The sequence below is a fragment of the Halococcus hamelinensis 100A6 genome, from assembly GCF_000336675.1.
Classification (GTDB): domain Archaea; phylum Halobacteriota; class Halobacteria; order Halobacteriales; family Halococcaceae; genus Halococcus; species Halococcus hamelinensis.
The window spans coordinates 1-109539 of sequence record NZ_AOMB01000023.1 but is presented as its reverse complement, the minus strand read 5'-3'; the positions used below and the strand labels follow the sequence as shown (position 1 = coordinate 109539).

The window sequence follows — 109539 nt, the reverse complement described above, 5'->3', positions numbered from 1 at the left end:
GAGATGTGTATAAGAGACAGGCCTCGTCTGTTCGACCCTCGGCTTCGCGGCCTGCTGTGCGTGGCTCTGGCTCACTGTTGGCGTCGGCGCGGTACTGGTCACGCTCCCGACGTGGCTGGTCGCCTACCTCCACGCGCCACAGCTCGACATGCATCCGGTGAGCGCCACGATGGGCTACCCGCTCGGCATCACGCTCGCCATCCTCGGTGGGTACTACGTCCAGGCTACCGGTTTTTCGGCCGCAGTTCTCGGTTTCGCCGCGGTGTTCCTCGTCCTCCTCTCGGGGATCAAGGTCATCGACGACGCGAAGGATTACGACTACGACCGCTCGATCGACAAACGAACCGTCGCGGTCGTCCTCGGACGGGCCCGCGCCCGTTGGAGCGCCTACCTCCTGATGGGGCTCGCACTCCTCGGGACCCTCGTCGGGGCGTTCCTCGGGGTCTTCCCGCCGAGCACCGGGCTCGCCGTCGTGGCCTTCGCCGGCGTGGCGCTCGCCACGAGACGGCTCGACTCCCGGCGCGCGACGGAGGTCCTGATGCGGGGGTCGTATTTGTTCCTCGGACTGCTCTTCCTCGCGGTCCTGATTCGGCCGTTCTCGTGGGTCTGACTGGAACAGTTCGGTCGGCGCGCGGGAGCGCGTCGAAGACGCGCGACTCGTGCGAGGGATGAGCGGAGTGAGTGAAACGAACGGAGCGAATCGGCTGGGGAGGGTGTGGCCTGCGGTCCTCATTTGCGTCGGGCGAGTGATCGAAACCACGACGAAGGACCAAAAATCACGAAACGCGTGGTCGGTAAGTGAGTTTTACAACGGCGAACTGTTACTGGGAAACCCGAAACAACTCCCTCAGGTCGCCGTGCTCACGATCTTCACCACGTCGCCCTCCGAGAGCTCGTGGTCCTCGCCCACACGCCGGTTCGAGCGCGCGTCCACGGCGTGGAGGTACCCCTCACCGATGTCCGAGTGGACCGCGTAGGCGAGGTCGCGCGGCGTCGAGCCCTGCGGGACGAGAAACGCGTCGGGCAGGACGTTGTCCTGGCCGTCGGTCCACTTCGTCTCGTTCTGGACGGGGTACACCGTGATGTACTCCAGCAGGTCGTAGACGGCGGTGTCGAGCGCGCGCTGGACGCCGGTGCCACCGTTTTCGGCCATGAGGTCGCGAACCTGGTCTAACCCCGCGCGCTGACCGTCGGTGAGGTCGCCAGTGACCGAGAAGTCGGCGTCCCCCGGATCGTACTCGATCGCGCCTGCCTCCGCGCCGCGGCGGAGTGCGAGTTCACCCTCCGCAGTCGTCGGGATGGCCTCGCCCGCGGCGTCTCGAAGCGCGTCGAGCGCTCCCTCGGGGGCGACGTCGGCCTTGTTCGCCACCACGACGAGGGGCTTGGTTCGCTCGCGGATCTCGCGGGCGAGCGCGAAGCGGTGGTCGTCGGTCCACTCGCGCGGGTCCGTGGGATAGTCGAGGACGCGGAGGGTTGCGGTGATGGCCGCCTCGCCGACGCCGATCCCCGAGAGCATCTCCCGGAGCGCCTCGTCGATCGAGAAGTTCGGCGCGCGCGACCCGCGGGCGATGGTCTCCCAGTTCCGCTCGACGATCCCTGCGAGCCACTGCTCGATCTCCTCGGTGATGAAGTCGACGTCCTCGACGGGGTCGTGTTCGCCCACCTCGACGGGTTCGCCCTCGGCGTTGGTCCCGCCGGAGGAATCCACGACGTTGAGGATGACGTCGGCGTTCGTGAGTTCGTCGAGGAACTGATTACCGAGGCCGCGGCCTTCGTGTGCGCCCGGCACGAGGCCCGCGACGTCGAGGAGTTCGACGGGCACGTAGCGCGTACCGTCGTGGCAGTGTTCGTCGCCGCAGCGCTCCTCGCGAGCGAGACAGGGGCAGTCGGTCCGGACGTGGGAGACCCCGCGGTTCGGGTCGATGGTCGTGAAGGGATAGTTGGCGACGTCGACGTCGGCCATCGTCGCCGCCGCGAAGAACGTAGATTTGCCGGCGTTCGGCTTGCCGGCGAGCGCGAGCGAGAGCATGGCCCGACTACTCCGGCGGCGTGAAACTGCCTTTCGATCCGTCGGGTTCGGTTCGCTCGTCGTCCGACTCGACCGTTCCGTCGACGTCGTCGGCGCTCGTCACGGCTTCGGTCTCGGTATCCGACTTCGAGGTACCGACACCGCGCTGGGCCCGGACGACCGTCATCTCGCCGCGGGCGCGCATCTGCCCCTCGACCACTGCACCTTCGTGGAGGCGGAGCCGTTCGCACGCGATGTCGCCGCGGATGTGGGCCTCCGCCGCGACCTCGACCGCGCCGTCGCTGGTGGTGACGTCGCCGTGGACGACGGTCCCGCGGTCGAGGGTGATCGACTCGCGCGCCCGGAGACTCCCGAAGATCTCGTCGTTCGCGCCGACGGTGATCGACTCCGCCCGGAGATTGCCGTGGAGCCGACAGTCGTCGCCGACCCGGGCGGGCGTCGAGACCCGCCAGGCGTCGTCGCCGAGCGTCGCGTTCTTGGGGACGACGAGCGGCTGGTCGTCGTGCCCCTCGAACACCTCCGAGAGCACGTCGTCGGCGAGTTCCTCCTCGCCGCGCCGGAGGAGGTGGGTGAGGTAGGTGAAGAGGAAGACCAGCGTCGGCACCGGGTTGCGGATGACGATCCAGCCGTTGGCGTCGAACCCCTCCTCGATCGTGACGTCGTCGCCGATGTCGAGGTCGCCCGCGACGACGAGCTGGCCGCCGATCTCGACGCGCTCGCCGATGTAGGCGTCCGCGCCGACGAGCACGTTGCCGTCCACCGCACACCACATGTCGAGCCGGCAGTCGGCGCTGGCCTCGATGTCACCGTCGAAGGTGACGCGCTCGCCCGCGACGACGTTCCGAGCGCGGACGCCGAGCGATATCGTGCTCTGTGTCCCGACGATCACGTCGGCATCGGTCACGATATCGTGTTCCTCGACCGTTGTCCCGTCGGGGACGACGAGTTCGGAGAGGGGGTCCGAGCGGAACGACACACCGACGAGTCGGGGGCCATCCCTAATAAAACCAGTCTCCGGCGCAAACGCGAGTCGTTTTTATTCGTCAACCGCGCTACGGTAGGTATGACCCTCCTCTCGTTCGACGAACAGGGCGTAGACGTGGTCTACGAAGGTACCGAGTTCCGACTCGAACGCGCGCTGATCGAGGAGGCCGTCGGCAAGACCTACCCCGACGTCACCGACCACGAGGTGCTCAAGATCGTCGAACCCGACCCCACCCTCTCGGGCGAACCCCGCCGCATCGCCGAGATAACCGCCTGAGACCGCCCCGAACGGGGAGAATACCCGAATCCCTCCCTCAGCGTTCGGTCGCGGAGTCGACGTCGAACCGAACGACCTCGGGTTCGTCCGCGAGGAGGTCGCCGATGGACTCCTCGAAGGTCTCGAAGTGGTCGGATCGGCCGTGGGCGGCGAACGCGTCTTCGTCCTCGTAGCGCTCGAAGAAGCGGATGACGTTGGGGTCGGTGACGTCCGTCGTCGCCCGATACTCGATCACGCCGTTCTCGGCCCGCGACCCCGCCACGAGGTCGGGGATGAGTTCGAGCGCGTCGTCTCGGTGGTCCGGGTCGACCGGAAAGCTCGCGTGAACGACTAACATCGGGTTTCCTTCGGCCGGCCGCGGGAAAGTCGTGGCGTTTCGGGGGAGCGGGTCGGAGTCGGGCGGCGTCGCCGAGCGGTTCCGAGCACGAGCGTTTAAGCCCCGACGGATACTGTCTCAGTCATGAGCGCGAGCCTCCCCGGCCGATTCGACCATCCGTCGTGGCTCACGGCGGTGGGAACGCTGGTCGCCTACGGCATCATCCTGCTCCTGCTGACGGTCGTCCTGTTCGTCGTTCCCTACCTGGTCTTCCTCGTGCTCTGAGTCGGTCCCACGAGCCGACCACAGCCTCAGAGGTGCTCTACTGCCCGTCGAGACGACGGCGCATGAAGACGAGGTCGTCGAGGAGCGGGTCGGGAACGTCGGTGACCGACTCCCCGCCCTCGTAGGTATCGAATCCGAGGTCTCGATAGAGCTGCTGGGCGCGCTCCATGTACGGCGCGGTGTCGAGACGGAGCGAGTCGTAGCCGTCGCGTTCGGCGGCCTCGACCAGCCGTTCGAGGAGCCGGCGGCCGAGTCCGCGGCCCCGGTACGCCTCGCGCACGTAGAGCCGTTTGACTTCGGCTTCGTTCTCAGGGAGGTCGTACAGATAGACACAGCCGACGACCTCCTCGCCGTCCACGGCGACCACCAGCGGCCGGCGGCCGTCGTTCTCACGGAGGTACGAGCGGTCCTTCTCCAGTTCGTGCTGGACGTATTCGGCCGGGGAGAAGTCGTACCCCGTCGCGTGCCGAGCCAGGAAGTCACGATGGTCCGCCGCGACCGACCGATGGTACTCCCGCAGAAGCGTCTCGATACCGGTCTCGTCGGTATCGAACCGGCTCCGCTCGACCGAAACCCCGCCTTCGTTCCCCGTCACCGCCATCGTTCCGTAACCGGATTCGAACGCGACGTTCGGGCGTCTTCGTCCATCCGGTTACATCCCCATGTCGGCGGCGGCCTCGGGCACCGGCAGGTCGTGTGGCGAGACCCCCAACAACTCGGCGGCGTGGTCGAGCGCCATGTCGAAACCGTAGTAGCGTTCGAGTTCGTCGCCGTCGGCGGTCGGGCGCACCTTGAGCATGGCGTAGCCGTCGACGTTCTGGGCGACCGCCGCGGTCGCGCCGTCACGGGAGAATTCGAGCACGCGCTCGCCGTCGGTCTCGGTGTAGTGCGCGGTGATGCCGCCGGCGCTGGCTTCGGCCTCGGGGGTCATACCGGCGGTTCGCCCAGCGGCCAGTCGAAGCTATCGGTTCTCAATCGAGCAGGTTGCCCGCGATGGTGTTCCGGAGGACCTCCGAAGTTCCCTCGTAGATCTCGTTGAGTTTGGCGTCGCGGTAGAACCGTTCGGCGGGGAAGTCCTTGGTGTAGCCGTAGCCCCCGTGGATCTGGACGCCTTCGTTCGCGACCTCGCGGCTCACCTCGCTGGCGTAGAGCTTCGCCTGGGCGGCCTCCTTCCGGAAGTCCTCGCCGCGCATCTTCAGGTCCGCCGCCTGGTGCATCAGGAGCCGTGCGGCCGAGACCTTGGTGTCCATGTCGGCGAGTTTGTGCTGGATGGTCTGAAACTCGCTGATCGACTGGCCGAACTGCTCGCGGTCCTGAGCGTAGTCGAGTGCCGCGTCGAGGGCGGCCTGGGCGATCCCGACTCCACGGGCGGCGATGGTGATCCGCCCTCCGTTGAGGGTCTTGAGCGCGTGGACGAACCCCCGACCCTCCTCGCCGAGCCGTCGGTCCTCCGGGATCCGCATGTCCGAAAAGCGCAACTCCGCGGTCGGACAGCCCTTGTCGCCGAGTTTGTCCTCGGTGCCCTCGACGTGGAACCCCTCGTCCTCCTCCGGTCGCACGACGAACGAGGAGATACCCTTGTTCCCGGCGTCGGGGTCGGTCTTGGCGAACAGGGTGACGGTATCGGCCACCGAACCGTTCGAGATCCAGAGCTTGCCGCCGTCGACCACGTACTCGTCACCTTCCTTTCGAGCCGTGGTCGTCATCGCCGGCACGTCGCTGCCCGCGCCGGCCTCCGAGAGCGCGAACGCACCGACGTCGCGGCCTTCGGCTAACGGTGTCAGATACTCCTCTTTTTGATCCTCCGTTCCGAACTCGTAGAGCATGTTGCCCGCGAGGCTGATGTGGGCGGCGACCACGGTCCCCAACCCGCCCGAGCCGCGTGCGATCTCGGCGAGGCCGAGCGCGTAGGAGTGGTAATCGAGGCCCGCGCCGCCGTACTCCTCGGGGAACGGCATCCCCATCAGTCCCAGCTCGCCCATCTCGCGAACGAGGTCGGCGGGGAACTCGTCGTCGTGGTCGATCTCGGTGGCGCGAGGCACGACCTCCTCGTCGACGAACTCCGTAACCATCCCCCGGATCTGTTGCTGTTCGGCCGAGAGGCTGAAGTCCATAACCGTTCCTCACGTCGCGTCCGCTTTACTGTTGTGACCCACGGAGCCGACGAGGCTTCGAGGCGCTCGGGGCAGCGGGTTTCGGTGGACGCATGGTTTATGCTCACTCGTCACGGACGATCCCCATGACCGGTCTGGGAACACGGATCCGGGAGGACGTCCGTACCGCGCTGGCGAAGGACCCGGCGGCGAAGTCGGCCCTCGAGGTCGTGCTCGCGTATCCAGGGCTCCACGCGCTCTGGGCCTACCGCCTCGGCCACGCCGCGTGGGAGCGCGACCTCCAACTCACCGCACGGCTGATATCGCACCTCGCGCGACTCCTCACCGGGGTCGAGATCCATCCCGGGGCCGACATCGGCCGGCGATGTTTCATCGACCACGGCGCGGGCGTGGTGGTCGGCGAGACCACGGATATCGGCGACGACGTGATGCTCTATCAGGGCGTCACGCTCGGCGGCGACTCGCTGGCGGACGAAAAGCGCCATCCGACGCTCGAAGACGGCGCGACGATCGGGGCGAACGCCACCCTGCTGGGGCCGATCGTCATCGGCGAGAACGCGAGCGTCGGTGCGGGGTCCGTCGTCCTAGAATCCGTGCCGCCGAACTGCACCGCGGTCGGCAACCCCGCGAAACTCGTCGGTCGCTGTGCGGAGGACGAGTCGATCGAACTCGGGACCGGGTTCCCGGAGTAAGTTACTCTTCGAGCGCGTCGGCGATGCGTTCGAGCGTGCGTCGGATGTCGTGAACCTCGTCGCGGAGCTGTCGGACCTCGCGAACCATCTCCTCGTTGCCCGCGTCGCTCTCGCCGCCCGGACCGCCGGGACCGGCACCGGGCGGGCCGCCGCCCATGCCGCCGGGGCCGCCCATGCCGCCACCGGGGCCGCCGCCCATCATCCCGCCCATCATCTGCGCGAACGGGTTACCGCCGCCGCCCATGCCGCCACCGGGACCGCCGCCACCCATCAGCTCCTCCATGCGTTCCTCGCGGCTCTCGCCCTCGCCCTCCCCTTCGGCCTCGCGCTCCTCGCGGATCTCCTCGACGCGCTCGCGGAAGGACTTCTCCTCGCCCTCGCTCTCGCCAGTGTCGGGTTCGGCGCTCGACTCGTCGGTTGGTTCGGGTTCGTCGTCTGCCATGCGCCCGGGTTGGCTGGCCCGCCGGAAAAGCGTTCGGTACTCCCCGTCCTCAGCCGAACCCGCCGAGGCTCGCCTGGAGGTCGCGGTCGGGCGCGCCCGATTCGAGGTCGTAGCCCACGAGGTCACGACAGTCGACGGCGTAGGTGGTGCCCCGATAGGAGAGCAGGAGGATTCGGCCCTTGAGACCGACGACGGCACCGCACAGGAGGGTTTCGGCCACCGGTCGGTCCTCGACGTTCAGCCCGTACTCGAACGCGAACGTCTCGCGGACCTCGAACGGGTCGAGCAGCACGTCCCACGCCGCCTCGTCGAACGGCTCGGCGAGTCCTCGAATCTTGGTCGCCACACGAACCCGTTCGGTGATGTCGTATTCGGTCGATATCGCCGTCTCGCGTTCGCGTGCCGCTCGTCCGTCTGCCGTAGTGAGGACGTGTGCGGCCCGGTCGGCCCCCTGTTCGCGCAGGCGGGTGTCGAGCCGCCACGAGCGCGTGACGCCCACCTTGAACGTCCGCGGGGCGAAACCCGCGAGGTAGACCGCGTGCTCCTCCTCGGAGTCGGCGTTGTTCGCTACCGACCACGGCGTGGTGTGGGTCTCGCAGTAGGGGGCACGCGAGCGCTCGCAGAGGTGGTGGGTCCCGTCGTCGGTCGTCGTCCCCGCACAGTGGCGCTCGCCGAGGGTGTAGGCGAGTTCCGTGCCGGGGGCGAGGTCCATCCGCTCTATCGACCCCGCCTCGGCGACGAACAGCGCGGGGTCGAGCGACGCGTAGCCGACGATCTGCACACACGCCATCGACGGCGACGGCTCAAAGCACCACCGTTCCGGACCGCGGAATAGGGTTTCGCGGTCGTCCGGCGGGGAACATACCCCTCGGACCGTTGAGGGGAGTTTATCAGTGTCGAGTCGAAACCCCGGGTATGAGCAACGCACAGGTCGTCAGGGGCGAGATACCCGCCGAGGAGTTCGCGCTCTACGAGGCGCTGCGGTCGCTGCCGGACGTCGAGTTCGAGATCGAGCGGGTGGTCCAGAGCGGCGACGACGCGGTCATGCCGCTGGTGTGGGTTCGTGGGGTGGAAGCCGACGCGATCAGCGAAGCGCTGGAGGCCGACCCGAGCACTCGGAACATCTCCCTGCTCTCGACGTTCGAGAACGAACAGCTCTACCGGATGCAGTGGGTCTCGGAGGTCGAGGTCGTCCTCCAGATGATCACCAACTCCGCCGCGACGGTGATGGACGCGTTCGGTCGGGACGGCCGGTGGTACCTCCGCGTGCTCTATCCCGACCAGGAATCGCTCACGAAGACCAACGACTTCGTCGAGGAGAACGGACTCACCTTCGACGTCACCGCCATCCGGCAGATGGAGGGCAAACCGGTGGGTCGCTACGGGCTCACCGAGGCGCAGTTCGAGGCGCTCGACGCCGCCCTCGATGCTGGCTACTTCGCGATCCCGCGCGAGACTAGCCTGAGCGAACTCGCCGACCAGCTCGAGATCTCCCATCAGGCGCTCTCCGAACGGCTTCGCCGCGCGACCGCGGCCCTCGTCGAGGACGCCCTGATCCCCGGCGCGGCCGGCGTGCTCGACGAACGGGAGTGAGGCAGGTCAGAACGTCGCTATCTCGCCGTCGATCACCCGTTCGGTCAGCCCGGTGACGTCGGCGAGTTCGCGGTCGACGATCCGGTCGATCTCGTTCTCGACGTCGCCGAGCGCGACGCCCTCGTCGGTGGCGACCCGGACGTCGGCGACGTGGGGCTGGTCGATCGGCCGGCCGATCTGCGAGAGGAGTTTGATCCGGAGTTCCGCGATGCCGTCGACCTCCGCGACGACGTTCTCGGCGATCTCGGTCGAGAGGAGGTTGTAGATCTTCCCGATGTGGTTGACGGGGTTCTTCCCGGAAGTGGCCTCCATCGACATCGAGCGGTTGGGTGTGATCAGCCCGTTCGCGCGGTTGCCCCGACCGACGGAGCCGTCGTCGCCCTGCTCGGCGCTCGTGCCCGTGGTCGTGAGGTAGATCGAGTCCGTCTCGTAGTCGTCGGCGGTGTTGACGTGGACGGTGACCTCGCGGTCGGTGTGTTCCTCGGCGATCCCGGTGACGTACTCCCGGACGTCGGTCACCGCGCTCGCGTAGGCGTCGACGTCGGTGAGGTAGGTGTCGATCATCGCCGCCGCCACCGTCACGTCGATCGTCTCCCCCTCGCGCTTGCCCATCACCTTGATGTCGGGGCCGAGGTAGGGATGGTCGACGGCGTACTCGCCGTTGAGCCTGTTCTCGACGGTGTGGACGATCGTCTCGGTCTCCGAGAGCGGTGCGTGGCCCACCCCGTAGCTGGTGTCGTTCGCCATCGGGACCCCGGATTCGTCGAACACGCCGCGGAGGTCGCCACTGCCCTCGCCGAGCTTGGCGTCCACGACGACGTCGGTGCCGACCTCGAGTTCGGGGACGTGGGTTTCGAGGTACTCGCGGGCGGCTTCGAGCGCGATGGGTTCGGTGGGGATCGTGGTCCCCTCGAACTCGCTGGTCGCCCGGCCGACGACGAGGATGTAGATGGGTTCGACCACCTCGCCGCCGCCGAAGGCGGGCGCGGCGCTGCCGGCGACGAGCTGGGTCTCGTCGGTGTTGTAGTGGAGCACCCGCCCGACGCGTTCGAGGTAGGCCGCCGCGAGCGCGCGCGAGACGCTCTCGGCGATCCCGTCACAGAGCGAGTCGGGGTGGCCGAGCCCCTTCCGTTCGACTATCTCGACGGCGGTCTCCTCCGCCGCCGGCCGGTCGAGCCCCTCGATACTGACGTTTCGCTGGGTCATGGCCACCCTTCGATAGCCGCCCGCCTATAACTTGCGGAAACCTTCGAGCGTCGATAAATTACGCTCAGTTATCTTCCGCGGGCGGCGAATCGGCGTCGGCGTCGAGGAGGAGTCCGAGGTAGGAGGTCCGGATCTGGGTGTCGGGGTCGCAATCGAGGTCGGTGAGGAGGTCGCGCGCGCCGTCACGGGCGTCCGCGACGGCCGATTCGTCCGCGACCTCGCGTTCGACCTCCACGAACTCCCCGAGCCCGCGGATGGTATCGAGCGCGACGGTGTACTCCCCACACGAGAACCGGTCGCGGTCCTTCTCGACCGTGGCCGCGGGCGAGAAGCCGAGCCCGTCGAACACGCCCGCCATCGCCTCGCGGTCTCCGACCCCCGTCTCGTGCTCGATGCGGGTCTTCGAGGCCTCCTCGACCAGCGGCCCCTTGTAGGTCACTCGGGTGTGCTCGCCGTCGTCGCTCGACTCGGTTCTGACCCGGAGGGCCTCGTCGGTCTCGGCGAACGAACGGTCCGGGGCGTCGTAGTAGGTGTCGACCTGGCGGACCGTGCCGAGCGGGTCGGCATCGAGCGACGTGAGCCGTTCGCGAACCGGGTCGTGGGCGGTGCGGACCTTGAGTTCGACTTCGTACATTCGGGGATGGGTGTGGTGAGGGGGCTTACTCGTCGGTCTTCCACTCGAGGTCGATGGTGATCGACTCGTGTTTGCTGCCGAGCATCGGCTCGCGCTCGGCGACCTCGATGTCGTAGTCGATGCTGCCCGAGGGGGCGAGCGAGACGGACTTGTTGCCGACCTCGACGTCGATCCCGCCGTCCTCGTGACGGAGTTCGCTCGCGAGGGCTTCGAGCCGCTCGGCGACCGCCTCGTTCGAGAGGGACTCGCTCGCGGTGGTGGTGTCGGCCATGAACGTTCGAGGTCGGGGCGCTACAAAAACCAACCGTCCGATGGGCTCGATCGCGTGGCGTCGTCCGTCGAGACCGGTCCGAGCGCAACGCCGAGCACAAGGTATAAGCCGACGACTAACCACGTAGTCAGTGATCGGAATGGGGGACACAACCGACGAGACGGGATCGGCCGACAACGGAGGGGACGGAACGGACATCGAACACGAGGCGATCATGCGGGCGACCTATCGTGCGCTGTGTCGTCACGGCGCGGTGAACCTCACCGTCCAGTCGATCGCCGACGAGTTCGAGAAGAGCAAGTCGTTGATCTTCTATCACTACGACTCGAAGGAGGACCTGCTGTCGTCGTTTCTGGGCTACCTCATCGCGCGGTTCGAGACGCAGGTGGCCGCGACCGAGAACGACGACCCCGCCGAACGACTGCTGGAGACGATCGACGCGCTGGTCTACGGTCCGGACGACCACGAGGCGTTCCAGACCGCGATGCTCGAACTCCGGTCCCAGGCCGCCCACAACGAGGTCTACCGCCAACAGTTCCGGACGAACGACGTCTACGTCCGCGACCTGTTCGAGGCGATAATCGAGGACGGCATCGAGCGGGGCGTCTTCGCGCCCGTCGACCCCGAGCGCACCGCGACGATGTTGCTCACCATCATCGACGGCGCACGGACCCGCTGGGTGGTGCTCGGCGACGAGACGGTGCTCGAAACCGCCCACGGACTGCTCGAAGAGTACCTCGAAACCACGCTCTACGCCGACGCGGACGGGTAATCGGGGACGGTTCGTGGGAGCGGGAGCGAAGCGTTGTTCTTAAACGTCGAACGGGACTTGATGGGGGTATGACCGACGACGAGACCGAGACGGACGCCGATGCCACCGAGACCGAGGAATCGGCGGCCGCCGACGAGACCGAGGCCACGGGGATCCAGGAGGGCGATTTCGTCCGGCTCTCCTACACCGCACGCACGGTAGAGAACGACCAGCTGGTCGATACCACCGACGAGGAGGTCGCCGAGGAGGAGGGCGTCGCCGACCAGCAGGAGACCTTCGAGCCCCGCGTCATCGCGGTCGGGGCGGGCCACCTCTTCGACGCGGTCGAGGAGGACTTCATCGGCGGCGAACCCGGTGACTCGGGGACGGTCACGGTGCCGGCGGGCGAAGCCTTCGGCGAGTACGACGAGGGCGAGGTTCGGACCGTCAGCGCCGACCGGATCCCCGAGGACGACCGGTACCCCGGCGGTCACGTCGACATCGACGGCCAGCACGGCCACGTCGAGACCATCATCGGTGGGCGCGCGCGAGTCGACTTCAACCACCCGCTCGCGGGCTCGGACGTCGAGTACGACTACGAGGTGCTCGACGTCGTCGAGGACCGCGTCGAGCAGGCCAAAGGTATGCTCTCGATGTACTTCGACGCCGACCTCGACATGCGGATCGAGACGGACGAGGTCGAGGAGGAGCAGATGGTCGAGTCCGAGGACGACGAAGACGAGGAGAGCGAACCCGAGTTCGAGACGGTGACGACCGAGAAGGAGACCCTCTACATCGAGCAGTCGCCCCAGCTCCAGTTCGACCAGCAGTGGATGATGGGCAAACAGCAGATCCTGGGCGACCTCATCGACCGGCTCGACCTCGACCGCGTGGTCGTCGAGGAGGTCATCGACGGCACCGGCGGGATGATGGGCGGCATGGGTGGCATGATGGGCGGTATGGGCGGCGGCGGTGGCGAGGCCGACATGGAAGCCATCGAGGAGGAGCTCGCGGACGCGGACGTCGACCTCGACGACGTCACCGAGGAGCTCGACGAGGCCGACGCGAGCGAGTAACGCCCGACGACCTTTTCACGAACTCGTCGCTTCGTACCAGCGATAGCCCCGCTCGCCGGTGTAGGCGAACCCACCGAGAACGAGTCCGACGAGCGCGATCTAGACGCCGAGCCGACGAAGCCCGAACGCCTCCGTCGCGGTAGCCATCGAATCCGGTGGCGGACGGCCCGGACATCAACGCACCGCCGGCTGCTACGGGGCTACTCCCGACGTTCCGGCGTCTACGCGATGTCGCGGCTCGTGTCCACCGCGACCCGGTCGGTGAGCTGGAGCTTGAGGGTCTCGGTGAGCGCGCGACCGCCGCGGACCTTCGGCACCGCGAGCCGGGTGTCGACCGTCGCCCCCACGACGTCGACGGTGAGCCGGACGACCACGTCGGCGCTGTGGAGGGTGGTCGCCCGGCGCTCCGGGACCGGGTCGCCGTCGAGGCAGTAGAGCACCACGACGCCCCCGGTGTCCGCGAGGTGGCGGCGGAGCCGGGTCACGAACTCGGGAACGCGGTCGCGCTCCTCGGTCTCGATCACGGTGTGGTGGTCGACGATGACCGTCGACTCCCGGGGACGGCCCCCGAGGCGTTCGAGCACGTGGTCGACCCGGTTCTCGTCGGGGATGGCCCGAATATCCGGGTCGCCCGTGTCGATCGTGGTGCGACGAAGGCCCTCCGTGACCCCGCGCTCCGTCCGGTCGAGCGTGAGGTACAGCGTCTCGCGCGGGCCCATGAGCTCGTAGAGGAGGAGTTCGGCTTGACTCGCCGGCGGTGCACACAGCGCGACGATGCTGCCCGGCGGGACGCCGCCCCCGAGCCGTTGGTCGAGCACGTCGATGCCGATCGGTAGCGGGGTCGCCATGGGACCGTTCGTCGCCGGATCGCGGATAAACCCTCGTCAGAAACGGGTGTTCGGTCGCTCGAACCCGCGCGCGAACGCCGCCTCGTCGATCCGGAGCACGGTCGGCCGGCCGTGGGGACACGCGAAGGCCTGCTCGCACGCCCCGAGCCGCCGTACGAGCCTGGTCGCCGCCTCGGTCGTCAGCGCGTCGCCGGCCTTGAGCGAGGGGTGACACGCGAACTCCTTCAGCAGCTCGTCGCGCGGGTCCGTCGGCTCCTCGCCCGCGGCGAGCGTGTCGAGCGCGTCGCGGAGCGCCTCGGGGCTCGCGACCCGGCCGAGGGGCGCGGGCACGCCCGTGACCCGCAGCGACGCCCTATCGGTCTCGAACCGGAAGCCGATCGCGGCGAGGTCGCCCCTGTGCGTCTCGGCGAGCGCCGCCTCGCTCGCCGTGAGCGGGAGCCGACGCGGTTCGATATCGGCGGACTCGACGCCCCCCTGGCCCGTCCCGTCGTTCGAACCGCCATCGCCGACCGCCGCCCGGAGGCGTTCGTAGTTGATCCGCTCGTGGGCGGCGTGCTGGTCGACCACGAGGAGGTCGTCGTCGGCCTCACAGAGCAAGTAGAGTTCGCGGAACTGGCCGATCACCGCGATCGACTCGAACGCCGACCCCTCCACGTCGTCCACCGCGGCATCGAGGTCGAGGGCGAGGTCGGCGGTCCGCGAGAGGTCCTCGGTCGAGAGCGCCCCCGAGACCGCCCGCTCGACGGCGTTCGCGACCGCGTCCGAGTCGTGGAACGCGACCGCCTCCTTCGCGGGATGGACGTTGGCGTTGACGTCCTCCGGGGGAAGCGAGACGTCGACGACGGCGACCGGATATCGGCCGTCGGGGAGCAGGCTGCCGTAGCCCTCCCGAACCGCCCCTCTGATCGTGCTGTCCCGGAGCGTGCGGCCGTTGACCGCGGTGGTCACGTGGGTGGGGCCCGCCCGGGTTATCGACGGATAGACGAGGAGCCCACGCACCTCGATCCCGTCCGCGCGGTGGTCGACGGTCGTGCTCTCGCCCGCGGTCTCGCGACCGTAGACGCCGAGGACGGCGTCGGTGTAGCTCCCCGACCCGGGCGTCGAGACCACGTTCCGGCCGTCGTGGGTCAGCGAGAACCGAACCTCGGGGTGGGTCAGCGCGTAGCCCGTGACCGCCTCGCTGACCCGCGCGAACTCCCGTTTGGGCTGGGCCAGCGACTTCCGTCGGGCAGGGATCCGCTCGAACAGGTCCCGCACGGAGACCGTCGTCCCCACCGCCCGCCCCGCCGCAGTCACGCGTTTTTCGTCGCCGTCGACCACCACCCGCGTGCCGGCGACGCCGCTCTCTTCGTGCTTGGTCGTGAGTTCGAGTCGTGCGGCGTGGGCGATGCTCGGGAGCGCCTCGCCCCGAAAGCCGAGGGTCGAGATCCGTTCGACGTCCGCCACGTCCCGGATCTTGCTCGTGGTGTGGCGTTCGACCGAGAGCGCCGCGTCCTCGCGGGCCATGCCGTGTCCGTCGTCGGCGACGCGGATCAGGTCGAGCCCCGCGTTCTCGACGGTTATCTCGACCGACTCGGTCCCCGCATCGAGTGCGTTCTCGACGAGTTCGACCACGACGCTCGCGGGCCGCGTGACGACCTCGCCGGCCGCGATGCGTTCGACCGTCTCGGTGTCGAGTTCAGTTATCCTGGTCATCGAATCGTCGTTTGAGCGTGTCGAGCCGGACGAGCGCCTCCACCGGCGTCAGCTCGGCCACCCGAAGCTCGCGTAGCTCGGCTACGGCCTCCGGCGGTATAGCGGCTTCGTCGCCCGCTTCGGACTCGTCTCCGGCGGAGCGCTGCTCCTCACCCGGCTCGTCCGTTTCGTCGGTCGCCGGTTCGGAACTCCCGGTCTCGCGGGCGACGAGGTCGCGCGAACGCTCGACGACCGACTCGGGGACGCCCGCCAGCCGCGCGACCTCGATACCGTAGGACGCCGACGCGCTGCCCTCGGCCACCGTGTGGAGGAAGGTCACGCCGTCCGACCCCGTGCCATCGCCCGCGTCGGGGTCGCCCTCGACGGCGAAGTGGAGGGTTCGCACGCCGTCGAGTTCATCGCCGAGGCGCGCGAGGTCGTGGTAGTGGGTCGCGAACAGCGTGGTCGCGCCGACCTCGTCGTGGATGAACTCCGTGACCGCGCGGGCGATGGCCTCGCCGTCGGTGGTCGAGGTGCCCCGCCCAACCTCGTCGAGGAGGACGAGCGAATCACGCGTCGCGTCGTGGAGCACCGCGGTGAGTTCGGTCATCTCGCGCATGAAGGTGGACTCCCCGCCCGCGATGTCGTCCGAGGCCCCGATCCGGGTGAAGATCCTGTCGACGACGGGGAGCTTCGCTTCGCTCGCCGGCACGAAACTCCCGACCTGGGCGAGCAGTTGGATCAGCGCGACCTGACGCATGTAGGTCGACTTCCCGGACATGTTCGGGCCGGTGATGACGGCGAATCGCTCCTCGCGGAGGTCGACGTCGTTCGGGACGAACTCGGTTCCGCGTTCGACCACCGGGTGGCGGCCGTCGCGGATCGCGACCCCGTCGTGGTCGAGTTCGGGTCTGGTGTATCGGTTCTCGACCGCGACGTGGGCCAGCGTCGCGAGGGTGTCGAGCGCGGCGAGGGTGTCGGCGAGCGCCTGGAGGCGTTCGGTCTCACCTGCTACCTCCTCGCGAACCTCGCGGAAGAGGCGGTGTTCGCGGGCGTCGGCGCGCTCGGAGGCCCCGAGGATCTCGTCCTCGCGGCGCTTGAGCTCGGGGGTGTAGAACCGCTCGGAGTTCTTCAACGTCTGTCGGCGGGTGTACTCCTCGGGCACCGCGTCGAGGTTCGGGTTCGTGACCTCGATGTAGAAGCCGTGAACCTCGTTGTGGCCCACCGAGAGCGAGTCGATCCCGGTGCGCTCGCGCTCGCGTTCCTCCAGGCCCTCGACCCACTCGCGGCCCTCGCGCGCGTTCGTCCGGAGCTCGTCGAGGTCGTCGTCGAAACCACGGGCGATGACGCCGCCCTCGGTGATCTCGGTCGGCGGTTCCTCGCGGATCGCGCGCCCGATCAGCCCTCGGACGTCGTCGAGGCCGTCGAGGTCGGCCCGCGAGTCGGCGAGCAGAGCCGAATCGGTCTCGGAGAGGGTCTCACGAATTTTTGGAACGACGTCGAGGGTGGCCTTCAGTGCACGGAGGTCGCGGGCGTTCGCCCGTCGGCGCGAGACCGTCCCGACGAGGCGTTCGATGTCGTAGACGTCCCGGAGCAGGTCGCGGAGCTCCTCGCGAACCAGCGACGCGTGCGTCAGCTCCGCGACGGCGTCGAGGCGCGCCTCGATCCTCTCCCGATCCCGGAGCGGTCGTCGGAGCCACCGGACGAGCGTTCGGCGGCCGAGCGCACACGAGGTCTCGTCGAGCACGTCGAGGAGGGTGTGGTCGTCGCTCCCGGACGGGTTCTCGAAGACCCCGAGGCTCCGGAGCGCGGTGGCGTCGAGTTCGAGGCGGTCCCGCGGGTCGTCCCGGGTGAGTCGGGTGACGTGGTCGAGCGCGCCGTCGGCCGTCTGGGTGTGGGCGGCGTAGGCGAGCAGCGCGCCAGCGGCACGGAGCTCGGCATCGTTCTCGACGACGGCTTCGGGACGTGAGGCCACGCTTTCGAGCCGCTCGCGGGCAGCCTCGACCTCGAACGCGTCCGGGTCGTGGGGCGTCACCATGCAATCGAGGTCGAAATCACCGTCGAACTCGGGCGCGAGTACGGCCTCCTTGGGAGCGAACCGGTCGAGTTCGTCGCGAATCCCCTCGCGCGAGTCGGCGCTCGTGACCCGGAACTCGCCCGTGGAGACGTCGACGACCGCGACGGCGTACGTGCCCTCACCCTCGCCGGTCGCGCTCGCGAGGCACGCCACGTAGTTCGCGGAGCCGGGCGCGAGCAGTTCGTCCTCGACGACCGTGCCGGGGGTCACGACCCGTGTGACCGCGCGGTCGACCACTCCCGTAGCCTCCTCGGCGTCCTCGACCTGCTCGGCGACCGCGACACGGTAGCCCGCATCGAGCAGGGTCTCGACCGACGAGGCGGCGCTTCTGATCGGGACCCCGGCCATCGGGTAGGTGCCGGTGCTGTCCTCGCGCTGGGTCAGCGCGACTTCGAGTTCGCGCGAAACCACTTCCGCCGCCTCGCAGAAGGCCTCGTAGAAGTCCCCCATCTGAAAGAGCACCAGCGCGTCGTCGTAGCGCTCGCACAGCTCGACGTACTGGGTCATCATCGGCGTGAGGTCGTCGCCGTGGTCGGCCATCGCGGCCGGCGGCCCGAGCGCGGCGTCCATGCCCCTCCGTGGTCGTGAGCGCTCCAAAGGCTTGCGGACCCGTCGCCGCGGGGTGATTTCCGTCGCGCGTCGGCGAACGCTTTTGTGAGCCCGCCCGGAGGGTCGGGTATGTTCCCCGACCGCATCGAGACCGAGCGGCTGGTGCTCGAACGGCTGTGTCACGAGAACCTCGATCTCTTCGAGTTTTACGCGATCTGTTCGGACGCCGACGGCCCGGAGGCGATGGACGAGGTCACCCGCTACATGCCCTGGGAACCCCACGAGACGCTCCTCGAATCGAAGGAGTACATCGACGGTGTGGAGGAGCGCTGGGAGGAGGGCGAGGCGGCGGGCTACGTCATCCGACCGCGGGACGACGAGAGCGACGAGGTGCCAAGCGCCTCGGAATCGGCGAGCGGGGAGTACGGCGACCCGCGAGACGGTGCCGGCGAGTACGCCGGCAACGCCGCGCTCCACATCGACTGGGACCGCCGAACCGGCAGGTTGGGTACGTGGCTCCGCAAGCGATTCTGGGGTCGTGGCTACTCGGGCGAGCGCGCCGGCGCGCTGATGAAGCTCGCCTTCGAACGGCTGGACCTCGAAGTCGTCTCGGTGAGTCACCACGCCGACAACGACCGGTCGCGCCGCGCCATCGAGAAGTACGTCGAGGCCTACGGTGGACGGCGCGAGGGACTCCTCCGGAACTGGCTGCCCCACGGCGACGAGGTCAGCGACGAGTACCGATACACCATCTCGCAGGCGGAGTACCGCGACGCGACGGAGTGAGAGCGCGTTTGGTCGTGGACCGGTGATGGGCGCGGCGGTCACGGTGGCGCGCGGGAGCGCGTCGAAGACGCGCGACTCGCGCGAGGGATGAGTGAGCGACCGACGGGAGCGAGCGAATCGGTTGGGGAGGACGTGGCCTGCGGTTCTCAGTTGTGTCGGGACTCGTCGTCGACGAATCGGCAGTCGAATCCAAAACGAGCGAAAAGCGTCGAACCGACCCACGAAACCGTCCTCCCCGGATTTCCCCGTTTCACGGCTATCAAAAGCGCTATACTCGGACTCCCGAAACCTCGCCCATGCCCCTCGCCGACGACGACCGCCGCCGGATAACCGAGCGGCTCGGTCGCGAGCCGACCCCTACTGAAAGCGTGCTGTTCGAGAACCTCTGGAGCGAGCACTGCGCCTACCGCTCCTCGCGCCCGCTCCTCACGGAATTCGAGAGCGAGGGCGAGCAGGTCGTGGTCGGGCCGGGTGACGACGCCGCCGTGGTCGGGCTCCCGACGGGTGACGAGACGACCGACCTCGCGATCACCCTCGGCATCGAGAGCCACAATCACCCCTCGTTCGTCGACCCCTACGACGGCGCAGCGACGGGCGTCGGCGGCATCGTCCGGGACACCCTCTCGATGGGGGCCTACCCCATCGCGCTCACGGACTCGCTCTACTTCGGCGACTTCGACCGTGAGCACACCCGCTACCTTCTCGACGGCGTCGTCGAGGGGATCGCCGACTACGGCAACGCCATCGGCGTGCCGACGGTGGGCGGTAGCCTCGCGTTCCACCCGGGCTACGAAGGCAACCCGCTGGTCAACGTGGCCTGTGTGGGGCTGCTCGATACCGAGCGGCTCGTCACCGCCGAGGCCCAGCGACCGGGCAACCAACTCGTGCTGGTGGGGAACGCGACCGGCCGCGACGGGCTCGGCGGGGCGAGCTTCGCGAGCGAGGACCTCGCCGAGGACGCCGAAACCGAGGACCGGCCGGCGGTACAGGTCGGCGACCCCTACACCGAGAAGCTCCTGATCGAGTCGAACGAGCAGCTCATCGACGAGGAGCTGATCGAATCCGCCCGCGACCTCGGTGCGGCGGGCTTGGGTGGGGCCTCGGCCGAACTGGTCGCGAAGGGCGGGCTCGGAGCCGACATCGACCTCGGGGCCGTCCACCAGCGCGAACCCGGGATGAACCCGATAGAGATCCTGCTCGCCGAGTCCCAGGAACGAATGTGCTACGAGGTCGCACCGGAGAACGTCGAGCGAGTCCGAGCGATCGCCGATCGGTTCGACCTCGGCTGTTCGGTCATCGGGGAGGTCGTCGAGGGGAACTACACCTGTTCGTTCGACGGCGACGCCGTGGTCGACGCACCCGCCGAGTTCCTCGCCGACGGCGCGCCGGCCTACGACCTGCCGGCCGAATCGCCCGTCGAACCCGACCGCGACCTGCCGAGCCCCGACCTCGAAACCGCGTTCGGGGAGCTGGTGGGGAGCCCGAACACCGCGAGCCGGGAGTGGGTCTACCGCCAGTACGACCACGAAGTGGGCCTCCGGACGGCGCGCGGGCCGGGCGACGACAGCGCGGTTCTCGCGATCCACGACGCCAGCGGAGATGGGGCGGGGATCGGCCTCGCGCTCTCGGCGGGGGCGGAGCCGAACTGGACCGCCGCGAACCCGGCGGCGGGCGCACGTGCGGTCGCGCTCGAAAACGCCACCAACCTCGCCGCGAAAGGCGCGACGCCGCTCGCTGCGGTCGACTGCCTCAACGGCGGCAACCCCGAGAACCCCGGGACCTACGGCGGGTTCTCGGCCATCGTCGACGGCCTCGCGGGGATGTGTGCCGACCTCGACGTCCCCGTCGTCGGCGGGAACGTCTCGCTCTACAACGACTCCGCTGCGGGTCCGATCCCGCCGACGCCGACGCTCGCGATGGTCGGCGTTCGCGAGGGGTACGAAGCCCCGCCGACCGCCCTCCGCGGGGTCGGTGATCTCCTACTGGTCGGTGGGCTCGACGGCGACGACCCGGCTCTCGGCGGGTCCGAATACCTCGCGCGGTTCGGCGGTGCCGACCGCTTCCCGAACCTCCCCGACGATCCTCAAGAATTCGTCGCGGCGCTCGCGCGGGTGGCGAACGAGGAGGCGACGGCCGCGGTTCACGACGTGAGCCACGGCGGCCTCGCGGTGACGCTCGCGGAGATGGTCACGCCCGAAGCGGGCGCACGGATCGAGATCGACGACTATGAGAACCCCGCCGCCGCGCTGTTCGGCGAACGGCCGGGTCGTGCCGTCGTCGAAACCGACGACCCCGAGGGAGTCGAGGAAGCGTTCGACGGCGTCGCGCCCGTCGACGTGATCGGACGGAGCACCGACAGTGGACGGCTCGACGTTCGGATGGACGACGAACGTCTCTCGATGACGGCGACGACGATCGCGGAACGCCGGTCGGTACTCGACGCCGCGATGGAGTGATCACTCGGCGAGCGCCCGGCGGATCGCCACGGTCACCGGGGTCCGATCGACCGGAACCAGGTCGCGAGGACACTCGTTCCGAACCACGACGGTGTTGTCGAGCCCCTCGATCAGCGAGGCGATCATGACCGTCGGAATCCCCGTCATCCGGTCGAGGCAGTAGGTCGCGGTCGACCGCGGGAGCCACGGAACGGGCATCGTCATCAGCGTTCGACCGGCCGCGCGGGCGACGCGTCGGAGGAGTTGCTCGTAGGTCAACACCTCCGGCCCCCCGATGTCGTAGGTCTCCCCGCGGGTCTCCGAGGCGTCGAGCACGCCCACGAGCGACGCCACGGCGTCGTCGAGCGCGATCGGCTGGCAGTTCGTCCTCACCGCCGCCGGGAGCGGCAGGGCGGCGAACTGCGGGAGGCGCTCGACGAACTGGCGGAGGAGTTCGAAGCTCGCGCCGCCAGCGCCGAGGACGACCGCCGCCCGGAGTACCGTGAGGTCGTAGTCGCCGTCCCGCAGCACGCCTTCGAGCGCGCGCCGCGACTGGAGGTGTGGCGAGAGTCCCTCGCTCTCCTCGCCGAGACCGCCGAGATAGACCACGCGCGAGAGCGCCGCCGCGCTCGCCGCCCGCGCGAAGTTCCGGGCCGCGCGCCGGTCGCGCGCCTCGAAGTCCGGCGACTCCATCGAGTGGACGAGGTAGTAGGCCGCCGTACAGTCCTCGACGGCACTGTCGAAGCTCCCGGGTTCGAGGAGGTCGCCCTCGACGACGTCCACCCCATCGGGTCCGTCGTAGCGCGCTGCGTCCCGAGTGAGCACGACGCAGTCGTGGCCGGCGGCGCGGAGGGCCGGAAGCAGCCGGCCGCCGATGAACCCCGTCGCGCCGGTCACCAGGACTCGCATACTCATCCGTCCGGGGGCGGGCGCATAATTCCTCGCCCCCAGGCAGACCGCGAGCGACGTGGCTCGTAGCACGACGGTCGCAAAAGCGGGGAGGGGGACGGACTGGGATGGGTGATGCCAGGGAACGGGGTCGTCCCCGCCGGTCCGGAGCCGGTCAGGCTCCATCGTATCCGTTTTCGAGGTCCCGTAATAAACTTTCTGCACCGCTTCGGAGCCTTGTTCGTTCGGCGATTCGTGCGGATCAAACACCACGGCAGCCGTGTCGGTCGGGTACACCGACGACGGGCTACGCGTCGAGTTCGGTTCGGAGGCACGCCGCGGCCGCCTCGGTCCCGTCGTACGCGTGGTCGACGATATCCATGTCGAGAAATCCGTGGACCATCGACTCGAAGTTGGCGTGCTCGACATCGACCCCGGCCTCGCGGAGGCGGTCGACGTAGGCGAACCCCTCGTCGCGGAGCGGGTCGAACCCGCAGGTCAGCACGAACGCCGGTGAAAGGCCGGAGAGGTCGCGCGCCTGGAGCGGGAACGCGAGCGGGGTGTGGGCGTCGGGTTCGTCGTCGATGGAGTGGTCGAGGAACTGGAGGAGGTCCTCGGCGGTGAGAAAGGAGCCGGCGGCGTTCTCGGCCCGCGAGCCCATCGGTTCCAGATACGCGAGCCGACGGCGCATGGCCGGTAGACGTTATCTCACGGCAAAACGGTCGTGTCACCTATAGCCGGATCGTTCATCCGGTCGGTGGAACGTCGATGGGACGGTCAGTCGTCGGCGGTCGCCGAGGCACCGACCTCGACGTCACCCGAATCGAGTTCGCGTTCGACCTCGCGAGCGGCCGCCACCATGTTCGCGGTCTTGCCGTAGGCTACCTCGCGCGGCAGGAGCTTCAGCCCGCAGTCGGGGCTGACGGTGAGCCGTTCGGGTGGGACGACCTCCAGGCCCTTCTTGATGTTCTCCTTGATCTCGGGGACGGATTCGACCGCCGCGACGTGGGCGTCGGTCACGCCGAGCGCGAGGTCGACCGTGAACTCGGGGTCCGTGAAGACGTCGAGCTGTTCGTAGTCGCCGTTGGCGAGCTCGACGTCGAACTCGTCGATCGGGAAGTCGAGGATCTCGGGGTAGATCCGGGAGTAATCCCCGTAGCAGACGTGGAGACCGATCCGGACGTCCTCGGGGAGGTCGGCGACGATCCGATCGAGCGCCTCGCCGACGATGGCGTGGTCGTCGGGCGTGGTGGCGAGCGCGGGCTCGTCGATCTGGATGTAGCGTGCGCCGTGCTCGACCAGTTTCTGGATCTCCTCGTTCACGAGGTCCGCGAGCGCGAGCGCGAGGTCGCGGTCGTCGTCGTAGGCCTCGTTGAAGCTCCAGCTCGCGAGGGTGTAAGGTCCCGTTATCGGGACCTTGACGGGACGTTCGGCCGCCTCGTTCGTGAACTCGAACTCCGAGACCAGCCACGGCTCGTCGTAGGCGACCGCGTCCGTCACCGAGGGTTTGTCGAAGTAGTTGTGGCCCCAGACCTTCACGGGGCCGTTGAACTCGTAGCCCTCGATCCGCTCGGCGAAGAACTCCACCATCTCGTTTCTTCGCATCTCGCCGTCGACCACCACGTCGAGGCCCGCGCGCTCGTGCTCGTCGGTGATGATCCGGGCGGCGTCGTCGGCGGCCTCGGCCCAGTTGTCGTCGTCGAACCCACCTTCCGGGGTCTCGTGCTGTTCGCGCACCCGGTCGAGCCACTTGGGTTTGGGGTAGCTCCCCACCACGGTGGTGAGGATGAAGTGCTCGTTCGGGTGGCCGTCGGGTCGGAACTGCTCGCGGTTCTCGCTCATGCGTCGGCCTCCGCGAGCGCCGCCCCTTCGGCAAGCGCCTCGAACTTCGCCGTGGTCCGGTTGACGGGGAGATAGAACAGCTCGGTGTTGGTGGTGAGGTAGGTCGTCTCGAACTCCGAGGCAGGGATCTGCGAGTCGACCCACGCGACCCGTTCGGCCACCTTCTCGGGGTCCTCGACCAGCGTGTTCTGGCCGTCGACGAGACCGAGCGAGATATCGTCCTTCGTGCCGTACTCGTTGATGTTGTAGAGGTTGTCCTCGTGGTTCGTCACGAAGTCGTAGCCGACCGCGTCGACGTCGGCATCGAGGACGTGGGCGTGGACCTTCTCGGTCAGCGCCCCCCAGTAGGTCTGGACCACCACGTCGGCGCTGGTCGCGTCGGCCACCGAATCGAGCGCTTCGCTCGCGCGCTCGGCGAGGTCGTCGTCCGGTGGGGCGGTCACCAGCGAGGGTTCGAGCACGAACACCGTCTCGACGTCGGGGAACGCCCGGACCTCGCCCGCGAGGAAGTTCGCGATGGCGTCGAGGAAGGCCGCCTCGTCCCCGTAAAACTCGTCGGTCGCGAGGTCGGCGAGGGAGTACGGACCGGGGACCACCGCCTGAACGCTCTCCGGAGCGTTCTCCATTGCAACGAACGCGTCGAGGTCGTCGGCGAGGTCGCCGTCGAAGGTGAGTTCGCCCGAGACCACCGGCTCCCTGTAGAAGTTGTTGTTGTCGTAGTAGCGCACGATGCCGCGCGTCTCGACCGCGTCGTGGACACAGAGCGGGTGGGCGAGCATGTCGTCCCACCGGAGCTGACCCTCCCCTATCCTGTGGAGCCCGGCGGTGGTCTGCCAGTCGGCGACCGCCGCGCGCGCCTCGGCGTAGACGTCGGTTATCTCCGCGCCCTCGTCGCCGTCGACGAGGTCCTCCTTCTGGTGGCCCTTCAGGCTCCCCAGTCGGTCCTTCGCCCAGTCCGGCAGCGGGAGGACGCCCGGTGTCGTCGCAACGAGTTCCGTCATTGCCGACCCGACGTGATGCGGGTCTTTAATATTTTCTACTCCGAGTTATGCCCAGAGGTTATCACACGGGATCGAGTCGGAGTATCAGGAGCTTCTCGAAGGGGAAGGAGTCCTCGGCGACGGCGCTCGCCTCGAACCCCGCGGCCGCCGCGCGCTCGCGAACCACGTCGATGTCGGAGAGGCTGCTCACGAGGAGGAGGACGTGGCCGGACGGTGCGAGCACCCGCCCGACGTCGGCGAGGAACGGTTCGATCACGGCCCGACCCGTCTCGCCGCCCGAAAGGGCGACCCCCATCCAGTCGTCGGCCTCGTCGTCGGGGTCGGTCGGGAGGTACGGCGGGTTGAACGTCACGAGGTCGAACGAGTCGGGGGCGAACGGCGCGGTGAGGTCGCCACGGACGGTCTCGATGCCGTGGTCGCGGGCCTCCCGACAGGCGTGGGGGTTCGGGTCCACACCGATGGCCCGGGCTCCGGTCTCGGCCACCTCGTGGGCGACGTAGCCCGATCCGGTGCCGACATCGAGTACTCGATCGGTCGAGGACGCCGCCTCGCGCGCGGCGGTCGCGAGGAGATCCGAATCCTCGGCCGGCTGGTAGACCCGGTCGCGGTCGCGGCGGGCGTCGAGCCCCATCACTCGCCCCCGTCGGTGGCCGCATCCGACCTCGGAACCCCCTCCGAGGCCATCTCGTCGACCTCGAAGGTGGCCTCCTCGCGCGCGCTGAGGGTGCGCTGCGGGTAGGGGATCGAGATCCCCTCCCGGTCGAAGGCGGTCTTCACCCCGGTGATGACGGCGGTCTTGGCCTTCCACTCCCGTTGGGCGCTCGGGTTGCCGATCCACCACCGGAGTTCGAGGACGATCCCCGACTCCGCGAACCGTTTCGAGATGACGCGCGGGGCGGGCATCTCCCGAACCGCCTCGACGTCCGTCATCGCCTCCTGGGCGACCTCCATCGCGCGGTCGAGGTCGGTCTCGTAGTCGACGCCGACTTCGAGGTCGAGTCGGAGGCGGTCGTTCTCCGAGCGATTCACCAGCGGGTTCGAGGTGATCTCGTCGTTCGGGATCAGGACGTGCTCGTCGTCGAACGTCCGGAGTTTGGTGTTGACGATCGTGACGTCACGAACCACACCTTCGTGGTCTGCGGTTTGGATCCAGTCGCCGACGTGGAACGGCCGCGAGAACAGCAGGACGAACCCCGCGGTGATCGCGCCGATCGTCTCACGGCCCGCAAGCCCCACGATCGCTCCGAGGACGCCCGCGCTGAGGAAGAGGTTCCCGAGGCTGATGCCCCAGATCGCGAGCGAGACGAACCCAACGACCACGAACACCCCGACGTCGGCGACGTGGTAGGCCATCTCGCTTTGATGGTCGGTGATCGCGCCGTGTTCCTCCGAAAGGCGATCGATCGAGCGATTCAGCAGTCGAACGAAGAGATAGGCGACGATGATCGCCGTGACGGTGAACAGGGCCCGGACCGCTGTCAGTCGGTTTATCGACAACGTGTTGATGACGATGTCGAGCGCCCACGTGATGTTCCAGACCACCGTGACCCAGACGACGGTGAGTATCAGCCAGACCGCGACGATGCCCGCCTGGAACGCCTCGGTGAGCCGGGAGCTATAGCGGTTCTTGAACGGTCGCCCAGCGCGGTCGACGAGGTAGACCACGACCCCGAGCAGTAGCAACGCCCCGAAAGTTCCGAGCACGCGCGACCCCGTCGACGAGAGATACGTCGTCTGGAGCCATCGCACGAATCCGGTCGCGAGGATCACCCGCGACCACCGCCGGACCCCACAGTCGATGGCGTCACCGTCGAAGGCGATCGGCGGACAGGGGGTGAATCCGCTCGTCCCGACCCGTCAGAGACGGTCGAACTCGGCACCGCCACACTTCGGACAGATCCGTTTTTGCTCGTCGAACTCCGTGAGACAGTCGACACACCGGTACCGCATCGTCCCATCGTCGGTGGACGTCGGGGAGAGGCTCTCCCGGATGTCCTTGATGATCGCCATGTAGGTCGGTACGTCCTCGGGGTCTTTCGGGCCGTTGCTTGTAACTGCCAGGTTCGCGCGTTTGAGACGGTCTTCACACCTGAGTCGGACGATAGCGTTCGGGTGGGGTGGCCGGAACGCGGACGGCGCGGGCGGCGCGGACCGCGGGCCGTCACACCGCGAGCCCTCCGTCCTCGATCGCGAGGGTCGTGAGCGCGGCGAACTCCTGGGGCCGGAGTTCGCCCGCGCGGCTCGCGAGCAGGTCCTCGTCCGCGGCCGCGACGACGGCCGCCGCATCGGCGATGCCGGTGATGTGGGTCGTGTTGCGGATCGCGTTGCGCATCGTCTTCCGGCGCTGGGTGAACACGCCGCGGACGAACGCGAAGAAGGCGTCCTCGGGGACGTCGTAGTCGGGGTCGCGCGGCGTGGTCCGTACCACCGCGCTCTCGACGGCGGGCGGTGGCGAGAACGCCTCCCGTGGGACCCGCTCGACGATCTCGGCGTCGGCGTAGTGGCCCGCCGTCACCGACAGCCGGCCGTACTCCGAACTCCCGGGATCGGCGACCATCCGCTCGGCGAACTCCGCTTGCACCATCACCACGAGCGGGCGCTCTCGCGGCAGGAGTCGGAACAACAGCTCGCTCGAACTCCCGTAGGGGAGGTTCGAGACCGAGGCGGAGAACTCGGGGAGGTCGACGTCGAGCGCGTCGCCGGCGACCACGTCGAGCCGTCCGGCATCGACCGCCCCCGCGAACTCCTCGCGGAGGAACTCCACGAGGCGGACGTCCCGCTCGACCGCCGTCACGCGCTCGGCGTCAGCGAGCAGTCGGTCGGTCAGCCCGCCGGTGCCCGCCCCGACCTCGAGGACGTGGCTCGTGTCGAACGCCGTCGCGTACTCGGGGAGCCGGTCGAGCACCCGGTCGTCGACGAGGAAGTGCTGGTCCTGGTTTCGGTCGCCACGAACACCCGCCCGCGCCAGCAACGCGTCGGGATCGCGCCGGGCTCGCGAACCCTCGGGTTCGGTCATTGATGTGGCTAGTCACCCATTGGGTGTAAAACCTCCCGCTCTCGGCGTCACTCCTCGGTCGGCTCGCGCCCCACGAAGATCCGGTACTTCAGGTCCTCGTCCCGGAGCTCTTCGAGGATCCGCTCGACGAGGATCTCCTTCGGGCGGTGGAGGCCCGCGACGCGCTCTTCGAGGTCCGCGAAGCTCTCGAACGGCGTCCGCTTTCGCTCGTCGAGGATCGAGTTTCGAAGCTTCTTGCCGATCCCCGGGAGGAGATTGAGCTGGTGGAGCCGGAGGCTGATCGGCTGGGCGTCGTTGTAGAAGTCGACGAACCGCCTCTCATCGCGGTCGATGAGGTCCTCGACGGCGTACTCGAGCTCCGAGCGCGCGGCGCTCGATACGTCCTCGAAGGTGACCGACCGGAACCGCTCGACGCCCTCGTCGTCGGGGCGAACCCGGTCGCTGAAACCGATATCCGTCTCGTCGGCGAGCGTGAGTTCGACGAGCGAGAAGTCGGCCTCCCCGAGACAGTAGGCGAGCGGGGATTTCCGATTGGGCGGTCGGTCGTCGTCGGCGCGGCCATTCGGCAGGAGGTCGAGCACGACGACACGGCGGTCGTCCGTATCGCTGCTCTGCTCGGCGTCGCTCATAGCGGTCCCGTACGCCGAGGACGCACTTAAATTCGCGCCGGCTCAGGCGTACCGAGCGACGACGTCGAGCACCTCGTCGAGCTCGTCGCCCGAGAGGGAGTAGCGCTCCTGGGCGAACACCGCCCGGAGCTCGTCGCGGTTGGCGGGTTTGAGGTTCGCGATCTTGTACGCTGTGGGCTCGTCGATCTTCTCGAACCCGTCGAGTTCGTCGACGAACTCCTGGGACTCCTCGACCGTGAGCTCCGAGAACCGGTTGACGTGCTCGATCGCTCGGTGGAGCTCGTAGCGCAGCTCCCGGTCGGGGTCGGCGGCGCGTTCGGCCTCGATGTCGGCGAGGAGCTCCTTGGTCTCGGCGAGCGTGAGGTACTCCTCGTCGAGTTTCCGCTTGAAGATCGTCATTCCTGTCGGCGGAGGTGGGCGGGGATCGCGATCAGGGTCTTGTCCTTGCCGCCGTCGTTGATCCGGACCCGGTAGGCCCGGCCCTGCCGACCGAGCACCTCGCCGGTGTGGCCGTTGAATCGGGGGTGGAATCGGCCGTCGGGGACGCTGGGGTCGAGGCGAAGGTGGACGTGTTCGCCCTCGTCGAAGTCCTCGATGGCGCGCTGGGGCGGCGAGGTGCCGCGCTCGCGCGGGTCGTTCGAGAGTTTATTCCGGGTCTTCTTGAGGGGTCCCTTGGAGTTGGGCATGGTAGAACCGGGTTATGCGTCGGCGGCCATAAAACGTGCGTTCTCCCGTCGCTCAGATCCGGCCGACGTTCTCGACCGCGACGCTCTCGACGCGGTCGAGGGCGGCGAAGGCCTCCTCGACGGACTCCGTCCCGCCCGCGTCGTCGGGGACGATGACGGTGGGGAGCAGCGCGACCAGCCCGAAGGCGACGTCGTCGCGCTCGAACCCGTTGATCTTCGCGCCCTCCGGCAGGCTCTCTTCGAGCTCGCCCTGGAGTTCGTCGAGGTCGACGTCGGGGCTCTCGGGCATCACTTTGAGCTTCGCGGCGACTTTCCCCATTTTACGGCCCCGTGAAGCCACACCGCGGGCATTCGTAGAGGGTGCTCTGCTTGCGGCAGTTTGCGTCGCGGTAGATCTGGTGGCCACAGTCGGGACACGGGAACTTCGCGGCGTTGGTCCCGGAGATGTTGATCCCACACGAGACACAGGTCCGCGCGGGCGTACCGTCGGCATCGCTCTGACTCATACCGGGACGTGTGTACCCGCGGGTTAAATCCTGTCGAAACCGCGCGGACCGATTCGGCGACGGCGGCAGCGCTGCTCGCCGGAGTGACGACCAAAAAATCGGTGGGTGAGCAGTTCTACGAGTCGATGAGCGGCGTGACGATGCCGAGCACCTGGTCCTTGTTTCGGGCCGGGTTGAACGCGTTCGGCGCGGCACGCTGGAGGTTGAGGACGTTGAAGAACGTCGAGTGGTTGGCCTCCACGCTGTGGATCGAGAGCGCGGCCGCGAGCACGTCTTGGTTCTCGATGTACGGTGCGGCACCCGCGTAGGCCGAGACACCGACCGCTTCGATGCGGTCCGAGAGGGCGACGAACTCCTCCATCGAGTCGTAGGGGAAGGTGTACTCCGCGGCCTCGACGGGCGTGCCGCCGAGGTCGGAGATGGTCTGGCTCAGCGCGTCGACGTGCTGGGCCTCGTGGTCCGCGACGTCCTCGATCTGCTGATAGAGCGAGTAGCGGAGGGTGGGTCGAGCGAAGTACTGAGCCACCGCCGAGCCCTCGACGTCGCTCTCGGAGTGTTCGTCGAGGAACTCCGCGTAGTAGGTCGCTTCGAGGTGTTCGAGCGTCAGCGCGTAGTTCAGGATGTCGACGTCGCTGGATTCGTGGAAGGCGCTCGCGGTCCCGGCCCCCACGGCCGAGAGCGCGACGGCACCGGCACCGACCTTCGCGGCGTCGCCCATGAACTTCCGGCGCGAACCCAGCTTCTCGGTCATCGTCTCGAAGAAATCGAGCGGTCCGTCGGACTCCTCGCGTACGGTGTTTTCGTCTGTCATTTGGGTCACGTGCGTCGCCGCACGGATTATGATCCGGCAGATCAGTACATGTAAGTATGCCACAAACACACCCAAATTCGCCCTGATTTGGCGCGGTCGAAGCCCCGTCGCGGGAACCGGACGGCTTTTGCGCGCGAGTTCGAAAGGCCACCCCATGACAGAGGGATGGTTCGCGGGGCTCGCGTCCGACGACCCGGCGGCCCGCGACCGCATCCGGGAGGGGAGCGCGGACGCCCCGGCCGACTGGCCCGCGCTGGCGGTCGAGGCCGGCTTCGCCGCCGACGCGGACGAGTACTACGCGGCGCTCCACGACGCGGCGACCGAGGCGGCCCGGACGGCTGCGACCGAACGCGAGCGCGCCGACGACCGCCAGGTTATCCACGCCGTCCGTGCGATGGACGACACCGAACGGACGGCGAACGAACTCGCGGAACGCGTCGCCGAGTGGGCGGGAAGCCGCTCGAACGACGCGGGAACCGGTATCGAGTTCTGTCGCGAACTGGCTCGGGAACCAGCCGACGACCCCGCGGACGAGCGGGTTCGCTCGCTCGCGGGTCGCGCGGTCGCGCTCGACGACGAACGCGCCGCGCTCGAAACGTTCCTCGAACGGGTCCTCCCGACGGTCGCCCCGAACCTCGCGGCGCTCGCCGGGCCGACGCTCGCGGCCCGCCTCCTCTCGCTCGCCGGCGGGCTGAAATCGCTGGCGAGGACGTCGAGCAGCACCGTCCAGCTCCTCGGCGCGGAGGAGGCGCTGTTCGCCCACCTTCGCGGAACCGCTCCCTCCCCGAAACACGGCGTGATCTACGTCCACGAGGCCGTCCGCGGCACGCGCCCCGAGAAACGAGGGTCGGCGGCGCGCGCCCTCGCCGGGAAGCTCACGATCGCCGCCCGGATCGACCACTACGCCGGCGACCGCCGGCCCGAACTCGACGACGACCTGGCCGACCGGATCGCCCAGATCCGCAGCGGCACGGAGCGCGAGCGATGACCCTGCCATCGGGGGTCGCCTACCGCGAGTTCGACGGCGAGGAGCGCCTCGCGACCCGTGGCGAACCGGTCTACGGCGAACCGACCGCCGAGGGCTGGCGCGCGTGGGACGCCCGGCGCTCGAAGCTCGGCGCGATGTACGAACGCGGGATGGATCCCGGACTCCAGGACGGCGACCGGGTGCTCTACCTCGGCGCGGCGAACGGCACCACCGCGAGCCACGTCGCCGACGTCGCGCGGGTGGTCTACGCGGTCGAGTTCGCCGCCCGCCCGATGCGCGACCTCGTCGACGTGGCCGCGACGCGCGACTCCCTGGTCCCGTTCCTGAAGGACGCGCGAAAGCCCGCGAGCTACGGTCACGTCGTCGAGGCCGACCTCGACGTGGTAGTTCAGGACGTGGCGACCCGGGGACAGGCACGCGTCGCGTGTGCGAACCGGCGGTTCCTCGCCGACGATGGTCGGCTGGCCGCGGTGATCAAGGCCCGAAGCGAGGACACCGTCCGCGACCCCGAGGCCGTCTTCGAGGACGCGCTCGACGACCTCCGGACGGAGTATCGGGTCCTCGAAACGAAACGGCTCGACCCGTTCCACGCCGACCACCTCGCCGTGGTCGCCGAGCCGCGCTGACCCCGCCGACGTCCCGTTGTTTTCGGTGGGCGGGGGGAGCCACCACAAAGCACTTATCAAATGGGTAGTTCCTTCGAGGCAGACGTCGACGAATGATGCCACGACTGCCCCCCGATCGCCAGTCCACGGACCAGCAGCCGCTGCAGCCGGGAACGACGCGTCGCGGAACCGCCGACGGTCACCGTGCGGACCGACCGTGACCAGCCCACGACGCCGCCGCCGAGCCGGCGTGGCGCTCGTCGCGCTCGTCGTTCTCGCGACGGTCGCCGGCGTGATGGCCCTCCCGGCGACCGCACAGGACGCCGGCGACGCGAACGGAACCGCGAGCTTCAACCGCTCGACCGTCACCGAGCACCGCGGCGACATCGCCGCGATCCCGGTGACCCTCTCGGGGACGACGAGCGCGACCGTCACGGTCGGGAGCGGGGCGGTCAACTACGCGACCAACGTCACGGTCAACGACACCGACGCCGACGGGCAGGTCACGCTGCGCATGAACACCTACCTCGCGGGAGCCGGCGAGAACGAGAGTGAGGTCTACCGCGCCGGCAACGACACCGTCACCGAGACGAACCGCACGACGGAGCCGCTCGACACACCGCTCGAAGCCAGCACGTACAACCTCTCGGTCGCGGTCGACGGTCGCGAGACCGACACCGCCTCGCTCGAACTCATGGGTCGGACGGACGGCGACCTCGTGACGTGGACCGCGCCGGCGGCGAGCTTCGACAACATCACCACCGCCCGCGACGTGGCCACCGCGGTCAACGCCGGGCGGATCACGACGACCGACTCGGTCGCGAACGGCGACGTCGCGGTGAACCAGTTCCGCGTCTCCGGGGTCTACGGTGCGCTCGCGGCCTCGAACTTCTCGACGCTCGTCGAGACCGGCACGCTGGACCTCTCGATGGTGCAGACCAACCCCGAGACCAACCGACCGCCAAAACGCCTCGACTTGGAACGGAGCCTCGAAAACGACTCGATACGGGTGATCCCCGACGGCGGGAACGACGTGCTCTACGTCAACGTCAACACCACCACGGCGGTCTTCGAGAACGGGAGTCTCGCCGCCGGCGACGAGTTCGAAACCGCGCTCACGCTCAACGGCAGCGAGGGCTTCGCGGGCGACGACCGAACGGTCTCGGCGAACGTCACCATGGTCGGGGCCGAGCTCGGGCTGGGGGCGCTCTCGCTCTCGGCCGACACCAATCAGACGGTCCGGGGAACGACGAGCGTCGCCCCCGGCAGCGAGGTGACGGTCCGCCTCCAGCGCAACGCCTCCGACTCGTTCGTCAAGACCAACACCACGCGGGTGAGGCCCAACGGGAGCTTCGCCGCGACGTTCAACCTCTCGCAGGTCGCGGCCGGAACGCCGGTGATGGTCGAGGCCACCGGGCCGCTCAACACCAGCGACAGCACGAGCGCGGTCGTCCGGGCGAGCCAGTCGACCGACACCGCCGGCGGAACCGCCTCGGTGTCGCTCGCCGACCAGACCACCGGCGGCGAGACGATCCGCCTCGACAGCGTGACGCTGCCCGCCGGCGGGTTCGTCGTCGTCAACGCCTCGAACGGCTCCGCCGAACGGGCCGTCGGGGTGTCGAGCTACCTCGAAAACGGCACCAGCCGGAACGTGACCGTCCAGCTCGACCAGCCGCTCGACGACGATGCCCGGGTGCGCGCGGTGGTCCACGCCGACTCGAACGAGAACCAGGTCTACGACTTCGCGAGCGCGAACGGGACCCAGGACCGGCCGTACACCGTCGACGGAACCCCGGTAGCGGCGAGCGCGCGGGCGACCGTCGTGGAGACGACCCAGCGCACGAGCACGGGTGCGAACGCCTCGACCGCCCCGAACGCGACGGGAACGCTCGTGACCACGGCGGCCGGGGCTGACACGCAGGGGACGACGATGGGAGCCGAGACGACTGACGAGACTGGACCCGGTCTCGGCCCCGTGGTCGCCGTTCTCGCGGTGCTGGTCGCGGGCCTGGCCGCGTGGCGCGTGCGCTGAGACGGGTCGGAGCCGGGAGCCGTCACGGCCGTCGCGTGGCGGCGAAAACGACAACACCTATTGCCCGCATCGACCTACCGCCGGTGAATGATCGACGCGGTGCTCTCGGCGCTCGCGTGGGTGGGTCGGTTCTCCGACGCGCTCGCGTGGCTGTCGGTTCTGACCTTCGTCGCCGGCGCGCTCCTCGCGTGGCGCGACAGCCGGTTCGCGCGGCCCGTCACGGTCGCGGGGTGGGTGGTCTTCGCCGCGTTCTGGTTCTCGGTGTTCCATCACTTCGCGTTCGTCCAGAAGAGCATCATCGAGGGCGTCGGAACGCTGGTCGCGGTGCCCGCGAGCCTCTACGCCGGGCTGTTGCTCGCCCGCGGCCGTGACTCGCTGTTCGTGCTCTCGCGGGCGGTCGCCGCGATGGGGGTCGTCTTCTTCCCGTTCGAGTCGATCCCGGTCCTGACGGAGTTCCTGATCGAGACCGTCACCGCCCAGACCGCCTTCCTGATGGGGCTCCTCGGAGCCGACCCCACGGTGGTTCCGGGCACGATGGTCCCGAGCGGCGGCCACCCCGACTACCACAGCACCTTCTGGTTCGTCACCGACGGCCACACCATCACCTACACCATCCTGATCGCGTGCACTGGAATCGGGAGCATGGCGATCTTCGCGGGGTTGATCGCGGCGGCCGACGCCCCGCTCTCGCGCAAGCTCCGCGCGCTCGCGGTCTCGATACCCGTGATCTACGGTCTGAACCTCGTCCGGAACGTCTTCATCGGGCTGGGGTTCGGCCTCCAGAAGTTCGACGTCTTCCCGAACCTCGTGATGACGGTCTTCGGCACCGACGACCCCTACAAGGTCTCGTACTTCGTCGCGGACCGCGTGCTCGCCCAGAGCCTCTCGGTACTCGCGCTGGTCGCCATCACCTGGATCGTGGTCCGGGAACTCCCCGAGGTGATGGTGGTGATAGAGGACGTGCTCTTCATGGCTACCGGCACCGAGTACGACCTCCGCGGGCAGTTCGGCTGACCCGCGGTAGTCGCGATCGACCGGCAGCGGGCGGAGCGCCGGGTGTCACACGTCCCTCACCGACCCTCCCGATACCGCAGGATTGCCGTGACCGTGCGCACGGTCGCGTAGGGCAGCACGACCGGCAGGGTCAGCAGGCACGCGAACGCGGCGAGCAGCACGGCCACGTCGGGAGCGGTGAGCGCGAGCGCCACCACCCAGATTAGGCCGGTCGTGACGACCACAACCGCCAGCGTCCTCGTGGGAAGCTCGGCTGCCGTGGCTCGCCGGGCAGCGCCCGTGCGCCGGTCGGTCGTCGCGTTCGATTCGAGCGTCGAGTCGTCGGTTCGTTGCATGGATTCTCCGTCGGTTGCGTCGCTCGTGCAACCCCGCTCGACCCGCACGCGCCCCTCGGACGGCACAGCGACGCCTCTTACCGGGCCGCTGTGCCGTCGAAATCGGCGACGAGTCGCCGTCGGCTCGTGGTCGCGTGCTGGCTGGGGACCGAGCCCCTCCCCGACATCGAGGCAGGGACCGATCCGTAGGATCTAGCGGGGCGGTGCGTTCGTCCCGCCGTCGGGGAATCGTCTCCGTCGAGGGCGGGACCGATCCGTCATCGGACAGTCGGCCCGAACGGCCGCTCGGCTCCGGCTCGGGACCCGATCACGACAGGAAACAGGCGAGAACGCCACAGTCCTCCCCGAACCCGTTCGAGGCTTCGCTCGCCGGTGGGTGGCGAGAGAAACCGGATGCGTGGGTCCGAAACCGGGTGGCCTACGCGGTCCGGGTGGGGACGAACTGCGCGAGGTGGACCGCGACCGAGTCAGCCCGCATTCCACCGCGTCCCGTCACCGAGGAGCCGTGATTATGGCCGCCCTGGTGGGTATCCGAGGGCGTGCCGGACGTGAGCATGCCATCGCTGACATACCGTTCGTGTGGAATGCGGGTCATCGTCGGTCGGTGTCACCTCGTGCCCGGCGCAGCGCCGGGCGGATGACGTAATCACACGAATTCGGGTGTCAGTAATAAAACTACTGTGAGGCTCGCTACCGCGGTGCGTGTTCGTCGGGGTGGCCGACTCGCTACCCGAGCACCGTGAGGAAGACGAACAGCGACCCCATCGAGACCAGCGTGGTGAGGAAGACGTTGAGCGAGGCGAACGCCTCGTCGCCGCCGAGCTCGTTTGCGAAGACGAACGTCGAGACCGCCGTGGGGGTCGCGAACATCACGACGCCCGCGGTGAACGTCGCGGTGTCGGCGTGGAGGGTCGAGAAGACCGCCCACGCGAGCGTCGGCATCACGAGGATCTTGAGGCCGACGACCCCGGCGACCGCGCCGTAGTCCACCGCCGGGAGGTCGATCTCGAGCGACGAGCCGACACACAGCAGCGCCAGCGGGAGCGCGAACTGGCCGACGAGGTCGAGTCCGCCGGCGACCGCTCCGGGGACCGGGATCCCAAGCGAGCCCACGCCGAGCCCCGCGACCAGCGCGATCAGTACTGGGGTGGTGAGGATCCGACGGAGTTCGTTTCGAAGGGTGGTGTCGGCCCCGTTGATCGTCGAGAGCACGAACACCGTGAGCGGGATCTGCACCAGCGAGACCATCCCGAGGATCGCGCTCGCGATGGCGGTGACGTGGTCGTCGAACGTCGCGGCGACCAGCGGCACGCCGAGATAGCCCAGGTTCGAGTGATAGGACTGCACCGTCGCGACGCTCCGCCTGGCGCTCGCGTCGTGGCGACGGTGGACGACGAACGCGACCACCGCGGTCCCGAAGAAGACGACGAACACCCCGACCACCAGCACGGGCGAGAGGATCTCGCTCACCGACCGGGAGTACGTCGAGACGAAGATCAGCGCCGGGAGCGCGACGTAGTAGGCGGCGTCGTTGAGCCAGTCGGCGCGCCGGTCGTCGAGCACGCCGCCCGTCCGGAGGCCCGCTCCCACCACCAACAGCGCGAGCAGCGACGCCAACCGGAGGAGGACGCTCATACTACCACCGGGACCGCTCGGCAAATTTGAAGGTTCGGGTTCGCCTCACGGTCTGTACCGGTCGATACTGGACTATCCTTCCGTTCGGACCGACCGCTACGAGCCGTCGGCGAAGAGCCGGTCGGGCGCGTTCGCGAGCGCCGACAGCGCCTCACGTTCGAGGTCGTGGAGGGCCCCCGGAACCACGAGGAGGTGAAGCGGGTCGCCGAACTCGCGCTCGGCGAGTTGGTCGAGCGTGTCGGCGGCGACGCACGGCTCCGGACTCCCGGCCCGCGCGACGACCACTCCGATGGCATCGTCGAGGGCGGGCGCGAGGCGGTCGGCGGCGGCGTTCGCGGTCAGGTAGCGGTCCTCCGCGGCCTTGATGTCGAGATAACAGAGGGTGTGGAGCCCACGGTCGCGGTTTTCCTCGATCGTGTCGACGACGCTGCCGGGGACCGGGCGGTCGCCGTAGGCGAACGGGACGGTGGTGGCTTTGCCGAAGCGGTAGTTCTGGAGGCCCGTGAGCGAGCTCGCGGCGGTCTGAGCGGTGGTGCCGTGGACGATCCGGGTATCGATACCGCGGTCGTGAGCCCGGAGCCGGAGGTCGACGTGCGTGGTCGAGACCATGGGATCGCCGACGACGAGGAAGGCGACGTCCTCGGTTTCGGCCGCGTCGAGGACCGCCGCCGGGTCACGCTCGACGCCGGCACGGTCCCGGGCTTCGATCTCGACGTCGTGGTAGGCTTCGAGGTCGGCGACGCTGGCCCCGCCGAGGGTCGAGGTGTAGCGCTCGACGAACGCCCGGTCCGCACCGCGAACGGCGTCGCGGCCCTCGATGGTTATCGAGCGCTCGTCGTAGAGCCCGAGGCCGACGAAGGTGAGCATGCGCCGACTCGGGAGGCGGCCGGATTAAGGGACCCGGTTACGCGAACGTCCACCGGGTTTGCTCCATGCGGCCCACATCCGAACTTCGCCGTCTCTATCGACCGTTGCCAGCAACCGCCTGTGTTGGAGGCAGAATCGTCATTGTGCAAAGGCCGAACCACGGGAAATTAGTGTATCGGAAGGAGAGACCGAAGTACGAAGGTGCGACGATTTGTCCGATTCAACCACTACTGACCTCTCGAATCTCGCTTCGAGTGCGAGTTTGATGCTTGTCGGAGGGATGCTGGGGTCCTCCTCGAAGCTCGTCGAACGGTTCGTCATCACGCGGGTTCTCGAACCGGGAGCCTACGGGGAGGTCGTACTCGGCCTTTCAGTTCTAGCTCTGAGCACGACACTGACTGCGCTGGGGCTGAATCAGGGCATCGCCCGATACATGTCTCGATTCGACGAGGAGAGGGACGTCCGCGGGCTGTGGCTCACCGGATTGGTTCTCGGGGTATCGGCTTCGCTGCTACTCACCGCGTTTCTTCTGACCAACGGCCGGACGGTCGTGGCTCTCGTCTTCGATTCACCGGACTCACGGTCACTGCTCAACCTGTTCGTGCTGGCTATCCCGTTCAATGTAGCCTTCTACATGGCGATCGGTGGGATCAGGGGCTTCGAGAACACCATCTACCGGACCTACAGCCAGGACCTCTTCTACAATGGTTTCAGGTTCGTCCTCCTCGTCGGATTGCTGCTCGCTGGCTTCGGGGTGATGGCTGTCGGCTACGCCTATCTGGCTGCTGCGGCCGCAACAGTCGTCGTCGCCCACCTCTTTCTGAATCGGCTTATTTCGCTTCGGGGAGCGATCACGGTACGTCCGCGCCAGCTTCTCACGTTCTCCCTGCCGTTGGTTCTCGCCGCGATGGTATCGAGGGTCCTCGGTGAGGTCGACACGCTGATGCTGGGATTCTTTACGAATTCCGCTGTCGTCGGGCTCTACGACCCGGCCTATCAGTTGGCCTCCGGCCTGCCCGTCATCCTCAGCTCGTTTGGATTCCTCTACTTCCCGCTCACCTCCCGGCTGGACTCAGAGGAAAGCCACGACGAGATAAACTCGATATACAAGGTCACGACGAAATGGCTCTTCATCGCCGGCTTCCCGCTCTATTTGCTGTTCGTTGCGTTTCCCCACGACCTCATGTTCGTGTTGTTCAGTAGCGATTTCGTCGGTGGCAGCGATGCCCTCTGGTTGGTAGCAACGGGCTTCTTCATCAGTGCCGCAGTCGGCCGGGCCCAAGACACGCTCGCCGCGCTCGGCTATACGAGGATCATCCTCGGAATAAACACGGCCGCTGTAGCAGTCGATATCGTTCTGAACGCTCTCTTGATCCCCCGGTTCGGCCTGATGGGCGCTGCAACGGCGACGGCCGTTTCGTTCGTGACACTCAATGTTTCCGCATTCGGGTTCCTCTGGTATACGTACGGGATCACGCCGTTTTCGCGCTGGTCGGTGAGAACCTACGTCCTGCTACCCGGAGTCCTCATTCCCGTGATGATATATATCTCACAACGAGTCACGCTTACAGCCGCCTCGCTTCCGATATTCGTCGTCGTGTCCATCGTTTCGACGATAGCAGTCGCGGCGCTTTCCGGTTGCCTCCAGACCGAGGACGAGATCCCGCTCGAGATCATCGAGGACAAACTTCCGATACACATACCGCTTGTTCGACGATTTATACCGTCGTGAATTCCCGGCGAGACTCGCTTCTTATAGCGTGCGCGATGAGCGAGATACCCTCCGCTTATCCGATCATCCTGTCGATACCATCATGGTCAGTACTGTGAAGAGTCCCGGTACGTGCTGAAGCAAGTCCATCGTGGTCGCTAACGCTTCCGAGATCCTCGAAAGCTGCTTCGAGAAGCAACTCGATCACTCAGCGACAGCTGTACGGTTGGTGAGCGAATCGGAGTCATTTAGCGGGTGCCAGCGGAGTAGCAGTATGGTCACGAAACACGACATCCGAAACGGGATCCGTGGGGGCGTCGGGCGATTCAAACGCGAGGTGACAGCATCGTTCACGAAAGAGGAACTCGGAGCGCTGTGTGCGGCACTGGAGATCACGGGGACTACTGACCCGGTCGCATCGACGGCGACGATGCGTCAGCAGATCCGCGTTACCGTTGGGCTTGCCGATAGCCAGGAGGACGCGTCCGACGACGTATTTTCGAAGCGTGAACTGGAATCGATTGCTGCGGCAATTGGGGTTGAGCCCGTCAGTGGTGACGAACCGGACCCACTGTTTTGACCTCAGTGGGGATGGGCAGTCGGTCGAGGTGCGTGTCATGGCGACGTGACTTTCGCGTGTCTTCGAGAGCAGATGGAGAACGGGATGGGTGGTCGGCCTCCGTTCCTCCGAATTCGCAGGTGCCACTAAGTAGTCTGAGCTATTACTAAACTACCATCAGCCATGGCCAATATCAACATCGACCTCGATACCGACCAGTTCGAGGATTTGAGGGCGACGAAGCGGCGCTACGGCCTCACCTGGAAGGGGATGCTCATTCAGGCACAGCGCTCGCTCGAAACGGAGGAGTCCACCGCATGACCTGCTACACCGGGAGGCCATGATGTCGAGTGATACCGACTCCGAAGCGGGATCGGAATCACAGGACGGAGCAGCGAGCGACCGGATGACGTGGGTCGACGCGATGGAGGAGGTGTTCGGGTCGGCCGTCGACCGCCAAGCCGAGATCGAGATGGAGCTCGACGACATGGACGTGAAGGTCCCGGTTCAGTTGGGCGAGGATCCCAGCTACGCCGACTGGAAGTTGAACGGGACGGTGAAATTCCGCTTCGATGGGGTCAGCGGCCCGCTGGCCGAGTGGCTTCGATACTACGCGCGGGGGGAAGTACCCCTAATTCCTGGACAACAAGATGAAGGGGGCGAAGACACCGATAGCTCAGAATGACTACGTTCGAGTACCAGCGAGGGACTGTCGCGATCGACAGCCAAGAAGTGAAAATCGAAGGTAGTGCTTTGGACGCGCTGAAGATCTGGTTCCGAGACCGGAAATTCACGGCACTGTTTTTGACACTCGCCATGATTTTCGTCGTCGTTATGGGAATCCTTGATGTTGAGCCGTCCAGGTTGCTCCTTGTTGCATTTGCAGCCGGGGTCAGCGTTCAGATAGGCGAATTTGTATTGAAATATGTGGGGGTGATAAGGCACGAGTCGGTGATACCGAGGGAGTCGATCGAAGAAGTGTCGTACACCCGGATGGGACGACTCAGACCGTCGAAACTGGCGATCCACTACAGCGGTGACGGCAACGAAACGCACACCCGTAAATTGCAACTGGCAAATCCCCTCATGAGCCCGGATGACCGGGTTGAACACGCAGTCGAAGCCTGCCGAGAGCATGATATGAGTATTGCCGAGCGATCGGGCTGATACTCAGCATCGACCGCAGGACGGATCTTTCTACCGCTTGACCCCGTTCGATTTGTTCCAAATATTTCACTCTGAAATATTCGAAGCGCCACGCTTAGGCCCGCCCGCGGTCGAGTTTCGCCGTATGGAGGTACCGTGTGTCCGGGTCGCGCGCGAGGCGGGCGAGGAGACCCGCGAACGCCTCGACGACCGCGGACTCCTCGACCACGACCACGAGATCACCGTCGCCGACGACCGGATCTACCTCCCGGTGACGGACCCGAGCGCGGTCGCGGACGAGTACGCGGTCGTCACCCACGACGTGCCCACCCGCGAGACACAGGTCACGCCCGCCGACCTGCTTGGCTTCGAACCGAGCTATGAACGCCTCGGCGAGATCGTCCTACTCCACGAGGACGACGGCGATCGGGCGGCGCGGGTCGCGACCGCGGTGATGGACTCCTCCCTCCCGGTCGCGACGGTCGCGAACCGCGGCTCGAAGGTCACCGGCGAGTTCCGGACCCGCGACTGGGAGGTGCTCGCCGGCGACGGAACGACGACCGTCCACCGCGAGTACGGCTGTTCGTTCGCGCTCGACATCGCCGAGGTCTACTTCTCGCCGCGCCTCGCCACCGAGCGCCACCGCGTGACCCAGCAGGTCGCCGCCGACGAGCGGGTCGTCGACATGTTCGCCGGCGTGGGCCCGTTCGCGATCCCCGCCGCGAAACGCGGCGCGGACGTCGTCGGGGTCGACCTGAACCCCGTCGCGATCGAGTATCTCCGGGAGAACGCCCGGCGAAACGACGTCGCAGAGCGCGTGACGGCCATCGAGGGGGACGTACGCGAGGTCACCAGTGACTACACGGATCGTGCCGACCGGATCGTGATGAACCTCCCTCACTCCGCCGACGCGTTCCTCGACACCGCCGTTTCGCTCGCGAGCGACGATTGCGTTGTCCACTACTACGACATCCAGCACGAGGACGACCCGTTCGGGCCGGGCGAGCGCGCCATCCGCGAGGCCGCCGAGGGCTACGAGGTCGCCGTCGAAACCCGACGGACGGTCCGGTCGTACGCCCCCCACGAACAGAACGTCTGTCTCGATGTCCGACTTCGGGCGTGAGTCGGGGGAGGGATCGTCGGTCGGATTCGCAACGATTATAGCCGTGGTGAGTCCAGTTGGAAACGCGCCGGTGTAGCTCAGACTGGCTAGAGCGAATCCTTCGTAAGGATTAGGCCGAGGGTTCAAATCCCCCCACCGGCTTCCTCCTTAGATTCAGAGCCCTCGGGCTCTTCATCCGTGATATGGCGAAAACTCCCGGGGAGCGGATCGACGTTCTCCGCGACCGGATTCATACCTCCGAGGAGATCACCGACGAGGACGCCGAAGCGCTCATCGCACCGTCATGGTGCCGGAGGAACCGTGGGATATAGTTATCATCGAGTATCACTGGATTACGAATCAGATCGCTAGCATCGAACAGCGGGGTAGTATATCTACCGGGATACCAGAAAGAAACTGAACGATCCTCCAATCGTTCGATAGCGCCGGTTCCAGCGAAAGCGGTTCCAAGAAGTGAGGGGCCATTCCCAATGGATTGGTGACACTTTTCGGGCCTGGGTCTTCTTTGTGCTCAGAACGAGCAGTAATCGCTAAGCAGTTCAAAATTTTCCATCGATGATTTTTTGAGTTCTAGAATATTATCTGGGTATTCGAATTCGGCCGGGATGTGTTTGTGTGGCAGATACGATGAAACATCAACCCGCTCTGCAAGCTCGGAGACCTTTGGTTCGTATGCGATCGGCAACAGAGGTTTGTTGCATATTATCGCGAAAACGAGGGAGTGATATCGCATGCAAATCATCTTTTCAACGGCGCTAACGCGCCTCAAGGTCTTCTTGTCTGAAAATTCATATGGGAGTATATCAATATCTAAGTTCTTACGAGCAAAGTTTTCGTCCCGCTTATGAAACGGTATGTAGATGGGATTTTTTACCTGATTGCAGAGCCTCTCGATGTTCTCGAGGTACTGCTCGCGTGCTTCTACCAAGTCAAGACTCGACTCGTAACCAAAATATTCAGTCATAATATTCTCATCTAGGTAATACCAATTTCTGAAATTGACGCCAGTCCTCTCTGTCGTCAATTCACCCGGATCTTCACGGATTAGGGTTGGGCAGGCAGTCACCTGAATTGGGCCTTCGTAATAGGGCTCTAGACGCCGTCGTGACCAGTCGTCACGTACAGTAATCAATCCAACATCAGAAAGACCGTCTCGAACTAATTCACGACCCCTACTCGTTTGGAAACCCGGCACACCAACACCGATGGCTGCGCCTCCTTCTGAGATGAAGTTGAGGCGCTTCGACAGGTGATTCGTCCCGTTCCAATCTTGCAAAACCCCACCACCACCGAGTATGTGATTTGGTGCATTACTTCCTTCAATATCCATACCGAAAGTTCGTGTACGCTGCCCCATTGCAGAGAGTTGTTTAGAAATTGTTCGCCCAATTGCTTGGTCTCCGATATTACCTGTCTGATAGCTCCCCTGTACTCCTATATCGTGCGGAAGATGTGATCGAAACTGATGATAGCGCTTCGTCATCTCGCTTTTGGCAACTGAAGGTTGCTGCAACCCAGTTACAAGTTGGCGAAGGGAGTACATCAACTATACTCGGATAGAATTCAGGAGGTATAAAAGAAGGGTTTGGTTGAGGCTGGCTATGGTAACTCAAGAGAGATTTCTGAGGAGCAATCAACTCGCTTTAGCGAGATCGGCTTGGCTTCAAGAGATGCGTCGCATCTGTTTTGTGAGCTGCTGTTTTCCTAACCGTCAATCACGTTGAGATAGTAATCTGCATTGCTGATTTTACTGGCTGCGAGCCTTGTGACGGAATCAGGGGCTCTTAGAATGGTTCCTCTGGTTTCGCCACCGTAGTACTCACCTTCGGTTTAGCCGTCTATCGTTTCCATGAAACCATTGGGATTGTGCATGACTGATTTATATATAGACGGTAGATTCTTACCGAATAAAAAGGCGGTAACGAGAAGACAAGGGCAGTCTGTTAGAGCCTGCTATCTGACTGGCTATATGTCCACCACCAAAGACAGGAGTCTCGGATGCCAACTAGAGGATCCGAAAAGACGATCAGCACCACCATTCCCTCGTACAATCGGCTAGAGAGGCTCAAGCGTGTGGGGGGAGCAGACTTATTCTGACGTTGAGGTTATCGTAGTAGAGAACCGCTCTGACAGACCAGTATCGAGGATGCTTGAAGAGGATCAGATCCCAGATAGGGTGAGATATATTCGTCACGACAAAAACAAGGGTGGGTGTGCAACTCGAAACACAGGGATGGAGCTAGTCGGAAGAGCTAGTTGCTTCTCTCGATGACAACGGATGGCTTCCAGAGAAAAATTGGCAAGACAGATTCCAGCGGTCCAAAGTACTCTAAGAGATATAGGAGTCATCTATACAGAAGTTCGGAATATCGGCGTAATCGGACAGATGAATGAGTGGAAAGACCAACTATTAGTGGTGAAGCGACCAATAACATTCTCTCCACAATCTCGTTAGAACATGTTCTTCAGTGATGGTATGACATGGGATCACGGGCAGAGTCGGTCAGCTCAATGAAGTATTTTCTAGTTGTAAGACTGGGATTACTATCTTCGGTTATCTTTGGAATCCTCGTTCGGATCTATACCAGAATTGTTAGTCACACGCCACAGTAATAAGGGAGAACAGATTTCAGACAATTTCGAACTGAAGTGCGATCTGATTGCACCATTATTCCACGAGAATACTTCTCCTGGGTCCACGAGGAGAGGGCGGTTGTTCAAACAAAAGATGTGAGCGGCCGTTTACTGTCAGATGGGGCGAGACGCACCTGGAAATTACCGCTGCAGCGATGGACATCAACGGTTGCTTCGTTCACTCATGTTGTGCCCAGTCTCCTAGAAAGCATATCCTTAATTTGGTGTGGCTCACTCAATAAAGAAGGCTATGAATCGCTCCAAAAAGCAAGACGTCCTATAGAACGCATTTTAGATATTAGATTATAGAAAGCTACATATATCCGAGATTCTGTAACTGTTCAATTGTTTCTGCATCCTGCTCCATTCGCTCTTGCGTTCCGACAACAAGATTGTTGCTAGAGAGAATTACTTCTAGTTCTGACTGCAGCGCATCTTTTCTTTTATCGTGTTCTTCGATGATATTCGTCTCTTCGTCGGGCAGTTTGAAGAGGTCCTCCCCTTCAGAACTTCGCTGGTATTTCCAACCCCGTGACCGAATCATCGAGAGTTGGTTCCAATGAAACGAATCTGAATCAAATTCTGGATTCCGTTCGGCAAGGGTGTCAGCTCTGGAGGGCCGAGGACCACGCTCCGCAACAACGTAATCTCGGTTTTCATGAGTGAAATTATATGCCTGCTTGAACTGTTCATTCTGAATACCACAAGCGTCTAGTATTGCCTTACTCACATCTGCGTGCTGGATAAGATCATCCGACTGGGCAGATCCAGTATCTAAACCGTATGTGATCAGAGGAACATTGAGTATCCCATCATGAAGAACAAGGTTATGACCTAGCATACCATTTTCGCCAAACATTTCACCGTGGTCTCCAGTAATAATTACAACTGTGTCTTCATCTCTACTTACAGCATATTTGAATACCTGCTTAGCAATGTAGTCTGCATACGTCAACTCTGCCTCATAGGTAGCCTCCAAAGCTCGCTGCTCTTTCGGTGAAAACTCACAACCATCGGCGACCGCTTGCCACAGGTCGTTCGTTATACCGTTCGAGATCCTAATGGCCTCGGTGGGTGAGAGATCCTCTCCAGTAAGCCGCTCTTTCAGTATATTGAGTGGAGGCCGATAGGGGTGATGGGGGTTGTTTATATGCAGATATGCGAAGTAGGGTTGATCGTCATCCTTGGTATCGAACCAGTGTCGAAAGGACTCGTACTGGATACGCTCACGGAGACAATCTTTGTGGCGGGATGGGTTCAAACTAAGCCCTGCCCCAGTAGTCCGAGTATCGCGGAGATGTCTGAGGCCAGCCAATGCGCCACTTTTCGAGAGGAAATCGTCTTTTTCAGGTCGTTCATGAACAACATCAAATCCCCGATCGAGCCCGGTGTTATTCCCGACATACGGGTTTCCACTGAAAAGTGCCGTTGTATAGCCTTTCTTTTTCAGAAGTTCTGGGATAGTTGAAAGTTCTGTGGGCAATTTTGTCACACTACCATCGCTTTCGCCGAATCCAACTTTATGCGTTGAGAGACGTGTTCCTGTGAGGATCGAGGTAGTGGCAGCCGGCGTCCACCGTGCATGGGAAAAACAATTGCTAAACCACTGGCCATCCGAATTCATCGAAAGCTTATCGAAAAATGGGGTTGTATTTCGACCAGAACCCATCGATGTATAGTCTGCACGCGCGCTCTCAATTGAAAGCCAAAGTACGTTTGGTTTAGCCATAACACCCATATCGAGGGGTTGTAAATAAGCCTACTTCTTGACTAGTTTCGATCAGCGGGTACTGCTTAGATGGAATCCTCCCTATAGTTTGATCACTAAACCACATCTCCACCAATCGCTTTTGGCTGTGTATTCCAGACTAGAACAAGCGTATGGACCGCCCCAAAACAGCTCCCCTATTGTTGCGCAAAAGTGCAACGGCAGCGCCCGCCACCGCATCGGTACTCCCCCGTTCGTCGCCATCGCGATACTTTTCAGCACCTCAAGCATCATTTGATAAAGATTCCCTGCAGAGTAGTGTGGACGCGTGAGATTTCCTTTCTAACGGCTCCGAGGATCAAATCTACTTCACCAACGCTTTCTTACAGGGGTTAGAACCGGAAGATGTGTTTCCCACCGATAATCCGCAGGCACGGTGGCGATCGCACCTCTCGTGGGTGATCAGGCGATTTTCGTCTGGCCCGGACGCCGTCGTCGGAGTTGCACTTTTGCTCCGGTTGTTCGCGATCCCGCTCTCACTGCTTCAAATCAATCCCTATTCGACCGCCGACGTTATCGGATTCACCCGACGGGCAGCTCGAATAGGTACAGGGTTCCAGAACGGCGAGATACTTATTGGAGCGCTTTACCGCGGCGGGGAGACCACGCTTATCTCATTCTTCCTCGGCGGTGGCGGGGCAACCTTCAGTGTCTCGGAGTATTGGGCACTCTGGATTTCACCGTTCTGGCTGCTGCCAGGTCCGAGTATTATCTATGCACATATTGGGGTTGCGCTGCTTGGTGCGCTCGCAGTCTACAATATCTATGCGATCGGCCGCTACTATCACTCCTCGGCAGCAGGGGTACTTGCCGCACTCCCAGTTGCGGTATACCCAAGTTATATACTCATCCAGTCGACCTTACTTCGTGAGGTAGCGATGATCGCCGGTATCACGACCGCTGCCCATCTCCTGATTTGTCCACCGCGCCAGCTGTCGCGACCCGTGTCCACCGTCGGTGCAATTCTCGTTCTTATGGTTATCGCCCCGCTCCGGCCGGAGAATGTCCCCCTGTACCTCCTCACGCTTGCCATCAGTGCGGTCACTATGACTCTCCAACACCTTGACGCCGACTGGCGGACCAGCGGCGCTATCGCCGTCGGCGCGGTCGCCGTAATCGGTATCGTGGGGGCTGACCTGCTCCAGAGCGCTATCGACCGACTTGGGCGGATCCACGAGCTGCGTGCGACTGGTCGGACGGCATATCTCACTGGCGTCGAGTTTAACACCATCGCAGAGGCCATCCAGTTCGGCCCAGTCGGGGTAGTTTACTTTCTGTACTCGCCGATGCCGTGGATGATAGGAACAGGTCCAGATGTCGTTATCGCGCTCCAAGCGATCGGGAACATCGCATTCACGATCGCGGTGCTGTGGGGGATTCGATACGCGTTCCGGCGTGCGCCGGCGACCACGATTACGCTGTCCGTCGGGTTTCTCGCAGCAGTGGGGCTGTACGGGGTCGTCAGTGCAAACGTCGGCACGTCGGTCCGCCACCGTCAGATGTTCCTTTGGATCGTGTATCTATTTGGCGCGATTGGAGTCGTACAGCAATTCCGCTCCTGATCCATCATCAGCCACCTGCCGCTCGCCCTTTCTCTATTCTTGCAAACACAGGAATACAGTCGCTCGTTGGACATTGGGTTAGGGTACTTACCGCGGCTGTGTACTACAGTGGGCTACCATAGAATCTCTTTGATCCACTCAGATTTTTACTTCCAGCTGCCGGCAAATTTTCTTCGAGATCTCGCTATATTTCCGAGTGATGTTAATTCGGTTTGATGGCTGCTGGCCGTAGCCAATGACCAATGCACTGAACAGCGACACGAAACTCAGCCCAAATATCGTGGAGCCATTGAACATGTGTATGATGAGAACCACCACTAGGAGAGCAAGGGGTAACCCCGCGCTCCCCTGAGAGTTCTCTTCTACTCTGAGGGAACGGTATAGGGTGTAACCAATAGCACCGAGGTAGAGCACCCCTCCGCTAATCCCTGATATCAGAAACATCCGAAGGTAGCTGTTATGTGTTCCGAAAACGTGTCCTGCTGGTGTCGGAGCACCGTGGTCCGCAAGGATTTGAGGAGTGTCGATTAATCCCCAGCCAAGAAATGGGCGTTCGCTAATTGCAGCAATCGCTGCACTCCACAGGCCTTGCCGATTGTTGAGCACTGATTCGGGAACCCTAAGTCCTCCAATGCTCACAACAGCAAATACGAAAAACAGGGCCGCGCACAAAATACCGAGCACAACTACAGGTGTCGCAAAACGAGCCCCTCCAATACGGTATACGATATAGACAATTCCTCCCCCTACCAGCGCTAAGAACCCGGCTCGACCCTGCGAAAGAACGAGTGAAAGTAGACAGACTCCTCCAAACAAAATAGCGATCTCGCGTCTTCGTGAACCATCTGCGAGACCAAATGACGCAACAAGCCCCAATGCAGAGAGTGTAGCGAGATAGTTTGGATTCTCGAATATAGACATTAAAACAGGCAGCTCGATTCCGGTTCCCAGTAATGTGCCTGAGGTAGCATAGACACCGAAGCCACTACCAGTGGACAGTAATGTCGAAGCACCTATTGGGATGGCTACTAGCCCTACCGCAACTGCGACAATCGAAAGTGCATCTATAAATTCTTCGCGTGAAAACGTGCCAGGAACAACAAAGAGTGTGAGCGCAGAAAATACGATGAATGAAATACCTCGGAGTAAGGATCTTGGGGTAGGATTCAACGCAACATTCAGTACGAATATTGCCCACAGGACGCCGATAAGGTACAAGAATGTCCTGCTGTACGCAATTCCGAGACGACCCCGAACAAAACAAATTATGAGGACTATGCCATAAACCGCTGCGACAGCAACATAGGCGATTCCCTCTGGAATCTCTATTCCAACAAGAAGACTCGCTAACAAAAGTACTAGTAATAGCAATAAGTTTTCCTTGGAGGTGGTCACAGTATCGAGGAAATCACGAGCGTACAAAGAACGTACGATTTCATAGAGGTGTAGACTGCATCTCTTTCAAGTTGCAACCGATACAAACGGCCGAATGCAGCGGGCCACAGTGACTATTGGGTATGCGTGGAACGTCAGTCCGCGTAGCCAAGTGCTGCAAGCCGCTCGGAGAGATCATCGTCCGAATGGCCTACTGCTTCGGTTGCATCCCCTTTTGTGATGTCGGGCCGAGTACCGGTTTCGTGGACGAGCCAAGGGACATGTACGAGTTCGTCGACGTACGTTTCACGTGGGTGCCCCCACTCTCGTATCGGAATTGGAAACGAACGTTGGCCAAGCATCTGACCGTGGTCGGCCGTTACGACCGTCTTTCCATCCCGTTCGTCAAGGAGACGCTCCAACGCAGGGAGCATGAGCTTGAAGTTCTCGTCGTGAGCCTGAGAGAGGACATGGTCGGGAGCGTTCACACTACCGTCCATCACACGGGACCAAAATGAGAGTGAATCACCGTCGAAGTAGCGCTGTCCCGTAGGCCCGATAAATGGATAGTGTGGCTGGATATAATGAACGAGTAGTCGTTTATTGGGGTAACGGTCCGCGGCGTCGAGCACCGCGTCAGTGACGGTCTCAGGACGTACAGTTCTATATTCCGCATCCCAGCCCTCGGAATCCCAGACGTTCTCAACTTCGCAGAGTCGGATGTCGAGGTCGTCGCGGTTGCGTTCGTATTGAGGGTTCGCCGTTATGTACACCGTATCGCGCTGGTCACCAGTAAAATTAGCTTCGAGCCATTCAGGCGTACTCGAACCACGCGATACCCGCGTTTCGAGCTGACCTGGAAGAGTATGATGAGTAGCAAACGTACTCAATGGACAGGCATCGGCAATAGCAAGCGTATCCCAGTCTTCGGCGAAGACGTCGATGCCGGCTGTGTTGTGAGGGCGTGTTTCGAAGCGTGTATGATAAAAGCGGTTGAGTTCACGGCCAATCAGGGCTGGCGTCTCGATGCCACGTCGGAGACGTTCGGGAGTGATCCGGCTGTATACATCCATATTCTACGCTGTAGAGGGAGAACCAAATCGATTTGGATACAAAACATACGCTCTTATTGAACGAGAATCCCATCAGACTGTCGCGAGCTCGCGAAACACGCCAGGCCTCGCACTCGGATGCGTCGGAATCGACGCCGAGCATTTCGTTGAGCACCGTTCCGAAGTTGTCACGATCGGGATCGAGATAGTGGGTGCCATTGATCTGTCTAGCGTTCACTGTATCTGCGGTAACGCTCCCGAAGCCCACCTGCGCAGAGAGCGTCGGACTCCGCCTCCCCGCCGACGAACGACTCGCTCTGGACAGTGCCGGCGTCGACGGTGGTACGTCTATGGTCACAGCGTCGACGAACTCGGCGAGCACACAAGGCATGTGCTGGCTATCGCCGATCGACTGCGGCTTGAGGTCTTCGCCTTCGAGCGTGGCGGTCGTCTTGCAGTTCAAGGGGTCGACTGCATCGGGATCCTGCGGCACTTTGTTCGTGGACGTCGCGATCGCCACATCCCCAGCGATCGGCGATGCCGACGTGGAACGCGACGTAGAACATCGCCGAACGCTGGCCGACCGCCATCTACGCGACACGCCCTCTATGAGCAAAATCGCGTCCGGCTTTACAGGCGACCCCGACGGTCCCCCACCGACTTCCTCCCGTTTCTCGTCGGAAAACCCGACACTGGTCTGTTTGCACAAGCCGGTAGAAGGGCTATGTGACCACGACACGAAACCGCCGGACATGGCAACCGTGACCTGCAGCGAATGTGGTAACGAAAGCGAATACGACGACTCCGACGCCACGGACCGGGTCCCCTGTACGCACTGCGAGAACATGATACAGGTCTGAATCGGGTTCGGAACCGTCCGGTTCTCCCGTCGGTATTGTACAGTCCTAATCGGCAGAGGAGCCCGAGCGACGGCGAACCCGGGCCGAGATGCGACGTTCGGCGAAACCGTATAGCGTTCTGCCATGACACGAAGGTGTTTATACCAGGGTGCTGAACAACGGGATGGAGGGTTCGAAGGACTCTCCGAGATGCCACGCAGCGGGCCACGTCCCTTGGTCCCCCTTTTCTGAGAACCGGTCAGAACCCTCGCCTTCGGACCGGGGAGGACTCAGTTGTGGTCGAGCGGTCGGTACCGACGGTCGACGATCGCCACGTCGCACTCGATGTCGTGGAGCCGTTCGAACGTCGCCGGCGCGAGCAACCGCGAGACGGCACTCCGGTCGGTGCTGGCCCCGAGCACCACGAGGTCGGTGTGGGACGACGCGGCCGCGAGGAAGTCCTCGGCGGGGCCGTGTGCCACCCGCGTCTCGATGCGGGTCGAGAAGGTCTCGACGAGGTCGGCGAGCATGCTCTCGGCGTCGCGGCGCTCGGCGGCCGTCGAGATACAGTGACAGACGCCGATCCGTCCCGAGGAACCCGCGAGCCGGCACGCGAAATCGAGCATGCTCCGGGCGACGTCGCTGGCCTGCCGGACCGACACCAGCACCCGCCCCCACTCGGTCCGTCCGTCGATCGACCGGTGTACCACCACGTCCATGTCGGTCCGAAACAGCGAGGTCACGAACGACGACAGCCCGCCTTCGCCCTCCTCGTAGGGTGTGACCACCAGATCGCAGTTGGACTCGCGCGCGGTCCTGAGCGTGGTCTTGGCGGGTGGTTCGGAGCCGCGCCGGGCGACGACGACCTCACACGGAACCCCGACGGTGGCCTCGACGGCGTCCGCACACCGTTCGAGCCGGCCGGCGTGGGGTTTCGTCGACCCCGGCTCCGGCGCGTCGGCGTCCACCCCACCGTCGGTGGCGACGGTCTGTCCGTCCGAGTCCGGTTCCGTGGCACTCGCCCCGGCCTCGTCGGGGTCGACGAGGTCGAACAGCACCACCTTGCCGGCGTCGTGGGCGGCGGCGAGGCGACCGCCGAACATCGCGGTGGCGTCGGCGTGGTCGCCGCGCATCGGCACGAGGACGTGGTCGTCGCCCTTCGTCGACTGGTAGAGGTAGCGGGCCCGATGGGAGTAGACCTGGCGGTGCCAGACGAGGAACACGCCCGCGACGATCATGCTCGACACCGCGATGGAGACGACGTAGGCGAACCCCGAGGCCCGCTCGACGACGGCGAGGAGCGCGGTCGAGAACGCCGCCGGCTCCTCGATGTCGAACGCCCACGTCGCCGCCCCGGTCAGGAACATCGCGAGCGCCGCGCCGCCGGCGTGGATCTCCTGGGCCGCCGAGGGGGCGTAGTAGAACTGTGAGAGGGTCGCGACCGCGATCCAGCCACACGCCGCACCGGCGGTCAGCCCCGAGACGAACCGCCAAGGGGCGGCGTAGCGCTCCTCGGGGTGGGCGAACAGGAGATACGCGCCGGCGGCCAGCGGCGGAAAGAGGAGGAAGGAGAGGTCGGCGACGTTCGAGATCAGCGTCACGAGGCCGACTAGGAGCGGCACGAACAGCAGGACGGAGAGGTGGATCAGGTTCCTGGAACTCTCGATCCACCGGCGGAAGTCGTGGACCTCCCGGCGTTCGAACCGCCGGGACCGCGAGAGCGCGGCGCGGAGGTACGCCCGCGCGTTATCGAACATACCCACAACAGGGCGCGAAGCGGAAAATGTGTTTCTTCATCGCCCAGTCCCCCGTTCGGGTCGAACTACCCGGCCGTCGCCGACGCGTTCGGGGTGTCGTTCCGGGCGGAGACGGTGACGTTCTCGAAGGCGAGCCGGCCCGTTCCGCCGGCCCGCTTCGCCCGGAGTTCCACGTTCGGCTCGACGCTATCGAGCGAGAAGTCGACGGTGACGTTCGTGAGGCCGTCGGTGGTCGTCACGTTCTCGCTCGCGATCGGCCGCGGGGTCGCCCCGGTCGCGGCTTCGAGGGTGGCGACGGGCTGGTCGCCGGTGCTCGTGGCGTTGACCTGGAAGGTCGCGGTGTAGTCGCCGGGCGGGAGCATCGCACCCGGACCGTACCAGTAGTAGGTCCCGTCCTGGCCGCCGGTGCCGACGAGCTGGCCGTCGATGATGATCGCCTCGTTGCGGACGATATCCGAGAGCTCGTAGGTTTTGGGGTCGAACCCGTAGTCGCCACCGATACCACGGGTCGTCCCGTTGTAGCCCTGTCTGAACACCCAGACGTCGCCGTCGTAGGCGTAGAGGCCGTACTCGTCACCGAGCTGGCCCTCGAAGATCGTGCGCAACGGCTGCGACCACTCGATGCCCTGGGTTTCGAGGTCGGTGTCCATCAGGATGTACTCGGGCCTCGGCGGGGGGTTCTCGCGTTGGTACCGGTAGTAGAGTGTGCGGTTCGCGGTGAAGGTGACGTCGTCACGGGTGGCGACGTGCGGGAAGATGTCGTTCTGGGTGATCAACGAGGCGTTCTCCGGGACCACCTCGATCGCCTCGTTGATCGTCTCGACGTCGTCGCCACCGCGCGGGACGGCGTCCTTCTGGGCCCCCATCGCCACCCCGACGGCGAGGTTCACGACGAGGATCACCGCGAACAGTCCGGAGAGCACCCCACGGGTCGTGTTCCACCACGCGTCGGTGTCGAACTCGGGCCGTCGCGAGAGGTCGACCCGCGAGAGCACTCTGATGGCCCCGATGTAGACGAATGGCAGGAGGTAGAAGGGGTAGTGTGCGCCGAAGGTGTAGTAGACGTCGCGCCCGGCGAAGACCCACGCGAACCCGAGGAAGGGGACCAGCGAGAGCACCGTGACCTCGTCGGCCACGGCGAGGAACAACACCGGCAGGAGCAGGAGGATCAAGAAGACCACCTTGTCGAAGAGGTCGATCGCGATGGCGTCGACGAAGAGCGAGGGGTGGGCGAACAGGATGCCGACGAGGTTCCCGATCGTGACCCGCGAGCCCGTGATGTAGGCCTGGAACGCCGGCGAGACGACGTCGGTCGGCAGGCCCGAGGAGTCGGTGTAGACCCCTATCGCCCAGCCCGCGACGACCCGCGAGACCACGAGTATCACGGCGCTGACGGCGAGCATCGGGGCCTCCTCTCGGAGCCGGTTCCCGCGGTAGGCGATGACCGCGAGCGCCACCAGAAAGCCCCCGACCAGGATCGCGGTGAACTCGTTGGTGAACAACACCAGCGTGAGGAAGACCACGAACGTGACGTACCGGCGCTTGGTGTAGGCGTAGTAGCCGGCGAACAGGAGGATCGGCAGGAGGATCTGTTCTTGGAAGTCGAAGAGCCACGCGTTCCAGAGGAAGGGGTTGAGGGCGTAGGAGGCGGTCACCAGCCCGGCGATCCGCGTGCTACTGAGCTGGTCGCGCGCGAGCTTCCAGCACATCGGAACGCTCGCCGCGAGCACGAACGCCTTCGAGACGATGAGGGTGTACGGCGACTCCACGAGGGCGTACACGGGGAGGAAGGCGAGCAGGGTGGCGGTGAAGTGTCCGCCCCAGTAGGAGCTCTCGGGCCCACGGGCGGTGTACTTGCCCTGTTCGAGGAACCCGTTCCCCTCGACCGTCTGTGCGAACATGTGGACGTAGGTACCGAAGTCCGCGCCAGTGAGCCAGTAGCTTCGGTAGAGCAGCGACATGTAGACCGAGAAGCCGACGAACAGCAGGAGGGCGAACCCGAGGACGTACCACGCCGGGTCCCCCCGGTCGGGAACCCGGCGGTCGACGGCGGTCCTGACGTGGTCGGCGGTGCTCATGCGTACTCCTCCATCACGCCCCGCCCTCCGTGGTGTTTGCGGTTTCCGGATAGGATATCCGCACCCGGTCCAGCACGATCCGACCCTCGCCCCGTCTGACCCCGCGGTACTCGAGCTCCGAGGTGCTCTCGGTCAGGCGGAACGGCACCGAGACGTTCTGCCAGCCGTCGCCGGGCGTGACCGTGGCGTTCGCGAGCTCCACGTGGTCCTCGCCGCCGGCGACCTGCGTCAGCAACACGGGGTCGTCGCCGTCGCCGGAGACGTTGACCCGGAAGGTCGCGGTGTAGTTGCCCGGCGCGAGGGTGTCGTAGGGGCCGAACCAGACGTACTCGCCCGAGGAGCCCGCCTCGCTCACGAGGGTGCCGTTCGCCTGGGTCCCGTTCTCGGTCGCGAACTCGCTCGCGTCGTAGGTCCGCGGGCTCGGGTCGCGCTGTGTCACCCCGTAGGTCCGACCCTCGTAGCCCCGCTGGTAGACCTGGACGCCGTCCTGATAGCGAAGCAGCCCGTACTCGTCGCCGAGGCGCTCACCGAAGCTCCGCTGGACGGTTCGTCCCCAGGACGCGTCCGGGTTGAGGTCCGTATCGATCAGGACGTACTCCGGCGACACCGGTCCGTATCGCTGTTCGTAGGTCTCGAACGTCGTCTGGCTCACGATGAAGCTCGCGTTGGGACGGGTGGCGACGTGGGGATAGATGTCGTTCTGGGCGAGCAGGGTCGCGTCCGCCGGGATCGAGTCGATGGCCGTCTGGAGGACGGCGTCGTGGTCCTCGTCCGCCGGCGGCGGGGCTGCGAGGTGGCCGCCGCCGGAGGCGATGCCTGCGACGAGACAGAGCACCAGCACGCCGGTGGCGACCCCCGAAAACGCCGCCCGTGACGGTATCGAGATCCCGTCGAATCGGGTCGAGAGCCGCGCGAGGAGGTGGATGACCCCGATGTAGACGAACGGCAGGAGGTAAAGCGGGTAGTGGGCACCGAACTCGAAGTAGACCGCCTTCGACGCGCCGGTGAAGATCCAAGCGAAGCCGAGGTACGGGCCGAGCGCGAACAACGAGAGTTCGTCGAACAGCGCGAGGAAGAGGACGGGGAGCATGAACGCCGCGAAGAAGAGGAGTTTGTCCTCGACCGCGAACGTCGCCGAATCGATCAGAACGGTGGGGTTCGCGAGCACGACGCCGAGGAGGTCGAGGATCGACACCCGCGTCCCGCTCTGGACGTACGCCTGGAGGGGTTCGGCGATCACGTAGACCGGGAGCCCGCTCGCCCGACTGAAGTGTTCGATCACGGTGCTGGAGACGAACCGCGCCAGCCCGAGGGTGACCACCGCGCCGACGATGGCCGGGGCCTTCTCGCGCGCCCGACCCGCGAGGACCGCCGCGACCGCGAGCCCAGCGGTGAAGCCGATCGCGGGGAAGATCACGAACTCGTTGGTGAACAACACCAGCGAGAAGAGGACGAGGAAGGCGAGGGTTCGGTCCTTCCGATAGCAGTAGTAGGCCGCGAACAGGAGGGGCGGGATCAGGATCTGTTCTTGGAAATCGAACGACCACGCCGACCAGAGGAACGGGTTGAACGCGTACGAGAGCGTCACGACCCCGCCGAGACGGGCACCGAGCCGGTCGCGGGCGAGCACCCAGAGCACCACGACGCTCGCCGCGAGCACGAAGCACTTCACCACCAGGAGGGTGTAGACCGAGGGCACCAGCGCGAACAGCGGGATGAAGGCGAGCAACGTCAGCGAGAAGTGCGCGCCCCAGTACGACGACGAGAGGAGTTCGACGCGGTACTTGCCGTTGTCGAGCCAGCCCTCCCCGTTGAGCGTCGAGGAGAACATGTGGGTGTACGCCCCGAGGTCGGCCCCCGTGGTCGCGAAGCGGACGTGCAGAAGCGAGGTGTATACCGAGAAACCGACGAACAGCGCCAGCGCGAGCAGGACGACCAGCCACGTCGGGTCGTTGCGGGCCGGCAGCGCGCCGGTCACCCGGTCGGTGAACGACGTGTCGCTTTTCTCGCGGCCGATCGATTCCGAGAGCCTACTCACGCTTGTCCTCGCCGAAGTACTGCTTCACGGAGTCGAGCGACCAGGAGGAGTCCTCCGTACTCCAGACCCACTTCTCGCTCGCGCCGAAGCCCCAGAGCAGGCCGACACCCATCGACAGGAGGTTCGCCCAGAAGAACGGGATCCCCAGGAAGTCATAGAAGACGACGAGTGCAACGGTCCCGATACCGATACCCACGAGACGGGTGGCGACGTACTTCACGCCGCGCCAGCACCACTGACCGAAGCCCGCCGCACCGCGGCCGCGCCACGTCACGCTGTCGTTCATCACGTAGTTCGAGAGCGTACTGAGAACGCGTCCGAGTACCCCGGCGATCAGATAGGGAACCCCGAGTTTGAAGCTGCCGACGGTGACGGCCTGATTGATCGCAGCCCCGACCAGACCGACCGCGATGTACAACACGAGTCGCTTGTTCTGGGGGTCGAACAGCGAGCGCTCGCGGACCTCGTCGAGCACGCTCACGTGTGGACCTCCGTTCGGTCACCGCCGCGCTCGCGGGTCGGCGGCGAGAGCAGCAGGTCCTTGAGTTTGGGATAGACCGCTTCGATGGCGTGGGACTCGCCCTCCGAACGGGCGCGGTCACACCGCTCGGCGTAGCCGTCGTCGTGAGCCCACTCGCTGTGCAGGAGCGCGATCGCGTGGGCCATCCCGCGCGGGGTTTCGGCCTGCAACACCGCCTCGTTCTCCCGGACGTGCGTCGAGAGCGGGGTCGTCACCACGGGGGTTCCGGAGGCACACGCCTCGTTTATCACCATGCTGTCGGTGTCGACCCGGGCGGGGTGGAGCACGACGTGCGCACGGGCGTAGGCCGCGGCGAGTTCGTCCTCGTCGAGGAAGCCGAGTCCCTCGACCTCCCCCGCGCCCTCGCCGGTCGTCACCACTCGAACGTTCGATGGAAGCCGCTCGGCCACGTCCTGTATCGTGTCCCAGCCCTTCTCGCGGATGTGGGCGGCGGTGGTGAGGACGGTGAACTCGTCGTCGAGCGGTGCGTTGTCGGGCGAGAACCGGTCGGTGTCGACGAAGTTCGGGATGTGGACCGTGTTCGGGTGCGGGGAGTCGTAGGCCGGGGTCACGGAGTGGACGACGTCGAACCGCGAGAGGTCGCGTTTGCCGACGGTTCGATAGAGGAGTTTGACCGCCGTGGGCACCGCACCGTAGTGGGCCTCGTAGAGCTTCCGCGAGACGAACACCCAGGAGTGGACGCCCGCGATCCGGGTGCCACCGCCGGAGAAGAAGAGTTCGGAGAAGGGGTTGTAGAAGATGTACGCGGTGTCGAACTCGGAGAGGTCGTGGTGCCAGGCCTCGCGATAGGGGATGTCGGGGTCGAGCACGTCCCGCACCGCGACGCGGCGCTCGCCACCGGGCGCGTAGGGGAGGGCACGGACCGAGACGTCGACGCCGTCGCTGGCGAGACGGTTGGCGAGCGAGCAGACCCACTTCTCGCCGCCACGGTAGTGTTCGACCGAGAGGTGGGGACAGAGAACGACGCGTGTACCGGACATCTCAGAACGACGGGTGAGTTTCGAGGGCGTCCGTGCGTCGTTGCGGTCCGGTGGAACGAGGAGGGCGCTCGGCGGAGGACGAAATCATTGCGCGAAAGAACAGACCGGAGCCAATTAAGTATTGCCTATCGGACCCTCGGGCGGTCAGACCAACGAAAACGGGGGTTTCGGACGATCCTGCCGTTGGATGCCCATCGTCCGTCCGGTGTGTGATCACACGTCCATCGTGGTATACGTGACCACGTTTTGACCGTGGGGACACGCCACCGAATAGTAAAACAGTTCACCCACGAGCGAGCGGATCGGACAATGAAGACGCTCCTGCTCACCATCGACGCGTGGCGTGCCGACCACGCCTCGTTCATGCCGGGATCGGTCGGCGAACACACCCCGAACCTCGACCGCCTCGCGGCGGAGGGCACCGTGTTCTCACAGGCCGTGAGCCACGGCCCGGCCACGCCCTACGCCTTCCCGGCGGTGTTCACCTCGGCGCTCCCGCTCGATTACGGTGGCTACGAGGAACTGAGTGCCGACCGGACCCTGGTCAGCGAGGCCCTCTCCCCGAACGGCTGGCACTGCGTCGGTGCGCACGCAAACCCGTGGCTCGGCGAGAAGTACGGCTACGGTCGGGGCTATGACGACTACCGCGACGTCGGCGAGTTCGGATTGCCAGGACTCGAACGGGGCCGGCAGTTCCTCCTCGAGAACTTCTCGCTCGACAGCCCGGTCTATCGCGCGGTCCAGTCGGCCTACCGCTACGTTCAGGGTCCGCTGCGAATGGTGACGGGCGACGCCGCCGAGATCGAGGTCGCACGCGAGGCGCTCGACGACGCTCGCGGGGACACCTTCGTCTGGACGCACCTCCTCGAACCCCACGCGCCCTACACCCCGCCGAAACACCACCGCGAGGCCGTCGGCGTCCCCGAGACCGACACCACGCCCTCCCAGCTCGTCACCCGCGCCCAACACGACCCCGAGTCGTTCTCCGAGCGCGAGCGCGAGGTCATCCGCGGGCTCTACGCCGCGTCGGTCCGCCACGCCGACGAGAAGGTCGGTAAGCTCCTCCGGGCCGTCGACGACGATACCCTCGTGGTTGTGACCGCCGACCACGGCGAGGCGCTGTTCGAACACGGCCAGGTCGGCCACGAACCCGCCCTCTACGACGAGCTCGTTCACGTCCCGTTCCTGGTTCGCCCGCCCGACGGCGCGAACGCCGACGTCGTCGAGGAGCAGGTCCGCCACGTCGACATCGCACCCACGATCCTCGATTACGCCGGCGTCGAGGCCCCCGACTCCTACCAGGGTCGGTCGCTTCGACCGGCGGTCGAGGGCGAGGGGATCGAGACGGCGGACGCGATCTCGGAGGTCGCCTCGTCACCCACCCAGCCGGGTCGGCTCGACCCCGACGAGCTCCAGGTCGGGGTCAGGACCCCGGCGCGGAAGCTGATCTACACCGCCGACGGTATCGAGGGCTTCGACCTCGACGCCGACCCCGGCGAGGAAGCACCGGTCACGGACCTCGACGGTGAGGAGTGGGCCGACCTCCACGCGGCGCTCGACGAGCGACTCGACAGCATCGACGTCGCCGACACCGGCGGCGTCGAACGCGACGACGACGTTCAAGAGCGGCTTCGGAACCTCGGCTACATGGAGTAGGCGTCGAGCGCGCTACAGGGTCCACTCGGGGTCACGCGGCCGCCAAACGACCTCCGCTGCTTCGACCGGACTGTGACCGCGGTGGTCCGCACACGGCGCACCGGGGACCGAAACCTCGTGGAGACAGACCCCGTTGGGGGTCGGTCTGGCACACACCGGCGATCCGTCCTCGTTCGTCGGATACGTTCCACTTGCCATACCGGACGGTGGGGTGACGCAGCCATGATGATCCGGCCTGCATGTGCCCGGCGTAGAAGATACCACCCGTGTCCGCGTTTCTGCCGACGTTTCAGGGGGCTCGCCGCCGTCCGCTCCAGACCAGGCCGCCACCGACGATGGTGAGCAGCAGGCCCACGACGACGACCGCGATGTGCCACGGCGCGAACCAGAGCGGGAGCGAGACCACGTACGAGAGCCCCGCGTAGGCCTGGCCCACGAACGGGATGCTGGTCTCCGCACCGCCGATCGTGCCGGAGTCGGCGCTGGCGTTCATCCGCGGGAGGCTACTGTCGTTGAGGGTCTCCTGAGCGGGCAACCGCTCGGCCTCGTAGGGCCATCTCCCGGTATCGGCGGTCCAGATTGTCGTGCCGTTGGGTGTGACCTCCACGACGCGGTCGTTGCGCGAGTCGGTGATCAGGGTGTTCCCGTTGGGAAGGCGGTCGGCGTCGCGCGGCCAGCTGTAGCCCCGGTCGTTCGAGGAGTCGACGCCCCAGGCGACGTCCCAGCCCCCGCTCTCGTTGTGGAGTTCGACGATCCGGTTGTTGTCGGAGTCGGCGACCATGATCGCGTCCGGTCCGAGGTACTGCGGGTTGTGCTGGTGGTTCATGACCTCGGGGTCGCCACAGAGCACGTCGCCGCCCGAGTCGTTGCTGAAGTCACGGAGGCCGTTGTTCTCCTTGCAGATCGCGTCGTCCGCGTCGCCGGTGTCCTCGTTGATGACGTCGACGACGCCCTCGCCGCGCTGGATTATCAGGAGCTGGTTGGCGTTCCGGACCGACACCATGTACCGACCCTCACCGATCCGGTCGACGTCGTTGATGTGGAGCCAGTCGGTGCTGACGGGGTCGTCGGGTGCGTCGTAGCGCTCGCTCGCGTTCCACTGCCACGTCGTCGTGCCGTTCGGCGCGACGGTGAAGACCCGCTCGTTCGCCATGTCGGTCATGATGAACTCGCCGGAGGGGAGCGGCTCGACGTCGTGGACCTCGTTGTTGAGCATCTCGGGAACCGGGAACGACCACTCGCTCGTGACCTGCGGGTCGGGGTTGGCGTCGGGGCCGGGGTCGATTATCTGGAACCCCGTCCGCGCACACGGGGCTTCGTACTGGCCACACTCCTGTTCGCCCTCGGTGATGTAGCCCGTGAGCACCGAGCCGTTGTCGAGCACCGTGACGTCGAAGTAGTCGGTGTCGGGGGTGCCGAAGGTCCAGAGCCGACTGCCGTTCGAGTCGAACATCGAGACACGGCCGGCGGCCTGCATCCCGACGACGGTTTTGCCGCGGTCGGCGCTGTCGTTGGCATTGGCGTTGGAGATGGCCGACGGCCCGGTGGCGGCGCTCACCGCGAGCGAACCCGCGACGGCGACGACGGCGACGAGGACCAGGGCCACCCCGAGACGTTGGCGCGAGAGGGAGGGCATTTCGGTACCGGGAAATACGGGTAGCCCGGCTTAGGGTTATTGGTTCGTTTCGGGAATCCCGCCCGCGGTCACTGCTGGTTTCGGTCGACCGAGACGGCGGCGTGGGGGTCCCGGACCGCGTAGCCGTCCCGCCGGAGGTCGTAGACGTGTTCGAGGAAACCGAGGTACTCGCCAGCCGAGAGCTTCGACTCGCCGCGCTCGCGCTCGGTGAAGACGTACGGCACCTCGACGACGCGGTCGTACTCGCACTTCAGGAGGATCTCGAGCAATATTTTGTAGCCGGTCGGCGCGAGCGAGACCCCGGCGAGGATCTCGCGACGAACCGCGAAGAAACCGCTCATCGGGTCCGAGATGCCGCGCGTCGGTGGCAGCGCGGCCTTCGCGATCGTCATCGCACCGCGGCTGACGAGCCGTCGGAACCGCGACCAGTTCTCGACGCCGCCGCCGGGAACGTGACGGCTTCCGATCACGATGTCGGCCCCGGAGTCGAACGCCGCGATGAGCTCTGGGAGCTTCTCGGGGGGGTGCTGGAGGTCGGCGTCGATCACCGCACACAGCTCGTAGGTCGCCTCGTCGAACCCTCGCGAGACCGCGGTCGCGAGCCCCGACTCCTCCGTTCGGCGGACCACCCGCACCACCTCCAGCCCCTCGTACTCGTCCTCGACGAACCGCCAGGTCTCGTCGGGCGAGTCGTCGTCGATCACGACGATCTCGAAGCGGTACTCGGCGAGCGCGTCCCGACACCGTTCGACGACCTGTTCGATGTTCTCGCGTTCGTTGTACGTCGGGATGATGATCGAGACCGAGCGCTCGTGGGCGTCGAGTCCCGCCACCGTCGCGTCCGCGGGCACACCGCTCCGGTCGGTCCCGTTCTCGGATCCGGTCCCGTCACCGGAGCGCGGCGGTTGGCATCTCCCACTACTGCTCCCCCGAGAACCGGGCTGATCACTCACGATACCTGAGCCTCGACGGTGGAGAATAAAAATCATCGTACTCGCGGCGGCAACCATCACGAACGTAACCCTTCTCCATCGACCATCGATGGTCGGTCGGTCTCGCTCGGGTTCAAAACCCGTAAGACGATGCCGCGCCTAACGGAACGACATGAGTTCGGCGGCGGGGTCGGTCGAGTGGGTTCACCTCACGGGCGACGAGCGCGTGCTCTGGGCCGGCACCCCGAGTACCTATCCCGCCCTCCCCGCGGTCGCGGTCGGCTTCGGGCTCTGTATCGCCGGGGTCTGGCTCTCGCGGCTCGGGTCACTCCCCGGCCCGTCGTGGCTCCCGCTCGTCTCGGTTCCGATCGGGCTCTGTATCGGCTCCTGGGCCTACCTCACCCGTTGGAGTACGCGGTACGTCTTCACCACCAAAGCGGTCTACGAGAAGACGGGCCTGTTCTCGCGAACGGTCACGCAGGTCCGATTCGACCGGGTGCAGAACACCTCGTTCGACCAGTCGACGGTCGAACGGCTGCTGTCCTACGGCGACATCGCGGTCTACACCGCGGGCACCGGCGGGGTCAACCTCGCGCTTCGAGACGTGCCCGACCCGAAGCGCGTCAACGCCCTCGTGACCACCTGTCTCAGCAACGTCGCCGGGTCCACGACCGACCCACCGGCCGCCGACGAGCGACCGACGCTGTAGCTTTCTCCCCGAGTTCAACGGTCGTCCGCCGCGAGCGCGTCGAGGCGTCGACCCTCCGCACCCGCGAGTGCCGTGACGTCAGGGGTTCCCGTGACGGGGTGACGCGTCACCGCGACGCGGGTGTCGAACGCGCGCTCGACGTTCGACTCCGTCAGCACTTCCCCGGGGCTCCCGCTGGCGAGCACCGTGCCGCCCGCGAGCAACACCAGCCGGTCACAGAACCGGGCGGCGAGCGAGAGGTCGTGGATCGCACACAGCGCCGCCCGGCCCTCGGCGACGAACGCCCGGAGGAGCGAGAGCAGGCGCACTTGGTGGTTGATGTCGAGGCTCGCGGTGGGTTCGTCGAGCAGCAGTCCGTCCGGGTCCTGACACAGCGCCCGCGCGAACACCACCCGCTGGCGCTCGCCGCCGCTGACCTCGTCGATCCGGCGGTCGGCGAAGCGCGCCACGTCCGTGCGCTCCATCGCGCGCCGGGTGTGTTCCCGGTCCTCGTCCGTGACGCGCTCGAACCGCGAGCGATAGGGCGTTCGGCCCATCGCCACGACCTCACGAACCGGGAACGCGAACGAGAGGTCGGTCTGCTGGGGGACCGTCGCCACCCGACGGGCGAGCGCACGCGCCGATAGCCGGGACACGTCGTCGCCGCCGACCGCGACGGTGCCGGTCGTGGGGGTGACCAGCCCGTTGACCGCGCCCAGCAGCGTGGTCTTGCCCGCACCGTTCGGGCCGACGAGGCCGACGACCTCGCCCGGCTCGACGGCGAGGTCGACCCCGGACAGCGCGTCCACGTCGCCGTAGGACACCCCGAGGTCGCGGACCTCGATCACAGCGCACGCACCTCCCGACGACGGAGCAAGTAGAGGAAGAAGGGCGCGCCGACCGCCGCCGTCACGATCCCCACCGGGAGCTCGGCGGGCCCCGAGCGCGCGAGGGTGTCGGCGGCCACCAGGAAGACGCTCCCTGCGAGCGCGCTCGTCGGGAGCAGGATCCGGTGGTCGGGTCCGACGAGGAGGCGCATCACGTGCGGGACGATGAGACCGACGAAGCCGATCACGCCCGAGACGGCGACCGCGGCGGCGGTGAGCACGCTCGACAGCGCGAGGAGGACGCGTTTGCTGCGCTCGACCTCGATCCCGAGCGAGTGGGCCTCGTTCTCCCCGAGGAGGAGAACGTTGAGGTCGCGGGTGTAGGCGAGGAGGACGAGAAAGACGACGAGGGCGAGCGGGAACGTGGTGGTCACGTCGCCCCAGGAGGCGTTGTGGAGGTGGCCCATCAGCCAGTAGGTCACGCGTTCGAGGCTCTCGCCCGAGTTGATCAGGAGGTAGGATATCACCGCCCCCAGAAAGGTCTGGACCGCGACGCCCGCGAGCAGGAGGGTGGCGACCGGTGTTCGCCCGCGCTCGGTGGCGATGAGGTAGACCCCGAAGGCCGCGATCAGCGCGCCCGCGAACGCCGCCCCCTGGAGACCGAGGCCGAAGGGGATCACGACGGGGACCACGATCCACGCGACCGCGCCCGTCGCCGCCCCGGTCGAGACCCCGATGATCGAGGGGTCGGCCATCGGGTTGCGGAAGAACCCCTGCATCACCGTGCCGGCGGCTCCGAGCGCGAATCCCACGATCGCGGCGAGCGCGATCCGCGGGAGGCGAATCTTCATCACGATCGTCGCGGCGGTGTCCGGCACCGAAAACGAGAGCCGAGGGAGGGCGTCGAGAAGCACCATCGCGACGACGGGGTACTCGATCCCCACCGGACCGAGCGCCGCGCTCGCGATGACGACGGCGACGAGCGCGACCACGAGCCCGACCGACCACGCGATCGCACGGCTCCCGACGCGTGCCGGACGGATGGCGGTCGGCTCGTCACGCGTCGTAGACGTCTCTCCCACGAAGCCAACTCGGATTGGGTTAGATAAATATTTATTGAGTACCGCCGCACGTTCCGAGGACATGAGACGCACGATGGTGGGGGCGCTGCTCGTCCTCGCAGTGACGATGGCCGGCATCGCGCCGGTCGCGGCGGTATCGACGGGACCGAACGCCGCGCTCGGCCCCGCACCGGCACAGACGGCGACCGAGACCTGTTCGTTCCCGGTCTCGGCGACCGACGCGACGGGAGCCAACGTCACGATAGACGGCGAACCCGAGAGCGTGGTGGCGATCGGCGCGAGCACCGCCCAGATCATGTGGTCGATCGGGGCGCAGGACAAGGTCGTCGGGATGCCCCAGGGCCCGACGACGTCGTACCTCGATGGGTCGCAGAACCGAACTGATGTCTATCAGGCCGACGGCTACACCGTCGCCACCGAGCGGGTCGTGGGCACCGACCCGGACCTCGTGGTCGCGGCGAACATCATCCCGAACGAGACGGTCGAGACCCTCCGCGGTGCGGGCCTCACGGTCTACAAATCCACTGAGGCGGGGTCGATCGACGACGTCTACGACGACGTGAACACGACGGGTCGCCTCGTCGGCTCGTGCTCGGCGGCGGCCGAGACCGTCAACGAGACCCAGGAGACGGTGAGCGCGGTCGAGGAAGCCGTCGAGGACGAGGAGAATCCACGCGTGCTCTACCCGCAGTCCGGCGGGTTCGCGGTGGGCAACAACACCTTCATCAACGACGTGGTCGAGACCGCGGGCGGCGACAACATCGCGGTGAACGCCGGCATCGAGGGCTACCAGCAGATCAGCAACGAGACGATCGCCGAGCGCAACCCGCAGTGGATCGTCACGTCGAGCCCTGCAACGATCCCAACGGGGGAGCCTTACGCCAGCACCGCAGCGGTCCAGCGAAATCAGACGGTGACCGTGAACGCGAACTACATCAGCCAGCCCGGCCCACGACTGGTGGCTCCGCTGGTGACGGTCGCGAGCGCGCTCCATCCCGAGGCAATGCAGCAGGCGAACCTCACGACCGTCGAGAACACGACGGCCAGCACGTCGACGACCTCCAGTGGGACGGCGAGCACGGCGGCCACGAGCACCGGCGCGGTCGCAACGGACGGGGGCACGTCCGTCGACGCGGCCACGTCGAGCGAGGCGGAGGCGACATCGGTTGAAGCGACGGCCGGCGGTGCGGAAGCCGACGAGACCACGGCCGCAGGCGGAGCGACCGCGGCTGGAAGCGGTGACTCCGAAAACGCGACCGCTGGCGGCGAAACGACGTCGAGCAACGGCCCCGGATTCGGTGTCGTCGGGGCGGCCATCGCGCTGCTCGGCGCGGCGCTGTTCGCCCGACGACGGCCGTAGCGCCGACCGCTCCTCAGCGATAACTAACGACGAACGCAGACGGAGATACTGCGACTGCTTTCTCGAAAAACACGCCCCGATCCGCGAAAATTCGAACTCGTCCTCGACGGCCTACAGCAGGTCTTCGACGTTCTCGGCGACTTCCTCGGGGGTGTCGCCGACGGGAACGCCGGCGTCGTTGAGCGCGTCGATCTTGCTCTCGGCGGTGCCGGTTCCCGAACCCGAGACGATGGCTCCCGCGTGGCCCATCCGCTTGCCCGGCGGGGCGGTCCGGCCAGCGATGAAGCCCGCAACAGGTGTCTCCATCTCGCTGTCGATGTACGCGGCGGCCTGCTCCTCGTCCTCGCCGCCGATCTCGCCGCACATCACGATCGCGTCGGTGTCCGGGTCGTCTTCGAACAGTGAAAGCGCGTCCGTGAAGCCCGTCCCGATGATCGGGTCGCCGCCGATGCCGATGGCGGTCGACTGACCGAGTCCGCGGTCGGTGAGGCTGTCGACCACCTGGTAGGTCAGAGTACCCGAGCGGGAGATGAAGCCGACGTTACCCGACGAGAAGATGTCGCCCGGCAGGATACCGAGTTTGGCCTCGCCGGGGGTGATGATCCCGGGGCAGTTCGGCCCGATGAGGTGGGTGTCGACCTCCGAGAGGCGCTTGTTGACTTTCGCCATGTCCTGCGTGGGGATGCCCTCGGTGATCGCCACCGCGAGGTCGAGGTCCGAATCGAGGGACTCGAAGACCGCGTCGGCGGCGAACGCCGGCGGCACGAAGATGACGGAGGCGTTGGCGTCCTCGGCCTCGACGGCCTCGTCGACGGTGTCGTAGACGGGGACGCCTTCGACTTCTTCACCACCGCGTCCGGGCACCGCGCCCGCGACGACGTTGGTTCCGTAGTCCTGCATCTGGCCGGTGTGGAACTTGCCCTCGCCGCCCGTGATGCCCTGGACGACGACGCGGGTGTCGTCGTCGACGAGCACGCTCATCGCGACCCCTCCGTGACGGAGGCACTGTCAGCGTTCTCGACGGCGCGTTGCACGGCTCCTTCGAGGGTCTCTTCGACCTGGACGAGGTCTGCGTTCAGGATTTCCATTCCTTCCTCGGAGTTCGTTCCGGCGAGTCGCACCACGACGGGTTTCGGTATCTCGTCGAACTGTTCGAGCGCGTTGTTGATCCCCTTCGCGACCTCGTCGCCGCGGGTGATCCCACCGAAGATGTTGAAGACCACGCTCTCGACGTTGTCGTCGGAGAAGACCATGTCGAGCGCGTTCGCGATCCGCTCGGCCTTCGCGCCGCCGCCCACGTCGAGGAAGTTGGCGGGTTCACCGCCGTAATAGTCCACGAGGTCGAGGGTGGTCATCACGAGGCCCGCGCCGTTGCCGATGATGCCCACGTTGCCCTCCAGGCGGACGTAGTCGAAGCCGTACTCGCCGGCCTTGGCTTCGAGGTCGTTCTCGTAGGAGGACTGTTCGATGTCGGCGAGGTCGGGCTGGCGGAACAGCGCGTCGTCGTCGATGTTCATGACGGCGTCGGCCGCCACGACCTCGTCGTCGCTCGTGATCATCAGCGGGTTGACCTCGACGTCCGACCCGTCGCGGTCGTCCCAGAGCTGATAGAGCGTGGTGAGCACGCTCGCGACGTCGGTCGCGACGTCCTGATCGACGCCCGCGTCGAAGACCGCACGGCGCGCCTGGTAGGGATGCATCCCGAAGGCGGGGTCGACGTGTTCGCGTGCGATCGCTTCGGGGGTCTCCTCGGCGACGGTCTCGATCTCCACGCCACCCTCGGAGGAGACCATCGCGACGGGCTTGCCCTCGCCGCGGTCCATCGTCACGCCGACGTAGAGCTCGTTGACGAAGTCGACCGCGGCCTCGACCAGCACGCGCTCGACGGTGTAGCCTTTGAGGTCCATCCCGAGGATCGACTCGGCGGCCTCGCGGGCCTCCTCGTCGTTCTCGACGAGCTCGATCCCGCCGGCCTTCCCGCGGCCGCCGACGTGGACCTGTGCTTTCACCGCGACCGGATAGCCGACCGATCCGGCCGCCTCGACGACCTCCTCTGTGGTTTCGGCGAGTTCTGAGTCCGGGATCGGCATCCCGGCCTCGGCGAACACCTCCTTTGCCTGATACTCGTGCAGTCGCATCGCTAGGACGGCCGGGCGCGGCCCGCATAAAACCGCCACTTTCGCCGTCGTCGGTAGCCCGACGTCACCGACGGGAGCTCACCGCACGTCGGGCGAGTCGGCGATCACGCCGTCGATCCCCTTTCGTTCGAGGAGGCCGGCGACGAACGCGGTGTCGATCGTCCAGACGTTCACCTTCATGTCGGTGTCGTGGGCGCGGTCGACGGCGTCCGTCAGGAGCAGGTGGCCCCAGTGGGGGTGGAGGTAGGCGCAGTCGAGGTCGAGCGCGTGCTCGAAGTCGCGGTCGGGGTTCAACCCGAGGAGGTAGCCGAGTTCGACGGTCGGGTCGTCGACGGTGAGCTGGTCGAGCGCCGCCGCGTCGAACGACGAGACGATGACCTCGTTCTCGACCGTGGAGGCGGCGGCCACCGCGTCGTCGGCGATCCCGCGCTCCTTGAGTTCGAGCACGATCCCGGTGTCGGCGGGGATCGCCGCGGCGGCCTCGTCGAGCGTCGGCACGCCCGTACCCGTCTCGAACACGTCGAGGTTCGAGAGGTCGGCGCTGGAGAGCTCGTCGACCCGGCCCACTCCCGCGGAGATCCGGTCGACGACTTCGTCGTGGACCACCACGAGCTCGCCCGAACCACACCGCCGGACGTCGAGCTCTATCATGTCGGCGTCGGGAACCGCCCGCTCGATCGCGACGAGGGTGTTCTCGGGGTAGCAGCTGGCGAACGCGCGGTGGGCGATCAGCCGCATCGACGTCGGTAGCCCCCCGCCCCGGAAAGCGCTGACGGACCGGACCCGACGCCGATGGCTTTTCCTCGCCCGCCGTCCATTGGGGTCCATGCGCGCAGTCCGCTTTCACGACCACGGTGGCCCCGACGTGCTCCAGGTCGACGAGGTCGAACGGCCCGAACCCGCCGACGACGAAGTACTGGTGGAGGTCCACGCGGCGGGCGTGAACCCCGTCGACACCTACTTCCGGGAGGGGTCGTACGAGCCGTTCACCCTCCCGATGACGCCCGGTATCGACTTCGCGGGCGAGGTGGTTGTCGTCGGAGAGGGTGTCGAGGGGTTCGAGGACGGCGACCGGGTCTACGGCACCGGGATCGGCCGGAGCCACCAGGGTAGCTACGCGGAGTACGCCACCGTTCCGACGGAGTATCTCGTGGCGCTCCCCGACGGGGTGGACGCGACCGAGGCGGGCGCGGCGGGGGTCGTCGCGGCCACCGCGTGGCGCGCGCTGGTCGACCACGCGGGCCTCGAACCCGGCGAGACCTGTCTGGTCCACGGCGGCAGCGGCGGGGTCGGCCACGTCGCGGTCCAGATCGCGGCCGCGGCGGGCGCACACGTCGTCACGACCGCCAGCCCCGGCTACCGCGACCGACTGACCGACCTCGGGGCGGACGTCGTGCTGGACTACTCGGAAGAGAACCTCGCGGACGCGGTGTGCGAGGCCGCGAGCGACCGCCCCGGCGCGACGGGGGGCGTCGACGTGATCCTCGACCACCGCCTCGACGACTACCTCCAGTTCGACGCGGAGGTCGCGGCGACCGGTGCGCGGGTGGTGGGGATCGGGGAGAACGACCCGCAGGTGGGATTCGAGCACGACGGCGTCGCCCGGAGCAAGGACGTCTCCTACCAGTTCATGTCGATGTTCAACACGCCGGACCTCGGGGTCGCGCTTCGACGGCTGGCCTACCTCATGGACGAGGGCGAACTGACGGTCGACGTGGCGCGGGAGTACGACCTCGACGAGGCGGGCGAGGCCCAGCGCGCGGTGCTCGAGGACAGCTTCTTCGGCAAACTCGTGTTGTCTCCCTAACCTGACGGGGTCGAAATACGCCCTCCGGCGGGGCCGAACCACGCGATCGTTTCACAAACGCTTTTGTCCACGGGTTTGGAACCCGGCATCCATGGCAACACGTGAGACCTGGACGACCCGGGCGGGGTTCATCCTCGCGGCGGTCGGAAGCGCGGTCGGACTGGGCAACATCTGGCGATTTCCGTTCCAGACGTCGGCGAACGGCGGGGCGGCGTTCCTCGTCGTCTACCTCTTCGCGGTGCTGTTGATCGGGATCCCGGTACTGCTCGGCGAGTTCGTGATCGGCCGGCGCGCGAACACCAGCGCGATCGGCGCGTTCAAGAAACTCAACCATCCCGCGTGGTGGGTGGTCGGCGCGCTGGGTATCGTCGCCTCCTTCTGGACGCTCTCGTACTACAGCGTGATCGGCGGCTGGGTGATCCGGTACATCGGCGGCTCGATCACCGGGGCAGCGCTCGCCGCGCCCGAGGGCTACTTCGGGGCGATCTCCGTGGGGTCGTCGTCGGTCATCACCCACGTGGTCTTCATGGCGATCACGGTCGGGGTCGTCGCGCTCGGCATCGAGGACGGCATCGAACTCGCGACCAAGGTGATGGTGCCGGCGATCGTGATCCTGCTTGTGGGCCTCGCTATCTTCGCGGCGACCCTCCCCGGTGCGGGCGAGGGCTACGCGTTCTTCCTAGAGCCCGACCTGAACGCCATCGTCTCGAACGCCGGGACTGTGCTGCCGGCGGCGTTCGGGCAGGCGTTCTTCTCGCTCTCGGTCGGGTTCAGCGTGATGATAACCTACGCCTCCTACCTCGGCGAGGACGATAGCCTCCTCGCCGACGGGGTCACCATCGGTATCGCGAACACCGCCATCGGCGTGATCGCGGGGCTCGTGGTGTTGCCGCTCCTGTTCGCCCAGGGCGTCTCGGCGAGCACGAGCGGGCCCGGCGCGGTGTTCGTCTCGATCCCGACCGCGATGGCGAACCTCCCCGGTGGGGACATCGTCGGTCAGATCGTCGGCATCGTCTTCTTCGGCGTGGTGTTGATCGCGGCGCTCTCGTCCTCGATCAGCCTGCTCGAAGCCGCCGTGGCGTTCCTCGTCGACAACTACGGCTTCTTGCGCGGGCGAACGGCGGCGACGCTCGGTGGTGTGGCCTTCGTTCTCGGGATCCCGTCGGCGTGGGACACCGCGTGGCTGAGCTGGTTCGACGGCGTCGGTGTCTCGCTGTTGCTCCCCCTCACGGTGCTCGGCGTCGTGGTCTTCGTCGGCTGGGTGCTCGGCGAGGACGCCGTCGCGGAGTTCCGGACCGGTTCGAGCGCCGATTCGCTCGCGACGGTGTGGCTCTGGGGCCTCCGGACGGTGATCCTCGCCGTGGTGGTCGTCGTGGTCGTCCTCAACTTCCGGGACCTGTTCCTCACGCCGGAGGCGGGCGACTACTTCATCATTCCCGGCCCGCTTCGGTAGGCGGTTCCCGGGCTACTCGTTCCCGTCGGGGACGTCCGCGTCGCTCGTCGCCCGCGGGTCGTCGGCGTCGAGCGCCGTGGTGGCGTAGTACGTCGCGTTCTCGGGGACGTAGACGGTGAAATCGACGTCGCGGCGCTCGTCCGGGTCGAGACCCACCTCGTGGCTCTCGACCTTCCGGACCGGTGCTCCATCGTCGTCGTGAAAGGCGAGCGAGACCACCGCCGCGCGTGCGTCGCCCCCGTTGACGAGCGTGCCGACGAGGTTCACGGTCTCGCCCGCGTGGTCCACGATGCCGGCACGATCCCCCGATCCGTCACGGAGTTCGGCCCCCGACAGCGAGAGGGTGGTCGAGGTGTCGTGCAGCGCGTCCCGGTAGGTTCGGAGACGATTCTGGACGCCCTCCGCCCGGCGGTCGGCTTCGCCGTCGAGCGATTCCCGGAGTCCGAGCACGAGCCCGTCGAGGTCGTCGACCACCGACTGTTCGTCCGCCCGGTCGCGGCCTTCGAGTTCGTCGAGCCGTGTCCGGATCGCGTCGAGGTCGTCGGCGACGTCGGCGTCGGCGCTGGTTTCGATGTCGTCGAGCGCGTCCCGGATGTCGAGTATCGGGGGGAGGTCGTCGCTCATGCGACCCCGTTCGACCCCGACCTACTACTACCCGTGGCCGACGGCACTCCCGTCCGGGGTATCGCAATCCCTTTTCCACCCCGAATCGATGATGGGGTATGGCCAGGTTCGACGGGGTGTGGCGATGAGCGACGATGCCGACGACGGGAGCCCCATCGAGGAGCTCCGGGAGCGAAAGCGGGCGGCGGCGCTCGGGGGCGGCGAGGAGCGCATCGAGGCCCAGCACGAGCGGGGAAAGAAGACCGCGCGCGAGCGGATCGACTACTTCCTCGACGACGACACCTTCCACGAGTTCGACCAGCTCCGCACGCACCGCTCGACCAACTTCGACATGGACGAGCGGAAAGTTTCGGGCGACGGCGTGGTCACGGGCTACGGCGACGTCGACGGGCGCACGGTCTTCGTCTTCGCCCACGACTTCACCGTCTTCGGTGGCTCCCTCGGGGAAGTGTTCGCCGAGAAGGTCTGTAAGGTGATGGACGAGGCGATGGAGGTCGGCGCGCCCATCATCGGGCTCAACGACTCCGCCGGCGCGCGGATCCAGGAGGGTATCGACTCCCTCGCGGGCTACGCCGAGGTCTTCCACCGCAACCAGCAGGCCTCCGGCGTCGTCCCCCAGATCTCGGCGATCATGGGCCCGTGTGCGGGCGGGGCGGTCTACTCGCCGGCGATCACCGACTTCATCTTCATGGTCGAGGACACCTCGCACATGTTCATCACCGGCCCGGAGGTCATCGAGACCGTCACCGGTGAGGAGGTCTCCTTCGAGGAGTTGGGTGGCGCGTCGGCCCACACCTCCGAGAGCGGCGTCGCACACTTCTCCGAGGCCGACGAGGAGCAGGCGCTCGACGATATCCGCCGACTGCTCTCGTACCTCCCCCAGAACAACGTCGAGGACCCCCCGAGAGTCGACCCCTGGGACGACCCGGAACGCGCCGACGACGACCTCAGGGATCTGGTGCCCGACGCGCCGCGCAAACCCTACGACATGACCGCGGTGCTCGAGCGGATCGTCGACGAGGGCTCGCTGTTCGAGGTCGCGGACTCCTACGCCCGGAATCTCGTGACGGCGTTCGCACGGCTCGACGGCCGCGCGGTCGGCGTGGTGGCGAACCAACCTAGGGTAAACGCGGGCACCCTCGACATCGACGCCTCGCTCAAGGGCTCGCGGTTCGTCAGATTCTGTGATGCGTTCAACATCCCGATCCTGACCTTCGTCGACGTGCCTGGCTTCATGCCCGGAACGGAGCAGGAGAAGGGTGGGATCATCAAACACGGCGCGAAACTCCTCTACGCCTACTCCGAGGCCACGGTCCCCCTCCTCACCACGATCACGAGGAAGGCGTATGGGGGTGCCTACGACGTGATGGCCTCGAAACACATCGAGGCCGACGTCAACTACGCCTGGCCGGGGGCCGAGATCGCGGTGATGGGGCCCCAGGGCGCGGTCAACATCCTCTACGACGACGAACTGGAGGACGCCGACGACGTCGAGGCCCGCCGCGAGGAACTCATCGACGAGTATCGTGACACCTTCGCCAATCCCTACATCGCCGCCGAACGTGGCTTCGTCGACGACGTGATCGAGCCCGAGGCGACCCGCTCGGTGCTGGTCGAGGACCTCGAAATGCTGTCGAGCAAGCGGAAATCCGGGCCCGACCGGAAGCACGGCAACATCCCGCTATGACCGCGCCGGACGTGACGGCCGAGATCGCACGGGCGATCCCCGACGACGCCAGCGACGAGGAGGCCGCCGCCATCGCCGTCGCACTCGGGACCCACCTCGGCGACCAGGAGCGCGCGGCGGCCGCCGGAGGAGGGGACGAAACCTGGGACGGCAAGCGGTGGGCGTTCGCGGGCCGGGTCGCGGCGCTCCAGGGCCGACGGGTGCGCGTCCCGACCGCCGCGCCCCTCGACGGCTGGGCCGCCGCCGGGCGGACGGACCGGTTCTGAGACGGTCGCCGGGAGAGGTCGTCGTCCGAACATCGTCGGAATTAACCCGTTTCGGCAGCCGATCCGAGACAAGCGATCCGGTGTGGGAGGGCGGCCGGTGGCCCGCAACCGTATCGAACTCCGTTCAGCCATGCTATCCAAACTACGAACGTCGGATGGGGGATCGTCGCGGCGACAGTTCCTGCGGACCACCGTCGCGGCCGCCGGGGTCGCGGGAGCGGCGAGCCTCGGCAGGGTGAGCGCCCAGTCGCGGGAGACGATCCGGTTGGGCGGCGAGATCGGCGGATGGCAGGGACGCGCGCCCGACTCGATCGCGGGCGAGACCAATCCGACCCTCTCGCTCGACCCCGGGACCGACTACCGACTGGTCTGGGAGAACCTCGATGGCCAGGGACACAACGTCGCGCTGCTCGACGCCGACGGGAACGTGCTGCAACGGACCGATATCATGAGCGAGGAGGGCGCAACGCAGACGCTCGAGTTCACCGCGAGCGAGGGGATGGCCGAATACGTCTGTGAGCCACACATCACCTCGATGCGCGGGACGATCGAGGTCGGGGGCGGGTCGAGCACGCAGGCCCCCACCACCGACTCGGGGGATGGCGAGGAGGCGACCGCCGCCTCGGTGGTCTCCGAGGGGCCGACGGTTCGGATCGACACCATCGTCGACGGTGGGCCGACGGCCCCGCTTGACTTCGAGGTGCCCACGAACCGCGACGGCCGCTACTACATCACCGACCGGCTCGGCCAGGTCTACGTCTACGACGGCGGCGGTCTGCGCGACGAGCCGTTCGTCGACGTCAGCGACCAGCTCACGGAGATCAGCGGCGAGATGGGCCTGCTCGGGATGGCGCTCCACCCGAACTACGGGGAGAACCGGAAGTTCTACCTGCGCTACAGCGCGCCGCGCCGGGAGGGAACACCCGAGGAGTTCGACCACACGGAGGTCCTCTCCGAGTTCACCGCCAACGACGACGGCCTCACCGCGGACCCCGATTCCGAGCGAACGATACTCGAGATCCCCTCGCCGTACGACACCCACAACTCGGGGGCGATCGCGTTCGGCCCGGACGACGGCTACCTCTACGTGGGGATGGGCGACGGCGGCGGCGGGTTCGACGTCGGCCTCGGTCACGTCGCGGACTGGTACGAGCGCTTCGACGGCGGCGAGGGACCGGACGTCTCCGGCAACGGCCAGGACGTCACCGAGAACCTCCTGGGGAGCATCCTCCGGATCGACGTCGACACGCAGGAGGGTGAGAAGGCCTACGGCATCCCCGACGACAATCCGCTGGTAGGGCAGGAAGGCCTCAACGAACACTTCGCGTGGGGCTTTCGTAACCCCTGGCGGATGGGCTTCTCGAACGGCGACCTCTACGCCGCCGACGTCGGCCAGTCGCTCTACGAGGAGGTCAACCACGTCCAGAAGGGCAACAACTACGGCTGGAACGTCCGCGAGGGGACCAGCTGCTTCGAACCCGGACCGGAGGAGAGCCGGAACCCGCCGGATTCCTGTCCCACCCACACCCCGGACGACGTTCGCGGCGGCGAACCCCTCGTCGACCCCGTGATCGAGTACCCCCACTCGGTGAACGACGACAGCATCGGGGTCGCGGCGGTCGGCGGCTACCTCTACACGAACGACGCGATCCCCGCGGTTCAGGGAACATTCGTCCTCGGCGACTACCGGCTTCCCGGGGCCGACAGCAGCCCGACCGGCCGGCTGATGGCCGCGACGCCGACCGAGGAGGGGCAGTGGCCGCTCGCGGAACTCCGGATCGAGAACACCGATTCGCACCGCCTCCCCGGCAGCATCCTCACGCTCGGCCGGGACAACGCGAACCGGCTCTACGTCCTCACCACCGCCGAACCCGCCGAGGGCGAGACGGGTGCCGTACACCGGATCGTCCCTCCGGAGTCGGCGAACCGGGCGAACGCGAACGCCTCCGCAGCCAACACGACCGTCGGGGGCACGAACGTGAGCGATTCGACGACCGTCGAAACGACCGGGACGAACACCGGAGCAGCGACGACGAGCGCCGAAACGACCGGGGCCGGCACGTCGACCGGCGCGACGAGCGCGGCGGCCGAAACCGGCACGGCAAGCGGGTCCGGGTCGGCCGCCGACGCGAACGCCTCCGGGGCCGGAACGGACGGTGAGACCACCAGTACGAACGGCCCCGGGTTCGGCGTGGTCGCCGGGGTGGCCGGTCTCGCGGCGGTCGCCGCGCGCCGCCTCCTCGGTGACGACTGAGCGGTCCGGGTTCCACCACACTCGGCGGACCGTGAGGATGGTTCCGCACCGTCGGCGACCGATCCCGCGACGCCGCCGAGGGCGAACAGTTTCGTCCGCCGACACAACTCCCGGCCCGGAGTGTATAGTTTTAAGCGCGGAGTCGGTCTACCATGGGAACGAATGTTCGAGAAGGTTCTCGTGGCCAATCGAGGGGAGATCGCGGTGCGCGTGATGCGCGCGTGCGAGGAACTCGGGGTCGACACGGTGGCGGTCTACTCCGAGGCGGACAAGAATTCGGGTCACGTCCGGTACGCCGACGAGGCCTACAACGTCGGCCCGGCGCGCGCCGCCGACTCCTATTTGAACGGCGACGCCATCGTCGAGGCGGGTGAAAAAGCCGGCGCGGACGCCGTCCATCCGGGATACGGCTTCCTCGCGGAGAACGCGCGCTTCGCCGCGCTGGTCGAGGACAGCGAGATGACGTGGATCGGCCCGTCGAGCGATTCGATGGAACTCCTCGGCGAGAAGACCAGCGCGCGAAAGGAGATGAGCGCCGCCGGCGTGCCCACGGTGCCCGGCACCGACGACCCCGTCGAATCCGCCGACGAGATCCGTGAGTTCGCCGAGGAAGCGGGCTATCCCGTGGCGATCAAGGCCGAGGGCGGCGGTGGCGGCCGCGGGATGAAGGTCGTCGAAGAGGAATCGGAGATCGAGGACAAGTTCGAGAGCGCCCAGCGCGAGGGCGAGGCCTACTTCGACAACGACTCGGTCTTCGTCGAGCGATTCCTCGAAGCCCCGCGCCACATCGAGGTCCAGATCATCGCCGACCACCACGGCAACGTCCGCCACATCGGCGAGCGTGACTGCTCGCTCCAGCGCCGTCACCAGAAAGTCATCGAGGAGGGACCGAGTCCCGCGCTCACGGACGAACTCCGAACGGAGATCCAGGAGTCCGCACGGGACGGTGCCGACGCCGCCGACTACTACAACGCCGGCACCTTCGAGTTCCTCGTCGAGGACACCGACCGCGGCGAGGACGGACTCCTCGGTGCGGACAGCGACTTCTACTTCCTCGAAGTCAATACCCGTATTCAGGTCGAGCACACCGTCTCGGAGGAGTTGACGGGGATCGACATCGTGAAGCAGCAGATCCGGGTGGCCGACGGCGAGGAACTCCCGTTCTCCCAGGACGAGGTGGAACTCGACGGCCACGCGATGGAGTTCCGGATCAACGCCGAGAACGCCGCGAACGACTTCGCACCCGGGACGGGGACACTCGAAACCTACGACCCACCGGGCGGGGTCGGGGTGCGCCTCGACGACGCCCACCGACAGGGCGACGAGGTCGTCGGGGACTACGACTCGATGTTCGCGAAGCTCATCGTCTGGGGCGCGGACCGGGAAGAGTGTCTCGCGCGGAGCCGCCGGGCGCTCGCGGAGTTCGAGATCGAGGGCGTCACCACGGTGATCCCGTTCCACCGGCTGATGCTCGACGACGACGCCTTCTCCACGGGGAAACACACCACGAACTACCTCGACGAGGAGCTCGATCCCGAGGAGATCGAGGAAGCCCAGGAGAAGTGGGGACCGACGGGCGGAGCCGAGGGCGGCGAGGACGAGGAGGTCACCGAACGGGACTTCGTCGTCGAGGTCAACGGCAAGCGCTTCGAGGTCAACCTCGAGGAGCGCGGCGCGCCGCCGATCCAGGCCGCGAACGGCTCCGGGGATACCCAGCAGCTCAGTTCGGCCGGGCCGAGCGGCGGCGGGAGCGACGACGGCGGCGCGAGCACGGCGGAGGGCGAACAGGTCACCGCCGAGATGCAGGGCACCATCCTCGACGTCAACGTCGAGGAGGGCGACGAGGTCTCCTCCGGCGACGTGCTCTGCGTGCTCGAAGCCATGAAGATGGAGAACGACGTGGTGGCCTCGCGCGGCGGCACCGTCGTCGAGGTCGCCGCGACCGAGGGCGAGTCGGTCGACATGGGCGACGTGCTCGTGGTGCTCGACTGAGTTCACCGCAAATTGGACGGCCGGTCAGCGTTCGCTCGTCGATCCGCTTCGTTCCGCCCGTGCTTCGAGCGCGTCCGCGATCCGCTCGTGCGCCCGGACGAATCGATACGCGAGGGAGAGCACGTACAGGGAGACGAGAAGTCCAACCCCGACGAGGGGTTGGTTGGCGATGAGGATGCTGTACAGTAGTATCAGAAGTCCGATAACGGCCGCAACGACCGACGTGTATCGACGATATCCGTCCGTTCGGTCGATCATAGAACATATCGTGATACTGTTCTACATTAACCCGTCAGACGAAACTATTCAAGATGGGGAGCAGCCCGGAAGCATCTCAAGTGAGGTCGGCTTCGAGCACGAAGTCGGGCTCCTCACTCACGCCGATACGGAGCGCGGCGACGTCCGAGACCGCCGTGACGGTCTCGGGGATCAGCACCCGGGTCCGGTCCGCGCCGAGGTCGTCGGCGTCGGCACCGATGGCACCGAAGAGCGCCCGCGCGGCGTCGAGGTCGGCCCACGCACCGATGCCGTACTCCGCAACGTGCTCGGCCTCGTCGCCCTCGCGCTCGAAATCCCGGGCTCGATAGCCCATCGCCCGCGTTCCCTCGCCGGCTCGTTCGGCCGCGAACAGTCGTGTCTCGTCGGCGGCGCGGTGGAGCGTCCCGCGAGTGAGCTCCGAGACCGCCCACGACTCGTCCATGTCGAGGGTGAGGTCCGAGAGGTTGCGTCGCGCCGTCGAGCGCTGCCAGAAGCTCCAGGCCGCGTCGGGGTCAGAGACGACCTCGTGGTCGTCGTCGGCGTCCGCCGTCTCGGGTGTCGGGTGCGCCCACCGGAACTCGGTCCGGGGGTCGTAGCCCGCGGCGCGCGAGACGCCGAGACCCGCGACGTTCCACGAGAACACCATGTTCCGACAGACCGTCGCGCCCTGCTCGCGCGCCCACGCGAACAGCGCGTCGTTGAGCCGGACCCCGACCCCCTCCCCGCGATAGGCGGGGTTGACACGCATCCCCTGCGCCCACGCCTCGTGGTCGGAGAGGAACACCACTTGGCAGAGGCCGGCGATGTCGTCGCCCGCGTCGGCGACCAGGGTTCGCTTTCGGTCGGGGTTGCCTTCGATCCAGTCGTGGTAGACGTCGGGGAGGTAGTCGCTCGTCTCGCGGTCGGCCCACGTCTCGCGGGTGAACGCCACGATGTCCTCGTAGTCGTCCGGCTCCGCCGCCCGGAGGTGGATCTCGGCGCTCACGGCCGTCCCTCGGGGGCGTTTTCGAGCGGGACCGAGCGCTCGGAACACTCGCCCGCCACCGGGGTTCGCATCGTCTTCGCAGGGTCGTCGGCGTTCGCGAGCGCCCACATCAGTTTGACCTTCGCGGTTCCCGGGAGGGTGTCCTCTGCCTCGACGACGCCGGCGTCGAGGAGGTCACGCCCGGTGTCGTAGACCCGGTCGCAGACCCGCCCGCCGAGACACTGGCTCGTCATCGCGACGGTCGTCCCGTTCTCGATCAGTTCACGAAGCCGCGGTATCCAGTCGGTGTGGACGTGGCCCAATCCCGTTCCCTCGATGACGAGACCGGCGCTCCCCGAGACCGCATCGAGCACCGCCTCGCTCGTACCGGGCGTGAACTTCACGAGCTCGACGTCGGTTTCGAGGTCGGGGGAGATGGCGAGCGACGTCCCATCGCGTTCGGAGTACTCGCGTCGGAAACCCACCTCATCGGCCTCGTAGTCGACCCAGCCGAGCGGACGCGCACCCACCGTCTCGAAGGCGTCGCGGCGCGAGGTGTGGTTCTTTCTGACCCTCGTCCCGCGGTGGAGCGCACAGCGGTCGTCCGAGTCGGTCGCGTGCATACAGACCAGTACCTCCGCGCAGTCGGACTTGGCGGCCTCGACGGCACAGACCGCGTTCATCACGTTGTCGGAGGAGGGCCGGTCGGCCGAACGCTGGCTGCCGGTGAACACGATGGGAACGGGGGTATCGAGCATGAACGCCAGCGCCGAGGCCGAGAACTGCATCGTGTCGGTGCCGTGCATCACCACGACGCCGTCCGCGCCCGCCTCGACCTCCTCGTGGACCGCGTGCGCGAGGTCCTGCCAGATCCCCGGGGTCATGTTCTCCGAGAGGATGTTCGCCACCACCCTCCCCCGATAGTTCGCCCGGCCCGCGAGCTCCGGCACCGCCCGAAGCACGTCCTCGGCGTCGAACTGGGCGGTCACCGCGCCGGTTCGGTAGTCGACGGTGGAGGCGATGGTTCCCCCCGTCGAGATCAGCGCCACGGTCGGAAGGTCGTCGTCGAACTCGACTTCCGAGGCGTCGTCCTCGTCGTCGCGCTCGATGTCGTAGACGTCGGCTTCGACGACCTCGACCTCGCTTCCCTCCCGCTCGATGCCGACGTTGTAGCCGCCGTCGAGCTTGAGGACGACGTGCTCGTCGGTCGAGGAGGGGAGGAGTACGCCCTCGTGGGTTCGGCCCTCGCGCGCGAGTCGGACGCGGTCGCCCGGATTCATATCCCACCTATCGAGCCGTCGGACTTCAACCCATCCGTTCGGGACGCGTTCGTCGGCGTTCAAAGGTGATTTGTGGGGTCGCGCGCGAGAGGTGAGGGATGACCGAATACTACGTCACCGTCGGCGACGACGTGGTCGAGGGGCCGTTCGAGACCCGAAAGGAGGCGAAACGGCGCAAGGACGAACTCAGCACCAACGAGGTCGGGGTCCGCTACCGGGTCTCGGCGCGGTCGTAGCGTTCCACGCGCCCTCCACGAACCCGGACCACCCGATAATCTCATCGATAGCACATAATGAATAATACGTTAAATTGATTGTATCGGCCGGTATTGTTTGGGAATGCCATGCAGGCAGTCGTACTGGAGGAGTTTCAGGAGCCGTTGACCGTCCAGGACGTGGATCGTCCCGAACCGGAACCCGACGGAGCCGTGGCCGAGGTCGTCGGCTGCGGCGTGTGCCGTTCGGACTGGCACTGCTGGCAGGGCGACTGGGACTGGTTCGGCTACCGTCCCGACCCGCCACACGTTCTCGGTCACGAACCGACCGGCCGCATCGTCGCCGTCGGGGAGGACGTCGAGACCGTCGAGGAGGGCCAGGAGGTCGCCATCCCGTTCAACTTCGCGTGTGGCATCTGCGACCGATGTCGGAACGGGCGCGAGAACATCTGTGATAACCACGTCGGTCTCGGGTTCATGAACGAGGCCCCCGGTGCGTTCGCCGAGGAGGTCCACATCCCGCACGCCGACATCAACGCCGTGGCGCTCCCGGACACCATCGACGCCGAGACCGCTGCGGGGTGTGGCTGCCGGTTCATGACCTCGTTCCACGCGATGGCCCACCGCGGGCCCGTCCACGCCGGCGACGACGTGGTGATCCACGGCTGTGGCGGCATCGGCCTCTCGGCGGTCCACATCGCGAACGCGCTCGGCGGTAACGTGATCGCGGTGGACCTCATGGACGAGAAGCTCGAGAAGGCCGAGGAGCTCGGCGCGGTCGCCACCGTCAACGCCAGTGACGTCGACGACGCCGCGGGCGAGGTCCGGGCCATCACCGACGGCGGCGCGGACGTCTCCGCCGACGCGCTCGGGATCGAGACGACGTGCCGGAACGCGGTCAACAGCCTTCGAAAGGGCGGGACACACGTCCAGATCGGGCTGACCACGTCCGACGAGGCGGGAATGATCCCGTTGCCGACCGACGACTTCGTCGCGAAGGAGATAGACTTCCACGGCTCGCTCGGGCTCCAGCCGTCGCGCTACAGCGAGATGCTCGACATGATCGAATCCAGCAAGCTCGACCCCTCGGCGCTGGTCGAGAAGACCGTCGACATCCACGGCGTGCCCGACGAACTCGCGGCGATGACCGACTTCAACACGCTGGGGATCCCGGTCTGTACCGACTTCAGCAGCTAACCGACCCGTCCGCGCTCGACGGGCGAAACCCATCCCCGACGCACGGGGAAAAACCCATGCCGTTCGGGCTCCGAGTCGAGGCATGGCCGACGGTGGCGGCGAGGGCACGGAGACCAAGACCCGCGACGTCGACGACCTCCTCGCCGAGGTCGACGACATCGCCGGCGAGGGCGACGAGTCCCGGGGTCGTGAATCGAGCGACCGCGCCGGGACGACGACCGCCGACCCGACGGCGACGACGACCGCCGACCCGACGGCGACGACCGCCGACGCGACCCGATCGGGAACCGGATCGACGCTCCGCCAGCGGATGGGCGGCGTGTTCTCGCTCAAGGCCTTCGTCGTCGCGCTCGTGCTCACGGCGGTCGGGAGCGGCCTCGGCGGATTCATCCCGCTCATCGGGGGCCCGCTGGCGTTCCTCGGGCTGTTCCTCGCGACGTTCGTTCTCGGGGCGATCGGCAGCCGCCAGTACTACGTCGAAGCCGGTCTCGCGGCGGGGCTGGTCGCGGGCGGGAGCGCGCTCCAGAACCACATCTACCTCGCGTTCGTCGACGGTAGCGGGCCGGTCTTCATCGCCGGGTTCGCGGTCATCGGGCTGGTCTGTGGCGTTCTCGGCCACTACTTCGGTCGGGACCTCCGCGACGGACTCACCCGCGACCTGTAGTCGCGTTCGACCGTCGCCGTCCGAACGGACCATCACTCGACCGTCCAGCGGCCGTTCTCGCGGCTCACGAGCCCGTGAGTCATCAGCAGGTCGAGCGCGTCCTCGACCACCGGGAGGGGAACCCCGAGGCGTTCGGCGAGCTTGTCGGCGGTGCGTGCGCCCGCCTCGATCCCGGCGAGCACCTCGGCACAGAAGCGCGCGTCGCCGTGGTCCGCGGTGCCGGGACGGTCGTCGACGGCGAGCCCGGCCTCGACCTCGTCGGTGAGCGCGTCGTGGAGCGTGGCGAGCCGCCCCTGAACCCAGCGCTGGGCGAGCGAGAGCTCGTCCTCCAGTTCCTCGAAGCGCCGGAGGTCGGCGGCGAGGTCGGCGAGGTCGCTCGTGTCGTCCGTCGAAACGTCGATCGAGACGTACCGACACGACGCGATATCGAGGCTCGAGCTCGCCGGATAGGCGCTCTTCGCCCCGAACCCGTAGGGCGAGACCGTGACTTCGAGCCGCAGGTTCCGCGAGATCCGGAAGTACTTCCGGCGACCGTCGTCGACCCGGCTCTCGACCAGTCCGGCCTCGTCGAGCTTCCGGAGGTGACCGATCACCGCCTTCGGGCTCACCCCGAGCGCGTCGCTGATCTCGGTGACGTAGCAGGGCCGTTGGGCGAGGAGCCTGAGAATGCGCCGACGGTTTTCGTTCCCCAGGAGATCGAGCAGCGCCGCGGAATCCATTCACCTCTCGTTAGTGCTCAGAGCGTAAAACGTCGCCGGTGCGACGAGGGACGTGCCCCGGAGCGGTCGTCGGTCCCTACGGACCGCTGTAGGTCGTTCCCGACCGGCGGGCGGTCCCCGCGAACCGGCCCTCGTCGGTGGTCGCGGCCGAGCCGTTCGGGGCGGTGGCGTTCGCGTTGGTAGTGTTGGTGCTGGCTGCACTGGCGTTCGAGTCAAGGGCCGGTACCGTCAGGTTCTCGATCCGGCTGTCGAGGTCGTCGAACGTCGTCGCGTTCACGCCCTCGCTCGCCGCGGTGGTCTCCGCCTCGCTCACCGCGTTCCGGAGCGCCTCGCGTTCGGCGACCAGACGAACCCGTTGGCTCCGGAGGGCGAGCGACGTCGCGTTCTCGGGGGGAAACCGGTCGATCCGGGCTTCGAGCCGGTCGAGCCGTTCGTCGAGGGTCGCGGCACGGTGCTGGACGAGCGCCTGCTTCCGGGTGAGGTTGTTGGCCGTCTCGAACGCCGCGAGCCACATCCCGGCGTCGACGGAGCCGTTGGTCGCGACGACGCCGCGCTGCATGAACGTCGAGACGTCGTCGAACGTCCCGCCGTCGACGTCGCGCTGGGTTGTGGTCCCGGTCGGCTGCGCCTGTGAGGTCATCCCCACGACCCCACCCGCCAGTACGAGGAGGGCGACGACGACCGCGGCGTTCGTGTTCACTGCCACCCGGTTGACGAGGCCGGGATAAAAGCTCGCTGGCCGTTCGCGTCGGCCCTCCACCCGCTCGGTCGGCGGGCCCGAAGCGTTTAGTACCGGTATGTGGTATGTATCACCATAGCATGTTCGAACGGTTCTCGCGCGGCTACTACGTCGGTCGGCTCTCCATCGAACCCGCCCCGGACGCCGACCGGGCGCTGATCCAGCGCACCACCCACGAACGGCTCAATCGCGAGCTCTACACCACGGACGAGGGGATCGAGCGGACCGACCTCCCGCTGGTGATGAAACTCGAGACCAGCCACTTCGCGGTTCACGGCGACGACGGGGTGCCGCGCGATACCCTCTGGCTCCCCGAGTCGGTGCTCGCGGAGTCGCGGGTCGAGGCCCCACCGACGCTTCGGGAGGTGTTCCTCGCGAAGGCCGACCGCGCGGCACAGCTCCTCCGGTTCGCGGGACGGGCGGTCTGACCGGCGACCGTCTCAACAGGCTTATGCCGCGCGTGGGACCTATTCGGCCCATGAGCGATGTCGTCGTGACGCTGCCGGACGGTTCCGAACTGGACGTCGAGCGGGGCTCGACGGTCGAGGACGTGGCCTACGAGATCGGCTCCGGGCTCGGTCGGGACACCGTGGCGGGCGTCGTGGACGGAAACCTGGTCGATAAGGCCCAGCCGATCCGATCGGACATCGAACTCGAGATCGTCACCGACCAATCCGAGGAGTACCTCGACGTGCTCCGGCACTCGGCGGCCCACGTCTTCGCCCAGGCCCTCACACGATTGCGCCCCGAGGCGAAACTCACCATCGGTCCCTGGACCGACGAGGGCTTCTACTACGACATCGCGAACGTCGACCTCGACGAGAGCGACCTGGAGGCGATCGAGGACGAGGCCGAATCGATAATCGAAGCGGACCTCGCGATCGAACGGACAGAATACTCGCGCGAGGAAGCCTTCGAGACCTACGACGACAACCCGTACAAACGCGAGATCCTCGACACCGAGGTCGCGGGCGAGGACCCCGTGAGCTTCTACGAGCAGGGCGACTTCTACGACCTCTGTCGTGGCCCGCACGTCGACTCGACGGGCGAGATCGGCGGGTTCGCGCTGCTCGAGATCTCGGCGGCCTACTGGCGCGGCGACGAGGAAAACGAAACCCTGACCAGGGTCTACGGCACGGCGTTCGAATCCGAGGGCGAACTCGACGACTACCTCGAACGGCGTGCGGAGGCCGCCGAACGCGACCACCGGAAGATCGGCCGGGAGATGGACCTGTTCTCGATCTCCGAAACCGCGGGCCCCGGACTGCCGCTCTACCACCCGAACGGGAAACGGGTCCTGGATTCGCTCTCCGAGTACGCGCGTTCGCTCAACCTCGACGCGGGCTACGAGCCGGTCGAGACCCCGCACCTCTTCCGGACCGAACTCTGGAAACAGTCGGGCCACTACGACAACTACGTCGACGACATGTTCCTCCTCGACGTCGACGACGAGGAGTACGGCCTGAAGCCGATGAACTGTCCGGGGCACGCGATGATCTTCGAGAACCAATCGTGGAGCTACCGCGACCTCCCGGTTCGGTACTTCGAGGACGGCACGGTCTACCGGAAGGAACAGCGCGGCGAGCTGTCGGGGCTCTCGCGAACCTGGTCGTTCACCATCGACGACGGCCACCTGTTCGTCCGCCCGGACCAGATCGCCGCCGAGATCGAGACGATCATGGAGACCATCTTCGAGGTGATGGAGGTCGTGGACCTCGACGCCGAGATCGCGCTGGCGACGCGCCCGGAGAAGTCGGTCGGGAGCGACGAGCTCTGGGACCAGGCCGAAACCCAGCTCAGGGACGTCCTCGACGAGGGCGGCTACGACTACGAGGTCGAGGAGGGCGACGGCGCGTTCTACGGCCCGAAGATCGACTTCTCCTTCGGCGACGCGCTCGGGCGGGTCTGGGACGGTCCGACCGTCCAGCTCGACTTCAATATGCCCGAACGGCTCGACCTGCAGTACACCGGCGAGGACAACGAGACCCACCGACCGGTGATGATCCACCGCGCGCTCTACGGCAGCTACGGGCGCTTCTTCATGGTACTGATCGAGCACTTCAACGGCAACTTCCCGACCTGGCTCGCGCCCGAACAGGTCCGGATCCTGCCCGTCAGCGACGACAACATCGAGTACGCCGAGTCGGTCGCCGACGAACTCGAGGGCTTCCGTACCTCGGTCGAGACCCGTTCGTGGACGGTCGGCCGGAAGATCCGGGCCGGCCACGACGACCGCCTCCCCTACATGCTCATCGTCGGCGGCACCGAAGAGGAGGCCGGCACGGTCTCGGTCCGCGACCGCGAGGAGCGCGAGCAGGACGGCGTCTCGGTCGAGGACTTCCGCGCACACCTCGAAGCCGAGCGCGACGAGAAGCGGACGACGCCCGACTTCCTCGATTGAGGCCGGTCGAACGGTTCGATCCCGGAATCGGCTGCTCCCGCCCGAGGAGCGATGAGGGAGCGGCGACGAGGGTGGGTATGGACGAGTGTGTGATCTGTGAGCGCGAGGTCGAGACCACGAGGCACCACCTGATCCCGAAGAACCGGAAGGAGAGCCCCATCGTTCCCGTCTGCGGGTCCTGCCACCGCCAGATCCACGCGGTGTTCACCAACCACGAACTCAAACACCGCTTCAACACCGTGACGGCGCTCAAGGAGTCAGAAGAGATGCGGAAGTTCGCGGCGTGGATCCGGAAGACGAACAAGCGACACGTCGCGGTCGACGAGACCAAACGCGTCAGCGACTGGCGCGGATAGCGAAACGACGGAAGGAAGTCGTGGCTCGATGGGCGGAGTTTTGGCCGCGGCGGGTGATGGCCGTACATGGACGACCGGATCGAGGAGCACGCGGAGGTACTGGTCGACTGGAGCGCCCGGATCGAAGCCGGAGACGACGTCGTCGTGAGCGTCTCGGAGGGCGCACACGACCTCGCGGTCGCGGTGGCCCGCGCGCTCGGCGAGCGTGGCGCGAACCTCGTGAGTACCTACGGCTCCGCGGAGGTGAGTCGGGCCTACCTCGACGGCCACGACGGGGAGTTCGACGCGGACCCCGACCACGAGCTCGCGCTCTACGAGAACGCCGACGCCGTGCTCTCGCTCGGCGGTGGACGGAACACCAGCGCGATGGCCGACGTGCCCGGCGACCGGCTCGAAGCCGCCTCGAAGGCCACCACCGAGATTCGTGAGGCACGGATGGACACCGACTGGGTTTCGACCGTCCACCCCACCCGGTCGCTCGCCCAGCAGGCCGGTATGAGCTACGAAGCCTACCAGGAGTTCGTCTACGACGCCGTGCTCCGCGACTGGGCGTCGCTGGCCGAGGAGATGGCCGAGATGAAAGAGCGCCTCGACGAGGGGGACGAAGTCCGGGTCGTCTCCGAGGGGACCGACCTCACGCTCTCGATCGAGAACCGAACGGCGGTCAACTCCACGGCGTCGGTCGACGACGATTCCCACAACCTCCCGAGCGGCGAGGTGTTCACCGCACCACACGCCGCCGCGGGCGAGGTCACCTTCGACGTCCCGATGACGGTTCGGGGACGGCAGGTGCGCGACGTCTGGCTCCGATTCGAGGACGGCGCGGTCGTCGACTTCGACGCGGCAGGGGGCTCGGAAGTGATCGGCGAGGTCCTCGACACCGACGCGGGGTCACGACGGCTCGGCGAACTCGGGATCGGGATGAACCGCGGTATCGACCGGCCGACCGACAGCATCCTGTTCGACGAGAAGATGGCGGGCACGGTGCATCTCGCGCTCGGCCGGGCCTACGACGCCTGTCTCCCCGAGGACGAGACGGGCAACGAGAGCGCGGTCCACGTCGACCTGATAACCGACATGAGCGAGGGTTCACGCCTCGAGATCGATGGACGCGTGGTCCAGCGCGACGGCGTTTTCGCGTGGGAGGACGGGTTCGAGTGAGCGGGCGGAACGACCGGTCCGCGCCGTGAGCCCGACAAAGTATTTATGCTTTCTGGCCGATCGTGGGATCGGAGCGATCGTCGAATGAGCTATCTCGAACGTTTCAGAGGCCGGATCGGGGCGGCGAACGACACGGACGAGACGGAGTACGCCTGTCGGGACTGTGGGACGGGCTTCGACGAGCGCTGGCAGGTGTGTCCGGAGTGTGGTGGCTACTCGGTGCGGCGGCGCGAGTGGGACTCGGTGTAGCTATCGCCACCACTCGCCCGCCCGCTGGTCGTTGGGGGTCGTGACCGCGAGCGCCGGTGGGTACGCGGATTCGTCCTCGATACCGAAGCCGAGCCCCAGCCATCGGGCGACGTGCCAGCCGACGACGTCGGTTTCGAGGTCGGTGAGCGTGATGTCGACCCGCTCGTAGCGTTCGAGCGCGCCGTCGCCGTCGGAATCCGTCCCGAAGACCGAGCCGCACGAGCCCCGTCGGGACCCGCACGCCGAGCTCGGCGCGAACCGCACTACGACGTCGGCCTCGGTGAGGTTCCGCGTTCGCTGGAAGGAGACGTTCTCCGGGACCGTCCCGTCCGCGCCGCGGTCGTAGTACGCGAGGGCGTGGCGGATCTGCTCGCGGGTCGCCGGCGTCGCGTTCACGAGGTAGACCGCGAGCGTGGGGTCGTCCCACGCCAACGCCCGGTCGGTCGCGTTCGGCTGGGGGAGTGCCCGGAGGGTCGTTCGGGGTGCCATCACGGACTGCGGTTCGTCGTCGTGGCCGAGCCCGAAGGCGTGGCCGAGTTCGTGTTCGACGACGTGGACGGTCGAATCGTCGGAGAGGTTGTCGAGCGCGCTGACCCCGACCGTGTCGGCGGTCTGGGTGGGGTTCGTTATCATCGGCGCACAGCCGGCGGCGTGGTCGACGTCGCCACACGTCGAGAGCGCGGGGGTGAACGAGACCCGGATGTCGGGGTCGGTCGCGTTCGGGACGACCGTGGCGTTCACCGTGTAGTTGAGGTAGCGCTCGTCGTTGGCCTCCCAGCGATCGAGCGCCTCGCGGACGAGCGGCACGAAGTCGCGGTCGGTGGCGTTGGCCTCGACCGCGACGGTGAGGTTCTCGCTCGGGTACGGGTTGTCGGGGTCGCCGGCGAAGCCCGCGACCGGCCTCGGCAGCGAGTCCCCGGAGAACCCCACACAACCGGTCGAAGCGATGAGACAGACTACGACCACGACGCGCGCCGCCCTACTCATTGTTCGAAGGGTGGACCGTGGGCGGTATCACCCTTGCGCCGTCGGCCTCGACGACCGCGACCGCCCCGCGCGAAGGCTTTTGTTCAGCACGACCCGAACTCGAATATGAGTGGATCTCGGGTCGGCCGGAGACGGGTTCGGCGACGGATCGAACGGCCGACGGGGCGACGACGATGACAGGGGTGTACGAACGCGCGCTCGGGGCGGCGGCCGACGACCTCCACCCGAAGGTCCGCGAGCGCTATTCGGTTGACCCGACGGACGACACGATCGGGGTCGGACGCGGTCGGATGGACATCACGCGTGGAACCCACGTCCTCCCCGCGCTCTACCCGATGACGGCGCTCAATCTCCTCTTTCCCGAGGCGGGCCACGACGTCCCGTTCACGGTTCGCACTGCGGGCTTCGAGGAGGGTGGACACGAGGCGCTCGCGACGATCCGCGAGTTCGAGTTCCGGGAGAAACGCCGCCGCTTCGACTCCCTCACCGTCTGGGATGCCGACCGGGAACGGTTGTTCGATTTCCTTGGAACCGGCGGACGACTCGTGAGCGAACTCCACCCGCGTGTGGAGGCGGGCGTGCTCGTCGTCGAGTCGGGCGCACAGTGGCTCCGGGTGGGCGACCAGTATCTCCGGTTTCCCGAACCCCTCGCCGCGAGCGTCGAGGTCCGCGACCGCTACGACGAGACCGGCGAGCGCTATCACGTCGACGCGACCATCGAGAACCCGCTCGCGGGCCACATCCTGAGCTATCGCGGGACGTTCACCCAGGGCAGCGAATCCGCCTCGACGGTCCCCGACGACCTGCGGCCGACCCGCGGGATAGAACGGCTGCCGTCGGGATGACCGACGTCGGGACCGAGCGGTCGTCGGGAGGGTGGCTCCCGACCGCCCTCGGGCGAACCGACGCGAGTGCGATCGTCGGCGGGGCGGCGTGGCTGCTGGCGGTGGCGGTCGCGGACCTCGATGCGGTCCAGCGGGCGGTCTCGCTCGCGGTGCTCGTGGTCGTCCCGTTCGGGATGGGAATGGCGGCCACGCCGGCGTTCGAGGGGTGGGCGCGTCGGTGGTACACCGTCGCCGTGGTCGGCCAGCCGGTCGCTGGATTGGTAGTGCTCGCGTCGTTCCTCCTGCCGTCGAGTGGACTTTGGCCGGCGCTCGCTGCGGTGCCGTGGGTCGCGGTGACGGGAGCACTCGGGCTCACGGCTGTCACACGGGTTCGAGCGCGCGGGTTGTGGCCGCTCTCGGAGACCCTGATCGACGCGGGGTTCGCCTATTCCATCGTCGGCGCGGTCGCGCTCGTGCTCCACCACCTCGGGATCACCTTCCGGTTCGACCCGGTGATCGTCTTCCTGACGGCGATCCACTTCCACTTCGCGGGGTTCGTGCTGCCGGTGCTGACCGGGCTCGCGGGCCGGGCGCTCGGCGACCGCGCGGGACGAGGGTTTCGGGTACTGGCGGCGGTCGTCCTCCTCGGTCCCGCGTTCATCGCGGTCGGGATCTCCTTCTCGCCCCTCGTCGAAGTCCTCGCCGTCGGTGGGTTCACCGTCGCCGTGGGAGTCCTCGGGGGCTACATCGTGCTCCGGGTCGCACCCGCTCGGCCGGCGCTCCAACGGCTCCTCGTTTCGGTCTCCGCGCTCGCGCTCCCGGTCTCGATGGTGCTCGCGCTCGGCTACGGGGTCTCGACGTTCACGGAGCTCGGTCCGCGGATACCGATCGGGACGATGGTCTCGCTTCACGGCTCGCTCAACGCCTACTGGTTCGCGCTGGTCGGGGCGGTCGGCTGGCGGCTCGCGGTACCACGTGCCGCCCAGGTGGCGTGAACGAGCGGGAGAACTGCACCGACCCACATCGCTAAGACGATGGATGGAGTACGCCCCACGTATGACGAGCGACGAAGTGGTCGACCTGCTCCGGACGGCGTACAACGACGAGATCGAGACGGTGATGAACTACCTCACGAACGCCACGATCCTCGACGGCGTCGCTGCCGAGGAGGTCAAGGACAGCCTCCGAACCGACGCGACCGAGGAGGAGCTCCTCCACGCCGAGCGCATCGGCGAGCGCCTGAAGGAGCTCGACGCCCAGCCGCCGGCCTCCTTCGAGTTCGAACCCCATCAGGAGAACCTCCAGCCGCCCGAGGACACGGCGGACGTGCTGTCGGTGATCGACGGCGTGATCGAGTACGAGGAGGCGGCGATCGACATCTATCGATCGCTCATCTCGGCCGCGCGCGAGGCCGACGACCCCGTGACCGAGGACCTCGCGGTGACGCTGCTCTCGGACGAGGAGTCCCACCGGGCCGAGTTCCGGAGCTTCCGCAAGGGCTACAAGGAGTAGCGACTCCGAGGGACGGTCGCGCTGCTGGTCGGTGAGCGCGCGAAAAATGCGTGGGTTCGGGGATTACTCGTGGTTCGAGACGGTCTGTTCGTAGTTGTCGGCGGCGGCGTCCCAGTCGACGACCTCGAAGAAGGCGTCGACGAAGCTGCCGCGGTCGGGACCGTAGTCGTAGTAGTACGAGTGTTCCCAGACGTCGAGCGCGAGTACCGGATGGGCTCCCCAGAGCGCGCCGTCGTCGTGTTTGTCGACGGCCACGTTCCGAAGCTGGTCGGCGACCGGGTCGTAGACCAGCAGTGCCCAGCCCGAAGCCGCGGACGCGGCGGCCTCGAACTCGTCCTTCCAGCCCTCGTAGGAGCCGAAGTCCTCCGCGATGCGGTCGGCGAGGTCACCGTCGGGTTCGCCGCCGCCGTTCGGGCTCATGTTCTCCCAGAACATCGTGTGGAGATAGTGACCCGAGCCGTTGTGGGTCACGTTGTTGAGCGCGCCACCCGTCGTGGAGTGGTCGCCGGACTCGCGGTTCTCCGCGAGGGTCTCCTCGGCGCTCTCCAGACCGTTCACGTAGCCCTGATGGTGGGTGTCGTGATGCCATTCGAGCACCTGTTCGGAGATGTGGGGTTCGAGCGCGTCGTAGTCGTAGGGGAGCGGTGGGAGCTCCGGATGAGAGTGTTCAGGCATTGTATTTCCTCCACTTCATACAACGCCGCGATGACTGTTAAAGCTTGATACAGACATGATAGCGTTCCACATGGGCGCGAATCGTCGATCTCGACCAACCACCGTGGCGCGCGCTCGCGGTCGTGGGTGAACAGAGGTGAACCCGCGACCGCAAATCGGCGTGCGAGGGATGAGCACCGAAGGGAGCCGGAGGCGAACGAGGAGCGCAGTCGGCTGGGGAGGCATGTGGCTGTCACGGGGCGGTGCTATGCGGTCCCTCATTTGCGTCGGGATTTGGAAACGCGCGTGTCCGTGGCGGGTCAAATCACTGGGCGTAGCGTCCGACGTAGTCGCTCGGAAACCCGAATCATCGACGGAGTTTCAGTCGTCCTCATCGCCACGTGCGCGTTCGAACATCGCGATGGCCTCCTCGCGGCGTTCGCCGTGGTCACAGATCGGGTCGGGATAGTCGGGAGCCACGTCCGCGCGCTCGTCCTCGCTCAGTTCGTGCCACGAGTGGATGTCGTCCGGATCCACATCGTCGAGCTCCGGGACGTAAGTCTTGATGTACTCGGCGTCGGGGTCGTAGCGTTCGCCCTGGGTCATCGGGTTGAACACGCGAAAGTAGGGCTGGGCGTCCGTCCCTGTGGAGGCCGCCCACTGCCAGCCGCCGTTGTCGTTCGCGGTGTCGTGGTCAACGAGCAGTTCTCGGAAGTGGTCGTAGCCCGCCCGCCAGTCGAGCAGGAGGTCCTTCGTCAGGAACGCGGCGACGATCATCCGAACCCGGTTGTGGATGTAGGCCTCCTCGTGAAGTTGGCGCATCCCGGCATCGACGATTGGATAGCCCGTTTCGCCGTCCTTCCACGCGTCGAGGTCGTCGTCGCTCTCGCGCCACTCGATCGGGTTCTCGTAGGAGCTGTAGTTCTCCGTGACGACCTCGGGGTTGTACCGGAGCACCTGGGTGTAGAACTCCCGCCACGCGAGCTCCTCCCGGTAGGTCTCGATGGACTCACGGACGTCGTCGCCGTCGGCCCGGTCGGCGGCCTCGGCGACCCGTTCGGAGACCTCCCGGATCCCGATCGTGCCGTACTTGAGGTCCTGGGAGAGCCGCGAGGTGCCCGCGCGGGCGGGGTACTCGCGTTCGGTCTCGTACTCCCCGATCGCCGCCTCGCAGAACGAATCCAGCCGGTCCCGCGCCGCCTCGGTCCCGGCTTCCGGGAGGGTCGCGTCGGGCTCGTCGAACCCCAGGTCGTCGCTGGTCGGGAGGTCGTCGTCGCCCGCCCGGAGGGCGTCCCCGTTCGGCGGGGGATACGACGACTCCTTCTCGCGGTCGAGCCACTTCTTCCCGAAGTAGGAGAAGACCGCGTAGGGGTCGCCGTCGTTGGTCGTGATGGCCCCGGGCTCGTGGTGGACCGCGTCGTGGAACGTCTCGTGGTCGATATCGGCGTCGTCGAGCGCGCTCTCGACCCGCCGGTCGCGCTCGCGTGCGAGTCCCGTGTAGTCGTGGTTCCAGAACACCGCTTCGGCCCCGTGTTCGTCGGCGAGTCGCGGGAGTTCCTCGGCCGGGTCGCCGTGTGCGACGACCAGACCGCCGCCGCGGTCACGGTAGTCCTCGCGGAGCGCGTCGAGCGAGTCGAGGAGGAAGGCGACCCGGGCCGGACCCGCGTGGTCGAGGACGGTCGGGTCGAAGACGAACACCGGGAGGACCTCGCCCTCGGCGGCCGCCGCGAGCGCACGGTTGTCCGCCACCCGGAGGTCGCGACGGTGCCAGTGAAGTCGCATGAACGGGCTACGGAGTCGGGTTTCCTAAGTCATCGGGTCGTGGCACCCCCGGCCTCGACCGAACCGCTCTACCGACAACCATCACGTTCGTGCATCATATTTATATAGTATGTATGCTACTATCGTACAGACCGATGGCTACCGATGATAACGAGGATCCCGACAAACGGACCGATGGAAGCGATGTCGAGGATAGACCGAACAATGGAAATAAACGTGACACTGCGCGACGGCGGTTCCTTCGGGTCACCGGCGGTGCGGCGCTCGCGACCACGGTGACCGGCTGTCTGAGTCTCGGCGGTGGCTCCGGTGGGTCGAACGGATCGGGCGGGGCGGGCGGTGGCGAGGGCGGAAACGGTAGTGAGGGTGGCGGCGGGAGCGGTGGTGGCGGTGGAAGCGGTGGGGGTGGCGGGAACGGTTCCAGCACCCAGGGAAACTCCGGCGGCGGAAACGCCATCGAGGGCCCGGTCACGATCGGGGTGCTCGCACCCGACCCCGAGAACGACCCCATCGGTGGCTCGATAGTCAACGCCGCCGAACTCGCCGTCGAGGAGCTCAACAATAACGGCGGGATCGGCGGCGCACAGGTCGAACTCGCCACCGGCAACACCGAATCCGACCCCTCGACGGGTCAACAACGGTATCGCGAACTCGTGTTGAACCAGAACGCCGACGTCACGACCGGGGTGTTCACGAGCGAGGTGTTGCTCGAGATCATGGACGACATCGCCCAGCAGCAGGTCGTCCACATCACGGCCGGCGCGGCGAGCACGGAAGCTTCGCGGATGGTGGCCGAGAACTACGACCAGTATAAGTACCACTTCCGGGCGGGACCGATCAACGACCGCGACCTCGGGCAGAACCTCGTCGACTTCGGGAAGGCCAACTTCGAGAACATGGGCTGGGATTCGACCTACGCGATGGTCGAGGATTACTCGTGGACCGAGCCGATCTCCGAGCTCTTCGACCGGAAGCTCGGGAGTACGGGTGCGGAGGTCGCGGGCAACCAGCGCTACGCCAGCGGCACCTCGAACTTCGGGCCCCTGTTCGACGACGTCGAGAGTTCGGGCGCGAGCGGGATGTTCACAGCGATGGCCCATACGGGTACGGAGGCCGTCGTCCAGTGGGCCAAACAGCAACGGCCGTTCGGCTTCGCTGGGATCCACGTCCCGATGCAGCTCCCCTCCTACTACGAATCCGTCAACGGCGCGTGTCTCTACGGCGTGACCCAGACCTCCGCGACGCCCCAGAGCGAGATCACGAAGAAGACCCAGCCGTTCGTCGAGGCCTACAACCAGCAGTTCGATAGCTACCCGGTGTACACCGGCTACATCACCTACGACGCGATCAAGCTCTACGCCGCGATGGTCGAGCAGACCGGCACCAAGAACGCGGACCAACTCGTCTCGGCGATGGAGGACGCGTCGTTCACCGCGACCACCGGCACCCTCGAGTTCTACGGTCGGGACCAGGAGTTCCCCCACGACCCGGTCTACAGCGAGGACGCGATCTATCCCGTCTTCCTCCAGTGGCAGGAGGGCGATGGGAGCGGGGTACAGGAGGTCGTCTGGCCCGAACAGTACAAGACCGCCGACTACCAGCAGCCCGCGTGGATCTGAATGGTCGCCGTCGCACCCATCCTCGTCAACGGCCTGGTGATCAGTTCGCTCTACGCGCTGGTCGCGGTCGGTTTCACGATGATCTTCGGCGTCGGCGGCACGATAAACCTCGCCCACGGCGCGGTGATCACGGTGGGCGCGTTCGCGGCCTACTCGATCACGTCGGCGGGCTTCGGTGTCTGGGCTGGTGCGCTCGCCGCGATGGTGGTGCCCGCGGTGTTCAGCGTGTTGCTCTACAAGGGGTTCGCCGAGCGCCGCCGCGACAACGTCGTGGTCGTGATGATCCTCACCCTGCTGGCGTCAATCGGTGTCGAGGAACTCGTCCGGATCGTCGAGGGCACCCAGCCGCGCGCGATCCCGCCGCTGGTTGCGGGGACCACCAACCTCCTCGGAACCACCGTCCAGAACAACCTCGTCGTCGTGTTCGTGCTGTCGTGGGTGCTCATCGGAGGATTGTTCGGCTTCATCAACTACACCAACACGGGCAAGGCGATCCTCGCGACCAGCATGAGCACGCGCGGGGCGGCGCTGGTCGGGATCGAGAGCGACCGAGTCAACCTCTACACCTGGGCGATCGCGGGGCTGCTCGCCGGGCTCGCGGGGCTCTTCCTTGGCTCCTATCAGACCGCGAGCTGGGCGATGGGGCGCGACCCGCTCGTGCTCTCCTTTTCGATCGTGGTGCTCGGCGGGCTGGGCTCGATCCGGGGGAGCCTCGTCGCGGCGTACGTCATCGGCTTCCTCGAAGTCATCACCACCTCGGCGGTCGACCCGCGACTCAGCGGTCTCGCGGGGCTCGTCGTGCTCGTGGCCGTGTTGCTCGTGAAACCCGAGGGCCTCTTCGGCCGGGAGTTCACGGAGGCATAGCGTGTCGGACGAACCCCTCCCCGGCGAGGCGAACGGGTCCAGGGAGTCGGCCGAAACCGCCGACGGGCGGAACACGTCGCTCGGCTCGTCGATACTGAAACCCCGTTACCTGCTCGGGTTCCTCGGGGTCGTGGCGTTCGCCGTCCTCCCGTTCGCCGGGATATCGACCACACAGCTCCTCGTCCTCATCGGGGCCTTCTACTTCGGGATGTTCGCGATGAGCTGGGATACGGTCTCGGGCTACACCGGCGAGATCAGCTTCGGTCACGCCCTCTTCTTCGCCGTCGGCGGCTACACCTCGACGCTCCTCAACCTGGGGTACGGGGTCTCGCCCGGGCTCTCGATCCCGGCTGGGGTCGTCCTCGCGGCGGTCGCGGGCGTCCTGATCGGCGTGCCGGCGCTCCGCGTTCGGGGACCGTACCTCTCCCTCATCACCCTGGTCGCGCCGCTGATACTCCTCCAGGTGTTCGTGATCTACGGGGACATCTTCGGCGGCGAACTCGGTCTGAGCGCGCCGACAGGACTGGTGTCCGCCCCGGACTTCGAGCTCGTCGTGCTCGCGAACTACTACATCGGCTTCGGGCTCTTCCTCGCGATCATGGGACTCCTGTTCGTCGTCACCCGCTCTGACGTGGGGTCGGTACTGACGGCGGTCCGTGAGGACGAGGACGCGGTCGCCGCCGCGGGGTTGAACGTGGCGAAGTTCAAGCTGTTCGCGTTCGTGCTGAGCGCGGCGGTCGGCGGCCTCGCGGGCGCGGTGTTCGTCCACACGCCGATCGGCAGCCCGCGGCCGAGCCAGCTCCTCGCGCTCACCGTGAGCATCGAGGTCCTGATCGCGGCGATCCTCGGCGGGATGGGGACCATCGTCGGCGCGGGCCTCGGCGGCGTGTTCTTCTACTTCTTCAACGACGTCCTGAACCAACAGGGTTGGACCCTTCCGGTCCTCGGGGTCGGGGTCGACGAAGCCAGCCTCCTGATCTTCGTACTGCTCACGATGGTCGTCGTCTACGCCCTGCCACAGGGGGTGTTCCCGTGGGCCCTCCGGTCCGGTCGGCGGGCGCTTGGCCGCGCTCGCGGGCAGCAGGTCGCGACCGACGGCGGAACGGTGGACGGGGATCCGCCGTCGGGTGATGGATCGACACCCCTGGAGCGTGCGACCGACCGATTCCGAGAGCTACTGGAGGACGACGAATGAGCACGGATTCACGAACCCACGACACAGCGGACGAATCGTCGAGGACGAACGAGCACGGGACGAGTGCGAACGCCGCTGACGCGTCGTACGGACCCGACGACGGGTTGCTGGTGCTCGACGGCGTCACGAAACGGTTCGGCGGGCTGACGGCGGTCGACGACCTCTCGTTCGCGGTCGAGTCCGGCGAGATACTCGGCTTCATCGGCCCGAACGGCGCGGGGAAGTCGACGACGTTCGACTGCGTCACCGGCGTGTTCCCGCCGACCGAGGGCACCGTCCGGTACGACGGCGAGGACGTCACCGGCACCGCGACCCACCGGATGGTCAAACGGGGACTCGCGCGCACGTTCCAGTCGTTCCGCCCGCTCTCCGATCGCTCGGTACTCGACAACGTCGCGCTCGCGCTCACACCCGACAAGGTGTTCACGCTCTCGGGATTGCGGGGTCGGACCCACGACCGCGCCCGAGCGGTCTGTGAACGGGTGGGACTCGGGGACCGACTCGACGTCTCCCCGTCGGAACTCCCACACGCCGGCTTGCTCCGGCTCGAACTCGCGCGGGCGCTCGCCACCGACCCCGACCTCCTACTGGTCGACGAGCCGTTCGCGGGACTCTCGACCGGCGAGGTCGAGAGCGTCTCCGACCTCCTCGCGGACCTCCGTGACGAGGGCCTGACCCTCGTAGTGGTCGACCACAACATGCGCGGGCTGCTCTCACTGATCGACCGCGCGGTCGTGATCCGGTTCGGCGCGAAGCTCGCCGAGGGCACGCCCGACGAGATCCGGTCGAACGAGGAGGTTCAAGAGGCCTACCTCGGGGGGAGCACGTGAGCACCGATTCAGGGTGGAGTGCCGACGAAACCGGCACCGAGAGTGCCGAAGCAGCCGGCGACGAGACCGGAACGGCGATGCTCGCGGTCGAGGAGCTCCACGTCTCCTACGGCAAGGTGGCCGCGCTCCAGGGGATCGACCTCCACGTCGGCCGCGGCGAGGTCGTTTCGGTGATCGGCCCGAACGGTGCGGGCAAGACCACGCTCGCGGAGACCGTCTCGGGCTTTCACGACTACGAGGGCAGCGTCCGGTTCGACGGGACCGAGGTCCGTAGTCGCTCGACCAGCGACCTCGTTGGCGACGGCCTGGTCCACTGTACCGAGGGCCGCGACCTCTTCGGACACATGAGCGTCGCGGACAACCTCGCGCTCGGGGCCTTTCGACGGGGGAACGCCGAGGAGCGCCGGGCGTTCGTCTACGACCTCTTCCCCACGCTCGAAGACCGAGCGAGCCAGCACGCCCGAACCATGAGCGGGGGCGAACAGCAGATGCTCGCCATCGGTCGCGCGCTGATGGGCTCGCCCGACCTCCTCGTGCTCGACGAACCAACGCTCGGGCTCGCGCCGGTCGTCCTCCAGGACATCAGCGAGGGCCTCGAACGCATTCGCGAGGCCGGGGTCACGCTCTTGCTCTGCGAACAGAACGTGACGTTCGCGATGGACCACGCCGACCGGATCGTGTTGCTCGAAAACGGATCGGTCGTCAGGGTTGGGAGCCCCGAGGACCTCCGCGACGACGACTACATCCGCGAGGTCTACCTCGGCGGTTGACCCGGACGCGAAACCCCGACCGATTACGATCGGTAACTGGTGGATGAGAAGGACGAACCACTGTTTCACGTGAGGGGAACGTTTTAACCGACGGCACGCGTTCCTTCATGGGAATCCATGACGAATCTCGTGACCAACGTCGATTCCACGGCGGCGGAGCACCCGGACGCGACCGCGATCCACTACGACGGAACGGACCTGAGCTATCGGGAGTTCTGGGCTCGAACTGGGCAGTTCGCGGCAGGGCTCGCGGACGCGGGCATCGAACCCGGCGACCGCGTCGGGGTCTACCTCCCGAACCTCCCGCAGTTCGTGGTGAGCTTCCACGGCGCGCTCCGGGCGGGGGCGGTCGTGGTCCCGATGAACCCCCAGTACAAATCCCGGGAGATCGGTCACTTGCTCGGGGACAGCGGGGCGACGCTCGTCGTCACGCTCGCGGACCTCGTCCCGGTGGTCGAGGAGGCCCGGGACGAGACCGACGTCGAGACGGTCGTGAGCCTCGGCGAGGTCGACGGTGCGACGTCGTTCGAGGCGTTCCTCGTCGACGAGTCACCCGCGGTCGTCGACCGTGCGGACGACGACGTGGCGTGTCAGCCCTACACCTCGGGGACCACGGGCCAGCCGAAGGGAGTACTGTTGACCCACCACAACCTCGCCTCGAACGCCCGGATGGCGACCGACCTCCTGCCCGGCGGAACCAGACCCGACGACCGCTCGCTCGGCGTGCTCCCGCTCTTTCACATCTACGGGATGACGGTGACGATGAACACCTCGCTGTTCTCGGGGGCGGCCTACTACCCGCTGCCGTCGTGGGACGCCCAGCAGGCGCTCTCGCTCATCGAGTCCGAGGAGATCACCATCATGCAGGGCGTGCCGGCGATGTACAACGATATCGTGAACCAGCCGAACCTCGACGAGTTCGACTGCTCGTCGCTCCGGTTCGTCAACGCGGGCGGGAGCAGCCTCCCGATGGAGGTGCTCCGGCGGTTCGAGGAGGAGTTCGACATCGAACTCTACGAGGGCTACGGCCTCACTGAGACCTCACCGGTGACCCACTTCAACAGCCCCGACGCGCGGCGGCCGGGGTCGATCGGGCAGACCTTGCCCGGTGTGGAGGCGAAGATCGTCGACCACGAGTTCGAGCCGGTCCGAAAGGTCGACCGCGGTCCGGTCGACGAGGGCGAGACCGACCTCGACGGGATAACCGGTGAGCTCGTCGTCAGCGGCCCGAACGTGATGAAGGGGTATCACGACAGGCCCGAGGCGAACGAGTCGGTCTTCACCGAGGAGGGTGGGAACCGGTGGTTCCACACCGGCGACGTGGGCTACTGGGACGCCGAGGACTTCTTCTACATCGTCGACCGCGAGAAGCACATGATCGTCACCGGCGGCTACAACGTCTATCCCCGGGAGATCGAGGAGTTGCTGTTCGAACACCCCGACGTGGCCGACGCCGCGGTGGTCGGGATCCCGGACGAACGCCGAGGCGAGACGGTGAAGGCGTTCGTTGTTCCGACACCGGATTCCGAAACCAGCGAGGAGGAGATCAAGGAGTACTGCCTCGACAGCCTCGCGGCGTACAAACACCCCAGGGAGGTGGAGTTCGTCGAGGAGCTGCCGCGGACGACGACCGGGAAGGTCCAGAAGTTCGAGCTCCGTGAGCGCGAGCAGGGAACGGAGGCGGCACGGTGAGCGACGAGGACGCGGTCCTGCTCGACGTCGAGGACGGTGTGGCGACGCTGACGTTGAACCGACCGGACGTGCGCAACGCGCTCACCCACGAGGTCTCGCGGGGGATCCTCGACGCGCTCGACGAGGTGCAGGAGGGGAACGCGCGGTGTCTCGTGGTCACGGGTGCGGGCGGGGCGTTCTCGGCCGGCGGGGACGTCAACGCGATGGCCGAACGGCTCGCGGGCGACGTGCCGCTCGCGGAGGCGGTCGAGCGGATCGTCCAGGACACCAGTCGGGCGGTCACGCGGGTCGCGCGCTTCCCGCTGCCCACGATCGCGAAGATCGACGGCGTGGCGTTCGGCGCGGGCGCGAACCTCGCGGTGGCCTGCGACGTCCAGCTCGCGAGCGCGGAGTCGAGGATCAGTTTCGGCTTCCGGCAGGTGGGACTGGCGGTGGATTCGGGGACTTCGTACTTCCTGCCGCGGATCGTAGGCGAGAACACCGCGAAAGAGTTGGTCTTCACTGGGGAACTCGTCGAGGCCGAGCGCGCGGAGTCGCTGGGGCTGTTCAACCACGTCTATCCCGAGAACGAGTTCGACGAGCAGGCCGACGAGTTCGTCGAGGGGGTCGCGACCGGGCCGACGGTGGCGCTCAAGACCTCGAAGCGGCTGGTCGGGCAGGGGTTCGAGAGCTCACTGGATCAGGCGATGGAGAACGAGGCCGCCGCGCAGGCCGCGGTGTTCGAGACCCACGACCACCGCGAGGGCGCGGAGTCGTTCATGTCGCGCGAGGAGCCGGAGTTCGAGGGCCGGTAGGCCGCCCGGCGGGCGGTTGCGGTGCGGCCGGCGGCCGCGTGCGGGTGCGGTTTGCGGTGGAGATTCCTGGTGGATGAAGGGCGAGGCGCGAACGAAGTGAGCGCCGAGGGCTTCGGCGGTGCTGTGCGGTCGCGGTGGTGGTGCTGTGCGGAGCCGTTAGTGATCGTCCCGCGAGCGACCAGCGGGAGCGAGCGGGCCGACGACTGACCAGCGGGAAGGAGGAGGCTTTTGATCCACATTTTGCCAGGGAGCGAGCAACGCGAGCGACCGCAGCAAAAGGTGGTTGTTAGTGATCGTCCTCGCGCCAGCGGTGCTCGCAGTTGGTACAGACGAAGAACCGGGTTTCGGACTCGTCGGCCGAGCGGATCTGTTGCATGTACCAGTAGGCCTCGTCGTTGCCACACTCATCGCAGTGGACCTCGGTGGTGGGAAGTCCCCGGTCGTCCACGTCGCTGACGTCGATGACCTCGGTTTCCTCCTGGCCCTGGGTCGTCGTCATCGCGGCCTCGGTTTCGGCGTTACGCGGTTTGGCGAACCCACAGCTCCCACAGACCCACTCGTCGCCCTCGGTCTTCATCATCGAGCCGCACTCGTCGCAGAATTCCATGCCCGCGGTATGAAGCTGGCCGGATTTAAGCCCCGGGTTCCCGAGCGCGGTGGGAGCTGTTCGTACTCGTTTCTTCGATCGAAGGGTGCTCACACTCGTCGGTCGTTCACAGTGGGTCGTGCGGCCCGACCGCAACCGCCCGGTGCTCGCGGATGGCCCTCCGTAGCGAGCCGCCGCGTCCCGAAGGCCACGAAAGAGGGAACGAACCTTAGAGGATACAACAGTTAAGTAAGACGCTATCGTACTACTTTGTAGTATGACGAAGACCGTTTCGGCGAAGATCCCGGACGAGATGAAAGCCGCGATCGACCGTGAGGACATCAACGTGAGCGAGGTGATCCGTGAGGCGATCGAGGACGCGCTCACCGAGCAGCGGCGCGAAGCCCTCCAGCGCGACGCCGCGACGCTCCGCGAGAGCGTCGGCGGGCAGGTCGATTCCGAGACGGTGACCGAGGCGGTCCGTGAGACGCGGCGGGACAACTGACGTGGCGAGGAAGCTCTTCGATGCGAGCTCGCTAGTGGATATTCTCATCGGGGCTGGTGGCGTGACTGTCGGTGTCGAGGCCGTGTTCGACCAGCACATCCTGGATCTGACGATCTACGAATCCTCGAACGCGCTCTGGAAGATCGCGTTCGCCAGGGATGAACTGACGGCGACCGAACTCGAAAACGCTATCAGCATTCTCGGACGGATCGAGCGCGACGTATCGGTCGAGAAGGCAACCGGGGCGACGCTGCTCTCGGTGATACAAACCGCTCGGCAAACAGGTTGCACGTTCTACGACGCGAGTTACATCGCCGTCGCTTCTCTCCACGACCTGACGCTCGTGACGGAGGATACCGCCGTACGCGAAGCGGCGGCGGGCGAGGACGTCGAGTCCCTTTCAGTGGCGGACCTCCCCGAGTAGTGCTGCGGTCCGTATCAACCACTCGACGCCGCTGCCCGAGCCGTATGGGCGAGTATCGCTAGTCACTCGAAGTCGGGCTCGCGGTCTTCCACAAAGGCCGTCATGCCGCTCGTACCTTTTTACTTCGGCGGGATGCGCTCGCTTCGCTCGCGCACCTCGCCTCGCAAAAATCTACGCTAAAAACTGCCGCTCACTCCCTCCAGTCGTTCGCGGTGGGTACGTGGCTCGACCGCAACCGTGGCCCGCCGACTGTGAGGGGGAGCGCTTTGTGAGCACTCACTCGAAGTCGGGTTCGCGGTCTTCCACAAAGGCCGTCATCCCTTCGTGCTGGTCGGCGGTCCCGAAGAGGCCGCTCCAGAGGCGGCGCTCGTAGGTCAGGCCGTCCGACTGGTCGGATTCGTGGACCTGGTTCAGCGACTCCTTCGCGGCCTGGAGGGCGTACTTGGGTTTGGCGGCGAGCTCCGCGGCCATCTCGGCGACGTGAGAATCGAGTTCGTCGTGGGCGACGAGCTCGCCGACGAGGCCGAACCGGTGGGCGTCCTGAGCGTCGAGGCGCTCGCCGAAGAAGACCAGCCGACGGGCGAGTTCGTCGCCCACGAGCCGCGAGAGGCGTTGTGTGCCGCCCCATCCAGGGACGATCCCGAGATCGATCTCGGTCTGGCCGAGCATCGCGCGCTCGCTCGCCACCCGGAGGTCGGCGGCGAGCGCGAGTTCGCAACCCCCGCCGAAGGCGTAACCGTTGATGGCGGCGATCACGGGTGCGGGGAACGTCTCGATGGCGTCGGTGACCCGATGGCCGAGCTCCGCGTAGGCTTGGGCTTCTGGCACCGAGAGGTCCGCCATGTAGCCGATGTCCGCACCAGCGACGAACGCCTTCTCACCAGCGCCGGTGAGCACCAGCGCGCGGGCGTCGCGGGCCTCCGAGAGCGCTTCCTCCAGGGCTTCGAGGGTCTCGACGTTCATCGCGTTCAGCCGGTCCGGTCGGTCGACGGTGATGGTCGCCACGTCGCCGTCCCATTCGAGGCCGATGGTCTCCCAGGACATATCCCCGGAAACGGTGGGCGGCGGCATAACGGCTCGGTCCAACCCGGCCCGCGCGAATCTCCGGTCATCGCCCCAACAGGAGAGGGACACCATCCAGCGGCAAACGAACGGAAGGGGTACTATCGGACGGAAATCAGTGCGGAGGCACCCGGCGATATCGATGGATGTCGACCTTTGAAGTGAGCCGGCTGCGACGAGCCGCACAGAAGGCTCGATGTCGGAACCCTCGACCCAAGACGAATCGAACCCGGTGATCACCGTCGAGGGCCTCACCAAGCACTACGGCGATGTGCTCGCGGTCGACGACGTGAGCTTCGCGGTCCGGGAGGGCGAGATCTTCGGCGTCGTCGGGCCGAACGGGTCGGGCAAGACCACGACCGTCGAATCGGTGATGGGGCTCGGTCCGTTCGAGGGCGAGGTACGCGTGCTGGGACTCGACCCCCGTCGGGAGCGCACCGCGCTCGCCCAGCGGATCGGCATGCAGCTTCAGGCCGCCGAACTCCCCGCCCGGCTCACGGTGCTCGAACTCCTCGACCTGTTTTCGACGTTCTACGACGAGACGGTGGCCTACGAACCGCTGCTCGAAATGTGGGGGATCGACGACGAACGCCACAGCCGATTCGAGGCGCTCTCGGGCGGGCAGCAACAGCGGCTGTTCATCGCGCTCGCGCTCCTCAACGACCCCGAGGTGGTCTTCGTCGACGAACTCACCACCGGACTCGACCCCGAAGCCCGCGAGGCGGCGTGGAGGCTTGTCGAGCGCATCCGTGAGGAGGGGACGACCGTCGTACTGGTCACCCACTACATGGCCGAAGCCGAAACCCTCTGTGACCGGGTGGCGATCCTCGACGACGGCGACCTCGTCGCGCTCGACACCCCGCGAGACCTGCTCGCGGACCTCGATGCGGGTCGTGGCGTGGTGTTCGACGACCATCCCGACCTCGACCTCGACGGGGTTCGTGGCCTCGAAGCGGTCGAACGGGTCGAGCGCGCCGATGGCGTGGTCCGGGCGTTCGGGGCCGCCGACGACCTCGTCTCGTCGGTGGTGCTCGAACTCGAAGGGCAGGCGACACCGTTACGAAACCTCCGGACGCTCCAACCGGACCTCGCCGACGTGTTCATGGAGCGCACGGGCCGGACGGAGGAGGCGCACGGGAGATGAACGCTCGGAGCTATCGAAAGCTCGTCGAGGCCCACGCCAAACGCCTCGCGCGCGAACCGATGACGTTGTTCTTCACGCTCGCCTTCCCCCTGTTGTTCCTCCTGCTCATCGGAACCGTCTTCGACGCCGGAGCGGGCGGTGCGGCAGGTGGGGCGGGGGGCGGTCGAGGTGCAGCCGACGCTTACGCTTACGGGATCGACCAACTCGTGCCCGCGCTCGTGGGACTCGTGCTCGGCTCGATCGCGCTCACCACGATCCCCGTCTCGACCGCCAGCGACCGAGAACAGGGCGTACTGCGGCGGTTCAAGGCCAGTCCGATGCCCGCGTGGCGGTGGGTCGCCACCGAGGTCACGACCTACTTCGTGGTCGCGCTGCTCGGGGTGCTCCTGTTGGTGGTCGGCGGGCTGGTGGTCTACGACGTCCGGTTTTCGGGCAGCTGGGTGGCCGTGTTCGCGGGCTTCTCCTTGAGCGCGCTCTCGTTCATCGCCTTCGGCTATCTGGTCGCCAGCCTCTCGCCCACCCCACGGGTCGCCAGCGTGGTCGGACAGGTACTCTACATGCCGATGCTGTTCCTCTCGGGTGCGGTGATGCCGCTCTCGGCGCTCCCCGACTGGCTCCACGCCGTCGCCGAGGTGTTCCCGATGACCCACGTCGTGCGGGTGATGCAGGCGCTCTGGTTCGGTCGGGGCTGGCCGGTGGAGTCGGTGGCGGTGCTCCTCGGCGTGCTGGTCGTCGGCGGCGGGCTGTCGGCGCGGCTCTTCCGATGGGAGTAGCGCCGACAGTATATTCCGGACCGTCCGTATAGAAGCCCCATGCCGAGCACACCGAACCCCGAGGTGGGCGACGTCCACACCTTCGAGCGTACCTTCACCCGTGAGGACGTCGAGCGCTTCGGCGAGGTCTCGGGCGACCAGCAGACGATCCACACCGAACCCGACGAGGAGGGTCGGCTCGTGGTGCAGGGGCTCCTCACCGCGACGCTTCCCACCAAGATCGGCGGCGACCTCGGCGTGCTCGCGCGGTCGATGGAGTTCGAGTTCCTCGCACCCGTTCGCACCGGCGAGTCGATCACCTGCGAGGTCACCGTCGACGCCGTGGAGGGGCGCGACGACCGCCACGACGTCGCGTGTTCGGTGGTCTGTCATCGGGGACGCGAGGTCGTGATGCGGGCGGCGTTCGAGGGCCTGATCTGGAAGGAGTGATCCCGGACGAACAAACACAAGTAGCCCGCTTGCCTACCCGAGGTATGGCAAACATCGTCGTCGTCCTCCTCGGCAACGTCGTCGACCTCGTCCAGCTCATGGTCGAGGCCGCGCTCGCCAGCCCGCTCTCGATCATCCCGATCCTCACCGGGGTCGTGCTGTTCGCAGTCTCCTTCGGGCTGTTCGGCTACCTCACGATCGGCGGGCTCACCGCCGGCCTCACGTCACCGAACACCGATCACACACAGCGCCGGTAAGCCGGACCGCCGCGTCGAGGTCGGGACCCAGCGGCGAACTCACGACGAGGCTGTCGGCGTGGTCCATCACCTCTCGAACTCGTGACTCGACCGTCGCCGGCTCCCCGGCGATACAGAACGCCTCGACCATCGCCTCGCTCACCCGGTCGAACGCGGCCGAGAAGTCCCCTGCCGAGATCGACTCCCCGATAGCGGCGGCGCGGTCGGCGTCGATCCCGTGGCGGTCGAGGACCGGTTCCGGTGCGCCGGCGGCGATGAACGCCACCGGCGGGCGGGCGGCCTCGCGCGCTGCCGCCTCGTCCTCGGCGATGCTCACGCTGGCGTAGGCCGCGAGGTCGAACTCGCTCCCGACGACGCGCTCATCCAACCCTTCCTCGACGCGCTCGCGCGCCCACTCGAGGTCGTCGGGATGCGATCCGTTGAAGAGCAGCCCGTCGGCGTGTTTCGCGGCCATCCGGCACATCTCCGGCCCTTCGGCCCCGACGTAGACCGGGATCCGATTCGCCTCGTAGTTCAGCCCCGCCTCGTGTGCGGTGAACGACCCCTCGTGGTCGACGCGGTCGCCGTCCCAGAGTTCGCGGGCGACTTCGAAGGATTCGAGCACCGACCGGAGCCCGCGCTGCTCGCCGAGGCCCAGGTTTTTGAGGGTCGAGGGGTCGCCCGGACCCACCCCGAACACGCCCCGCCCGTCGGCGAGTTCGTCGAGGGTCGCGACCCGCGAGGCGAGCGTCACGGGGTGGGTCTCGTAGGGGTTCGTGATGCCCGGTCCCAGCCGAATTCCGTCCGTGCGGTCGGCGAGCAGGGTGAGGGCGGCGAACGGGTCGCGGTTGTTGTAGTGGTGGCTCGCGAAGACCGTATCGAAGCCCGCCTCGGCGGCGAGTTCGCCGAGGTCGACGAGGCGTTCCGTGGGGTGTTCGGGCGTGAGTTCAATCCCCCGCATACGACCACTCCCGGAGGGACTGCCTGATGAAGTCGCCCTCGACGTCGCGAAAGAGGTTGTCGCTCGTGCCGACCTCGTCGAGCGAGAGGTCGCGAACCACCGCGACCGGCGTCCCGCCCGCGCCCTCGCCCGCGACGAGGTTCGCCGCCGCCGCGAGTTCGTCGACGACGGATTCGACGGTCACACCCATCTCGCGACCGTCGCGGTCGTGCTCGCCCCGCCAGTCGCGGCTCCC

General features: G+C 66.4%; 116 protein-coding genes, 1 tRNA gene and 1 pseudogene. 57 read left to right on the top strand and 61 right to left on the bottom strand.

What is annotated here, in order from left to right; genetic code table 11:
• Positions 1–43: 43 nt before the first annotated feature.
• Positions 44–610 (top strand): annotated as a pseudogene (locus C447_RS08625) (UbiA family prenyltransferase); the annotation flags it as partial.
• 237 nt (positions 611–847) lie between these two features.
• On the opposite strand, the gene C447_RS08620 reads toward C447_RS08625, so the two are convergent.
• Positions 848–2029, bottom strand: coding sequence for a redox-regulated ATPase YchF (locus tag C447_RS08620; protein ID WP_007692954.1), 1182 nt, complete (start codon positions 2027–2029; stop codon positions 848–850).
• A gap of 7 nt (positions 2030–2036) precedes the next feature.
• Complete coding sequence (locus C447_RS08615; protein WP_007692952.1) at positions 2037–3005, bottom strand: polymer-forming cytoskeletal protein; 969 nt, start codon at positions 3003–3005, stop codon at positions 2037–2039.
• 87 nt (positions 3006–3092) lie between these two features.
• Between C447_RS08615 and C447_RS08610 the strand changes: the two genes are divergently transcribed.
• Complete coding sequence (locus tag C447_RS08610) at positions 3093–3290, top strand: DUF5800 family protein (protein ID WP_007692950.1); 198 nt, start codon at positions 3093–3095, stop codon at positions 3288–3290.
• A 37-nt stretch (positions 3291–3327) separates the two neighbouring features.
• On the opposite strand, the gene C447_RS08605 is transcribed toward C447_RS08610, so the two are convergent.
• Positions 3328–3627: a putative quinol monooxygenase gene (locus C447_RS08605; RefSeq protein ID WP_007692948.1), complete on the bottom strand. Its 300-nt coding sequence runs from the start codon at positions 3625–3627 to the stop codon at positions 3328–3330.
• Between the two features lie 123 nt (positions 3628–3750).
• On the opposite strand from C447_RS08605, the gene C447_RS18160 reads away from it, so the two are divergent.
• Entirely contained in the window at positions 3751–3891 is a 141-nt protein-coding gene (locus C447_RS18160) for a hypothetical protein (RefSeq protein WP_007692946.1), read from the top strand.
• Between the two features lie 37 nt (positions 3892–3928).
• Here C447_RS18160 and C447_RS08600 read toward each other — a convergent pair whose 3' ends face one another.
• The 3 genes from C447_RS08600 to C447_RS08590 are packed head-to-tail and all read right to left on the bottom strand — an operon-like array spanning position 3929 to position 6005.
• A complete protein-coding gene (locus C447_RS08600) occupies positions 3929–4492 on the bottom strand; it encodes a GNAT family N-acetyltransferase (RefSeq protein WP_007692944.1) in 564 nt (187 codons plus the stop codon).
• Between the two features lie 51 nt (positions 4493–4543).
• Entirely contained in the window at positions 4544–4822 is a 279-nt protein-coding gene (locus tag C447_RS08595; RefSeq protein ID WP_007692942.1) for a DUF7111 family protein, read from the bottom strand.
• A gap of 40 nt (positions 4823–4862) precedes the next feature.
• Entirely contained in the window at positions 4863–6005 is a 1143-nt protein-coding gene (locus tag C447_RS08590; protein WP_007692941.1) for an acyl-CoA dehydrogenase family protein, read from the bottom strand.
• 125 nt (positions 6006–6130) lie between these two features.
• On the opposite strand from C447_RS08590, the gene epsC reads away from it, so the two are divergent.
• On the top strand, positions 6131–6697 hold the full coding sequence (gene epsC, locus C447_RS08585) for a serine O-acetyltransferase EpsC (protein ID WP_007692940.1): 567 nt from the start codon (positions 6131–6133) through the stop codon (positions 6695–6697).
• A 1-nt stretch (position 6698) separates the two neighbouring features.
• Here epsC and C447_RS08580 read toward each other — a convergent pair whose 3' ends face one another.
• Entirely contained in the window at positions 6699–7139 is a 441-nt protein-coding gene (locus C447_RS08580) for a hypothetical protein (RefSeq protein WP_007692939.1), read from the bottom strand.
• A 49-nt stretch (positions 7140–7188) separates the two neighbouring features.
• Positions 7189–7920: a DUF2797 domain-containing protein gene (locus C447_RS08575; RefSeq protein WP_007692938.1), complete on the bottom strand. Its 732-nt coding sequence runs from the start codon at positions 7918–7920 to the stop codon at positions 7189–7191.
• A gap of 134 nt (positions 7921–8054) precedes the next feature.
• Between C447_RS08575 and C447_RS08570 the strand changes: the two genes are divergently transcribed.
• Positions 8055–8732, top strand: coding sequence for a helix-turn-helix domain-containing protein (locus C447_RS08570; RefSeq protein ID WP_007692937.1), 678 nt, complete (start codon positions 8055–8057; stop codon positions 8730–8732).
• A gap of 6 nt (positions 8733–8738) precedes the next feature.
• Here C447_RS08570 and C447_RS08565 read toward each other — a convergent pair whose 3' ends face one another.
• The 3 genes from C447_RS08565 to C447_RS08555 all read right to left on the bottom strand — a co-directional run bounded on the left by C447_RS08565 (position 8739) and on the right by C447_RS08555 (position 10843).
• Positions 8739–9938, bottom strand: coding sequence for a methionine adenosyltransferase (locus tag C447_RS08565; protein ID WP_007692936.1), 1200 nt, complete (start codon positions 9936–9938; stop codon positions 8739–8741).
• Positions 9939–10002: 64 nt separating this feature from the next.
• Positions 10003–10572 (bottom strand): class IV adenylate cyclase, encoded by a 570-nt coding sequence (gene cyaB, locus C447_RS08560; RefSeq protein ID WP_007692934.1) that lies wholly within the window; start codon positions 10570–10572, stop codon positions 10003–10005.
• Positions 10573–10597: 25 nt separating this feature from the next.
• On the bottom strand, positions 10598–10843 hold the full coding sequence (locus C447_RS08555) for an amphi-Trp domain-containing protein (protein ID WP_007692932.1): 246 nt from the start codon (positions 10841–10843) through the stop codon (positions 10598–10600).
• A gap of 139 nt (positions 10844–10982) precedes the next feature.
• Here C447_RS08555 and C447_RS08550 point away from each other — a divergent pair, with 139 nt between their 5' ends.
• Positions 10983–11615, top strand: coding sequence for a TetR/AcrR family transcriptional regulator (locus C447_RS08550; protein ID WP_007692930.1), 633 nt, complete (start codon positions 10983–10985; stop codon positions 11613–11615).
• Positions 11616–11683: 68 nt separating this feature from the next.
• The gene (locus tag C447_RS08545; protein ID WP_007692928.1) at positions 11684–12670 is read left to right on the top strand and encodes an FKBP-type peptidyl-prolyl cis-trans isomerase; all 987 of its coding nucleotides are present in this window, start codon (positions 11684–11686) and stop codon (positions 12668–12670) included.
• 221 nt (positions 12671–12891) lie between these two features.
• Here C447_RS08545 and C447_RS08540 read toward each other — a convergent pair whose 3' ends face one another.
• Genes C447_RS08540 through mutS form a run of 3 tightly spaced genes read right to left on the bottom strand, consistent with a single transcriptional unit; the run spans position 12892 to position 17839 of the window.
• Complete coding sequence (locus C447_RS08540) at positions 12892–13518, bottom strand: DUF7125 family protein (protein ID WP_007692926.1); 627 nt, start codon at positions 13516–13518, stop codon at positions 12892–12894.
• Positions 13519–13554: 36 nt separating this feature from the next.
• A complete protein-coding gene (mutL, locus tag C447_RS08535) occupies positions 13555–15213 on the bottom strand; it encodes a DNA mismatch repair endonuclease MutL (protein ID WP_007692925.1) in 1659 nt (552 codons plus the stop codon).
• On the bottom strand, positions 15197–17839 hold the full coding sequence (gene mutS, locus C447_RS08530) for a DNA mismatch repair protein MutS (RefSeq protein WP_007692919.1): 2643 nt from the start codon (positions 17837–17839) through the stop codon (positions 15197–15199). Before mutS ends, mutL begins: the two co-directional genes overlap by 17 nt.
• Before the next feature lie 108 nt (positions 17840–17947).
• On the opposite strand from mutS, the gene C447_RS08525 reads away from it, so the two are divergent.
• On the top strand, positions 17948–18604 hold the full coding sequence (locus C447_RS08525) for a GNAT family N-acetyltransferase (RefSeq protein ID WP_007692917.1): 657 nt from the start codon (positions 17948–17950) through the stop codon (positions 18602–18604).
• Between the two features lie 296 nt (positions 18605–18900).
• Positions 18901–21060: a phosphoribosylformylglycinamidine synthase subunit PurL gene (purL, locus tag C447_RS08520; protein ID WP_007692916.1), complete on the top strand. Its 2160-nt coding sequence runs from the start codon at positions 18901–18903 to the stop codon at positions 21058–21060.
• On the opposite strand, the gene C447_RS08515 is transcribed toward purL, so the two are convergent.
• From C447_RS08515 to C447_RS08455, 14 genes are all read right to left on the bottom strand, one after another.
• Positions 21061–21948 carry an NAD(P)H-binding protein gene (locus C447_RS08515; protein WP_007692914.1) on the bottom strand — a complete coding sequence of 296 codons (888 nt, stop codon included), beginning with the start codon at positions 21946–21948 and terminating at the stop codon, positions 21061–21063.
• 286 nt (positions 21949–22234) lie between these two features.
• Positions 22235–22618, bottom strand: a complete 384-nt coding sequence (locus tag C447_RS08510) for an alpha/beta hydrolase fold domain-containing protein (protein WP_007692913.1) — start codon at positions 22616–22618, stop codon at positions 22235–22237.
• An 86-nt stretch (positions 22619–22704) separates the two neighbouring features.
• Complete coding sequence (locus C447_RS08505; RefSeq protein WP_007692911.1) at positions 22705–23769, bottom strand: methionine synthase; 1065 nt, start codon at positions 23767–23769, stop codon at positions 22705–22707.
• The gene (locus tag C447_RS08500) at positions 23766–24770 is read right to left on the bottom strand and encodes a 5-methyltetrahydropteroyltriglutamate--homocysteine methyltransferase (RefSeq protein WP_007692909.1); all 1005 of its coding nucleotides are present in this window, start codon (positions 24768–24770) and stop codon (positions 23766–23768) included. The genes C447_RS08505 and C447_RS08500 overlap by 4 nt, the downstream gene beginning before the upstream one ends.
• 61 nt (positions 24771–24831) lie before the next feature.
• On the bottom strand, positions 24832–25401 hold the full coding sequence (locus tag C447_RS08495; RefSeq protein WP_007692908.1) for a HemK2/MTQ2 family protein methyltransferase: 570 nt from the start codon (positions 25399–25401) through the stop codon (positions 24832–24834).
• Entirely contained in the window at positions 25401–26540 is a 1140-nt protein-coding gene (locus C447_RS08490; protein WP_007692906.1) for a mechanosensitive ion channel family protein, read from the bottom strand. The genes C447_RS08495 and C447_RS08490 overlap by 1 nt, the downstream gene beginning before the upstream one ends.
• A gap of 87 nt (positions 26541–26627) precedes the next feature.
• On the bottom strand, positions 26628–26780 hold the full coding sequence (locus C447_RS18155; protein WP_007692905.1) for a hypothetical protein: 153 nt from the start codon (positions 26778–26780) through the stop codon (positions 26628–26630).
• Between the two features lie 151 nt (positions 26781–26931).
• Positions 26932–27786 carry a 16S ribosomal RNA methyltransferase A gene (locus C447_RS08485; protein WP_007692903.1) on the bottom strand — a complete coding sequence of 285 codons (855 nt, stop codon included), beginning with the start codon at positions 27784–27786 and terminating at the stop codon, positions 26932–26934.
• 47 nt (positions 27787–27833) lie between these two features.
• The gene (locus tag C447_RS08480; RefSeq protein WP_007692901.1) at positions 27834–28415 is read right to left on the bottom strand and encodes a DUF655 domain-containing protein; all 582 of its coding nucleotides are present in this window, start codon (positions 28413–28415) and stop codon (positions 27834–27836) included.
• A 42-nt stretch (positions 28416–28457) separates the two neighbouring features.
• A complete protein-coding gene (locus C447_RS08475; RefSeq protein ID WP_007692899.1) occupies positions 28458–28814 on the bottom strand; it encodes an RNA polymerase Rpb4 family protein in 357 nt (118 codons plus the stop codon).
• Positions 28811–29101 carry a 50S ribosomal protein L21e gene (locus C447_RS08470; RefSeq protein WP_007692897.1) on the bottom strand — a complete coding sequence of 97 codons (291 nt, stop codon included), beginning with the start codon at positions 29099–29101 and terminating at the stop codon, positions 28811–28813. The genes C447_RS08475 and C447_RS08470 overlap by 4 nt, the downstream gene beginning before the upstream one ends.
• A 52-nt stretch (positions 29102–29153) precedes the next feature.
• Positions 29154–29420, bottom strand: a complete 267-nt coding sequence (locus tag C447_RS08465; protein ID WP_007692896.1) for an elongation factor 1-beta — start codon at positions 29418–29420, stop codon at positions 29154–29156.
• Between the two features lies 1 nt (position 29421).
• Positions 29422–29607: an HVO_2753 family zinc finger protein gene (locus C447_RS08460; RefSeq protein ID WP_007692894.1), complete on the bottom strand. Its 186-nt coding sequence runs from the start codon at positions 29605–29607 to the stop codon at positions 29422–29424.
• A gap of 115 nt (positions 29608–29722) precedes the next feature.
• Positions 29723–30418, bottom strand: a complete 696-nt coding sequence (locus C447_RS08455) for a ferritin-like domain-containing protein (protein WP_007692892.1) — start codon at positions 30416–30418, stop codon at positions 29723–29725.
• Positions 30419–30572: 154 nt separating this feature from the next.
• Here C447_RS08455 and C447_RS08450 point away from each other — a divergent pair, with 154 nt between their 5' ends.
• The 4 genes from C447_RS08450 to artA all read left to right on the top strand — a co-directional run bounded on the left by C447_RS08450 (position 30573) and on the right by artA (position 35057).
• Positions 30573–31406: an NOP5/NOP56 family protein gene (locus C447_RS08450; protein WP_007692890.1), complete on the top strand. Its 834-nt coding sequence runs from the start codon at positions 30573–30575 to the stop codon at positions 31404–31406.
• Positions 31403–32032 carry a fibrillarin-like rRNA/tRNA 2'-O-methyltransferase gene (locus C447_RS08445; RefSeq protein ID WP_007692889.1) on the top strand — a complete coding sequence of 210 codons (630 nt, stop codon included), beginning with the start codon at positions 31403–31405 and terminating at the stop codon, positions 32030–32032. Before C447_RS08450 ends, C447_RS08445 begins: the two co-directional genes overlap by 4 nt.
• 196 nt (positions 32033–32228) lie before the next feature.
• Complete coding sequence (locus C447_RS08440; RefSeq protein ID WP_237713337.1) at positions 32229–34043, top strand: DUF7282 domain-containing protein; 1815 nt, start codon at positions 32229–32231, stop codon at positions 34041–34043.
• An 87-nt stretch (positions 34044–34130) separates the two neighbouring features.
• Positions 34131–35057, top strand: a complete 927-nt coding sequence (gene artA, locus C447_RS08435; protein ID WP_007692884.1) for an archaeosortase A — start codon at positions 34131–34133, stop codon at positions 35055–35057.
• A 56-nt stretch (positions 35058–35113) separates the two neighbouring features.
• On the opposite strand, the gene C447_RS08430 is transcribed toward artA, so the two are convergent.
• The 4 genes from C447_RS08430 to dph5 all read right to left on the bottom strand — a co-directional run bounded on the left by C447_RS08430 (position 35114) and on the right by dph5 (position 37894).
• On the bottom strand, positions 35114–35392 hold the full coding sequence (locus C447_RS08430; RefSeq protein WP_007692881.1) for a hypothetical protein: 279 nt from the start codon (positions 35390–35392) through the stop codon (positions 35114–35116).
• Between the two features lie 418 nt (positions 35393–35810).
• On the bottom strand, positions 35811–35987 hold the full coding sequence (locus tag C447_RS17925; RefSeq protein ID WP_153300673.1) for a hypothetical protein: 177 nt from the start codon (positions 35985–35987) through the stop codon (positions 35811–35813).
• Between the two features lie 131 nt (positions 35988–36118).
• Positions 36119–37027, bottom strand: a complete 909-nt coding sequence (locus tag C447_RS08420) for an AEC family transporter (RefSeq protein WP_007692877.1) — start codon at positions 37025–37027, stop codon at positions 36119–36121.
• A gap of 96 nt (positions 37028–37123) precedes the next feature.
• Complete coding sequence (gene dph5 / locus C447_RS08415; protein ID WP_007692875.1) at positions 37124–37894, bottom strand: diphthine synthase; 771 nt, start codon at positions 37892–37894, stop codon at positions 37124–37126.
• 265 nt (positions 37895–38159) lie between these two features.
• On the opposite strand from dph5, the gene C447_RS08410 reads away from it, so the two are divergent.
• The 8 genes from C447_RS08410 to C447_RS18770 all read left to right on the top strand — a co-directional run bounded on the left by C447_RS08410 (position 38160) and on the right by C447_RS18770 (position 42744).
• Positions 38160–39626 carry a flippase gene (locus C447_RS08410; protein ID WP_007692874.1) on the top strand — a complete coding sequence of 489 codons (1467 nt, stop codon included), beginning with the start codon at positions 38160–38162 and terminating at the stop codon, positions 39624–39626.
• Positions 39627–39879: 253 nt separating this feature from the next.
• Positions 39880–40185, top strand: a complete 306-nt coding sequence (locus tag C447_RS08405) for a hypothetical protein (RefSeq protein WP_237713336.1) — start codon at positions 39880–39882, stop codon at positions 40183–40185.
• Positions 40186–40347: 162 nt separating this feature from the next.
• Positions 40348–40485 (top strand): hypothetical protein, encoded by a 138-nt coding sequence (locus C447_RS18150; RefSeq protein ID WP_007692869.1) that lies wholly within the window; start codon positions 40348–40350, stop codon positions 40483–40485.
• A gap of 85 nt (positions 40486–40570) precedes the next feature.
• Entirely contained in the window at positions 40571–40849 is a 279-nt protein-coding gene (locus C447_RS08400; RefSeq protein WP_010612105.1) for a hypothetical protein, read from the top strand.
• The gene (locus C447_RS08395) at positions 40846–41331 is read left to right on the top strand and encodes a hypothetical protein (protein WP_007692865.1); all 486 of its coding nucleotides are present in this window, start codon (positions 40846–40848) and stop codon (positions 41329–41331) included. Before C447_RS08400 ends, C447_RS08395 begins: the two co-directional genes overlap by 4 nt.
• A gap of 124 nt (positions 41332–41455) precedes the next feature.
• Complete coding sequence (locus tag C447_RS08390) at positions 41456–42433, top strand: class I SAM-dependent methyltransferase (RefSeq protein ID WP_007692863.1); 978 nt, start codon at positions 41456–41458, stop codon at positions 42431–42433.
• A gap of 66 nt (positions 42434–42499) precedes the next feature.
• Positions 42500–42574: transfer RNA gene (locus tag C447_RS08385), tRNA-Thr, on the top strand.
• Positions 42575–42615: 41 nt separating this feature from the next.
• Entirely contained in the window at positions 42616–42744 is a 129-nt protein-coding gene (locus C447_RS18770) for a hypothetical protein (RefSeq protein ID WP_272942145.1), read from the top strand.
• A 200-nt stretch (positions 42745–42944) separates the two neighbouring features.
• On the opposite strand, the gene C447_RS17170 is transcribed toward C447_RS18770, so the two are convergent.
• Positions 42945–43976: a polysaccharide pyruvyl transferase family protein gene (locus C447_RS17170; protein WP_080505376.1), complete on the bottom strand. Its 1032-nt coding sequence runs from the start codon at positions 43974–43976 to the stop codon at positions 42945–42947.
• Between the two features lie 528 nt (positions 43977–44504).
• Here C447_RS17170 and C447_RS18940 point away from each other — a divergent pair.
• A complete protein-coding gene (locus C447_RS18940; RefSeq protein WP_079255042.1) occupies positions 44505–44705 on the top strand; it encodes a glycosyltransferase family 2 protein in 201 nt (66 codons plus the stop codon).
• A 675-nt stretch (positions 44706–45380) separates the two neighbouring features.
• Here C447_RS18940 and C447_RS17160 read toward each other — a convergent pair.
• Positions 45381–46796 (bottom strand): sulfatase-like hydrolase/transferase, encoded by a 1416-nt coding sequence (locus C447_RS17160; protein WP_007692859.1) that lies wholly within the window; start codon positions 46794–46796, stop codon positions 45381–45383.
• Between the two features lie 386 nt (positions 46797–47182).
• Here C447_RS17160 and C447_RS08370 point away from each other — a divergent pair, with 386 nt between their 5' ends.
• Positions 47183–48397: a hypothetical protein gene (locus tag C447_RS08370; RefSeq protein ID WP_152416141.1), complete on the top strand. Its 1215-nt coding sequence runs from the start codon at positions 47183–47185 to the stop codon at positions 48395–48397.
• Positions 48398–48535: 138 nt separating this feature from the next.
• On the opposite strand, the gene C447_RS18325 is transcribed toward C447_RS08370, so the two are convergent.
• From C447_RS18325 to C447_RS08330, 7 genes are all read right to left on the bottom strand, one after another.
• Positions 48536–49792, bottom strand: a complete 1257-nt coding sequence (locus C447_RS18325) for an O-antigen ligase family protein (RefSeq protein WP_193361385.1) — start codon at positions 49790–49792, stop codon at positions 48536–48538.
• A gap of 134 nt (positions 49793–49926) precedes the next feature.
• The gene (locus C447_RS17150; RefSeq protein WP_007692854.1) at positions 49927–50844 is read right to left on the bottom strand and encodes an alkaline phosphatase family protein; all 918 of its coding nucleotides are present in this window, start codon (positions 50842–50844) and stop codon (positions 49927–49929) included.
• A 1108-nt stretch (positions 50845–51952) separates the two neighbouring features.
• Positions 51953–53419 (bottom strand): HPP family protein, encoded by a 1467-nt coding sequence (locus C447_RS08350; RefSeq protein ID WP_007692850.1) that lies wholly within the window; start codon positions 53417–53419, stop codon positions 51953–51955.
• Between the two features lie 65 nt (positions 53420–53484).
• Positions 53485–55497 carry a DUF2079 domain-containing protein gene (locus C447_RS08345; protein ID WP_007692848.1) on the bottom strand — a complete coding sequence of 671 codons (2013 nt, stop codon included), beginning with the start codon at positions 55495–55497 and terminating at the stop codon, positions 53485–53487.
• A 13-nt stretch (positions 55498–55510) separates the two neighbouring features.
• Positions 55511–57535 (bottom strand): DUF2079 domain-containing protein, encoded by a 2025-nt coding sequence (locus C447_RS08340; protein WP_007692846.1) that lies wholly within the window; start codon positions 57533–57535, stop codon positions 55511–55513.
• Positions 57528–58016, bottom strand: a complete 489-nt coding sequence (locus C447_RS08335; protein ID WP_007692845.1) for a GtrA family protein — start codon at positions 58014–58016, stop codon at positions 57528–57530. Before C447_RS08335 ends, C447_RS08340 begins: the two co-directional genes overlap by 8 nt.
• A complete protein-coding gene (locus tag C447_RS08330; RefSeq protein ID WP_007692843.1) occupies positions 58013–59056 on the bottom strand; it encodes a glycosyltransferase family 4 protein in 1044 nt (347 codons plus the stop codon). The genes C447_RS08335 and C447_RS08330 overlap by 4 nt, the downstream gene beginning before the upstream one ends.
• Before the next feature lie 309 nt (positions 59057–59365).
• Here C447_RS08330 and C447_RS08325 point away from each other — a divergent pair, with 309 nt between their 5' ends.
• A complete protein-coding gene (locus C447_RS08325) occupies positions 59366–60712 on the top strand; it encodes a sulfatase (protein ID WP_007692841.1) in 1347 nt (448 codons plus the stop codon).
• A 289-nt stretch (positions 60713–61001) separates the two neighbouring features.
• Here C447_RS08325 and C447_RS08320 read toward each other — a convergent pair whose 3' ends face one another.
• Positions 61002–62348, bottom strand: a complete 1347-nt coding sequence (locus C447_RS08320; protein ID WP_010612637.1) for an arylsulfotransferase family protein — start codon at positions 62346–62348, stop codon at positions 61002–61004.
• A gap of 68 nt (positions 62349–62416) precedes the next feature.
• Positions 62417–63199 (bottom strand): polyprenol monophosphomannose synthase, encoded by a 783-nt coding sequence (locus tag C447_RS08315; RefSeq protein WP_007692836.1) that lies wholly within the window; start codon positions 63197–63199, stop codon positions 62417–62419.
• Between the two features lie 253 nt (positions 63200–63452).
• Here C447_RS08315 and C447_RS08310 point away from each other — a divergent pair, with 253 nt between their 5' ends.
• Positions 63453–63989 carry a PH domain-containing protein gene (locus C447_RS08310; RefSeq protein WP_007692835.1) on the top strand — a complete coding sequence of 179 codons (537 nt, stop codon included), beginning with the start codon at positions 63453–63455 and terminating at the stop codon, positions 63987–63989.
• 14 nt (positions 63990–64003) lie between these two features.
• Here C447_RS08310 and C447_RS08305 read toward each other — a convergent pair whose 3' ends face one another.
• Together C447_RS08305 and btuC are read right to left on the bottom strand one after the other, a co-directional pair.
• Positions 64004–64816, bottom strand: coding sequence for a heme ABC transporter ATP-binding protein (locus C447_RS08305; protein WP_007692834.1), 813 nt, complete (start codon positions 64814–64816; stop codon positions 64004–64006).
• Positions 64813–65877, bottom strand: a complete 1065-nt coding sequence (gene btuC, locus C447_RS08300) for a vitamin B12 ABC transporter permease BtuC (RefSeq protein WP_007692833.1) — start codon at positions 65875–65877, stop codon at positions 64813–64815. Before btuC ends, C447_RS08305 begins: the two co-directional genes overlap by 4 nt.
• Before the next feature lie 61 nt (positions 65878–65938).
• Here btuC and C447_RS08295 point away from each other — a divergent pair, with 61 nt between their 5' ends.
• The gene (locus tag C447_RS08295; RefSeq protein ID WP_237713447.1) at positions 65939–67237 is read left to right on the top strand and encodes a PGF-CTERM-anchored ABC transporter substrate-binding protein; all 1299 of its coding nucleotides are present in this window, start codon (positions 65939–65941) and stop codon (positions 67235–67237) included.
• A gap of 111 nt (positions 67238–67348) precedes the next feature.
• Here the strand turns inward: C447_RS08295 and sucD are convergent, their stop codons facing one another.
• From sucD to C447_RS08280, 3 genes are all read right to left on the bottom strand, one after another.
• On the bottom strand, positions 67349–68218 hold the full coding sequence (gene sucD, locus C447_RS08290; protein ID WP_007692831.1) for a succinate--CoA ligase subunit alpha: 870 nt from the start codon (positions 68216–68218) through the stop codon (positions 67349–67351).
• Positions 68215–69375 carry an ADP-forming succinate--CoA ligase subunit beta gene (gene sucC / locus C447_RS08285; RefSeq protein ID WP_007692830.1) on the bottom strand — a complete coding sequence of 387 codons (1161 nt, stop codon included), beginning with the start codon at positions 69373–69375 and terminating at the stop codon, positions 68215–68217. Before sucC ends, sucD begins: the two co-directional genes overlap by 4 nt.
• A 78-nt stretch (positions 69376–69453) precedes the next feature.
• Positions 69454–70113 (bottom strand): glycerophosphodiester phosphodiesterase, encoded by a 660-nt coding sequence (locus C447_RS08280; protein WP_007692818.1) that lies wholly within the window; start codon positions 70111–70113, stop codon positions 69454–69456.
• A gap of 88 nt (positions 70114–70201) precedes the next feature.
• Here C447_RS08280 and C447_RS08275 point away from each other — a divergent pair, with 88 nt between their 5' ends.
• Together C447_RS08275 and C447_RS08270 are read left to right on the top strand one after the other, a co-directional pair.
• Complete coding sequence (locus C447_RS08275; protein WP_007692816.1) at positions 70202–71182, top strand: NADPH:quinone reductase; 981 nt, start codon at positions 70202–70204, stop codon at positions 71180–71182.
• A 91-nt stretch (positions 71183–71273) separates the two neighbouring features.
• Positions 71274–72635 (top strand): sodium-dependent transporter, encoded by a 1362-nt coding sequence (locus C447_RS08270; RefSeq protein ID WP_007692812.1) that lies wholly within the window; start codon positions 71274–71276, stop codon positions 72633–72635.
• A 12-nt stretch (positions 72636–72647) separates the two neighbouring features.
• On the opposite strand, the gene C447_RS08265 is transcribed toward C447_RS08270, so the two are convergent.
• The gene (locus tag C447_RS08265) at positions 72648–73259 is read right to left on the bottom strand and encodes a hypothetical protein (protein WP_007692809.1); all 612 of its coding nucleotides are present in this window, start codon (positions 73257–73259) and stop codon (positions 72648–72650) included.
• A 124-nt stretch (positions 73260–73383) separates the two neighbouring features.
• Here C447_RS08265 and C447_RS08260 point away from each other — a divergent pair, with 124 nt between their 5' ends.
• The 4 genes from C447_RS08260 to C447_RS08245 all read left to right on the top strand — a co-directional run bounded on the left by C447_RS08260 (position 73384) and on the right by C447_RS08245 (position 79458).
• Complete coding sequence (locus C447_RS08260) at positions 73384–74946, top strand: acyl-CoA carboxylase subunit beta (protein WP_010612255.1); 1563 nt, start codon at positions 73384–73386, stop codon at positions 74944–74946.
• Positions 74907–75212, top strand: coding sequence for an acc operon protein (locus C447_RS08255; RefSeq protein ID WP_394295344.1), 306 nt, complete (start codon positions 74907–74909; stop codon positions 75210–75212). The genes C447_RS08260 and C447_RS08255 overlap by 40 nt, the downstream gene beginning before the upstream one ends.
• A gap of 130 nt (positions 75213–75342) precedes the next feature.
• Positions 75343–77466 (top strand): PQQ-dependent sugar dehydrogenase, encoded by a 2124-nt coding sequence (locus C447_RS08250; RefSeq protein WP_007692805.1) that lies wholly within the window; start codon positions 75343–75345, stop codon positions 77464–77466.
• Between the two features lie 162 nt (positions 77467–77628).
• Positions 77629–79458 (top strand): acetyl-CoA carboxylase biotin carboxylase subunit, encoded by a 1830-nt coding sequence (locus tag C447_RS08245; RefSeq protein WP_007692803.1) that lies wholly within the window; start codon positions 77629–77631, stop codon positions 79456–79458.
• A 24-nt stretch (positions 79459–79482) separates the two neighbouring features.
• Here C447_RS08245 and C447_RS08240 read toward each other — a convergent pair whose 3' ends face one another.
• The 3 genes from C447_RS08240 to gatD form a co-directional block, all read right to left on the bottom strand.
• Positions 79483–79716, bottom strand: coding sequence for a hypothetical protein (locus tag C447_RS08240; RefSeq protein WP_007692802.1), 234 nt, complete (start codon positions 79714–79716; stop codon positions 79483–79485).
• 76 nt (positions 79717–79792) lie between these two features.
• Complete coding sequence (locus C447_RS08235) at positions 79793–80701, bottom strand: GNAT family N-acetyltransferase (protein ID WP_007692801.1); 909 nt, start codon at positions 80699–80701, stop codon at positions 79793–79795.
• Complete coding sequence (gene gatD, locus C447_RS08230) at positions 80698–81960, bottom strand: Glu-tRNA(Gln) amidotransferase subunit GatD (protein ID WP_007692800.1); 1263 nt, start codon at positions 81958–81960, stop codon at positions 80698–80700. The genes C447_RS08235 and gatD overlap by 4 nt, the downstream gene beginning before the upstream one ends.
• A gap of 98 nt (positions 81961–82058) precedes the next feature.
• On the opposite strand from gatD, the gene C447_RS18145 reads away from it, so the two are divergent.
• From C447_RS18145 to C447_RS08220, 3 genes are all read left to right on the top strand, one after another.
• Positions 82059–82196 carry a dsRNA-binding motif domain-containing protein gene (locus C447_RS18145; RefSeq protein ID WP_007692799.1) on the top strand — a complete coding sequence of 46 codons (138 nt, stop codon included), beginning with the start codon at positions 82059–82061 and terminating at the stop codon, positions 82194–82196.
• Between the two features lie 108 nt (positions 82197–82304).
• The gene (locus C447_RS08225) at positions 82305–83372 is read left to right on the top strand and encodes a zinc-dependent alcohol dehydrogenase family protein (protein WP_007692798.1); all 1068 of its coding nucleotides are present in this window, start codon (positions 82305–82307) and stop codon (positions 83370–83372) included.
• Positions 83373–83454: 82 nt separating this feature from the next.
• Positions 83455–84036: a hypothetical protein gene (locus C447_RS08220; RefSeq protein ID WP_007692794.1), complete on the top strand. Its 582-nt coding sequence runs from the start codon at positions 83455–83457 to the stop codon at positions 84034–84036.
• 32 nt (positions 84037–84068) lie between these two features.
• On the opposite strand, the gene C447_RS08215 is transcribed toward C447_RS08220, so the two are convergent.
• Both C447_RS08215 and C447_RS08210 read right to left on the bottom strand, forming a co-directional pair.
• Entirely contained in the window at positions 84069–84755 is a 687-nt protein-coding gene (locus C447_RS08215; RefSeq protein WP_007692792.1) for a metalloregulator ArsR/SmtB family transcription factor, read from the bottom strand.
• 76 nt (positions 84756–84831) lie between these two features.
• Complete coding sequence (locus C447_RS08210; RefSeq protein WP_237713418.1) at positions 84832–85455, bottom strand: transposase; 624 nt, start codon at positions 85453–85455, stop codon at positions 84832–84834.
• A gap of 119 nt (positions 85456–85574) precedes the next feature.
• Here C447_RS08210 and C447_RS08205 point away from each other — a divergent pair, with 119 nt between their 5' ends.
• The 5 genes from C447_RS08205 to C447_RS18140 all read left to right on the top strand — a co-directional run bounded on the left by C447_RS08205 (position 85575) and on the right by C447_RS18140 (position 89661).
• The gene (locus C447_RS08205) at positions 85575–85922 is read left to right on the top strand and encodes a DUF5802 family protein (RefSeq protein WP_007692787.1); all 348 of its coding nucleotides are present in this window, start codon (positions 85575–85577) and stop codon (positions 85920–85922) included.
• Positions 85923–85972: 50 nt separating this feature from the next.
• Positions 85973–87895, top strand: coding sequence for a threonine--tRNA ligase (gene thrS / locus C447_RS08200; protein WP_007692785.1), 1923 nt, complete (start codon positions 85973–85975; stop codon positions 87893–87895).
• Between the two features lie 77 nt (positions 87896–87972).
• On the top strand, positions 87973–88251 hold the full coding sequence (locus tag C447_RS08195; RefSeq protein ID WP_007692783.1) for a hypothetical protein: 279 nt from the start codon (positions 87973–87975) through the stop codon (positions 88249–88251).
• A 66-nt stretch (positions 88252–88317) separates the two neighbouring features.
• Complete coding sequence (locus tag C447_RS08190) at positions 88318–89412, top strand: aminopeptidase (protein WP_007692781.1); 1095 nt, start codon at positions 88318–88320, stop codon at positions 89410–89412.
• 84 nt (positions 89413–89496) lie between these two features.
• Positions 89497–89661 carry an FmdB family zinc ribbon protein gene (locus C447_RS18140; protein WP_007692779.1) on the top strand — a complete coding sequence of 55 codons (165 nt, stop codon included), beginning with the start codon at positions 89497–89499 and terminating at the stop codon, positions 89659–89661.
• Here the strand turns inward: C447_RS18140 and C447_RS08185 are convergent, their stop codons facing one another.
• Complete coding sequence (locus tag C447_RS08185; protein WP_010612502.1) at positions 89662–90648, bottom strand: M57 family metalloprotease; 987 nt, start codon at positions 90646–90648, stop codon at positions 89662–89664.
• Positions 90649–90821: 173 nt separating this feature from the next.
• Here C447_RS08185 and C447_RS08180 point away from each other — a divergent pair, with 173 nt between their 5' ends.
• From C447_RS08180 to C447_RS08170, 3 genes are all read left to right on the top strand, one after another.
• On the top strand, positions 90822–91493 hold the full coding sequence (locus tag C447_RS08180) for a DUF4166 domain-containing protein (protein ID WP_029601915.1): 672 nt from the start codon (positions 90822–90824) through the stop codon (positions 91491–91493).
• Entirely contained in the window at positions 91490–92467 is a 978-nt protein-coding gene (locus C447_RS08175) for a YndJ family protein (RefSeq protein WP_007692769.1), read from the top strand. Before C447_RS08180 ends, C447_RS08175 begins: the two co-directional genes overlap by 4 nt.
• 61 nt (positions 92468–92528) lie before the next feature.
• Positions 92529–92984 carry a ferritin-like domain-containing protein gene (locus tag C447_RS08170; RefSeq protein WP_007692767.1) on the top strand — a complete coding sequence of 152 codons (456 nt, stop codon included), beginning with the start codon at positions 92529–92531 and terminating at the stop codon, positions 92982–92984.
• Positions 92985–93047: 63 nt separating this feature from the next.
• Here the strand turns inward: C447_RS08170 and sod are convergent, their stop codons facing one another.
• Both sod and C447_RS08160 read right to left on the bottom strand, forming a co-directional pair.
• A complete protein-coding gene (sod, locus tag C447_RS08165) occupies positions 93048–93659 on the bottom strand; it encodes a superoxide dismutase (RefSeq protein WP_007692765.1) in 612 nt (203 codons plus the stop codon).
• A gap of 360 nt (positions 93660–94019) precedes the next feature.
• The gene (locus C447_RS08160) at positions 94020–95420 is read right to left on the bottom strand and encodes a cryptochrome/photolyase family protein (protein WP_007692764.1); all 1401 of its coding nucleotides are present in this window, start codon (positions 95418–95420) and stop codon (positions 94020–94022) included.
• Between the two features lie 134 nt (positions 95421–95554).
• Here C447_RS08160 and C447_RS08155 point away from each other — a divergent pair, with 134 nt between their 5' ends.
• The 8 genes from C447_RS08155 to C447_RS17920 all read left to right on the top strand — a co-directional run bounded on the left by C447_RS08155 (position 95555) and on the right by C447_RS17920 (position 103391).
• Entirely contained in the window at positions 95555–97039 is a 1485-nt protein-coding gene (locus tag C447_RS08155; protein ID WP_007692761.1) for an ABC transporter substrate-binding protein, read from the top strand.
• A complete protein-coding gene (locus tag C447_RS08150) occupies positions 97040–97903 on the top strand; it encodes a branched-chain amino acid ABC transporter permease (RefSeq protein WP_007692760.1) in 864 nt (287 codons plus the stop codon).
• Position 97904: 1 nt separating this feature from the next.
• Positions 97905–99098 (top strand): branched-chain amino acid ABC transporter permease, encoded by a 1194-nt coding sequence (locus tag C447_RS08145; protein ID WP_007692757.1) that lies wholly within the window; start codon positions 97905–97907, stop codon positions 99096–99098.
• Positions 99095–99928: an ABC transporter ATP-binding protein gene (locus C447_RS08140; RefSeq protein WP_007692756.1), complete on the top strand. Its 834-nt coding sequence runs from the start codon at positions 99095–99097 to the stop codon at positions 99926–99928. The genes C447_RS08145 and C447_RS08140 overlap by 4 nt, the downstream gene beginning before the upstream one ends.
• Positions 99925–100698 carry an ABC transporter ATP-binding protein gene (locus tag C447_RS08135; RefSeq protein WP_007692754.1) on the top strand — a complete coding sequence of 258 codons (774 nt, stop codon included), beginning with the start codon at positions 99925–99927 and terminating at the stop codon, positions 100696–100698. Before C447_RS08140 ends, C447_RS08135 begins: the two co-directional genes overlap by 4 nt.
• A gap of 117 nt (positions 100699–100815) precedes the next feature.
• On the top strand, positions 100816–102390 hold the full coding sequence (locus C447_RS08130; RefSeq protein ID WP_007692753.1) for a long-chain-fatty-acid--CoA ligase: 1575 nt from the start codon (positions 100816–100818) through the stop codon (positions 102388–102390).
• Entirely contained in the window at positions 102387–103184 is a 798-nt protein-coding gene (locus tag C447_RS08125; protein ID WP_007692752.1) for an enoyl-CoA hydratase/isomerase family protein, read from the top strand. Before C447_RS08130 ends, C447_RS08125 begins: the two co-directional genes overlap by 4 nt.
• Before the next feature lie 69 nt (positions 103185–103253).
• Positions 103254–103391, top strand: a complete 138-nt coding sequence (locus tag C447_RS17920) for a hypothetical protein (protein ID WP_153300705.1) — start codon at positions 103254–103256, stop codon at positions 103389–103391.
• A 79-nt stretch (positions 103392–103470) separates the two neighbouring features.
• On the opposite strand, the gene C447_RS08120 is transcribed toward C447_RS17920, so the two are convergent.
• Entirely contained in the window at positions 103471–103791 is a 321-nt protein-coding gene (locus tag C447_RS08120; RefSeq protein WP_007692747.1) for a transcription factor S, read from the bottom strand.
• Positions 103792–104047: 256 nt separating this feature from the next.
• Between C447_RS08120 and C447_RS08115 the strand changes: the two genes are divergently transcribed.
• Both C447_RS08115 and C447_RS08110 read left to right on the top strand, forming a co-directional pair.
• The gene (locus C447_RS08115; protein WP_007692744.1) at positions 104048–104275 is read left to right on the top strand and encodes a ribbon-helix-helix protein, CopG family; all 228 of its coding nucleotides are present in this window, start codon (positions 104048–104050) and stop codon (positions 104273–104275) included.
• Between the two features lies 1 nt (position 104276).
• The gene (locus C447_RS08110) at positions 104277–104699 is read left to right on the top strand and encodes a type II toxin-antitoxin system VapC family toxin (RefSeq protein WP_237713417.1); all 423 of its coding nucleotides are present in this window, start codon (positions 104277–104279) and stop codon (positions 104697–104699) included.
• 276 nt (positions 104700–104975) lie between these two features.
• On the opposite strand, the gene C447_RS08105 is transcribed toward C447_RS08110, so the two are convergent.
• Positions 104976–105743 carry an enoyl-CoA hydratase/isomerase family protein gene (locus tag C447_RS08105; RefSeq protein WP_007692740.1) on the bottom strand — a complete coding sequence of 256 codons (768 nt, stop codon included), beginning with the start codon at positions 105741–105743 and terminating at the stop codon, positions 104976–104978.
• A 214-nt stretch (positions 105744–105957) separates the two neighbouring features.
• Between C447_RS08105 and C447_RS08100 the strand changes: the two genes are divergently transcribed.
• Genes C447_RS08100 through C447_RS08085 form a run of 4 tightly spaced genes read left to right on the top strand, consistent with a single transcriptional unit; the run spans position 105958 to position 108364 of the window.
• Positions 105958–106905, top strand: a complete 948-nt coding sequence (locus tag C447_RS08100) for an ABC transporter ATP-binding protein (RefSeq protein ID WP_007692737.1) — start codon at positions 105958–105960, stop codon at positions 106903–106905.
• On the top strand, positions 106902–107678 hold the full coding sequence (locus C447_RS08095; protein ID WP_007692735.1) for an ABC transporter permease: 777 nt from the start codon (positions 106902–106904) through the stop codon (positions 107676–107678). The genes C447_RS08100 and C447_RS08095 overlap by 4 nt, the downstream gene beginning before the upstream one ends.
• A gap of 39 nt (positions 107679–107717) precedes the next feature.
• A complete protein-coding gene (locus C447_RS08090; protein WP_007692733.1) occupies positions 107718–108107 on the top strand; it encodes a MaoC/PaaZ C-terminal domain-containing protein in 390 nt (129 codons plus the stop codon).
• A gap of 44 nt (positions 108108–108151) precedes the next feature.
• Positions 108152–108364, top strand: coding sequence for a hypothetical protein (locus C447_RS08085; RefSeq protein ID WP_007692731.1), 213 nt, complete (start codon positions 108152–108154; stop codon positions 108362–108364).
• On the opposite strand, the gene C447_RS08080 is transcribed toward C447_RS08085, so the two are convergent.
• Positions 108327–109304: a 5,10-methylenetetrahydromethanopterin reductase gene (locus tag C447_RS08080; protein ID WP_007692728.1), complete on the bottom strand. Its 978-nt coding sequence runs from the start codon at positions 109302–109304 to the stop codon at positions 108327–108329. The genes C447_RS08085 and C447_RS08080 overlap by 38 nt on opposite strands.
• On the bottom strand, positions 109291–109539 hold a 249-nt coding region (locus C447_RS08075; RefSeq protein WP_007692726.1), incomplete at its 5' end, for a coenzyme F420-0:L-glutamate ligase. The genes C447_RS08080 and C447_RS08075, both read right to left, overlap by 14 nt.

Bases quoted from the DNA above. Each gene is read 5' to 3' on its own strand.
- C447_RS08620 (WP_007692954.1), bottom strand. From the start codon at position 2,029: ATGCTCTCGCTCGCGCTCGCCGGCAAGCCGAACGCCGGCAAATCTACG.
- C447_RS08610 (WP_007692950.1), top strand. From the start codon at position 3,093: ATGACCCTCCTCTCGTTCGACGAACAGGGCGTAGACGTGGTCTACGAA.
- C447_RS08605 (WP_007692948.1), bottom strand. From the start codon at position 3,627: ATGTTAGTCGTTCACGCGAGCTTTCCGGTCGACCCGGACCACCGAGAC.
- C447_RS18160 (WP_007692946.1), top strand. From the start codon at position 3,751: ATGAGCGCGAGCCTCCCCGGCCGATTCGACCATCCGTCGTGGCTCACG.
- C447_RS08600 (WP_007692944.1), bottom strand. From the start codon at position 4,492: ATGGCGGTGACGGGGAACGAAGGCGGGGTTTCGGTCGAGCGGAGCCGG.
- C447_RS08595 (WP_007692942.1), bottom strand. From the start codon at position 4,822: ATGACCCCCGAGGCCGAAGCCAGCGCCGGCGGCATCACCGCGCACTAC.
- C447_RS08590 (WP_007692941.1), bottom strand. From the start codon at position 6,005: ATGGACTTCAGCCTCTCGGCCGAACAGCAACAGATCCGGGGGATGGTT.
- epsC (WP_007692940.1), top strand. From the start codon at position 6,131: ATGACCGGTCTGGGAACACGGATCCGGGAGGACGTCCGTACCGCGCTG.
- C447_RS08580 (WP_007692939.1), bottom strand. From the start codon at position 7,139: ATGGCAGACGACGAACCCGAACCAACCGACGAGTCGAGCGCCGAACCC.
- C447_RS08570 (WP_007692937.1), top strand. From the start codon at position 8,055: ATGAGCAACGCACAGGTCGTCAGGGGCGAGATACCCGCCGAGGAGTTC.
- C447_RS08565 (WP_007692936.1), bottom strand. From the start codon at position 9,938: ATGACCCAGCGAAACGTCAGTATCGAGGGGCTCGACCGGCCGGCGGCG.
- cyaB (WP_007692934.1), bottom strand. From the start codon at position 10,572: ATGTACGAAGTCGAACTCAAGGTCCGCACCGCCCACGACCCGGTTCGC.
- C447_RS08555 (WP_007692932.1), bottom strand. From the start codon at position 10,843: ATGGCCGACACCACCACCGCGAGCGAGTCCCTCTCGAACGAGGCGGTC.
- C447_RS08550 (WP_007692930.1), top strand. From the start codon at position 10,983: ATGGGGGACACAACCGACGAGACGGGATCGGCCGACAACGGAGGGGAC.
- C447_RS08545 (WP_007692928.1), top strand. From the start codon at position 11,684: ATGACCGACGACGAGACCGAGACGGACGCCGATGCCACCGAGACCGAG.
- C447_RS08540 (WP_007692926.1), bottom strand. From the start codon at position 13,518: ATGGCGACCCCGCTACCGATCGGCATCGACGTGCTCGACCAACGGCTC.
- mutL (WP_007692925.1), bottom strand. From the start codon at position 15,213: ATGACCAGGATAACTGAACTCGACACCGAGACGGTCGAACGCATCGCG.
- mutS (WP_007692919.1), bottom strand. From the start codon at position 17,839: ATGGACGCCGCGCTCGGGCCGCCGGCCGCGATGGCCGACCACGGCGAC.
- C447_RS08525 (WP_007692917.1), top strand. From the start codon at position 17,948: ATGTTCCCCGACCGCATCGAGACCGAGCGGCTGGTGCTCGAACGGCTG.
- purL (WP_007692916.1), top strand. From the start codon at position 18,901: ATGCCCCTCGCCGACGACGACCGCCGCCGGATAACCGAGCGGCTCGGT.
- C447_RS08515 (WP_007692914.1), bottom strand. From the start codon at position 21,948: ATGCGAGTCCTGGTGACCGGCGCGACGGGGTTCATCGGCGGCCGGCTG.
- C447_RS08510 (WP_007692913.1), bottom strand. From the start codon at position 22,618: ATGCGCCGTCGGCTCGCGTATCTGGAACCGATGGGCTCGCGGGCCGAG.
- C447_RS08505 (WP_007692911.1), bottom strand. From the start codon at position 23,769: ATGAGCGAGAACCGCGAGCAGTTCCGACCCGACGGCCACCCGAACGAG.
- C447_RS08500 (WP_007692909.1), bottom strand. From the start codon at position 24,770: ATGACGGAACTCGTTGCGACGACACCGGGCGTCCTCCCGCTGCCGGAC.
- C447_RS08495 (WP_007692908.1), bottom strand. From the start codon at position 25,401: ATGGGGCTCGACGCCCGCCGCGACCGCGACCGGGTCTACCAGCCGGCC.
- C447_RS18155 (WP_007692905.1), bottom strand. From the start codon at position 26,780: ATGGCGATCATCAAGGACATCCGGGAGAGCCTCTCCCCGACGTCCACC.
- C447_RS08485 (WP_007692903.1), bottom strand. From the start codon at position 27,786: ATGACCGAACCCGAGGGTTCGCGAGCCCGGCGCGATCCCGACGCGTTG.
- C447_RS08480 (WP_007692901.1), bottom strand. From the start codon at position 28,415: ATGAGCGACGCCGAGCAGAGCAGCGATACGGACGACCGCCGTGTCGTC.
- C447_RS08475 (WP_007692899.1), bottom strand. From the start codon at position 28,814: ATGACGATCTTCAAGCGGAAACTCGACGAGGAGTACCTCACGCTCGCC.
- C447_RS08470 (WP_007692897.1), bottom strand. From the start codon at position 29,101: ATGCCCAACTCCAAGGGACCCCTCAAGAAGACCCGGAATAAACTCTCG.
- C447_RS08465 (WP_007692896.1), bottom strand. From the start codon at position 29,420: ATGGGGAAAGTCGCCGCGAAGCTCAAAGTGATGCCCGAGAGCCCCGAC.
- C447_RS08460 (WP_007692894.1), bottom strand. From the start codon at position 29,607: ATGAGTCAGAGCGATGCCGACGGTACGCCCGCGCGGACCTGTGTCTCG.
- C447_RS08455 (WP_007692892.1), bottom strand. From the start codon at position 30,418: ATGACAGACGAAAACACCGTACGCGAGGAGTCCGACGGACCGCTCGAT.
- C447_RS08450 (WP_007692890.1), top strand. From the start codon at position 30,573: ATGACAGAGGGATGGTTCGCGGGGCTCGCGTCCGACGACCCGGCGGCC.
- C447_RS08445 (WP_007692889.1), top strand. From the start codon at position 31,403: ATGACCCTGCCATCGGGGGTCGCCTACCGCGAGTTCGACGGCGAGGAG.
- artA (WP_007692884.1), top strand. From the start codon at position 34,131: ATGATCGACGCGGTGCTCTCGGCGCTCGCGTGGGTGGGTCGGTTCTCC.
- C447_RS08430 (WP_007692881.1), bottom strand. From the start codon at position 35,392: ATGCAACGAACCGACGACTCGACGCTCGAATCGAACGCGACGACCGAC.
- C447_RS17925 (WP_153300673.1), bottom strand. From the start codon at position 35,987: ATGACCCGCATTCCACACGAACGGTATGTCAGCGATGGCATGCTCACG.
- C447_RS08420 (WP_007692877.1), bottom strand. From the start codon at position 37,027: ATGAGCGTCCTCCTCCGGTTGGCGTCGCTGCTCGCGCTGTTGGTGGTG.
- dph5 (WP_007692875.1), bottom strand. From the start codon at position 37,894: ATGCTCACCTTCGTCGGCCTCGGGCTCTACGACGAGCGCTCGATAACC.
- C447_RS08410 (WP_007692874.1), top strand. From the start codon at position 38,160: ATGCTTGTCGGAGGGATGCTGGGGTCCTCCTCGAAGCTCGTCGAACGG.
- C447_RS08405 (WP_237713336.1), top strand. From the start codon at position 39,880: ATGGTCACGAAACACGACATCCGAAACGGGATCCGTGGGGGCGTCGGG.
- C447_RS18150 (WP_007692869.1), top strand. From the start codon at position 40,348: ATGGCCAATATCAACATCGACCTCGATACCGACCAGTTCGAGGATTTG.
- C447_RS08400 (WP_010612105.1), top strand. From the start codon at position 40,571: ATGACGTGGGTCGACGCGATGGAGGAGGTGTTCGGGTCGGCCGTCGAC.
- C447_RS08395 (WP_007692865.1), top strand. From the start codon at position 40,846: ATGACTACGTTCGAGTACCAGCGAGGGACTGTCGCGATCGACAGCCAA.
- C447_RS08390 (WP_007692863.1), top strand. From the start codon at position 41,456: ATGGAGGTACCGTGTGTCCGGGTCGCGCGCGAGGCGGGCGAGGAGACC.
- C447_RS18770 (WP_272942145.1), top strand. From the start codon at position 42,616: ATGGCGAAAACTCCCGGGGAGCGGATCGACGTTCTCCGCGACCGGATT.
- C447_RS17170 (WP_080505376.1), bottom strand. From the start codon at position 43,976: ATGTACTCCCTTCGCCAACTTGTAACTGGGTTGCAGCAACCTTCAGTT.
- C447_RS17160 (WP_007692859.1), bottom strand. From the start codon at position 46,796: ATGGCTAAACCAAACGTACTTTGGCTTTCAATTGAGAGCGCGCGTGCA.
- C447_RS17150 (WP_007692854.1), bottom strand. From the start codon at position 50,844: ATGGATGTATACAGCCGGATCACTCCCGAACGTCTCCGACGTGGCATC.
- C447_RS08350 (WP_007692850.1), bottom strand. From the start codon at position 53,419: ATGTTCGATAACGCGCGGGCGTACCTCCGCGCCGCGCTCTCGCGGTCC.
- C447_RS08345 (WP_007692848.1), bottom strand. From the start codon at position 55,497: ATGAGCACCGCCGACCACGTCAGGACCGCCGTCGACCGCCGGGTTCCC.
- C447_RS08330 (WP_007692843.1), bottom strand. From the start codon at position 59,056: ATGTCCGGTACACGCGTCGTTCTCTGTCCCCACCTCTCGGTCGAACAC.
- C447_RS08325 (WP_007692841.1), top strand. From the start codon at position 59,366: ATGAAGACGCTCCTGCTCACCATCGACGCGTGGCGTGCCGACCACGCC.
- C447_RS08320 (WP_010612637.1), bottom strand. From the start codon at position 62,348: ATGCCCTCCCTCTCGCGCCAACGTCTCGGGGTGGCCCTGGTCCTCGTC.
- C447_RS08310 (WP_007692835.1), top strand. From the start codon at position 63,453: ATGAGTTCGGCGGCGGGGTCGGTCGAGTGGGTTCACCTCACGGGCGAC.
- C447_RS08295 (WP_237713447.1), top strand. From the start codon at position 65,939: ATGAGACGCACGATGGTGGGGGCGCTGCTCGTCCTCGCAGTGACGATG.
- sucD (WP_007692831.1), bottom strand. From the start codon at position 68,218: ATGAGCGTGCTCGTCGACGACGACACCCGCGTCGTCGTCCAGGGCATC.
- sucC (WP_007692830.1), bottom strand. From the start codon at position 69,375: ATGCGACTGCACGAGTATCAGGCAAAGGAGGTGTTCGCCGAGGCCGGG.
- C447_RS08280 (WP_007692818.1), bottom strand. From the start codon at position 70,113: ATGCGGCTGATCGCCCACCGCGCGTTCGCCAGCTGCTACCCCGAGAAC.
- C447_RS08275 (WP_007692816.1), top strand. From the start codon at position 70,202: ATGCGCGCAGTCCGCTTTCACGACCACGGTGGCCCCGACGTGCTCCAG.
- C447_RS08270 (WP_007692812.1), top strand. From the start codon at position 71,274: ATGGCAACACGTGAGACCTGGACGACCCGGGCGGGGTTCATCCTCGCG.
- C447_RS08265 (WP_007692809.1), bottom strand. From the start codon at position 73,259: ATGAGCGACGACCTCCCCCCGATACTCGACATCCGGGACGCGCTCGAC.
- C447_RS08260 (WP_010612255.1), top strand. From the start codon at position 73,384: ATGAGCGACGATGCCGACGACGGGAGCCCCATCGAGGAGCTCCGGGAG.
- C447_RS08250 (WP_007692805.1), top strand. From the start codon at position 75,343: ATGCTATCCAAACTACGAACGTCGGATGGGGGATCGTCGCGGCGACAG.
- C447_RS08245 (WP_007692803.1), top strand. From the start codon at position 77,629: ATGTTCGAGAAGGTTCTCGTGGCCAATCGAGGGGAGATCGCGGTGCGC.
- C447_RS08240 (WP_007692802.1), bottom strand. From the start codon at position 79,716: ATGATCGACCGAACGGACGGATATCGTCGATACACGTCGGTCGTTGCG.
- gatD (WP_007692800.1), bottom strand. From the start codon at position 81,960: ATGAATCCGGGCGACCGCGTCCGACTCGCGCGCGAGGGCCGAACCCAC.
- C447_RS18145 (WP_007692799.1), top strand. From the start codon at position 82,059: ATGACCGAATACTACGTCACCGTCGGCGACGACGTGGTCGAGGGGCCG.
- C447_RS08225 (WP_007692798.1), top strand. From the start codon at position 82,305: ATGCAGGCAGTCGTACTGGAGGAGTTTCAGGAGCCGTTGACCGTCCAG.
- C447_RS08220 (WP_007692794.1), top strand. From the start codon at position 83,455: ATGGCCGACGGTGGCGGCGAGGGCACGGAGACCAAGACCCGCGACGTC.
- C447_RS08215 (WP_007692792.1), bottom strand. From the start codon at position 84,755: ATGGATTCCGCGGCGCTGCTCGATCTCCTGGGGAACGAAAACCGTCGG.
- C447_RS08205 (WP_007692787.1), top strand. From the start codon at position 85,575: ATGTTCGAACGGTTCTCGCGCGGCTACTACGTCGGTCGGCTCTCCATC.
- thrS (WP_007692785.1), top strand. From the start codon at position 85,973: ATGAGCGATGTCGTCGTGACGCTGCCGGACGGTTCCGAACTGGACGTC.
- C447_RS08195 (WP_007692783.1), top strand. From the start codon at position 87,973: ATGGACGAGTGTGTGATCTGTGAGCGCGAGGTCGAGACCACGAGGCAC.
- C447_RS08190 (WP_007692781.1), top strand. From the start codon at position 88,318: ATGGACGACCGGATCGAGGAGCACGCGGAGGTACTGGTCGACTGGAGC.
- C447_RS18140 (WP_007692779.1), top strand. From the start codon at position 89,497: ATGAGCTATCTCGAACGTTTCAGAGGCCGGATCGGGGCGGCGAACGAC.
- C447_RS08185 (WP_010612502.1), bottom strand. From the start codon at position 90,648: ATGAGTAGGGCGGCGCGCGTCGTGGTCGTAGTCTGTCTCATCGCTTCG.
- C447_RS08180 (WP_029601915.1), top strand. From the start codon at position 90,822: ATGACAGGGGTGTACGAACGCGCGCTCGGGGCGGCGGCCGACGACCTC.
- C447_RS08175 (WP_007692769.1), top strand. From the start codon at position 91,490: ATGACCGACGTCGGGACCGAGCGGTCGTCGGGAGGGTGGCTCCCGACC.
- C447_RS08170 (WP_007692767.1), top strand. From the start codon at position 92,529: ATGACGAGCGACGAAGTGGTCGACCTGCTCCGGACGGCGTACAACGAC.
- sod (WP_007692765.1), bottom strand. From the start codon at position 93,659: ATGCCTGAACACTCTCATCCGGAGCTCCCACCGCTCCCCTACGACTAC.
- C447_RS08160 (WP_007692764.1), bottom strand. From the start codon at position 95,420: ATGCGACTTCACTGGCACCGTCGCGACCTCCGGGTGGCGGACAACCGT.
- C447_RS08155 (WP_007692761.1), top strand. From the start codon at position 95,555: ATGGCTACCGATGATAACGAGGATCCCGACAAACGGACCGATGGAAGC.
- C447_RS08150 (WP_007692760.1), top strand. From the start codon at position 97,040: ATGGTCGCCGTCGCACCCATCCTCGTCAACGGCCTGGTGATCAGTTCG.
- C447_RS08140 (WP_007692756.1), top strand. From the start codon at position 99,095: ATGAGCACGGATTCACGAACCCACGACACAGCGGACGAATCGTCGAGG.
- C447_RS08130 (WP_007692753.1), top strand. From the start codon at position 100,816: ATGACGAATCTCGTGACCAACGTCGATTCCACGGCGGCGGAGCACCCG.
- C447_RS08120 (WP_007692747.1), bottom strand. From the start codon at position 103,791: ATGGAATTCTGCGACGAGTGCGGCTCGATGATGAAGACCGAGGGCGAC.
- C447_RS08115 (WP_007692744.1), top strand. From the start codon at position 104,048: ATGACGAAGACCGTTTCGGCGAAGATCCCGGACGAGATGAAAGCCGCG.
- C447_RS08105 (WP_007692740.1), bottom strand. From the start codon at position 105,743: ATGTCCTGGGAGACCATCGGCCTCGAATGGGACGGCGACGTGGCGACC.
- C447_RS08100 (WP_007692737.1), top strand. From the start codon at position 105,958: ATGTCGGAACCCTCGACCCAAGACGAATCGAACCCGGTGATCACCGTC.
- C447_RS08095 (WP_007692735.1), top strand. From the start codon at position 106,902: ATGAACGCTCGGAGCTATCGAAAGCTCGTCGAGGCCCACGCCAAACGC.
- C447_RS08090 (WP_007692733.1), top strand. From the start codon at position 107,718: ATGCCGAGCACACCGAACCCCGAGGTGGGCGACGTCCACACCTTCGAG.
- C447_RS08085 (WP_007692731.1), top strand. From the start codon at position 108,152: ATGGCAAACATCGTCGTCGTCCTCCTCGGCAACGTCGTCGACCTCGTC.
- C447_RS08080 (WP_007692728.1), bottom strand. From the start codon at position 109,304: ATGCGGGGGATTGAACTCACGCCCGAACACCCCACGGAACGCCTCGTC.